Origin of the sequence: Streptomyces sp. CB02261, from assembly GCF_001905665.1 — a bacterium.
GTDB lineage: Bacteria > Actinomycetota > Actinomycetes > Streptomycetales > Streptomycetaceae > Streptomyces.
Map to the genome: position 1 here is coordinate 57,672 of NZ_LIVX01000010.1, position 113,033 is coordinate 170,704.

Consider the following 113,033-nt stretch of genomic DNA (forward strand, 5'->3'; position numbering starts at 1 on the left):
GGGGGAGCGCCACTGACGAGGAGATACGGCGCGATGCCGAAGAACAAGACGCACTCCGGTGCCAAGAAGCGCTTCAAGGTCACCGGCTCCGGCAAGATCCTGCGCGAGCGCGCCGGTAAGCGCCACCTGCTCGAGCACAAGTCGTCCAAGCTGACGCGACGCCTCACCGGCACCGCGGAGATGGCCCCGGGCGACGCGGCCAAGATCAAGAAGATGCTGGGCATCTGATCTGATCACCCGCCCCCGGCGACGGGGGCCACCGGCCAGGTCCGGGACCCATTCGTTTTTCGGGTCGTGTGAGTCCACCCACGACCCCGCTACAAGGAGTTAACAAGTGGCACGCGTCAAGCGGGCAGTCAACGCCCACAAGAAGCGCCGGGCGATCCTCGAGGCGGCCTCCGGCTACCGCGGTCAGCGTTCGCGCCTGTACCGCAAGGCCAAGGAGCAGGTCACCCACTCGCTGGTCTACAACTACAACGACCGCAAGAAGCGCAAGGGCGACTTCCGTCAGCTGTGGATCCAGCGCATCAACGCCGCTGCCCGCCTGAACGGCATGACGTACAACCGCCTCATCCAGGGTCTGAAGGCCGCCAACATCGAGGTGGACCGCAAGATCCTCGCCGAGCTGGCCGTCAACGACGCCAACGCGTTCGCCGCGCTGGTCGAGGTCGCGCAGAAGGCTCTGCCGGCCGACGTCAACGCCCCGAAGGCCGCCGCCTGATCTTCCAGGCCGCAGTACCTCTGCCCGGACCCGCAGGCGCACCCGCGCCTGCGGGTCCGGGTGCGTCGGCCCCCGAAGCACCCGGATCGCGCCGCACCCGCATCCCGTAGTCCCCGGCCCCGAAGAGAGAACCGCCGCACCTCATGGTCACCCCCGAGCTGATCTCCCCGCGTTCCCCGCGCGTCGTCGCCGCCCGGCGGCTCGCCAAGCGCAACTTCCGGGGCAAGGACCGCCTCTTCATCGCCGAGGGCCCGCAGGCCGTCCGCGAGGCCGTCGAGCACCGCGGCTCCACCGGCGAGCCGACGCTCGTCGAGCTCTTCACCACCGTCGAGGCCGCCGAGCGGTACGCGCCGATCATCGAGGCCGCCCTCGCCGCCGGCGCCCGCGTCCACCACGCCTCCGACGCCGTCCTCGCCGAGGTCTCCCAGACCGTGACCCCGCAGGGGATCGTCGGCGTCTGCCGGTTCCTCGACTCGCCGTTCGAGGAGATCGTCGCGGCCCGGCCCAAGCTCGTCGCCGTCCTCGCCCACGTGCGCGACCCCGGGAACGCCGGCACCGTGCTGCGCTGCGCCGACGCGGCCGGGGCCGACGCCGTCGTCCTCACCGACGCGTCCGTCGACCTCTACAACCCGAAGTCGGTACGCGCCTCCGTCGGGTCCCTCTTCCACCTCCCCGTAGCCGTCGGCGTGCCCGTCGAGCAGGCGGTCGCCGGACTGAAGGGCGCGGGCGTACGGATCCTCGCCGCCGACGGGGCGGGCCAGGACGACCTCGACGCCGAGCTCGACGCCGGCACCATGGGCGGGCCGACCGCCTGGATCTTCGGCAACGAGGCCTGGGGACTGCCCGAGGAGACCCGGGCCCTTGCCGACGCCGTCGTCCGCGTCCCCATCCACGGCAAGGCCGAGAGCCTCAACCTCGCCACGGCCGCCGCGGTCTGCCTGTACGCCTCCGCGCGCGCCCAGCGCCCCCGGACCTCCCCCTGAAGGGGCCATTCCGCCTTCCCCGCCCAGTAGAGTGACGCACTCGGGGGCCCACTGCGCTACACGAAGGGGTGGGGGACGGCGATGACGGTCGGTACGGACAGTCCCGCAGAGGCACGGAGCACCACACCGCGCGCCCCAAAACCGGCGGACGCCGCGACGACCACCGGTCCGGCGGCAGGCGCCGCCCCGGACGGGGCCGGCGGATTCGCCGGGATCCACCCCGACGACCTGCCCGACGGCCTCGTCGTCGCCGACGAGCAGGGCCGGATCATCTGCTTCAACGCCGCCGCCGCCCGTATCACCGCCGTCCCCGGCGACCGCGCCCTCGGCCTGCCCCTCGACCAGGCGCTGCCCCTCGAAGACCTCAAGGGCCGCCGCTGGTGGACCCTGACCGATCCGTACGGCGGTCTCGCCATCCGCCGCGGCCAGCCCGAGCGCAATCTGCTGCTGCCCGGCGGCCGCGAGGTCCTCGTCTCCGCCCGGTACGTCCGCGAGCGGCCCACGGGACCCGTCCGCCGGGTCGTGGTCTCCCTGCGCGGCACCGAGGCGCGCCGCCGCACCGAGCGCAGCCACGCCGAGCTCATCGCCACCGTCGCCCACGAACTGCGCTCCCCGCTCACCTCCGTCAAGGGGTTCACCGCGACCCTCCTGACCAAGTGGGAGCGGTTCAACGACGAGCAGAAGCGACTGATGCTGGAGACCGTCGACGCCGACGCCGGCCGTATCAAGCGGCTCATCGCCGAACTCCTCGACATCTCCCGGATCGACTCCGGCCGGCTCGAGGTGCGCCGCCAGCCCGTCGACATCGCCGCCGCCGTCGGCCGCCACGTCCAGGTCCACACCACCGCCGGCCAGTCCCCGGACCGCTTCTTCGTACGGATCAGGCCGGGGCTGCCCGCGCTCTGGGCCGACCCCGACAAGATCGACCAGATACTCGGGAACCTCCTCGAAAATGCGGTGCGCCACGGGGACGGAACCGTCACCATCGAGGTGGCACCCGCCAGGACCGGCGACGAGGGAGAAGAGGGGACGGAGGTCACCGTGAGCGACGAGGGCCCCGGCATCCCCGAGGAGTCGATGAGCCGCGTCTTCACCCGCTTCTGGCGGGGCAGCAAGCGCGGCGGCACCGGACTCGGCCTGTACATCGTCAAGGGCGTCGTCGAGGCCCACGGCGGCACCATCACCGTCGGAAGGGGCCCCCGGGGCGGGGCCGAGTTCCGATTTATCCTGCCCGTCGGCACCCCGGCCCATCTCACCTGACGAGACCAGACGAGATCAGGAGCCGCCCGGCCTGCCCACGGGCTCATTCGCGTCCCCCCACCCCGTTAGACTCGTCCTTTGGCACGTTTGCGCCCTTGACGTCGAGCGGGGCCGCCCAGCCAGCCAACGGAAGCACGGGAAGAGATGTCCGCACCCAATAAGTCGTACGACCCGGTTGAGGTCGAGGCACTGAAACCGGAAGAGATCGAGCGCATGCGGGACGAGGCGCTCGCCGCCTTCGCCGCCGCGGGCGACCTCGACGCGCTCGCGCATGCGAAGACCGCGCACACCGGTGGCACCTCGCCGCTGGCGCTCGCCAACCGGGAGATCGGTGCCCTGCCTCCGCAGGCCAAGGCCGCCGCCGGAAAGCTCGTGGGCCAGGCCCGCGGCGTCGTCTCCAAGGCGCTCGCCGCCCGCCAGACCGAGCTCGAGGCCGACCGTGACGCCCGCGTCCTCGTCGAGGAGGCCGTCGACGTCACCCTGCCGTACGACCGTGTCCCGGCCGGCGCCCGTCACCCGCTGACCACGCTCATGGAGCGCGTCTCCGACGTCTTCGTCTCCATGGGGTACGAGGTCGCCGAGGGCCCCGAGGTCGAGGCGGAGTGGTTCAACTTCGACGCCCTCAACTTCGTCCCGGACCACCCGGCCCGGCAGATGCAGGACACCTTCTTCGTCCAGGGAACCTCCGCCGAGGGAACCGCGACGACGGGCGACGAGTCCGGCGTCGTGCTCCGCACGCACACCTCGCCGGTCCAGGCCCGCACCCTCATCGACCGGGAGCCCCCGGTCTACGTGGTGTGCCCCGGCCGCGTCTACCGCACCGACGAGCTCGACGCCACGCACACCCCGGTCTTCCACCAGATCGAGCTGCTCGCCGTCGACGAGGGCCTGACCATGGCCGACCTCAAGGGCACCCTGGACCACATGGTCCAGGCGCTCTTCGGCCCGGACATGAAGACCCGGCTCCGCCCGAACTTCTTCCCGTTCACCGAGCCGTCCGCCGAGATGGACATGCTCTGCTACGTCTGCCGCGGCGAGTCCGTCGGCAACCCGGACCGCCCCTGCCGCACCTGCGGCAGCGAGGGCTGGATCGAGCTGGGCGGCTGCGGCATGGTCAACCCCAAGGTGCTCGTCGCCTGCGGTGTGGACCCCGAGAAGTACAGCGGATTCGCCTTCGGGTTCGGCATCGAGCGGATGCTGATGTTCCGCCACAACGTCGACGACATGCGAGACATGGTCGAGGGTGACGTCCGGTTCACCCGGCCGTTCGGGATGGAGATCTGATGCGGGTCCCGCTTTCTTGGCTGCGGGAGTACGTCGACCTGCCGGCGACGGAGACCGGCCGAGACGTCCAGGCCAAGCTCATCTCGGCAGGCCTCGAGGTCGAGACCGTCGAGCAGCTCGGCGCCGGCCTGACCGGCCCCCTGGTGGTCGGCAAGGTCCTCACCATCGAGGAGCTGACGGAGTTCAAGAAGCCCATCCGCTTCTGCACCGTCGACGTCGGCCAGGCCAACGGCACCGGCGAGCCCCAGGAGATCATCTGCGGCGCCCGGAACTTCGCCGAGGGCGACAAGGTCGTCGTGGCCCTGCCCGGCGCCGTGCTCCCCGGTGACTTCCGGATCGCCGAGCGCAAGACGTACGGCCGTGTCTCCCGGGGCATGATCTGCTCCGGCGACGAGCTCGGCATGGGCGACGACGGCACGCACGGCATCATCGTGCTGCCGCCGGAGCACGAGGTCGGCACCGACGCCACGGTCCTCCTGGAGCTGTTCGACGAGGTCCTCGACATCGCCGTCACCCCGGACCGCGGCTACTGCCTCTCGATGCGCGGCGTCGCCCGCGAGACGGCCACCGCCTACGGTCTGCCGCTGCGCGACCCGGCGCTGCTCGACGTGCCCGCGCCGAACTCGTACGGCTACCCGGTCCAGGTCACCGACCCCGTCGGCTGCGACCGCTTCACCGCGCGCACCGTCGTCGGCCTGGCTCCCGAGGCCCGCTCGCCGATCTGGCTCCGCCGCCGCCTGCAGAAGGCCGGCATGCGCCCGATCTCGCTGGCCGTCGACGTCACCAACTACGTGATGCTGGAGCTCGGCCAGCCGCTGCACGCCTACGACCGCAGCCGGCTCGACGGCCCCATCGGCGTCCGCCGCGCCGAGGCCGGCGAGAAGATCACCACCCTCGACGGCACCGTGCGCGTCCTGGACGCCGCGGACCTGGTCATCACCGACAACCGCGGCCCGATCGGCATCGCGGGCGTCATGGGCGGTGCCAACACGGAGATCGCCGACCCCGTGACCGACCCCGAGACCGGTCTCGTCACCGGCACCTCCGAGGTCGTCATCGAGGCCGCGCACTTCGACGCGATCTCGATCGCCCGCACGGCCCGCCGCCACAAGCTGTCCTCCGAGGCGTCCAAGCGCTTCGAGCGGGGCGTCGACCCGCAGGCCGCGGCCGCCGCCGCGCAGCGCACCGTCGACCTGCTCGTGCTGCTCGCGGGCGGCACGGCCGAGGCCGGCGTCACCGAGATCAGCGCCCCGTCCGCGCCGCGCACGATCACCCTGCCGGCGAACCACCCGGACAAGGTCGCGGGCGTCGACTACGGCCGTGAGACCGTCGTCCGCCGCCTCCAGGAGGTCGGCTGCGCCGTCTACGGCCAGGACGAGCTCGTCGTCACCGTGCCCTCGTGGCGCCCTGACCTCGCCGCGCCGAACGACCTGGCCGAAGAGGTCATCCGCCTGGAGGGCTACGAGAACCTGCCCTCCACGCTGCCGAGGCCCCCGGCCGGCCGCGGGCTCACCGAGCGCCAGCGCGTCCACCGCCGGGTGGGCCGCGCCCTGGCCGGCGCCGGCTACGTCGAGGCCCTGAGCTACCCGTTCATCGGCGAGCAGGCCCTCGACCACCTCGGCGTCGAGGCGGACGACGAGCGTCGCCACCTGGTGAAGCTCGTCAACCCGCTCTCGGACGAGGAGCCCGCGCTCCGCACGACGCTGCTCCCGGGCCTGCTGGGCGCGCTCCGTCGCAACGACAGCCGCGGCAGCCACGACCTCGCGCTCTTCGAGACCGGTCTGGTCTTCCGGCCCGAGGGCCGGACCGGCGTGGCCGTCCGGCTGCCCGTCGACCGCCGACCCACCGCCGAGGAGGTCGCCGAGGTCAACGCCGCGCTGCCCGCGCAGCCGCGCCGCGCCGCCGTCGTCCTCGCCGGTGCGCGCGAGCAGGCCGGCTGGTGGGGCAAGGGCCGTCCGTCCGACTGGGCGGACGCGGTCGAGGCCGGCCGGACCGTGGCCGCGGAGGCCGGGGTCGAGCTGATCATCAGCGCCGACCAGCACGCCCCCTGGCACCCGGGCCGCTGCGCCGCGTTCCACGTCGAGGTGGACGGCGAGAAGGTCCTCGTCGGCCACGCCGGCGAACTCCACCCGCGCGTGGTGAAGGCCTTCGGTCTCCCGGCCCGCAGCTGCGCCATGGAGATCGACCTGGACCTGCTGGAGAAGGCGAACGAGGGCCCGCTCAGGGCTCCCCGTATCTCCTCCTTCCCGGTCGCCACCCAGGACGTCGCCCTGGTCGTCGCCCAGGACGTCCCGGCCGCCGAGGTCCAGGCCGCCCTCACCGAGGGCGCGGGTGAACTCCTGGAGTCCGTCCGGCTGTTCGACGTCTACACCGGCGACCAGCTCGGCGAGGGCACCAAGTCCCTCGCGTACGCCCTGAGGTTCCGCGCCCCGGACCGCACCCTGACGGTCGACGAGGCCACCGCGGCCCGCGACGCGGCCGTGGCCCTGGCCTCCGAGCGCACGGGCGCCACCCTGCGCGGCGCCTGACGCACGGGCACGGCACGAGGAGGGCCGCCCCGGGGATTCCCCGGGGCGGCCCTCCGCCGTATCCGGACCGCGAACGGGCATGCGGGACACGGCCGTTCGTGCGCGTGGCGGACCCCTGGCGCGGGGCGGCGCGCCGAGGGTGCTCACTCCTTCGGGTGAGATCGTCGGGGGGTGTTCCCCGGGGGGTGGCGCGGTCGGCAGAATCGACGCGGCCGCAGGGGCGGACCTGTGTGCAGCAGGGCCTTCGGGCGCTGCCGGGGCTCGGGAAGGGCCGTGCATGATCCGTACGAGGTCGTTGGTCTCCGCCGGTTCCAGGCTCCGCCGGCTCGCCCCGCTCGCGCTTCCCACCGCGTGGGGTGGGGTGGCCGTGGCGTGGAAGTTCGGCTGTCCGCTGGCCCGGCAGCCGGGGCTGCCGATGAGGATCGCCACCAGTGTCGTGTTCCTCAGCGTCGGCCTCGGCCTGGTGCTCGGCCTCCGGCGCGGTCTCGTGCGCGAGCTGGCCCGGGTGCGGGCCGTCGCCGTCGCCGCCCAGCAGGTGCTGCTGCGCCCGCTGCCCGCCCGGCTCGACGGACTCGCCCTGGCGGCGGGGCAGTTGTCGGCCTCGCGGGGAGCGTCGGTGGGCGGGGACCTGTACGAGGCGGTGGCCACCCCCTACGGGGTGCGGATCGTCATCGGGGACGTCCGGGGTCACGGTCTCGCGGCGCTCGGCGCGGTGGTGGCCGTTCTCGGCAGCTTCCGTGAGGCCGCCCACGACGAGCCCGAACTCGGCGGCGTGCTGCGGCGCCTGGAGCGGACGCTGGAGCGTCATCTGCGGGAGCGGGCACGGGACGAGCACCCGGCGCGGGCGGTAACGGATCCCGTGCATCCGGCGGCGGAGGAGTTCGTGACCCTGCTGCTCCTGGAGGTGGCCTCCGACGGGCGGCTCGCGGTGTTCAACTGCGGTCACCCCGGCCCGTACCGCCTCGGTCCGGTCGTGGAGCGGCTCCCGGTCGGCGACCCGCTGCCCCCGCTGGGGGTGCTGCCCCTGCCCGTCGCGCTCGCGCCGTACACGGCGGCCCGGCTGCTGCCCGGCGAGACGCTGGTGCTGCACACGGACGGCGCCGAGGAGGCCCGGGACCGCCGGGGCCGGTTCTTCGCGCTCGACACCGCGCTCGCCGGGATGCCAGGTGAGGTGCCGTCCGCGCTCGTCCGCCGGGTCCACACGGCCCTGCTGCACCACACGGGCGGCCGGCTCGCCGACGACGTCGCGCTGCTCGTCGTACGCAACGACCGTGTCCGGGTTCCGGCGCAGCCCGCCGAACCCGGGCTGCGCCGCCCCCGGCCCGCCCCCTCCTCCCACTGCTGAGCGGAGAGGGCAGGAGCCGGCGTCGCCCGCCCCGCCACGGAGTGTCGGGCAGATCAGCGGGGCGGGCGACGCGGACCGGGCGGCCGCACTGTTGAGGGGGGAGCCGGCGGCCCGGCCGTCGCCTTGCGGCGAGAAACACAGTCAACCGGTACGGGGACGAGCGCGGCAGAGCACGCGGACCGGAAGAACGAGTACTTGATTCACACCCCGTGCGAAATCACCCCGCGCGGTGTCGTCCCGGCGGCGTCTTCCGGACTGGTCCGTCTCGTACGAATTCGGCCACCGCTACGCTGAGTTCACCGAGCGACCGGAGCGGCCATGCAGCCCAACACCTTGCTCGACGCCCTGCTCGACGAAGCGGGCGTCTCCAACGCCGGCCTCGCCGCCCATGTGAACCGGGCCGGCCGGGCCAGGGGCCTCGTCCTGCGCTACGAACACACGGCCGTGGCGCGCTGGTTGAAGGGCCAGCGGCCGCGCGGTCAGGTGCCGGACCTGATCTGCGAGGTGCTCGCCGCGCGACTGCACCGGCAGGTGACCCTGGACGACATCGGCTTCGGCGTGCCGGACGGGCCGCTGCCGGCGGCCGGTTCGCCGCTCTCCGGGTTCGTGGAGCGGGCGGCCGCCCTGTGGCGTTCCGACGAGCAGCAGCGGCCGCACATAGTGGCCGCGCCGGCCGTGACCGGTACCCCGGCGGTGATGCCGGTCTGGGAGTGGGAGAACCCACCGGAGGACATGGACGTCTCCCGTTCGGGCCGGACCACGGTGTCGGCCGCCGACATCGCCGTGCTGTGCTCCGCCCGGTCGCACTACGAGCAGATGTACCGCAAGGCCGGGGGCATCGCGACCCGGGCCCGGATCGTCGGTTTCCTCACCACCGAGACCGCGCCGCTGCTGCGGGGCTCGTACAGCGACGCCCTGGGACGGCGGCTGCACCGTGCCACCGGGGGGCTGGTGGCGGTGGCGGGCATCTGCGCGTACGACGCGGACGCGCACGGTCTCGCCCAGCGCTACTTCCACCAGGCGCTGCGGCTCGCGAAGGCGAGCGGGGACCGGGGGCTCGGCGCCTATGTGATCGCGCTCCTCGTCAACCAGTCGCTGTTCATGGGGGAGTACCGGCAGGCGGTGGCGTTCGCGGAGGCGGCGCTGCGGGCGGCGGGGCGGCAGATCACCCCGGCGCTGGCGGCCGATCTGACGGCGATGCAGGCGAAGGCGTACGCGCATCTGGGGGACGCGGCGGCCGCGTTGGCCTGTATCCGGCGGGCCGAGGCGGCGGCGGAGCGGATCAGCCCGGGGGACGAGCCGGCGGAGACGGGCTACGTCCAGCCGGGGTTCGTCAACGTGCAGGTCGCCGAGGCCCTGCTCAGTCTGGGTGATCTCGGCGCCGCGCACGAGCACGCGGCGATGGCGGTGGGGACGCCGTCGCACGACCGGGGCCGGGTGCACCGGCTCGCCATGCTGTGCCAGATCGAGCTGCGGCAGGGGGAGGCGGAGGGTGCGGCGCGCACGGCCGTGGAGATGACCGAGCGGGCGCGGGGGATGGAGTCGCGGCGGCTGCGGGACCGGCTGCGGCAGGTGCGGGAGCATCTTCTCGCGAGCGGCGGGAGCGATGCCCGGGAGGCGGCGGCGCTCATCGACGGAGCCCTACGCGTTCCGCTCTAGCCATCGAACTGCTGCGATATTGCCACCTATCAAGCACCGACCAGTCGGAAGGTGGCAAGAACGTGCAGTGGACGAAACTGAGCGAACGCTCTGTCTATGAGAATCGCTGGTTCCGGGTGAACCTCGCGGACGTCGAACTCCCGGACGGCCGCCACCTCGACCACTATCTGATCCGGCTCCGTCCGGTCGCCGTGGCGACCGCCGTCAACGAGGCCGACGAAGTACTGATGCTCTGGCGCCATCGCTTCATCACCGACAGCTGGGGCTGGGAGCTGGCCGCCGGCGTCGTCGAGGACGGCGAGGACATCGAGGCAGCCGCCGCCCGCGAGATGGAGGAGGAGACCGGCTGGCGGCCGGGGCCGCTGCGCCATCTCCTCACCGTCGAACCGTCCAACGGCCTGACCGACGCCCGGCACCACCTCTACTGGGCGGAGCGGGCCACGTACACGGGACCGCCCGAGGACGACTTCGAGTCCTCCCGGCGGGCCTGGGTCCCGCTGAAACAGATCCCCGACATGATCGCCCGGGGTGAGATCCCGGCCGCCAACATGGCCGCGGGGCTGCTGATGCTCCACCATCTGCGCCTCGGCTGAGGAGCGGGGGGACGCCGGACGGCCCGTACCTGTGCGGGGGTACGGGCCGTCCGGTGATCGAGGGGTGGCGCGGGGGGATCAGGCGTACGGGTAGAAGCCCGAGCCCGTCTTCCGGCCGAGCCGGCCCGCGTCCACCATGCGCTGGAGAAGCGGGGGAGCGGCGTACAGCGGCTCCTTGAACTCCGCGTACATCGAGTCGGCGATCGACGCGATCGTGTCCAGACCGATCAGGTCCGAGAGCTTGAGCGGGCCCATCGGGTGGGCGCAGCCGAACTCCATGCCGTTGTCGATGTCGTCGCGGCTCGCGATGCCCGACTCGAACATCCGGATCGCCGAGAGGAGGTACGGCACGAGCAGCGCGTTGACCACGAAACCGGAACGGTCCTGCGCGCGGATCGCGTGCTTGCCGAGCGTCTTCTCCGCGAAGGCCTGCGCCCGACTGATCGTGCCCTCGGAGGTGGTGAGGGCCGGGATCAGCTCGACGAGCTTCTGCACCGGGGCCGGGTTGAAGAAGTGGATGCCGATGACCTGGTCGGGGCGGGAGGTCGCCACGGCCAGCTTCACCAGCGGGATGGACGAGGTGTTCGAGGCGAGGATGGCGTCCGGCCGGGTCATCACCTGGTCGAGCACCTGGAAGATCTCGGTCTTGACCTGCTCGTTCTCCACGACCGCCTCGATGACGAGGTCGCGGTCGGCGAACTCGCCCAGGTCGGTGGTGAAGCTGAGGCGCGCGAGCGTCGCGTCCCGCTCCTCCTCGCTGATCTTGCCGCGTTCGGCGGCCTTGGCCAGCGAGTTGTAGAGCCGTGTGCGGCCGATCTCCAGCGCCTCGCCGGTGGTCTCGGCGACCTTCACGTCAAGGCCGCTCCGGGCACACACCTCTGCGATGCCCGCGCCCATCTGGCCGCAGCCCACCACTCCGACGCGCTCAATGTCGGCCATGGAGTCCGTCACCTCGTGCCTTTCGCTCTTCTCTGGCGGCGGGGCCCGTGTGATTCCGATGCGTCCGCCTCGACCCCACGACGTTACCGCTCATTAACCGATGATCGATCGTCCAGGGCGGGCATGCTGTCCGGGTGGGTGTGAGGTATCCGACAGAAGAGGGGTACAAGTGCGGCCTATCGGCAGAAGAGGGTTCGTGGCCCGCGCGGCCGCGGCGGTGCTCGCCGTGACGGGAACGACAGCGCCGGCGGCGGCCGGAGCCGAGTCGCCGGTACGGGGCAGACCGTCCCGCGCGCCCGCGTTCCGCGGCGTGTGGATCGCCACGGTCGGCAACCGCGACTGGCCCTCCCGCAGCGGCCTCGGTGCGGCGGAGCAGCGCGCCGAACTCCTCGCCCACCTGGACAAGGCGGTCCAGCGCCGGCTGAACGCGGTGGTCCTCCAGGTGCGGCCGACGGCCGACGCGCTGTGGCCCTCGCCGCACGAGCCGTGGGCGCAGTGCCTCACCGGGACGCAGGGCCGCGACCCCGGCTGGGACCCGTTGGGCACGGCCGTCGCGGAGGCCCACGCGCGGGACCTGGAACTGCACGCCTGGTTCAACCCGTACCGAGTGGCGAATCACACGGATCCGAGCCGGCTCGTCGCCGACCATCCGGCCCGGCTCCACCCGCAGTGGGTGCTGCCCTACGGCGGCAAGCTCTACTACGACCCCGGCCGGCCCGAGGTCCGCCGCTTCGTCCAGGACGCCATGCTGGACGCGGTGCGGCGCTACGACATCGACGCCGTGCACTGGGACGACTACTTCTACCCGTACCCGGTCGCCGGACAGGACTTCGGCGACGACGAGTCCTACGCGCGGTACGGCGGGGGCTTCTCCGACAAGGCGTCCTGGCGGCGGCACAACATCGACCTGCTGGTCTCCGAGATGTCCGCGCGGATCAAGGACGTGAAGCCGCACGTGGCCTTCGGCGTCAGCCCCTTCGGGGTCTGGCGGAACATCGCCACCGACCCCAAGGGCTCGGACACCAGCGGCGGCATCCAGACGTACGACGACCTGTACGCCGACACCCGGAAGTGGATCAAGGAGGGCTGGCTCGACCACGTCGTGCCGCAGCTGTACTGGCACATCGGCATGCCCTCGACGGACTACGCCAAGCTGCTGCCCTGGTGGGACGAGGTGGTCCGGGACACCGGCGTGGGCCTCTACATCGGTGAGGCGCTCTACAAGGTGGGCGACCCCGCGCAGCCCGCCGCCTGGCAGGACCGGAAGGAACTGTCACGCCATCTGAAGCTCGCCGCCACGTACCCGAGGGTCGGCGGCCACTGCTTCTTCGCGGCGAAGGAGGTCACGGAGGACCGGATCGGGGCGATGGCGGCCGTGGTGGCCGATCACTTCCCGACCAGGGTCCTCCCGCCGGGGGAACGGGGTCAGCGGGCCTCCGCCTCGGGGTGATGACGTACGACGGTGTCGGGGCCCGGCGACATCAGGGCCTCGTGGCCGTCGTCGTCGAACTTCACGCGGTACGGGGGAGTGCCGTTCTCCCCCAGCACCTGAAGGACCTCGGCCGTACGGTCGTGGTGACCGACGGTCCGGCCGTGCACCAGCAGTGTGTCGCCCACGCTCGCCTGCATCGGGGTGACCTCCTCGCGACCGGGCTTGTCCTGCTACGGAGCCTACGTCTGCCATTGTGACCCTGGTCACCCCGATCCGTCGCGTCAGCTCCTCGCCCGCTGCGTCACGGCGATGCAGACCAGGACGCCGACCGCCGCGAGCGGGGCGGCGAGCGGCAGGGTCTCGCCGAGCAGGAACACCGACCAGAACAGGGTCAGGAGCGGCTGGGCGAGCTGAAGCTGGCTCGCCTTGGGGATGCCGATCGACGCCATGCCCCGGTACCAGACGTACAGGCCGAAGAAGGTCGAACCGGCGGCGACCCAGAGCAGGCCGATCACACCGTGGGTGTTCAGGTGTACCGGCTCCAGGGACAGCGCCACGGCGGAGCCGGCCAGCATCAGCGGCAGGCACAGGACCAGGGCCCAGCCGATGACCTGCCAGCCCGGCATCTGCCGGGCCAGCCGTCCGCCCTCGGTGTAGCCGGCCGCGCACACGAGGAGAGCGCCGAAGAGGTACAGGTCGCCCCGCGACACCGCCCCGCCGCTCTGCTGGAGCGTGAACCCGAGGACCACGACCGCGCCCGCCACGGCGGCGGACCAGAAGGTACGGGAGGGCCGCCGTCCGGTCCGCAGCGCGGCGAAGGCCGCCGTGGTGAGCGGGAGGAGGCCCACCACGACGGCGGCGTGCGAGGTGGTGGAGGTCTGCAGGGCCAGCGTCGTCAGGAGCGGGAAGCCGATGACGACACCGCAGGCGACGACGGCGAGGCCCGCCCAGTGGCGCCGCTCGGGCAGCGGTACGCGGCCGACGAGGAGGAAGGCGGCGGCGATGAGACCGGCGAGCGCGGAGCGCACGGCCACCAGCGACCAGGGGCCGAAGCTCTCCAGGCCCCAGGCGGTGGACGGGAAGGTGAGCGAGAAGCACACGACGCCGAGGACGGCGAGCAGGGTGCCGCGACGCAGCGGGTCGGCGGCGCCGCGGGGGGCGTCTTCGGTGGAGGTGTTACCGCTTCCGGCGGAGGCGCTTCCGGAGTCGGCGCTCCCTGCGGAGGTCCCGGGGGTGCGGCTTCCGCCTGGCGTCCTGGTACCCGACGGCCTTCCGGTCGGCGTGCTCCCGGTCGGGGTGCTTTCGCCGGTGGCGGTGACCGCTATCGTCATCGAGGCAGTAGCGCTATTCTGTGCTGTCATGAACGAGCGTAGCAGTGTGGGGGAACTGGCGCATTCCCTTCGGTCCGAGTTGAACCGCTACTCACCTGGTGGAAAGCTGCCGTCCAGTCGCGCGCTCGTCGAGCGCTACCGGGTCTCCCCGGTGACCGTCACCCGCGCCCTCGCCCTGCTCGCCGCCGAAGGGCTCGTGGTCACGCGCCCCGGCGCCGGCGCCTACCGCGCGGAGGCCCGTACCGCCACCCCCGCGACCGGCGACACCTCCTGGCAGGAGGTCGCCCTCAGCGCCGACTCCGCCACCGAGCTCGTCCCCCGCTCAGTCGACGCCTCCGGTGTCCTCGTCACGCTGGCCGCCCCGCAGCCCGGGGTGATCGAGTTCAACGGCGGGTACCTCCACCCCTCGCTCCAGCCGCAGCGGGCCATGGCCGCCGCCCTCGCCCGCGCCGGGCGCCGCCCCGGCGCATGGGGAAGGCCGCCCACGGACGGCCTGCCCGAACTGCGCGAGTGGTTCGCCCGTGAGATCGGCGGCAGCGTCACCGCCGCCGATCTGCTCATCACCGCCGGCGGCCAGCCCGCCCTCACCACCGCCCTGCGCGCCCTCGCCCCGCCCGGCACCCCCGTCCTCGTCGAGTCGCCCACCTACCCGGGCATGCTCGCCGTCGCCCGCGCCGCGGGACTGCGCCCCGTCCCCGTACCCGCGGACGCCGACGGGGTCCGCCCCGAGCTCCTCGACGCCGCCTTCCGCGCCACCGGCGCCCGGGTCTTCGTCTGCCAGCCGCTCTTCCAGAACCCGACCGGCGCCGTGCTGGCACCGGAGCGGCGCCGTGAGGTCATCCGCATCGCCCGCGCCGCCGGAGCCTTCGTCGTCGAGGACGACTTCGCCCGCCGTCTCGTCCACGAGGGCGCGCCCCCGCTCCCCGCCCCGCTCGCCGCCGAGGACCCCGACGGGGTCGTCGTCCATGTCTGCTCGCTCACCAAGGCGACCTCGCCCAGTCTGCGGGTCGGCGCCCTCGCCGCCCGTGGCCCCGTCCTCGAACGCCTGCGGGCCATCCAGGTCGTCGACAGCTTCTTCGTCCCCCGGCCGCTCCAGGAGGCCGCGCTCGAACTCGTCGGATCGCCCGCGTGGCACCGGCATCTGCGGGCGGTCGCCCAGGAGCTCAAGAGCCGCCGGGACCTGCTGGCCGGGGCCGTCGCCCACCATCTGCCCGCCCTCGCCCTGCCCCACATCCCCTACGGCGGCTACCACCTCTGGCTGCGCCTCCCCGACGCCCTCCCCGAGGCCGCCCTCGTCGCCACCGCCCTGCGGAGCGGTGTCGCCGCCGCCCCGGGCCGCCCCTACTTCTGCGCCGAACCCCCCGCCGGGCACATCCGGCTGAGTTTCGCGGGTGTCGCGGGCCCCACCGAGATCGCGGAGGGCGTGCGCCGGCTGCGGACCGCCGTCGACGAGCTCACCGCCTGACCGCGAGGGAGGATCGGGCGGCCCTCGCCGCCCGGCCCGCCCCGGAGCGGGGGCCCGGCAAATTCACCTGACAAGCCCCGGCGTCACTGGAAGCCTGCGGGCATGAGCGACACCACGGCCACCGGCAGCCCCGTCATGCACGGGACGTACGAGATCTCAGCCGACCCCGAGCGGATCGACGCCGACCGCGTCCACCACTGGCTCTCCACGGACGCCTACTGGGCCCTCGGCCGACCTCGGGAGAAGCAGGACGCCGCCATCGCGGGCTCCCTCAACCTCGGCGCCTATCACCGCGAGACCGGCGAGATGGCCGCCTACGCGCGCGTCGTCACCGACTACGCCACCTTCGCCTGGCTCTGCGACGTCTACGTCGACCGCCCTGCCCGCGGCACCGGCCTCGGCACCGCGCTCGTGACCGCCGTCCGCGACCACCTCGCGCCGCACGGACTGCGCCGGATCATGCTCGCCACCGCCGACGCGCACGGTGTGTACGAGAAGGTCGGTTTCACGCCATTGCGGAATCCGGACAAGTGGATGGCTCTCGGGCAGGAGTGAGCCGCAGCCCCTCCCGCCTCCGTGAATGACCCCTTGACCTGCGGAGCCTTCGGCCTCACGATCGCGGCCATGAGTCTTCGGGTGACGCTCGTCACGGCGGCACGCAGCTCCTCCCTGCTCGCCGAACGCTTCGACGACGACCGGCCGCTCGACGAGGCCGGCTGGTACGAGGTGCAGCTCGCCGCGCCGGCGCTCATCCCGCTCGGCGCGGCCGAGCTGCGCTACTGCTCCCCCACCCCGCGCAGCCGCGCCACCGGCACCGCACTCGGCTACGCACCGCTCGCCCAGCCCGCGCTGCGCGACTGCGACATGGGCCGCTGGCGGGGCCTCACCCTCGCCGAGGTCGCCGCCCTCGAACCGGCCGCCGTCGACGCCTGGCTCACCGACGCCCGCACCGCCCCGCACGGCGGCGAACCGCTCCTCGCCTTCATCACCCGGGTGGGGAACTGGCTCGACACCCGCCCCGCCGAGGACGGCTCCATCGTCGCCGTCGTGGAACCCTCAGTCGCCCGGGCCGCCCTCGTCTACGCACTGAAGGCGCACCCCGCCACCTTCTGGAGCGTCGACGTCCGCCCCCTCTCCACCGTCACCCTCACCGGCCGTCCCGGACTCTGGCACCTCCAGCTCGACGCGGCCCTGCGCTGACCGGCCCCCTCCGCCCACGCCATTCCACCCCCTCCCGTCACGCGCCAGGGCGAGCCGACGGCCGCGACCGGCTAGCCTGAGAGCACGATGAACCGTTTGACCACGTCATGGGGCGCCTTCACGCTGACCCGCTTTCCCGAGGACCCGCGCGACCAGCTACGCGCCTGGGACGCGGCCGACGAGTACCTCCTGGGCCACCTGGCCGAGAGCGGTACCGACCTCTCCGGCACCGTCGCCGTGCTCGGCGACCGCTGGGGAGCCCTCGTCACCGCGCTACAGGCCGCCGGCACCGGCGAGCTCGTCCAGATCACCGACTCGTACCTCGGCGGACGGGCGACGCGGGCCAACCTCGCCCGCGCCGGGGCCGCCCCGGACGCCGTCCGGCTGCTCACCACCCAGGACCCGCCGCCCGAGCGGATCGACGTCCTCCTCGTCCGTGTCCCCAAGAGCCTCGCGCTCCTGGAGGACCAGCTGCACCGGCTCGCGCCCGCCGTGCACGAGGGCACCGTGATCATCGGCACCGGCATGGTCAAGGAGATCCACACCTCCACGCTCCGTCTCTTCGAGCGGATCCTCGGACCCACCCGCACCTCGCTCGCGGTGAAGAAGGCCCGGCTGATCCACACCACGGCCGACCCCGCGACCTCACCGCGGCCCAACCCCTGGCCGCACCGGTACGACCTCCCGGCCGACACCCCCGCGCCCGGCCTCCCCGGGCTGACCGTCACCAACCACGCCGGTGTCTTCTGCGCGGACCGCCTCGACGTCGGCACCCGCTTCTTCCTCGCGAACCTGCCCGGCGGCCTCGGCCGGGCCCGTGTCGCCGACCTCGGCTGCGGCAACGGTGTGGTCGGCCTCGCGATCGCCCTCTCCGAACCCGACGCGGAGCTGGTCTTCACCGACGAGTCGTACCAGGCGGTCGCCTCGGCCGAGGAGAACTTCCGCGCCCACGTGGGTGCGGGACGCAAGGCCGAGTTCCTCGTCGGCGACGGGCTCACCGACCTGCCCGCGGGCTCGGTGGACCTCGTCCTCAACAACCCGCCGTTCCACAGCCACCAGGCCACCACCGACCGCACGGCCCGCCGCATGTTCGCGGAGGCGCGGCGCGCGCTCCGGCCCGGCGGCGAACTGTGGGTCATCGGCAACCGGCACCTCGGCTACCACGTCACCCTCCGCCGGATCTTCGGGAACAGCGAACTCATCGCGAGCGACGCCAAGTTCGTGGTCCTGCGAGCGGTGCGGTCGGCCTGACCGGAGCACGGGACGCGGCCGTCAGCAGTCGGGAAAGGCCAGGTCGAGCGCCCGTACCCGGTCCTCCCCCGTCGTGACGGAGAGGGCGACGATCCGGTCCTGACGGAGGGTGAAGGCCAGCGCGGAGACCGGCCGGCCCGCGACGAAGGCGACCGCTCCGACGGCTCCGTCGACCAGAGCGGGCCGGGCGACGTCGGCGAAGCGCGCGAAGGCGGCCGCCCTTTCGGCCACGGCGGGGGCGCCGTGCACCGGGCCGTGCTCGGACCAGGCGATCACGTCCGGGTCGAGGACGGCGGCGAGCGTACGGGCGTCACGCGCGCGTGCGGCCGTCAGGAACCGGCCCACGACGACCCGCTGCCGCCTCTCGTCGCCGTCGCTACGGGCCGTCCCGCCGCCCCGGATCCGCTCCCGGGCCCGCCGGGCGAGCCGCGTCACCGTCTCGGGGGAGCCGCCGGTGATCCGCGCCGTCTCATGGGGCGGCAACCCGAACACGTCATGCAGGACGTACGCGTCCCGCTCGTCCGCGCCGAGTGCGTCCAGCGCGACGAAGAGCGCGAGCCACACGGAGCCGTTTCCGCTCCCGACCGCCCCGCCAGCCGTGTCCGTGACGACGCCCTCGCCCGCGCCCGCGGGCCTGCCCGCCCCGCCCACCCGTCGCTCCTGAAGTCCCCGCACGCACTCCCGTCCCACCAGCGCCGTCAGCCACGCCCGTACCGATGTCGACCCGTCCTTACGCCCCAGGTCCGCCCGGGCCGCCGCGAGCGCGGCCTCGGCCTCCGCACGCGAACCCGTCATCCGCAGGGCCACGCGCCGGAGCTGCTCCTCGTGGGCGTCGAAGCACCCGGTGAGGGCGGTCAGGAAGGTGTCGTCGGGCATGGCGCCTCACTCCTCGTCGGTCCGTCACCGCGTTGACGGGAGGGCCGACCGGGATGTGACAGCACGCCCGCCGCCCGCCGTTCCGAATAGCTCCGAATAGCTCCGAATAACTCGGAACGGAAAAGACCGGCCCGGCGCACGAGGCGCCGGGCCGGTCTTCGGGGTATCGAGCCTGCCGCTCGACGGGGTGCGTCAGTCCGTGCCGAACTCCATCGCGGCGCGGTCCAGCATCTCGTCGTCGTCGGCGACCTCGCCGCGGGAGGCGATGGCCTCGGCGCCGCCTTCCGGCATGGAGCCGATCAGCCCGGTCGCGGCGGCCTGGGCGGCGCCGATCGCGGGGTTGGACGTGCCGATCAGGCCGAGGCCCGCGTACTGCTCCAGCTTGGCGCGGGAGTCGGCGATGTCGAGGTTGCGCATGGTGAGCTGGCCGATCCGGTCCGCGGGACCGAACGCCGAGTCCTCGGTGCGCTCCATGGACAGCTTGTCCGGGTGGTAGCTGAACGCCGGGCCCGTGGTGTCGAGGATCGAGTAGTCCTCGCCGCGCCGCAGCCGCAGCGTCACCTCGCCGGTGACGGCCGCGCCCACCCAGCGCTGCAGGGACTCACGGACCATGAGGGCCTGCGGGTCCAGCCAGCGGCCCTCGTACATCAGCCGGCCGAGGCGCCGTCCCTCGTTGTGGTACTGGGCGAGGGTGTCCTCGTTGTGGATCGCGTTGACGAGGCGCTCGTACGCGGCGTGCAGCAGGGCCATGCCGGGTGCCTCGTAGATGCCGCGGCTCTTGGCCTCGATGATCCGGTTCTCGATCTGGTCCGACATGCCCATGCCGTGGCGGCCGCCGATGGCGTTGGCCTCCATGACGAGGTCGACGGGGGAGGAGAACTCCTTGCCGTTGATGGTCACCGGGCGGCCCTGGTCGAAGCCGATGGTGACGTCCTCGGCGGCGATCTCGACCGAGGGGTCCCAGAACCGGACGCCCATGATCGGCTCGACGGTCTCCACACCGGTGTCCAGGTGCTCCAGGGTCTTCGCCTCGTGGGTGGCGCCCCAGATGTTGGCGTCGGTGGAGTACGCCTTCTCCGTGCTGTCGCGGTAGGGCAGCTCGTGGGCGAGCAGCCACTCCGACATCTCCTTGCGGCCGCCGAGCTCGGTCACGAAGTCCGTGTCCAGCCAGGGCTTGTAGATGCGCAGGTGCGGGTTGGCGAGCAGGCCGTAGCGGTAGAACCGCTCGATGTCGTTGCCCTTGAAGGTCGAGCCGTCGCCCCAGATCTGGACGTCGTCCTCGAGCATGGCCCGGACGAGGAGGGTGCCGGTGACGGCACGGCCGAGCGGCGTGGTGTTGAAGTACGCGCGGCCGCCGGAGCGGATGTGGAACGCCCCGCAGGTGAGTGCGGCAAGACCCTCCTCGACCAGCGCCGCGCGGCAGTCGACCAGGCGCGCGATCTCGGCACCGTAGGTCTTGGCGCGGCCGGGCACCGAGGCGATGTCGGGCTCGTCGTACTGGCCGATGTCGGCGGTGTAGGTGCACGGGATGGCGCCCTTGTCGCGCATCCATGCGACCGCGACGGACGTGTCGAGGCCGCCGGAGAAGGCGATGCCGACGCGCTCGCCGGCGGGCAGGGAGGTGAGGACCTTGGACATAGGAAGAGTATGCATCATCGCGCATGGTCATGCAAAGGGGTGGTGCGTGGGAGCAGCGCGGGCGTCGCCAGGAGGAGTACGCCGGCCAGGCCGATGGCCGTACGTGGACCGAGCAGACCGCCCAGCACACCCCAGGCGGCCGTCAGGACCGCGGCCGACAGCTTGGTCGTCACCGTCCAGGCCGACAGCGTGCGGGCGACCCGTTCCGTCGCGGTGCGTTGCAGGCGGCAGGTGGCGTGGACGGGGTTGAAGACCCCGCAGCAGAAGATGAGCCCGAGCTCGACGCCCATCACGAGCAGCAGCCCTCCGGTGCCCGGCCCCGGAAAGGCCAGGCCGACGGGCCAGAGCGCGCGCAGCGTCCCGGCCACGACCAGGACCCGGTGCTGCCCGAAGCGGGTGACGAGCGGCCGGGCCAGCCGGGCACCGAGCAGCCCTCCGATCGAGGGCGCCGCGAAGGCGAGGCCGTACTGCCACGGTGCGAACCCGAGCCGGCCGAGCATCAGGACGGCCAGCAGCGGCTGGACGGCCAGCACCAGACCGTTGAACACGGCGGAGTTGAGGAACAGCGGGCGCAGCACCGCGTCGGCCAGGATGAACCGCCAGCCGTCGAGCAGGTCCCCGGGCCGCAGGCGCGTGGTCCCGCGGGGCTCGGGCCGTGGCTCGCGCCCGCCCGCCGCGCGGATGCCCAGGGCCGAGAGCAGGTGGCTCACCGCGTCGGCCAGCACCGTCGACACCGGGCCGAGGAGCCCGATCGCCGCGCCGCCCAGCGGCGGTCCGACGATCGTGGTGGTCCAGGCCGTGGACTCGAACCTGGCTTGGGCGGCGAGCAGGTCCTCGGCCGGCAGAAGTGCCTTCAGATACGCGCCGGAGGCCGCGCGGAACGTGATGTCGGACGCCGCGACGACGACCGACACCAGCAGGAGCTGGAGGAAGGTGAGGGCGCCGAGCGCGTACGCGGCGGGGATGGTCAGGAGCGTCGCGAACCGCGCCAGGTCCATCGTGATCAGCACCGGACGCTTGCGGCGGAACTCCACCCACGGGCCGAGCGGCACCGCCACGGCGGCCCCCACCGCGGCTCCGGCGGAGGCGAGCGCGGCGACCTCGGCCGGTCCGGCGTGCAGCACCTGGACGGCGATCAGCGGGAACGCCCCGAAGGCCAGCCAGGTGCCGAGCGCACTCGTTCCGTACGCCCCCCAGAGCCACCCGAACTCCGCTCCAAGCCGCCCGCCGAGCAACCGCCCGATCCGCACCCCGAGCCGGTGCCCGCCTCCCATGCCCGACACCCCTCGCTGTCACCTCCTCCCCGCCACCCGCACAACCGGCCCGCGACCAGGGGTGTCCCGCGGCAGCAGCGCACGACATCGGTCACGTCGCCCCGCACACTCCGAAGCCGCAGGTATCAAGCCCACACGCATCGAACCCGCACGCATCAAACCGGGCCCCCGGGCCCCGGATCAAACAACCCCCACGCCCCTCCGTCACAACCGACGGTTGTGCACCTAGGCTGGCCGCATGGACCTCGACGCCGTCCGTACCCTCGTCGTCGCCGCCGACGCGGGACGGTTCCACGAGGCCGCCGCCGAGCTCGGGGTGACCCAGCAGGCGGTGTCCAAGCGCATCGCCGCCCTGGAGCGCGACCTCGGGGTGCGGTTGTTCACCCGCACCCCGCGCGGCGCCGAGCTCACCATCGACGGGCAGGCCTTCCTGCCCCACGCGCGCGAGCTGCTCCGCGTCGCCGAGCGCGCGGCCGCCTCGGTGCGGCCCGGCCGCCGGCCGCTGCGCGTCGACGTGATCGCCTCGCGCGTCGCGCCGTCCGGTCTGATGCGCGGCTTCCATCGCGCCCACCCCGAGATCGCACTCGACGTGGTCATGCTGTTCGACATCGAGCGGGCCCTCGCCGCCCTCCGGTCCGGTGAGATCGACGCCTCCTTCCGGGCCGTCGCCCCGCCCGGCCGGCGCCTGCCCGACGACATCCGGTCCGTCCGGGTGCTCGACGAGCCGCTCCAGCTCCTCACCGGCCCCGCGCACGTGCTGGCGGGCGCCCGGTCGGTGCCCTCGCCCGGCTCGCCGGGCACCGGATCTGGATGCCCGGCATCGTCCCGGGCACCGAGTGGGCCGCCTACTACGACGACCTCGTCGCCGAGTTCGGCCTCACCATCGAGGCGACCGGCCCCAACTTCGGCTCCGACGCGCTCCTCGACACCGTCGCCGACACCCCGGCCCTGGCCACTTTCATCGGGGAGCGGACCCGCCTCGTCTGGCCCGCCGGTCACGGCCTGCGCCGTATCCCGGTGACCGACCCGACGCCCGTCTATCCGCACGCGCTCCTCTGGCACCGGGACAATCCCCACCCGGCCCTCGCCACCCTTCGCGCCCACCTCGCCGCCGCGACGCCCGCCCCGGTGGGCACCGCCGGGACCTGGACGCCGAGCTGGGTGATCCCGCGGTGACCGCCGCGGCGACGCCGCGACCCCGCGGAGACCTCGTTGCATAAAAGTGCGGAGCGACGTATAGTCATGCCATCCATGAGGAGGGTCTTCGATGACGGTACGAGTAGCAGTGGCGGGTGCGAGCGGATACGCGGGCGGAGAGCTCCTGCGTCTCCTCCTCGCCCACCCCCACGTGGAGATCGGCGCCCTGACCGGCCACTCCAACGCCGGCCAGCGGCTCGGGGCGCTCCAGCCCCACCTGCTGCCGCTCGCCGACCGCGTCCTCGTGCCGACCACCGCCGACGAGCTCGCCGGGCACGACGTCGTCTTCCTCGCCCTCCCGCACGGACAGTCCGCCGCCGTCGCCGAGCAGCTCGGGCCGGACGTCCTCGTCGTCGACATGGGCGCCGACTTCCGGCTCCGTGAAGCCGCCGACTGGGAGACGTACTACGGCTCCCCGCACGCCGGGACCTGGCCCTACGGGCTCCCCGAACTTCCGGGCGCCCGCGCCGCGTTGGAGGGGTCCAGGCGCGTCGCGGTGCCCGGTTGCTACCCCACCGCCGTCTCGCTCGCGCTCTTCCCCGCGTACGAGAACGGCCTCGCCGAGCCCGAGGCCGTGATCGTCGCCGCCTCCGGCACCTCCGGCGCCGGCAAGGCGGCCAAGCCGCACCTCCTCGGCAGCGAGGTCATGGGCAGCATGTCGCCGTACGGCGTCGGCGGCGGCCACCGGCACACCCCCGAGATGATCCAGAACCTCAGCGGACCGGCGGGGGAGCGGGTCACCGTCTCCTTCACGCCGACCCTGGCGCCGATGCCCCGCGGCATCCTCGCCACCTGCACGGCCGCCGCGAAGCCGGGCGTCACCGCCGAGACCGTACGGGCCGCCTACGAGAAGGCCTTCGCGGACGAGCCCTTCGTCCACCTGCTCCCCGAGGGCCAGTGGCCGGCGACGGCGTCCGTCTACGGTTCCAACGCCGTTCAGGTGCAGGTCGCGTACGACGCGGCGGCGAACCGGATCATCGCGATCAGCGCCATCGACAACCTCACCAAGGGCACCGCCGGCGGCGCGGTGCAGAGCATGAACATCGCCCTCGGGCTCCCCGAGGCCACGGGTCTTTCCACGATTGGAGTTGCGCCGTGAGCGTGACCGCAGCGAAGGGATTCACGGCGGCGGGCATCGCCGCCGGGATCAAGCAGAACGGCAACCCGGACCTGGCCCTCGTGGTCAACACCGGGCCCCGCCGCGCCGCCGCGGGAGTCTTCACCTCCAACCGCGTCAAGGCCGCGCCCGTCGTCTGGTCCCAGCAGGTCCTCGCCGACGGCGAGCTGACCGCCGTCGTCCTCAACTCCGGCGGCGCCAACGCCTGCACCGGACCGAAGGGCTTCCAGGACACCCACGCCACCGCCGAGAAGGTCGCCGAGGTCCTGAGCGCGAAGGGCACCGAGGTCGGCGCCGGCGAGGTCGCCGTCGCCTCCACCGGCCTCATCGGCATCCTGCTCCCCATGGACAGGCTGCTCCCCGGCGTCGAGAAGGCCGCGGCCGAACTCTCCGAGCACGGCGGCGAGAAGGCCGCCATCGCCATCAAGACCACCGACACCGTCCACAAGACCTCCGTGGTCACGAAGGACGGCTGGACGGTCGGCGGCATGGCGAAGGGCGCCGGCATGCTCGCCCCGGGCCTCGCCACCATGCTCGTCGTCCTCACCACCGACGCCGACGTCGACGCCAAGGGCCTCGACAGCGCCCTCCGGGGCGCCACCCGCGTCACCTTCGACCGGGTCGACTCCGACGGCTGCATGTCCACCAACGACACCGTCCTCCTCCTCGCCTCCGGCGCCTCCGGCGTCACCCCCGCGCAGGAGGCGTTCACCGAGGCCGTACGGGAAGTCTGCGACGACCTCGCCCGCCAGCTGATCGGCGACGCCGAGGGCGCCAGCAAGGACATCCGCATCGAGGTGGTCAACGCCGCGACCGAGGACGACGCCGTCGAGGTGGGCCGCTCCATCGCCCGCAACAACCTCCTCAAGTGCGCCATCCACGGCGAGGACCCCAACTGGGGCCGGGTGCTCTCCGCCATCGGCACCACGGCGGCCGCCTTCGAGCCCGACGAGCTCAACGTCGCCATCAACGGCGTCTGGGTCTGCCGGAACGGCTCCGTCGGCGAGGACCGCGACCTCGTCGACATGCGCTACCGCGAGGTCACCATCACCGCCGACCTGGCCGCCGGCACCGAATCCGCCGTCATCTGGGCGAACGACCTCACCGCCGACTACGTCCACGAGAACAGCGCGTACTCGTCATGAGCGACTCCCAGAACCCCACGCGGAGGCACAAGGCCCTCCCCAAGGCGGAGATCCTCATCGAGGCCCTGCCCTGGCTGACCCGCCACAACGGCAAGACCGTCGTCATCAAGTTCGGCGGCAACGCCATGATCGACGACGAGCTCAAGGCCGCCTTCGCCCAGGACGTCGTCTTCCTGCGCCAGGCCGGCCTCAAGCCGGTCGTCGTGCACGGCGGCGGCCCCCAGATCAGCGCCGCCCTCGACCGGCACGGCATCGTCAGCGAGTTCAAGGCGGGCCTGCGGGTCACCACCGAGGACGCCATGGACGTCGTACGGATGGTCCTCGCCGGCCAGGTCCAGCGCGAGCTCGTCGGGCTGCTCAACCAGCACGGCCCGCTCGCCGTCGGCCTCACCGGTGAGGACGCCCACACCATCACCGCGACCAAGCACCAGCCGGTCATCGCCGGCGAGCAGGTCGACATCGGCCGGGTCGGTGAGATCACCGCCATCGACACCGGCGCCATCCAGGCGCTCCTGGAGGACGGCCGGATCCCGGTCATCTCCTCTATCGCCCGCTCCCAGGACGACGGACATGTCTACAACGTCAATGCTGATACGGCGGCTGCGGCACTCGCTGCGGCGCTTGGCGCCGAGACGCTGATGGTTCTGACCGACGTCGAGGGCCTCTACGAGGACTGGCCGAACAGCGACGAGGTCATCAGCCGGCTCACCGCGAGCCAGCTGGAGAAGCTGCTGCCCGAGCTCTCCAGCGGCATGGTCCCCAAGATGGAGGGCTGCCTGCACGCCGTGCGGAACGGCGTCACCACGGCCCGTGTGATCGACGGCCGGGTCCAGCACTCCATCCTGCTGGAGATCTTCACCGACGAGGGCATCGGCACGATGGTCGTGCCGGACGGACAGGGGGACCGGTGAGCGGGAACACGGAGCTGACCCAGCGGTGGCAGGGCGCGCTCATGGACAACTACGGCACCCCGCGGCTGCCGCTCGTCCGCGGTGAGGGCGCCAAGGTCTGGGACGCCGACGGGAACGCGTACCTGGACTTCGTCGGCGGCATCGCCGTCAACGCCCTCGGCCACGCCCACCCGGCGGTCGTCGAGGCCGTCACCCGGCAGATCCAGAGCCTCGGCCACGTCTCCAACCTCTTCGTCGCCGAACCGCCCGTCGCCCTCGCCGAGAGGCTCCTCGCCCTCTTCGGCCGGCCCGGCAGGGTCTTCTTCTGCAACTCCGGCGCCGAGGCCAACGAGGCCGCGTTCAAGATCGGCCGGCTCACCGGCCGGTCCCACATGGTCGCCACCGAGGGCGGCTTCCACGGCCGCACCATGGGCTCCCTCGCGCTCACCGGCCAGCCCGGCAAGCAGACCCCGTTCCTGCCGCTTCCCGGCGACGTCACCCACGTCCCGTACGGGGACGCGGAGGCGTTGCGCGCCGCGGTCACCGAGGACACCGCCCTCGTGATCATCGAGCCGATCCAGGGAGAGAACGGCGTCGTCGTCCCGCCCCCCGGCTACCTCAAGGCCGCCCGGGAGATCACCCGCGCCACCGGCACCCTCCTCGTCCTCGACGAGGTGCAGACCGGTGTCGGCCGCTGCGGCCACTGGTTCGAGTACCAGGCCCACGAAGGCGTCGAGCCTGATCTCGTCACCCTCGCCAAGGGCCTCGGCGGCGGCCTGCCGCTCGGCGCGACCGTCGCCTTCGGCCCCGCCGCGGACCTCTTCACGCCCGGCCACCACGGCACCACCTTCGGCGGCAACCCCGTCGCCTGCGCCGCCGGCCTCGCCGTCCTCGACACCCTCGGCGCCGACGCCGCCCTCGACCACGTCAAGGCGGTCGGGGAGCGGCTGCGGCAGGGAATCGAGGGTCTGGGGCACCCGCTGGTCTCCCACGTCCGTGGTGCGGGCCTCCTGCTGGGTATCGTGCTCACGGAGTCCCTCGCACCCCAGGTGCAGCAGGCGGCTCAGGACGCCGGCCTCCTGGTGAACGCGCCCGCCCCCGATGTCGTACGGATCATGCCTCCGCTGGTCCTCACCGACGCCGAGGCGGACACCTTCCTCCAGGCCCTGCCCGGAGTCCTCGACGTGGCGAACGGGCAAGGACGAACCGGAGAATGAGACGACGATGACCGACGCGCAGGAAAATGAGCACGGCGGGCCGTCCGTTCCGCAGACCCGCACCGCACGCCACCGCAGGATCGTCGACATCCTCAACCGGCAGCCGGTGCGCTCGCAGAGCCAGCTCGCCAAGCTCCTCAGCGACGACGGGCTGAGCGTCACCCAGGCGACGCTCTCCCGCGACCTCGATGAGCTGGGCGCGGTGAAGATCCGCAACACCGGCGGCGAGCTGATCTACGCGGTGCCCAGCGAGGGCGGATTCCGCACCCCGCAGGCCCCGCTCGGCGAGTCCGCCAAGGAGGAGCGCATGCGGCGCCTCTCCGGTGAACTGCTGATCTCCGCCGAGGCGTCCGCGAACCTGGTGGTGCTTCGGACCCCGCCGGGCGCCGCCCAGTTCCTCGCGTCGGCCATCGACCAGGCCGAACTCCACGCCATCCTCGGCACGATCGCGGGTGACGACACGCTGCTGCTCATCAGCCGCGACCCGGTGGGCGGCCAGGCGCTCGCCGACCACCTGCTCAAGCTGGCGCAGAAGTAGGCCGCCTCAGTAGCGCGTGATCGCCGTCGGACCGCTCCGCGTCCCGACGGCGATGTGCGGTCGGCGCGCGGGATCCGCCCAGGCGAGCACCGCGCGCATCGCCTTCGCCGGCACGGACACACAACCGGCCGTCGCCCCGCGCCCGTCGACGTGCAGGAAGATGCCGGCCCCGCGCCCGCGTACGGGCCGGTCGTAGTTGAACCCGATGACGAGGCCGTACGCGTACTGCCGGGTGTACGAGACGAGATGCTCGGCCTCGGCGGCCCGGCAGTCCCGGGGCAGCCCCTCGACCCAGCGGTTGTACGCGCGCGAGTCGGCGTCCTGGCACCACCAGGAACGCCGGGTCACCCGCGCGTAGCGGTACGAGGTCCCCGCGGGCGCGGGCTCGATCCCGAAGGCGTACGGCAGCCGGTAGAGCCCGGTGGGCGTGGTCTTCGTCCCCTGCCGCCGCTTCCCGCCCTCGGCGAGCCCCTTGGCGCCGAACCGGGCGGGCGCCGAGCCCGCCTTCACCCACCGCCCGTCGCGCCGGTCCCACCACGTCAGGGTGCCGCTGGTGGAACCGGTCCCGGCGGCCTCGGCGGTGATCAGCTGGGACCCGCCGCCGGTGGACGCCATCCGCGCGGGCAGCGGTTCGGGGCCCGCCGCGGGGGCGGGCGCGGTGCCGAGGGTCAGCAGGGCGGCGCCGAGGAGGAGGAGGGTGCGCATGGGCGCGACGCTAGGGCCTCGGGGGAGGTTCCCGCACGCCGTGCGCGGCTATTCGGCGGGTACGGGCGCCGGCATGGGGGGCAGGGGCAGGGGCAGCGCGGACAGCCCGTCGAGGCTGGTCGCGATGTGCTCCTTGCGCATGCAGTAGGCGTTGAACTCCTCGTCGGTCTTCCGGTTGAAGTACTCGGCGTGCAGCGCCCGGTCGTCCTGGTACTCCATCAACGGCACGGCGAACCCACAGGAGTCGCTGACCCGCCGCGCGTGGACCAGGACGATCGCCCGCGCGCTGCCCTGCCCCTCGACGGCCTCCGCGGGGAACCGCGCGAACAACTCCCCCCACCGCGGGTCGTCCCGCAGCACGGCCTCCCCGTCCCCGTGCACCCGCACGACGGTCGGCGGCCCGGAGAACGCGGTCCACATGAGGGTGATCCGCCCGTTGCCCGGCTCCCGCAGATGCGCGATCGTCTCGGCGCTGCTCCCGCCGAAGTCGACGTAGGCGAGCGTCAGTTCGTCGATCACCACGAGCGTGCCACGCCGCCCCTTGGGCGAGAGGTTGACGTGCCCGTCACCGGAGAGGGGAGCGGTGGCGGTGAAGAACACGGGCTGGTCTTCGATGAAGGCACGGAGTCGTTCATCGATACGTTCGTATGTTTTTCCCATGGCACGCATTCTGTGCGCTTCGGCGCCGAGGGACGAAGCCCCCTCATGTCCCGCGCGTCCAGGGACGGATGTACCGCCTGACGAGGTCGAGCACGCGAACCGTCCAGGCACGATGAGGTGGCTTGGCCGGCTCGCCCTCGTGCCCGCCTCCGCCGGCCTCCGAGGCTGCTCCTGAGGGGTCCTGTGACGGATGGGTGGAAGGAGGCCGGGGGAGGGCCCCGGCCGGCACGTGGTCGGACCACGGGCGCAGCGCCTTCGCCGTCTCGCGTACGACCCGAGGCGAACGGTCGTCGAGCAGCGGTACGAGGCGTTCGGGGCGTACGGCGTCGAGGAGGCGCAGTCCCGCCACCGCGCCGGCCCGCACCTCGGGTCGCTCGTGCCCGATCAGTGCCCAGAGCGTGGGTCCGTCGGTGGTCCGGTCCCCGCACTCGGCCAGGCCTCGCGGAGCGTGAGGGGGCATCGCGGCCGCGCCCTCGATCCCCGAGGCGCAGGCCGCCCGGTAGAGCGGCAGCGGATCGGTCCCCGCCTGACGCAGGACGTAGCGGGCGCAGGCTCGTACCAGCGCGGAGCGGTCGTACAGGAACGGTGCGGCCTCCCCGGCCCGGCCCGCCCGGCGCAGTCCCGTGACCCCCGCCGCCCGCACCCGGCCCTGCCGGGCCGTCAGCAAGGGGGCGAGGACGTCCGGGTCGGGCGGATCCCCGGCGGCGGCGAGCGCCGCGTTCGCGCAGAGGCCCTGGACGATCACGTCGGGGTCACGTGCGGCGGTCTCCGCGAGCCGGACGGGGGAGAGGAGCCCGCGCTCGACGGCGATCCGGTGGACGAGCCGGCGCACGGCTCGGTCCTTGTGCGCCAGCTGCGCGCTCACCGCGGACCCGGGCCCTTCCCGCAGGGCCCCGGTCAGCATCGCGCGCGCGGTGTCCCCGCGCAGCCGCTCGCCCGCTCGGAGCGCGACCGCCAGGAGGTCGCCGAAATCCTCGGACGTGACCCGCGGCAGCTCCTCCCGCAGCACGGCGCGGGCCCGCTCCCGTACGGGCGCGGCCCAGTCGGAGCAGCGGATCACGACGAGGGGGAGGAGCCCGGGAGCGGCGGGGACGTGGCGGAGCGCGGCCTCCCTGACCCGCCCGTCGGGGCCGCACAGGGCGAGGGCCAGCTCGGCGGGCGCCGGAAGGTGCTCGGGGTCGTCGGAGAGCCACGCGCCGGCCGAGGGTATGCCCGCGCCCCGGCGGAGGAGGGCACGGATGTCCTCGTCGAGCGCGAGCCACGCGCCCGCGTCGCCGTCGTCGAGGACATGGGTGATGCGGTGGACGATTCCGTCGAAGGCGCTGCTCAGCATGGCCGGAGCCTAGGGCCGACAAGGGCCGGCCGCCGCCGAGTATCGACGCGCTCCGACCCGCGTTGACAAAACATACGGAGGATTGCATAGTTATGCTGTCATCGACATCTTCGCCCTCCCCCGCGAAGACGGCGGTATACCCACCCTCCTGAGGAGCAGCAGCTGTGAGCAGCAACAACGGTGACGTCCGGCTCTGGGGCGGACGGTTCGCCGACGGTCCCGCCGAGGCCCTGGCGAAGCTGTCCGCGTCGGTTCACTTCGACTGGCGTCTCGCGCCCTACGACATCGCCGGTTCCCGTGCCCACGCGCGCGTGCTGCACAAGGCCGGGCTGCTCACCGAGGACGAGCTGACCCGTATGCTCGCCGGCCTCGACCGGCTGGAGGCCGACGTCGCCGACGGCTCGTTCGTCGGCACCATCGCCGACGAGGACGTCCACACCGCCCTGGAGCGGGGCCTCCTGGAGCGCCTCGGCCCGGACCTCGGCGGCAAGCTGCGCGCCGGCCGGTCCCGTAACGACCAGGTCGCCACCCTCTTCCGGATGTACCTGCGCGACCACGCCCGGATCATCGGCGGTCTCGTCGCCGACCTCCAGGACGCCCTGGTCGGCCTCGCCGAGGCGCACCCCGACGTCGCCATGCCCGGCCGCACGCACCTCCAGCACGCCCAGCCGGTGCTCTTCGCCCACCACGTCCTGGCCCACGCCCAGTCCCTCTCCCGGGACGCCGAGCGGCTGCGCCAGTGGGACACCCGGACGGCGGTCTCCCCGTACGGCTCCGGCGCCCTCGCGGGCTCCTCGCTCGGCCTCGACCCGGAGGCGGTCGCCAAGGACCTGGGCTTCGAGCGCGGGTCGGTCGGCAACTCGATCGACGGCACGGCCTCCCGTGACTTCGTCGCCGAGTTCGCCTTCATCACCGCGATGATCGGGATCAACCTCTCCCGGATCGCGGAGGAGATCATCATCTGGAACACGAAGGAGTTCTCCTTCGTGACCCTCCACGACGCCTTCTCCACCGGCTCGTCGATCATGCCGCAGAAGAAGAACCCGGACATCGCCGAGCTGGCCCGGGGCAAGTCCGGCCGCCTCATCGGCAACCTCTCCGGCCTCCTGGCCACCCTGAAGGCGCTCCCCCTCGCCTACAACCGGGACCTCCAGGAGGACAAGGAGCCGGTCTTCGACTCCTGCGACCAGCTGGAGGTCCTGCTGCCGGCCTTCACCGGCATGATGGCCACGCTCACCGTCAACCGGGAGCGCATGGAGGAGCTGGCCCCGGCCGGCTTCTCGCTCGCGACGGACATCGCGGAGTGGCTGGTCAAGCAGGGCGTGCCGTTCCGGGTGGCGCACGAGGTGGCCGGCGAGTGCGTGAAGGTCGCCGAGGCGGAGGACAAGGAGCTGGACGAGCTCACGGACGAGCAGTTCGCCAAGATCTCCGAACACCTCACCCCGGAGGTCCGCACGGTCCTCAACGTCCCGGGCGCCCTCGCCTCCCGCGACGGCCGTGGCGGCACCGCCCCCTCGGCGGTCGCCACCCAGCTCGTCGAGGTCAAGGCGGACCTGGTCATCCAGCACGCCTGGGCCGAGGCCAAGAACTGACCCGTAGTCCTCCAGCGCCGCCGCCCGGTCCGCGAGCGCGTCGAAGTCCGGCCGGATCGGCCCGATCCGCGGGTCGACGTGCGGCGACGGGGCGGCGGCGGGGTGGTTCGTCTCCACGTCTTCCAGAAGGTCCCGCGAGGGGCCTTCTGGTGCGTCCGGGGCCGGCTCGGCCCACGACAGCTCGGGCGTACGAGGTGGCACCGCGCGGCGGCACGGCGTTCCGCCCCCGCCCCCGGTGAGGCGTCGAATGACCGGATGAGACATTCATGTCTCATCCGGTGTATGGTCGTCTCATGTCAGTCGATCGTACCCAGGTGCTCCGCGCCGCCGCCGCCCTGCTCACCCGTAAGGCGACCGCCACCATGGACGAGGTCGCACGGGCCGCCGGCATCGGGCGGGCCACCCTGCACCGGCAGTTCGCCGGACGGGACGCGCTGGTGCGGGCGCTCGAGGAGCTCGGGCTGCAGGAGCTGGAGGCCGCGCTCGACCGCGCCGGGCTCGACGAGGGGCCCGAGGACGAGGCCGTACGCCGGCTCGTCGCCGAGGTGGAGCCCGTCGGCCCCCTGCTGTCGTTCCTCGTCACCGAGAACCAGCTCTTCGAGGGCGACCAGGTCAACGAGGGCTGGGCCCGCCTCGACGCCCGGGTCTCCGCGCTCTTCCGGCGCGGGCAGGAGAACGGCGTCTTCCGGATCGATCTGACCCCCGCCTGGCTCACCGAGGCCTTCTACGGGCTCATCGGTTCCGGCGCCTGGGCCGTGCAGGACGGCCGGGTCGCCGCCAAGGACTTCCAGTACATGATCGTCGAGCTGTTGCTCGGCGGAGCGCGCAGGAGCGTGGAGAAGTGACCACCAGCACCCTCAGCACCACGGACCATACAGAGGGCGTGCGCCGCCCCGGCCGGTGGCTCGCCCTCTCCGTGCTCGTCCTGGCCGTCCTCCTCGTGGCGGTCGACGCCACGGTGCTCGGACTCGCCACCCCCTTCCTCTCCGAGGACCTGGAGCCCTCCGGCACCCAGCTCCTCTGGATCGGTGACGTCTACTCGTTCGTCATCGCCGGTCTCCTGGTCTCCATGGGCAGCCTCGGCGACCGCATCGGCCGCAAGAAGCTGCTCCTGATCGGCGCCACCGCCTTCGGCGCCGTCTCGGTGCTGAACGCCTACGCCACCAGCCCCGAGATGATGATCGTGGCCCGCGCCCTGCTGGGCGTCGCCGGCGCGACCCTGATGCCGTCGACCCTGGCGCTCATCCGGAACCTGTTCCACGACCGGCGCGAGCGCAGCCTCGCCATCGGCATCTGGGGTGCCATGGCCTCGGCCGGCGCCGCCGTCGGCCCGGTCGTCGGCGGCTTCCTCCTGGAGCACTTCTGGTGGGGCTCGGTCTTCCTCATCAACCTGCCCGTCATGGCCGTCCTCGTCCTCGTCGGGATCAAGCTGATCCCCGAGTCGAAGAACCCGAACCCCGGCCCCTGGGACCTGCCCAGCGTCCTGCTCTCCCTCGTCGGCATGATCGGCGTCGTCTACGCGGTCAAGGAACTGGCCTCCCACGGCCTCTCCCTCGACGCGGGCCTCGCCGCCCTCGCCGGCGCCGCCGCCCTGACCGCGTTCGTCCGCCGGCAGCTGACCCTGCCCACGCCGCTCCTGGACATGCGCCTCTTCCGCCACCGCGGCTTCTCGGGCGCCGTCCTCGCCGACCTGCTGACCATCCTCGGCCTCTCCGGCCTGGTGTTCTTCCTGTCCCAGTTCTTCCAGCTGGTCCAGGGCCGGCAGCCGCTGGAGGCCGGACTCGCCGAGCTGCCCGCCGCCGTCGGCGCGGTCACGGCCGGTCTGATCGCCGGCATCGTGGCCCGCCGCTTCTCCGTACGGTCCGTGGTGGCCGGAGGTCTCGCGGCGGTCGGCCTCTCCCTCGCCGTCCTGACGACGCTCGACCAGCACACCGGCTACCCGCTGCTCGGTGCCGCGCTGCTCGTCGTCGGCGTGGGAGCCGGCTTCTCCTTCACCGTCACCGCCGACGTGATCCTCTCCAGCGTCCCGAAGGAGCAGGCCGGTTCCGCCTCCGCCGTCTCCGAGACCGCCTACGAACTGGGCGCCGCGCTCGGCATCGCCGTGCTCGGCTCGATCGTGACCGGTGTGTACCGGGGCTTCGCCACCCCGGCCGGCGTCCCGTCGGGCGTCGCGTCCGCCGCCCACGAGTCGCTCGGCGGCGCGGTCGAGGCCTCCGGCGGTCTCGCGCCGGACACGGCGACGGCCCTGGTGTCGGCCGCGCAGGAGGCGTTCACGGACGGGCTGCGGATCGCCGCGGGCGTCGGCGCGGTCGTCCTCCTCGCGACGGCCGTCGCGGCCTGGTTCCTGCTCAGGGGTCAGAAGCTGGAGGACGGCGCCGTCGAGCACTGACCTCCCGCGTACACGACCGGGCCCCGTACAGCACGGCTGTACGGGGCCCGGTCACGATCGAGGGGGACTACGCCGCCTTCGCCTTCGTGGCGTACATGTCCACGTACTCCTGCCCCGAGAGCCGCATCACCTCGGCCATCACCGAGTCCGTCACCGCCCGCAGCACATAGCGGTCGCGGTCCATCCCCTCGTACCGGGAGAACTCCATCGCCTCACCGAAGCGGACCGTCACCCGGCCCGGACGCGGGAAGCCCGCCCCACCCGGCTGGATCTTGTCGGTGCCGATCATCGCGAACGGCACCACCGGCGCCCCGGTCATCAGGGTGAGCCGCGCGATGCCCGTACGGCCGCGGTAGAGCCGGCCGTCGGGGGAGCGGGTGCCCTCCGGGTAGATCGAGAAGACGTTGCCCTGTTCGAGGACCCGGCGGCCGGTCATCAGCGCCGCCACGCCGCCGCGGCCGCCGTCCCGGTCCACCGGGATCATGCCGACGCTGGTGAAGAACCAGGCCATCGCCCGGCCCTTGACGCCCTTGCCCGTCACGTACTCGTCCTTGCCGATGAAGTAGACCGGACGGTCCAGGCAGATCGGCATGATCATCGAGTCGATGAAGGTCAGGTGGTTGCCCGCGAGGATGACGGGTCCGGTCCCCGGGATGTTCTCGGCGCCCTCCACGCGGGGGCGGAACATCAGGCGCATGACCGGCCCGAGCACTGCCTTGATGATCGCGAGACGGGACAACGGTTCCTCCGGTGGGGCGCGGGTCAGTCGACCTGACGGCGGTGCAGCTGGCGACGATACTCGCGGGTCACGTCCGCGCGCACATCGGGTTCACCGAGTGGATACGCAGTGTTGACGTGAGTTTCCGCCGTGTTCGGCCGAGGTCTGCCGGGTGGAGGGGGTTGATGCCTAGCGTCGGGGGCACCCGTCGACACGTGCGGGACATGACACAGGAGGACACCTCATGACCCAGGGCGAACGCCGGATCCCGGCCCGGCGCACGGTACTCGGAGCGGCGGGCGCCACCGTCCTCGGCGCCTCCGCGGCCCTCGCGGCCGGCACGGGCGCGGCGCAGGCAGCCGACGCGCGGGCCGCAGCGACGGGCCGCGCCCACGGCCACGGACGCGGCTACCGCTCCCTCCCCGTCCCCACCGTCATCGCCCACCGCGGCGCCAGCGGCTACCGCCCCGAGCACACCCTCGGCTCCTACCGGCTGGCTCTCGACCTCGGCGCCCACGTCATCGAGCAGGACCTCGTCCCCACCAAGGACGGCCACCTCGTCTGCCGCCACGAGAACGACATCACCGGCACCACCGACGTCGCCGACCACCCGGAGTTCGCCTCCCGGAAGACCACCAAGACCGTCGACGGCACCTCCTTCACCGGCTGGTTCACCGAGGACTTCACACTCGCCGAGCTCAAGACGCTGCGGGCGAAGGAGCGCATCCCCGGCACCCGCCAGGAGAACACCCTCTACGACGGCCGCTGGACGATCCCCACCTTCGAGGAGGTCCTCCGCTGGGCCGAGGACGAGGGCCGCCGTCGGGGCCGCGAGATCTGGCTCCACGTCGAGACCAAGCACCCCACCTACTTCCGGTCCCTCGGCCTCGGCCTCGAGGAGCGGCTCGCCAAGCTCCTGCGCCGGTACGGACGCCACCGCGCGAACTCCCCGGTCTTCCTCCAGTCCTTCGAGCCCAGCAGCATCCAGCGGCTCGCCCGGCTCGTGGACTCGCCCGGGGTGGTCCTGCTCTCCGGCGCGACGAGCCGCCCCTGGGACTTCGTGCAGGCCGGGGACCCGCGCACGGTCGCCGATCTGGTCACCCCCGAGGGCCTGCGGTGGATCGCCTCGTACGCGAAGGGCATCGGCCCCACGCTCGACCTGGTGATCCCCAAGGACGCGAGCGGCCGCCTCGGCGACCCGACCACCCTGGTCCGCGACGCGCACGCCGAGGGCCTGATCCTCCACCCGTACACCCACCGCAACGAGAACGCCTTCCTGCCCGTGGACTTCCGCCGCGGTACGGACCCGGCGGCGTACGGCGACTCGTTCGGCGCCCTCAAGCGGTACCTGGACACGGGGATCGACGGGATCTTCTCCGACAACCCGGACACCGCGCTGCTCGGCGCCGCGGACCTCACCGGCCGCGACTGACCGAGGAGTCGGCGTGCGGGTCCGGCGACCGGGCCCGCACGACCTCCTCCCGGGTGGTTTACGACCCGTACCGCAACCACGCCCGCGTGCCCCGGCATCGTGCCGGACATGACCACCCCGGAAACCCGCCCCGCCCCCGAGCTCCTCGCCGCCCTCGCCCCGTTGCTCGCCGCCGAGTCGGACGCCGAGGCGCCGGCCGCCGGCGTCGAGCCGAGCGACCTCGAACAGGCCGTCTGGCTCCGTCTCCTGGAGCAGCTCCAGCAGACCGGGACCGCCCCCGAGCGTCCCGCCGAGTGGCTGCGCCGCGCCGTCCGCGCCGAGGCCCGCCGAGCCCGCAGGACCAGCGACCGCGAACGCCCCTACCGCGACGAGCCCGCCCACGATCCCGAGAGCTCGGGACACGACGGATCCCCCGAACGCTCCCTGCTGGACGCCGAGGGCCGCCGCACGCTGCGCGCCGCCGTCACCCGGACGCCCGGCCGCTGCCCCCGGGTGCTGACCGCGATGCTCGCCCCCGAGGACCTCACCTACCGGGAAATCGCAGGAGAGTTGGGTATCTCACAGGGCAGTCTGGGGCCGATGCGTTCCCGTTGCCTGGGATGCCTGCGCAGAATGCTGGCTGCGGAGGTTCCCGCGCCCGACCGAAGGGGAAGGGTGCGGTAAACCGATGATCGACCAGATGAGCGGGAGGCGTGCACACATGGGCCTGAGCGTGACCATCTCAGCAGCGGACGCGCGGGACGCGGAGCACATCCTTAAGCTGCAGTACCTCTGCTACCAGAGCGAGGCGGAGCTGTACGGCGACTGGTCCATCGAACCGCTCACGCAGTCGCTCGACAACCTGCGCGCCGAACTGGACGAGGGGTACGGCCTGGTGGCCCGGCTCGGTGACGAGGTCGTCGCCTCCGTGCGGGCCCGCATCGACGAGGACGGCACGGTGCGGATCGCCAAGCTGATCGTCCACCCGCGCATGCGCCGTCACGGCCTCGGCGGACGGCTCCTCGACGGCATCGAGCGCCGCTTCGCCGCCGGTACGGACGCCACCGCGCCGGCGGCACCCCCCGCCAAGCGCTTCCAGCTCTTCACCGGCCACCGCAGCGAGGGCAACCTGCGCCTGTACCGCCGCAAGGGGTACGCCCAGGTCGCCACCCGCGAGCTCGGCCCCAGGCTCACCCTGGTGACCCTGGAGAAGGCCGCCTGACTCAGGCGGCCGTCAGCGCGCGCGACCGGCGCAGCCACCAGATGCCGGTCAGCGGGAGCAGCACCGGAATGAAGAGGTAGCCGTAGCCGTAGTCCGACCAGACCGTCGCGTCCGGGAAGGCGGACGGCTCGACCAGCGTCCAGGTACCGACGATCAGCACGCCCGCGAGCTCGGCGGCGCAGCACACCAGCGCCGCCCTGCGGGCCGTCTCCCCGCCGCGGACCAGCGTGTAGGTGATGAAGGCGTAGACGACTGCCGCCACCGCCGACAGGGCGTACGCGAGCGGCGCCCGGTCGAACTCCGTGGCGATCTGGTAGATCGAGCGGGAGACCGCACCCACCGACATCACGCCGTACAGCCAGACCAGCAGGATGCCGGGCCCCGTGACGAGACGGGTCCGCGCGCCCTGTGCCGCCTTCTCCTGAGTCGCGGTCATGGTCAGCCCACCGTCCGGATGTCGTGGAGACGCACTTCGAGCACGGCCAGGACGACCGCGCCCGCGGCCACCGTGGCCGAACCCCACCGGCTGCGCTCCGCGAGCGACATGAACCCGGCGATGGGGACCGCGCACAGCGCCCCGATCAGATAGGCGACGAAGATCGTCGCGCCCTCTTCCGCCTTCTCGCCCCGCACCAGCTGCACGATCCCGACGATCAGCTGGACCAGGACGAGGAAGGTCACCACGGCCATGCCGATGAAGTGCCAGTCCTTGGTCGGCTGGTCGCGGAAGGCGGCGAAGCCGCACCAGGCGGCGAGGGCGAGCGCGGCCACGGAGACCGCGACCGTCAGGACGTCAAGCATGCGCCCGAGGGTATTACGGTCGATAAGGCCCGATGCGCTCGGCCCCCCCGCCGACGCCTGGCGCGCGGACCGTGGCCTTGGCCACAGCCCTCGCCCGCACCGGCCGTCCGTGACCGTCTCGGGGGGCGGTCCGCCGGGCCCTTCCGCGCAGGCCACATACGGGAACGGGGTGGAACGGGAGCCCCCGGAGTGTCCGCATGATGTCTCACTGACGTCCGCTATTCGGACAGCCCCCTTTCGTTCGCGAGTGCGCATGCTTTACTTGCAGACATGACCACGACGAGCAGCCGCATCCTTGCGACCGAGGCGATCACGACGCCCGGTGCTCGTTGTATGTGTCGAATGTGCGCCTTCTGAGGGCCCCCGCCTGAGTTTCGCGCCCCGAAGCGAGACCCGACGGCCGTGCCGTTCCTCCCGCCGCGAGGCGATGGACCGCGCCCGCCCCGCGCACCGCCGACGCCCGGCCACCCGCCGGACCGGCCCCCTGCGCCTGACTGTCCGAAGACGAATGCCCCGTGCGTGACGGACCCCGCGTCGCGCACTCGACAGTGACGGAAACCCCTGTGATCACCACTTCGGGCCTGACCAAGGTCTATGAGTCGCGCGGCCGCCAGGTCACCGCTCTGGACGGCGTCGACCTCCACGTCCGCGAGGGCGAGGTGTTCGGCGTGATCGGCCAGAGCGGCGCCGGCAAGTCCTCGCTCATCCGCTGCGTCAACCTCCTGGAGCGCCCCACCTCCGGCACCGTGACCGTCGACGGCGTCGACCTCACCGCCCTCGCCGGGAAGAGCCGTCGCGCGGGCAAGGACCTGCGCCGGGCGCGCAGCAGCATCGGCATGGTCTTCCAGCACTTCAACCTGCTGTCCTCCCGCACGGTGAAGGACAACATCGAACTCCCCCTGGAGATCCTCGGCATATCCGGCGCCGAGCGCTCCCGCCGCGCCCTCGAACTCCTCGACCTGGTCGGCCTCGCCGACAAGGCCAAGGCCTACCCCGGTCAGCTCTCCGGCGGCCAGAAGCAGCGCGTCGGCATCGCCCGCGCCCTCGCCGGCAAGCCCAAGGTCCTCCTCTCCGACGAGGCCACCAGCGCCCTCGACCCGGAGACCACCCGCTCCATCCTCCAGCTGCTGCGCGACCTCAACCAGCAGCTCGGCCTGACCGTGCTGCTCATCACGCACGAGATGGACGTCGTGAAGACGATCTGCGACTCCGCCGCCCTGATGCAGCACGGCCGCGTCGTCGAGTCCGGCACCGTCGCCGAACTGCTCGCCACCCCCGGCTCCCAGCTGGCGGCCGAGCTCTTCCCGGTCAGCGGCGCCGCCACCGGCCCCGACCGCACGGTCGTCGACGTCACCTTCCACGGCGAGTCCGCGACCCAGCCGGTCATCTCGCAGCTCTCCCGCACGTACAACATCGACATCTCGATCCTCGGCGCCGCCATGGACACCGTCGGCGGCCGGCAGATCGGCCGGATGCGGATCGAGCTGCCCGGACGGTACGAGGACAACGTCGTCCCGGTCGGCTTCCTGCGCGAGCAGGGTCTCCAGGTCGAGGTCGTCGAAGAGGACGCGGCGGCCCCGGCCGCGACCGCGCCCGCACTGGTCAAGGAAGGTGCCAAGTGACCTGGTCCGAGATGCAGCCGCTGCTGGAGCAGGGCACCGTCGACACGCTCTACATGGTCCTGTGGGCCACCGTCGTCACCGTGCTCGGCGGCCTGCCGCTCGGCATCCTCCTCGTCCTCACGGACAAGGGCGGACTGCTGCAGAACCGGCCGGTGAACAAGATCGTCGGTGCGATCGTGAACGTGGGGCGTTCGCTGCCCTTCATCATCCTGCTGATCGCCCTGATCCCGTTCACCACCTTCGTCGTCGGCACCTTCATCGGCCCGACCGCGATGATCGTGCCGCTCGCCATCGGCGCCATCCCCTTCTTCGCCCGGCTCGTCGAGACGTCGATCCGCGAGGTCGACCACGGCCTCGTCGAAGCCGTCCAGGCCATGGGCGGCGGCATTCCCACCATCGTCCGCAAGGTGCTGCTGCCCCAGGCCCTGCCCTCGCTGGTCTCGGGCGTCACCACCACGGTCATCGTCCTCATCGGATACTCCGCGATGGCCGGCGCGGTCGGCGGCGAAGGCCTCGGCTCCAAGGCCGTCACCTACGGATACCAGCGCTTCGACACCACCTTCATGCTGGTCACCGTCGTCGTCCTGGTCCTGATCGTGACCGTCGTCCAGCTCATCGGCGACGGAGTCGTACGACTCCTCGCCCGCCGGGGCCGCACCGCGTAACAGCTCCCCGGCCACCCAGACTTCGTCCTTCGAAGAAACAGCCCGGACTTGTTGTCCAGGCGTCCACCGCACCACCTGAAAGAGGCACTCTTCGTGCGTAAGAACATCAAGCTCACCGCCGGTATCGCCGCCACCGCCGCCCTCGCCCTCGGGCTCAGCGCCTGCGGCACCTCCTCGGACCCGGCCTCCTCCAAGGGCGCGGCCGGCTCCGCCGACAAGCCCCTCGTCGTCGCCGCGTCCCCGACGCCGCACGCCGACATCCTCAACTACGTCAAGGACAACCTGGCCGAGAAGGCCGGCCTGAAGCTGGAGGTGAAGGAGTTCACGGACTACGTCCTGCCGAACACCGCCACCCAGTCCGGCCAGGTCGACGCCAACTTCTTCCAGCACAAGCCGTACCTCGACGACTTCAACCAGAAGAACAAGACCACCATCGTCCCCGTGGTCAACGTCCACCTGGAGCCCCTCGGCCTCTACTCCAAGAGCCTGAAGTCGGCGAAGGACATCAAGCCCGGCCAGACCATCGCCGTCCCCAACGACACCACCAACGGCGGCCGCGCCCTCCAGCTGCTCGCCGAGAACGGCCTCATCACCCTCAAGCCGGGCGTCGGCACCAACGCCAAGCTCTCCGACATCACCGACAAGAAGGGCCTGGAGTTCAAGGAGCTGGAGGCCGCCACCGTGCCCCGCGCCCTGAACGACGTGGACGCCGCCGTCATCAACGGCAACTACGCCATCGAGGCCAAGCTGGAGCCGGCGAAGGACGCCCTCGTCCTGGAGAAGGCGGAGGGCAACCCGTACGCCAACTTCCTCGCCGTCAGGAAGGGCAACGAGCAGGACGCCCGCGTGCAGAAGCTCGCCGAGCTCCTCAACTCGCCCGAGGTGAAGAAGTACATCGAGGACACCTACAAGGGCTCGGTCATCCCGGCCTTCGGCGCCGTCAAGTAGGAAGACGCGTCGGAGGGGCCGTCAGACGGCGTCCCCCGTACAGTTCTTGAGCGGAAGGCCCCGCGCACCCCGTCCGGTGCGCGGGGCCTTCGCCACACCCCCACCGACCACCCACCCGGCCATGCGCACCGGCGGCCGCATGCTGCATGCTGTGCGTTCACGGTCGATTCGGACGGTCCTCGGCATGGAGCTGCGCATGACTACCACCTTTCCGGACATCTCCATCAACACGGACCGGTTGGTGCTGCGCGCGCTCGAAGAGGCAGACGCCCCCGCCCTCGCGGAGATGATGAACGACGAACTCGTCGCCGCCTGGACCGGTGTGCCCCAGCCCTACACCGAGGCCGCCGCCCGCCACTGGATCACCGAGTACGCCCCCACCGAACGCGCCGAGGGCAGAGGCATCGACCTCGCCGTCACCGAGTTCCTCACCCAGCGCCTGGTCGGCATCATCCAACTGGGCAACACCGACTGGCGCATCCGCTCCACCGAGATCTCCTACATCATCGCCCCCTGGGCCCGCGGCGAGGGCTACGCCTCCGAAGCCGCGCTCGCCACCGCCCAGTGGCTCTTCGGCGACCAGAAGTTCGAGCGCCTGGAGCTGCGCACCGCCGCCGGCAACACCGCCTCCCAGCAGGTCGCCCAGAAGATCGGCTGCATCAGCGAAGGCGTCCTGCGCAACGCCTGCATAGCCCGCACCCGCACCGAGGACGGCAGCTGGACCGATCTGCGCACCGACTTCATCGTCTGGGGCCTCCTCCCCGAGGACCTCGACGGCGTCGCCGACCAGATGGCCGAGGCCGGGTACTCCTCGTACACCGACTGGAGCTGACCCCCACCAGCCGACCCGGGGTACGCTCACCACGCCCCCGACCTGCGACGACACCAGGAGACAGACGACGATGGCCGACCGCGTCACGGTGATCGGATGGGACGGCTCACCTCTCACCGCGGCGGCCAGGTCCGCCCTCTCCGCCGCCACCCTGGTGGCCGGGGCCGCCCACCACCTGGCCCTGCCCGAAGTGCCGCCGGGCGCCGAACGCATCCGCCTGGGCAGCGTCGACCTCGCCGCCCGCCGGATCGCCGGCCACCGCGGCACCGCAGTCGTCCTCGCCGACGGCGACCCCGGCTTCTTCGGCGTCGTCCGCACCCTGCGCGCACCCGAGCACGGCCTGGAGGTCGAGGTCGTCCCCGCCGTCTCCTCCGTCGCCGCCGCCTTCGCCCGCGCCGGAATGCCCTGGGAGGACGCCCGGATCGTCGTCGCCCACCAGCGCACCCTGCGCCGCGCCGTCAACGTCTGCCGCGCCCACACCAAGGTCGCCGTCCTCACCTCACCCGGCGCCGGACCCGCCGAGCTCGCCCTGCTCCTCGACGGCGTCCACCGCACCTTCGTGATCTGCGAGGAACTCGGCACCGCCCGCGAACAGGTCTCCGTCCTCACCTCCGACAAGGCCGCCGACCACACCTGGCGCGACCCGAACGTCGTCCTCGTCATCGGCGGCACCACGGGCGGCCCTCCCGCCGCCCCCTGGCTGATGGGCCAGGACCCGACCGCGCGTCCCGTACGCGGCTGGGGCCTGCCCACCGAGGAGTACGACCCCCAGGGGTACGCCCCCGGAACCGCCGCGCGCGACGGGTCATGGACCGGCGCGGGCGAGGACCCGTCCCTGCGGGCCGCCCAGCTCGCCCGCCTCGGCCCCCGCACCGGCGACCTCGTCTGGGACATCGGCTGCGCGAGCGGCGCCTTCTCCGTCGAGGCCGCCCGCTTCGGCGCCGCCGTCATCGCCGTGGACATCGACCCGGCGGCCTGCGCCCGCACCGAGCAGAGCGCCCGCCGCCACGGCGTACTCCTCCAGGCCGTCCCGGGACGCGCCCCGCACGTCCTGGAGAGCCTGCCCGAACCCGATGTCGTACGGATCGCGGCCGGCGGCGTCCCCGTCGTCACCGCCTGCACCGACCGGCGCCCGGAACGGATCGTCGCCCACGCCTCCACCCGCGACGAGGCCGAGGCCATCGGGGCCGCCCTCGCCGACGGCGGCTACACCGTGGAGAGCCTCCTCCTCCAGACCGTCGGACTCGACCCGCACGACTGGTCGGAACGCGAGCGCTCGGTCGTGTTCCTGCTGGCCGGGCGCAGGGCCGACGTCCCCCACCCGTGACGGTGCCGCCCCCACGGCCAGGTAGGCTGGCCGATTGTTGTACCGCATCCGGACGTTCGGCGATTCGTTCGCCAATGTCCTGAACAAGTGGTCGCTTTGCGCCGCTGACGTGGTACGCGACAAGGGGGGACCGCGCGACGTGGCGCAGTCCACAGCGCACCGTGGCGAATCTCCCTGCCACGACGGCCGGGGGCGGCGACAATGTGTGAGCGTCCGCGTGTCCTTCGTGCCGCGCGGCGCGCGCGCTCGTTCTTGTCGACGGGCGCAGGTCTGAAGGAAGCACAAGCGATGGGCGAGGGGTACGCATGACGGACACCGGCCAGGTCCCGGGCGAGGGGCTGCCGGAGAACGCAGGCATGGTCGAGCAGCCGGGCATCCCCGCACCGGGCGCGTACACCTTCCTGGACCCCTCCGAGCACACCACCGAGGACGACGACCTGCTGCTCATGCCGGGTGCCCAGGGCGCATGGAGCGAGCACCCGCCGGGCGTCGCGCCGGCGCCGCCGGTCGCCGTGCCGCCCCCGCCGGCAGCACCGCTCGTGCCGAACCATTCGGTGCCCCAGCAGGGCGCGCCGCACCCCGCGGCCGCCGACGCGCAGACGCCGATGGGTGACCCCTTGACCGACCCCCTGCCGGACCCGCTCACGGCCCCGCTGGACGCCGTCGCCCTCGGTGACGTGCTCACGGCCCCGCAGAACCAGACCCCGCCGCAGGGCGTCCCGCTCGCCCAGCCCTTCGGCACTCCGGCGCACGGCGTCCCGCTCGCCGGTACGCCCGCCCACGGTGTCCCGCTCGACGGGACGACGGGTACTCCGGCGCACGGCGTCCCGGTCGGCCACGCGGCGGGCACCCCCGCGCACGGCGTGCCCGCCCCGCAGCAGGAGCCCGTCGCCACCGACCACGGCTACGAGCCCGGGATCCTCGACACCGGCGCCCACGAGGCCGCCGGCCGTGACTCCGGCTCCGTGGACCTCGGCGGCGTCCGCGTGCCGCCGCCCGCCGCGGCCCCGGCCCCGCAGCCCTCGCGTCGCCCCTTGCACATGGGCCCGCCCGTGCCCGAGACCGGCGGCGTCGTGCGCTCGCTGGCCGATCGTGGCCCCGCCGCGCCCGCCCCCGCCCCGCAGCCCGCGCCGCCGGCCCCCGCTCCCGAGACCCTCGTGGCGACCGGCCCCGCGCCGATGCCCGCACGGAACCCGGGCCCGCCGACCACCGGCCCCGAGTACTTCGACATCGCGCAGGACCAGCAGCTCGCGCCGCAGGGCGCCGAGCCGTGGGCCGCGCAGCCGCAGGAGCCCGCGGCCGAGGCCCTCGCAGAAACGGTCGTCCCGGCGACCGGCCAGTTCGTCCCGGTCGAGGGCAACGTCCCGACCACCCCGCACCTGGCCCCGATCCCCGTGGCCGAGCAGGTCCCGGCGACCGAGCAGGCCGAGCCGGCTCCGGCGACCGACGCGTTCCCCGTGACCGAGTCGGGCGAGCAGTCCGAGCCGGCCGCCGAGGCCGAGGTCCCCGTGGCGGACGTCGCCCCCGAGGCCCCGGTCGCGCCGACCGACCTCCAGGTGACGGTCCCCGCCCCCCGTGAGGCCGAGCCCGCCACGGCGGTCGTCGTGGAGCCCGCCGCCCCGGCGGCGGAGGAGCCCGAGGCCGAGCAGGCCCCGGAGGCCGAGGCACGGCCCGCCGAGGCCCCGGCCGAGGAGCAGACTCCCGAGGAAGCCGCCGTGGAGCCGGTCGCCGAGGAGATCCCGTTCGTTCCGGAGGCGACCCCGGAGGCCTCTGAGGCCCCCGAGACCCCGGAAGCCCTGGAGACCTCGGAGTCTCCGCAGGCCCCGGAGGCTATCGAGGCCCCGGAAGCCCCGGTCCTGCCCGAGCCGGTCCCGGCGCCCGAAGCCGTGGTCGCCGACCAGCCGGCCTCCGACGAGGCCCCCCTGCCCGAGCCGGTGCACCCGACCGCCGAGGCACCGGAGGCCACCGCGCCCACGGACGCCCCCGAGGCGCTCCCGCTGGAGCCCGAGGCGCCCCTCGCCGACGCGGCCCCCGAGGCGCTCCCGCAGGAGACCGCCGCCCACGAGGCCGCCCACGCGGACGCCGAGCTGCCCGCCGACGCCCCCGAGCCGCTCCCGCAGGAGGCCGACGCAGCCGAAGCCGTTCCGGCCGAGGAGACGGACGCCCCCGCGTACGACCCGGAGGCCGCCCAGCCTCTCGTGGAGTCCGCCCCCGCGCCCGGCTACGACGACGCCGAGCGCGAGGCCGTCCTCCGCGTGATGCGCGAGCGCCGCGACATCCGCAACGGCTTCCGCTCCGATCCGATCCCGCACGAGGTGCTGCTCCGCGTCCTGGAGGCCGCCCACACGGCCCCCAGCGTCGGCCACTCCCAGCCCTGGGACTTCGTCGTCATCCGCTCCGCCGAGACCCGGCAGACGATGCACGAGCTGGCCCAGCGGCAGCGCGAGGCGTACGCCAGGTCGCTTCCCAAGGCGCGGGCCAAGCAGTTCAAGGAACTGAAGATCGAGGCCATCCTCGACACCCCGGTCAACATCGTGGTGACCGCCGACCCCACCCGGGGCGGCCGCCACACCCTGGGCCGCTACACGCAGCCGCAGATGGCCCCGTACTCCTCGGCGCTCGCCGTCGAGAACCTCTGGCTCGCCGCCCGTGCCGAGGGCCTCGGCGTCGGCTGGGTCAGCTTCTTCGACGAGCGCGAGATGGTCCGTACCCTCGGCCTGCCCGAGCACCTCGAAGTCGTCGCGTACCTCTGCGTGGGATACGTCGACGAGTTCCCCGAGGAGCCCGAGCTGATGCAGGCGGGCTGGTCCAAGCGCCGCCCGCTGGCCTGGGTCGTCCACGAGGAGACGTACGGCCGCCGTGCCCTGCCCGGCGAGGAGCCCCACGACCTGCTCCAGGAGACCGTGGCCAACATCCGCCCGCTCGACGCCAAGGCGCTCGGCGAGGCGTGGGAGCGGCAGAAGCGCATGACCAAGCCCGCCGGGGCCCTGGGCATGCTGGAGATCATCTCCGCGCAGCTCTCCGGTCTCTCCCGGATGTGCCCGCCGCCGATCCCGGAGCCCGCGGCCGTCGCGATCTTCGCGGGCGACCACGGGGTGCACGCCCAGGGCGTCACCCCCTGGCCGCAGGAGGTCACCGGGCAGATGGTGGCCAACTTCCTCGGCGGGGGAGCGGTCTGCAACGCCTTCGCGAACCAGGTCGGCGCCGAGGTCTGCGTCATCGACGTCGGCGTCGCCTCCGAGCTCCCGGCCACCCCGGGCCTCCTGCCGCGCAAGGTCCGCCCCGGTACCGGCGACTTCACCACGGGACCGGCGATGACCCGCGACGAGGTCCTGGCCGCCATCGAGGTCGGCATCGAGACGGCCAGGGACCTGGTCGCCGCCGGCAACAAGGCCCTCCTCACCGGCGAGATGGGCATCGCGAACACCACCGCGTCCGCCGCCCTGATCTCCGTCTACACCGGCGTGGACCCGACCGAGGTCACGGGCCGCGGCACGGGCATCAACGACGAGACGCACGCCCGCAAGGTGGACGTGGTCCGCCGCGCCCTCGACCTCCACCAGCCGGACCCGGCCGACCCGATCGGCGTCCTCTCGGCGGTCGGCGGCCTGGAGCACGCGGCCCTCGTCGGCCTGATCCTGGGCGCGGCCTCCCTGCGCACCCCGGTCATCCTCGACGGCGTGTCGACCGGTGCTGCGGCGCTCGTGGCCCGCGCCATCGCGCCCGAGTCGCTGGCGGCCTGCATCGCGGGCCACCGCAGCGCCGAGCCGGGTCACGTGGCGGCGCTCAACAAGCTGGGACTGCGCCCCCTGGTCGACCTGGACCTCCGCCTCGGCGAGGGCACGGGCGCGCTGCTCGCCCTCCCGCTGGTGCAGAGCGCCGCCCGCGCGATGCACGAGGTGGCCACGTTCGACTCGGCGGGCGTCACCGAGAAGTAGCACCGCGCACGCGTCCCCCACCCCGCAGGGGAGTGGGGGACGCGCGGGGGCCGTACGGTCCCGGGGCACCCGCCGGGAGTCGACCGGCGGGACATCCGTCACACCTTGCCCACCCCAGGTCACGGATATCGTGACTCTGTACGAGCCGCTCCACAGCCGCAGCGGCCTTCTCGTTCGCACCGCCACGCTCTCCGAGGAGCCGCTCACCCATGGCCGACAACGCCGACCACCCCGCCTACCCCGTCGGTCTCCGCCTGGCAGGCCGCCGCGTCGTCGTCCTCGGCGGCGGCCAGGTCGCCCAGCGCCGGCTGCCCGCCCTGATCGCCGCGGGCGCCGACATCACGCTGATCTCCCCGTCCGCCACGCCCTCCGTCGAGGCCATGGCCGAGGCCGGCGAGATCACCTGGGCCAGGCGGCGGTACGAGGACGGCGACCTCGCCGACGCCTGGTACGCCCTGGTCGCCACCACCGACCCGGCCGCCAACGCCGCCGCCTCCGCCGAGGCCGAGCGCTCCCGGACCTGGTGCGTGCGCGCCGACGACGCCGAGGCGGCCACCGCGTGGACCCCGGCGACCGGCCGCGACGCCGGCGTCACCGTGGCCGTGCTCACCGGTCACGACCCCCGCCGCTCCGCCGCCGTGCGCGACGCGATCGTCGAGGGGCTCCGCGACGGTTCGATCGCCGCTCCCGCGCACCGCTCCCGTACCCCCTTCGTCGCCCTGGTGGGCGGCGGCCCCGGCGACCCGGACCTGATCACGGTGCGCGGCCGTCGGCTGCTCGCCGAGGCGGACGTGGTCATCGCGGACCGGCTCGGCCCCCGCGACCTCCTGGACGAGCTGCCCCCGCACGTCGAGGTGATCGACGCGGCGAAGATCCCGTACGGCCGGTTCATGGCCCAGGAGGCCATCAACAACGCGCTGATCGAGCACGCGAAGGCGGGCAGGTCCGTCGTGCGGCTGAAGGGCGGCGACCCGTTCGTCTTCGGCCGCGGCATGGAGGAGGCGCAGGCGCTCGCCGCCGAGGGGATCTCCTGCACGGTGGTCCCGGGCATCTCCAGCTCGATCTCGGTCCCCGGCGCCGCCGGCATCCCGGTCACGCACCGCGGGGTCGCCCACGAGTTCACGGTGGTCAGCGGTCACGTCGCCCCCGACGACCCGCGCTCCCTCGTCGACTGGGCGTCGCTCGCGAAGCTCACCGGCACCCTCGTCATCCTCATGGGCGTCGACAAGATCGGGAAGATCGCCGAGGCGCTCGTCGCGCACGGCAAGAACCCCGAGACGCCGCTGGCCCTGATCCAGGAGGGCACCACGGCGTCCCAGCGCCGGGTCGACGCCACCCTCGCGACGGTCGCGGAGACCGTCAGGGCGCAGGACGTCCGCCCGCCCGCCGTCATCGTCGTCGGCGACGTCGTCGCCGAGGGCCCCGACCGCCTGGTGAAGTGACCGGGCGCAGCAACGGACCGGGCCCTCGGGCCCGGTGACCAGGGGTGACCGAACCCCGTCGCACACATTGGCACCACACCCCGGACAAGGCAGTATCACCTCGTGGCCGAACTCATCACGATCGACGACCCCGACGACCCGCGTCTGCGCGACTACACCGGCCTGACCGACGTCGAGCTGCGGCGCAGACGGGAGCCGGCCGAGGGCCTGTTCATCGCGGAGGGTGAGAAGGTCATCCGCCGGGCCAGGCAGGCCGGGTACGAGATGCGGTCGATGCTGCTCTCCGCCAAGTGGGTCGACGTCATGCGGGACGTCATCGACGAGGTCCCGGCGCCGGTGTACGCGATCCAGCCGGACCTCGCGGAGCGCGTCACCGGCTACCACGTGCACCGGGGCGCGCTCGCGTCCATGCAGCGCAAGCCGCTCCCGGACGCGGCCGAACTGCTCGTGGACGCCCGCCGGGTGGTCGTCATGGAGTCGGTCAACGACCACACCAACATCGGTGCGATCTTCCGCAGCGCCGCGGCCCTCGGCATGGACGCGGTGCTCCTCTCGCCGGACTGCGCGGACCCGCTCTACCGGCGTTCGGTGAAGGTGTCCATGGGCGCGGTGTTCTCCGTCCCGTACGCCCGCCTCGACACCTGGCCGCGCGGCCTGGAGGCCGTACGCGAGGCGGGCTTCAAGCTCCTGGCGCTCACCCCGGCCGAGAAGGCGACCTCGATCGACGAGGCGGCGCCGCACCGGCTGGAGCGGGTCGCCCTGATGCTGGGGGCGGAGGGCGACGGCCTGTCGACGCAGGCCCTGCGCGCCGCCGACGAATGGGTGCGCATCCCGATGGCCCACGGCGTGGACTCGCTGAACGTGGGCGCCGCCGCGGCGGTCGCGTTCTACGCGGTGGCGACGGGCCGCCCGGAAGCCTGACCGGCCTCAGCCCTGGAGGGCCTGGGCGGCGGCGATGCCCAGGGCCACCACCAGGGTCACGACCACGAAGACGAAGAGCCGCTGCCGCAGCAGCCGGGGGTTGGCGGGGCGGCGCCCCGTCGACGTCGTCCGGGCACCCGGCCGCGTCGCGGGACGGCCCCCGGTCCGCGGCCCGGCGGACGGCCGGGACGACGGTCCGGGCCCACGCCCCTGGCCGCGGTCCGCACCGCGCTCCGCACCGCGCTCCGCGCCCCGCTCCGGTCCACGACCGGGCACGTCCCGATCGGTGTACCGCTCGGTCGGCCGTACGGCGTTCCGCTCCTCGGTCCGGTCCCGCTGGACCGGCGGACGGGAGACCGGCAGCCCCTGCGCCTCGCGCGCCGCGATCTCCTTGAGCCGCATCGACAGCTGGAGGGTGCTGGGACGGTCCTCGGGATCCTTCGCGAGACAGGCCCGGATCAGCGGCGCGAGGGCGTCCGGCACCCCGTGCAGCTGCGGCTCCTCGTGCACCACCCGGTAGAGCATGACCTCGGAACTGCCGTGCCCGAAGGGGGAGTCGGCCATCGCGGCGTACGCCAGGGTCGCACCGAGCGAGAACACGTCGGTGGCGGGGGTGACGGCCGCTCCGCGCACCTGCTCGGGCGCCAGGAAGCCGGGCGATCCGACGGCCGTGCCGACGTGGGTCAGCGTGCTGGCACCGGTGGCCCAGGCGATGCCGAAGTCGATGATGCGGGGGCCCTTGGGGGAGAGCAGGATGTTCGAGGGCTTGAGGTCCCGGTGCACGACCCCCGCCTCGTGGACGGCGACGAGGCCCTCCGAGAGGGCCGCCCCGATGGTGGCGACGTCCGCGGCGCGCAGCGCGCCCTCCTCGGCGACCCGGTCGTGCAGCGAGGGACCGGGCACGTACTGGGTGGCGAACCAGGGGCGCTCGGCCTCCAGATCGGCGGCGACGAGCCGGGCCGTACAGCCACCGCGGATCCGCCGGGCCGCCGACACCTCGCGGGCGAACCGTGACCGGAACTCCTGGTCCTCGGCGAGGTCCGGCCGGATCACCTTCAGGGCCACCCGCTGACCGCGCCGGTCGGACCCCAGGTACACGACGCCCATCCCGCCGGCCCCCAGCCTGCGGTGGAGCCGGAACGACCCGACGATCCGCGGATCCTCGCGCCGGAGCCGCATCATCGCCATGTCCGTCCCCTCGTCCGTTCGACGTGGCACAGCTTACGTAGTGGCGCCCGCGCGTGCTCATAGGCCGCGCCCTCCCACCGGGATCGATTGTCAGTGCTGAGGGGGAGGGGCGCCGGAGGTGAGCGTCCGCTCCCCGCCCCAACGCCCTTGCCCCGGAGATCACTTGACGCGGGGTCGGGGATCGTGGCGAGGGCCCCTGAGACGCCGACGGAGGGCCTCGGACCAGGGCGTTCGCGGGACGCCCCGCGAAGTGAGCCATGTCACGCTCCCGGACACCCTCCCGAGGCCCTTCCGGAACCCCTCCGGGAAGACCCGGGGATCCGCGCCCCCGTCTCCACCCAGGGGAGTACGCCGCGCGGGCGGCCGTCATCCTCCGGGAGGCCCGCAAGTCGGTACGAGGGCATGACGTCCCGGCGCTCCCCGCTCCCTAGTGTTGAGGTCAAGCGGCGGGTGCGACTCTCGTCCCCCGAGGTAACGCACCCGCCGCGCCCACACGTCAGGAGAGGAACCATGGCCTACACGGCACCGCGGACGACCACCCGGCCCTCGAGCCGTCGCCACCCGCTGGTGGCCACCGCCATGGTCCTCCCTCTCGCGGCCCTGCTCGTCGTCGTCTTCGGCGGCTGGGAGGCAGTGGCCACACATGCGTCGTCCGTGGGCGTGATGCTGGGGCGCTGAACGGCGCCCCGGGACCCGGGAGAGCGGCCCGGGTCGGGACATCCGGCCATCAACCCCGTGGGGACGGGGGTACGGCGGACGACTGCGTCGGGCCGGTCAGCTGGGGAGCTGACCGGCCCTCGCGCGTTCCCACCGGGCGACCGCGGTGCGGCGGAGGGGCCGGCCCCGGGCGCGGGACCGAGGCGCACGCCGAGGCGACCGCCCCCGGTCCCGTCCGTCCGCCCCTCCCCGTACGCTCCCCCCGTGGACTCCACCGACCGGCCCCCGCTCGACCTCCCCCCGCTCGACCGGCTCGCCGCCCTCGCCCGCGCCGCCGCGCACCGCCCCGGCGCGCCCTGCCGGTGCGCGAGCGGACTCGTCGGGGTGCTCGCCGACCGGGACGACGGGACCGTCGTACGCCACGGGAAGCTCGTCGCCAAGGCGCACGCCCCCGGCACGGACCACGAGGAGCACCGCGCACGGCTCGCGCTGGCCGCCCACCCGGATGTCGCCGGTGTCTTCCTCCCGCCCCTCCCGATGCCCGCGCCCGCGCCGGACGTACTCGACGGCCGGCCCGTCACGGTCTGGCCGTACGGCCCGCCCGTCGACCCGGCGGACCCCGACGCCGCACCCTGGGAGGAGGCGGCGCGGCTGCTCGCCCTGCTGCACCGCACGCCGCCCCCGCCGGGGCAGGCGGTCCGGCTGCCGGCGATGCGGGCCCCCGCCAAAGCGGCCCTCGCCGTGGACCGGATGCGCCGGACGGCACCGGATCACCCGGCCGCCGCGACCGTCCTCGCCGCCTGGAGCTCGGTCCTCGACCGTCCGGCGCCGGGCCCCCGGCTCCTCTGCCACGGCGACTTCCACCTCGGCCAGCTGGTCCGCGACACCGGCTCGGAGCCGGCGGGGCCCTGGCGGCTCATCGACATCGACGACCTCGGCCTCGGCGACCCGGCCTGGGATCTGGCCCGTCCCGCCGCCTGGTTCGCCGCCGGCATCCTGCCCCCGGAGATCTGGTCCCGCTTCCTCGGCGCCTACCAGGAGGCGGGCGGCCCCGCCGTGGGCGCCGACCCGTGGGACCGACTCGACCTGCCCGCCCGCGCCTTGACGGTCCAGACCGCCGCCCTGGCCCTGGCCAAGTCGACGGCCGAGCGCAGACCGCTCGACGAGGTGGAGGACGTGATGATCGACACCTGCGCCCGCATCGCAGGTCAGCGAACCGACTCGGGCCCTTCGGCGTCCACGTAAGGTGAAGCCACCATTCGAACGGCGACGTCAGGGAGTTGAGCCGACCATGCAGTGCCCCAAGTGTCACGCGGCCATGCACACGTACAACCGCAACGGTGTCCAGATCGAGCAGTGCAGCGGCTGCCGGGGGATATTCCTGGACTACGGCGAGCTGGAGGCCCTGACCCGACTGGAGTCCCAGTGGGTCCAGCAGGCCCCGCCCGCCCCTCCGGCCCCGCAGGCGTACCCGGCGCAGCACGCCCCCGCCGCCCCGGCCTGGGGTGCCCCGCACCACGGTGGCCACGGCGGCGGCCACTACCGTCAGGGCGGTTTCGGCCGGATGCTCTTCTCCTCCTGACCGGGGTACGAGGAAGCCCCCGGCCGCGAGATGCGGCCGGGGGCTTCTTGGTGGTGCGCGATACTGGGATTGAACCAGTGACCTCTTCCGTGTCAGGGAAGCGCTCTCCCGCTGAGCTAATCGCGCGGGCTGTGCACACGTCGTACCCGAAGGAACTGCGTACTGCGTGCGCGATACTGGGATTGAACCAGTGACCTCTTCCGTGTCAGGGAAGCGCTCTCCCGCTGAGCTAATCGCGCGGGGGATCCGAAGATCCAGGACCCGAAGGTCCAGTGGACGATACTGGGATTGAACCAGTGACCTCTTCCGTGTCAGGGAAGCGCTCTCCCGCTGAGCTAATCGTCCTTGGAGGTGGAGACGGGATTTGAACCCGTGTAGACGGCTTTGCAGGCCGTTGCCTCGCCTCTCGGCCACTCCACCAGGAGTGAATACAGGGGTTCGGGAAGATCCCCCACATCGAGCGGACGACGAGATTCGAACTCGCGACCCTCACCTTGGCAAGGTGATGCTCTACCAACTGAGCCACGTCCGCTTGTCGTTTCCGTTTCGCTTGCGCGTCCCGGCGACGTGTTGAACTCTAGCGGATTCCTGGGCCAGCACAAAAACGCGTTTCCGCAGCGTGCTGACCTGCGGGCCGATCCGGGCGGCGGGCAGGGCGCCCCGGAGGATTCGCGCCGCGTTCACTCGCCGTGTCCCCCGGGTGGCGGGGAGCCGCCACCGCACGCGGTCCGGTGCCCCTCCCGTCGCCGACCTAGACTCGATGCGTGCACGACCTTGCTCCTCTGGCCCGCTTCGGCGGCCTCGTCGCGACGGACCTCCGAGACGTCACCCACGACCCCGAAGCCCTCGACTCCACCGGCTTCTGGGCCGTCTGCGCGGACTTCGAAGGGCGTCTGACCTGCGCCCGCTTCGGGGACGTGCGGCCCGACCGCGTTCCCACGCCCGTCCCGGGCGCCTGGCGCGGCCCCGCCGCCGGTGACTGGACGTCGTCCCTCGACCGCGCCGCGTACATCGCGGGCGTCCGGCGGGTGCGCGAGCACATCGCGCGCGGTGAGGTCTACCAGGCGAACCTCTGCCGGGTGCTGACCGCGCCGCTGCCGGACCCGGCCGCCGCCGACGTCGACGCCCTCACCGCACTGCTCGCCAGGGGGAACCCCGCGCCCTACGCGGGAACGATCCGGCTGCCCGCCCACGGCGTGGAGGTCGCCACCGCCTCCCCCGAGCTCTACCTCCGCAGGGAGGGGGCCCTGATCACGTCGGGTCCCATCAAGGGGACCGGCCGCACGGCCGCCGACCTCCTGCCCAAGGACCACGCGGAGAACGTGATGATCGTCGACCTGGTCCGCAACGACCTCGGTCGCGTCAGCGAGACCGGCTCCGTCGCCGTCCCGGCCCTCTGCGCGACCGAGGAGCACCCCGGCCTCGTCCACCTCGTCTCCACCGTCACCGGACGGCTGCGCCAGGACGCCGGCTGGCCCGAGCTGCTCGCCGCCACCTTCCCGCCCGGCTCCGTCACCGGCGCCCCCAAGTCCAGCGCCCTGCGGATCATCGAGGCCCTGGAGACCGCTCCGCGCGGGCCGTACTGCGGGGGCGTGGGCTGGGTCGACGCCGACGCGGGAACCGCCGAGCTGGCCGTCGGGATACGCACCTTCTGGATCGACCGCCCCGAGGGCGTGCTCCGCTTCGGCACCGGCGCCGGGATCACCTGGGGCTCCGACCCGGAGCGCGAGTGGGACGAGACCGAGCTCAAGGCGGCCCGGCTCGTCGCGATAGCGTCGGGCGCCTACGAGTCAGGCGCCCTTGAGGCGAGCGGAAAGGCCATCTCTCGATGAAACTCTGGGTCAACGGCGGGCTGCACGACGCGGAGACCGCCCTGGTCTCCGTACTGGACCATGGACTGACCGTCGGCGACGGCATCTTCGAGACGGTGAAGGCCGAGCGAGGAGAAACGTTTGCTCTGACGCTCCACCTGGAGCGGCTCACCCGCTCCGCCCGCGGTCTCGGCCTGCCCGACCCCGACCTCGACGAGGTCCGCCGCGCCTGCGCCGCGGTCCTTGAGGCGAACCCGATGGAAATCGGCCGACTCCGCATCACGTACACCGGCGGGCTCTCCCCGCTCGGCTCCGAGCGCGGCGACGCCGGGGCCAGCCTCGTGGTCGCCCTCGGCGAGACCGGCCGCCGCGCCGACTCCACCGCGGTGATCACCGTGCCCTGGACGCGTAACGAACGCGGCGCCCTCACCGGCCTCAAGACCACGTCGTACGCCGAGAACGTGGTGGCCCTCGCCAGGGCGCGCGAGCAGGGGGCGACCGAGGCGCTCTTCGCCAACACCGTGGGGCGGCTCTGCGAGGGCACCGGCTCCAACGTCTTCGTCGTGGTCGACGGCCAGATCCTCACCCCGCCCGTCTCCTCCGGCTGCCTCGCGGGCATCACCCGCGCCCTGGCGGTCGAGTGGACCGGGGCGCGGGAGGCCGACCTGCCCCTGGACGTCCTGGAGAGCGCCGACGAGATCTTCCTGACCTCGACCCTGCGCGACGTGCAGGCCGTGCACCGGGTCGACGGCCGTGAACTGTCGCCGGCGCCCGGCCCCGTCACCGCGAAGGCGATGCGGACCTTCGACGAGCAGGCCGCCCGGGACCGGGACCCGCGCCTCGGCTAAAACCTGATGACGGATGGCCCCGGGGTGGGTAGAACACCACTGATGACCACCACCCTGCGGCCGGCCGAGCCGCTTCAGCAGACGCCCGACGGCGGCCGTTCCCGTACCTACGACGTGTGTGTGAACAGCCGCCGTGTCGGTTCCGTGCACCTCTCCACCGCCCCCGGCTTCGGAGCCGGCGCCGGAGTGATCAGCCGCCTCGGGATCGACGAGCCCGACCGCGGCCGGGGCCGGGCCACGGTCGCCGCGCTCGCCTCCGAGGAGGTGCTGCGGGGCTGGGGCTGCGTCCAGGTGCAGATATCGGTCCCCGCCGACGCCGCGCCCGCGCTGCGGATGGCCCGCTCCCTCGGCTACACCGAGCGCAGCCGGAACATGCTCAAGGAGGTGCCCGCCGAGCCGCCGCCGCTGCCGGAGGGAGTCGAGGTCCGGCCGATGACCGAGGCCGAGTTCGCCGCGTGGCAGACGCGGGCCCAGGACGCCTACGCGCAGAGCTGGATCGACCGGGGCGTCCCCGAGGACCAGGCCCGCGCCAAGGCCGAGAGCAGCCACCGGACGCTGCTCCCGGAGGGCCTGGCCACGCCCGGCGCCGCGATCCATCTGATCCTGCGGGACGGCCGCCCCGTCGGTCGACTCTGGACCGGCCGGACCGAGCTGGAACCGGGACGGTGGGCCGCCTACGTGTACGACATCGAGGTCGACGAGGGGCAGCGCGGCCACGGCTACGGGCGGGCGCTCATGCTGCTCGCCGAGCGGGTCGCCCGGGAGGCGGGGGAGACCCTGCTCGGACTGCACGTCTTCGCCGGCAACACACCGGCGATCCGGCTCTACGAGTCGCTGGGCTACCGGGCCACCAACGTCAACAGCGCGAAGGACCTGCGCTAGCGGCCCTGCGCTCAGGCGGTCAGGAGACGGTCGGCGATCCCCTCGATGCGCTCGCGCAGGCCGTCCTGGCTCTGGCCGCCGTCCAGGCGCTCGCCGCCGATCACATAGGTCGGTGTCCCGGTGACCTTGATGGCCTTGCCCTCGGCCTCGTCCGCGTCGACGGTCAGCAGATGCCGGCCGTCGATCAGGGCGGTGTCGAACTCCTCGGCGTCCAGGCCCAGTTCCGTCGCGACCTCCATGAGCACCGGCTCGCCCCGCTCGCCGAGCTCGGCCGTCCTGGCGAGGAGCGCCTCCGCGTACGGCCAGCCCTTGCCCTGGTCGACGGCCTCCTCGGCGGCCTGCGCCGCGGCGTACGCGTGTTTGTGCTTCGCCAGCGGGAAGTGGCGCAGCTGTACGTCGAGCCGGTCGCCGTACTTCTCGCGGAGCGCGCGGACGTCGTCGAGGGCCTGGAAGCAGTCGGGGCACTGGAGGTCGAACCACGCCTCCAGGACGACGGGGGAGGCGGGCGCGGTGGTGGAGTCACTCATGACAGCAGTCTCCCTCACCGGGACCTGGGGAGGAGATCCGGCGGGGGTGACCCGGAGATCTCCCTGAGACCGGCCGTCGGGCATGGCCCCGGGCGGTCCGGCCGGTGCAGGATGGAAGGGACGTATCACCCGGCATCTGGAGGACCGCATGCTCGCCGAGACCATCTGCTCCGCGGTGTCCGCGGCGGGCCTGGGCATCGCCGCGATCACGGCGTACCGGAAGCGCTTCCTGACCGCCGTCCGGATCGCGGCCTACGCCCTCGTGCCGCTCGGCCTGGTGATGACGGGCGCCGTCGAGTGGATCGCGGGCACGGCCTTCAGTCCGGTCGCCTGGGCCGGATTCGGCGTGCTCGGGGTCGCGTGGCTGCTCTTCCTGTCCACCCGGGCCGTCGAGCGGCGCAGGGGCGGCCGCAAGGGGACCACCGGTGGCGCCGAGACCAGAGCGGTGGCCCCGGGGGCGTCGGCGCCCTCGCGCGCCGTGGCCGCGAAGCCGCAGGCCGGCCAGTCCGCCGGGGACGACTTCAGCGACATCGAGGCGATTCTGAAGAAGCACGGAATCTGACCGCTTCTGACGATTCCCGTTCCCCGTGATCCACGGGAAGGGGTGAACGGCCCCTGCGGTGGGGCGTGTTGCGGGATTTACCCGGCCCGCGGTACGCGATCATCCCCCCGAGATGCCGGATACCTCGCGGGAGACCCTCCCCGCCGCCCCCGCCCCTGCCCCCGCCACCGCCGACGAGCCGCGCGGCTGTCTGTTCGCGCTCTCCCAGCCCCCGCTGATGATCTTCCTCGGGGTGATCGGCTGTCTGCTGCTGATGGCCGCCGTGCACGATCTCTTCGTACTGTGACGGCGCCGCCTCAGCCCGCCGCCTCCTTGCGGCGCGCGCGGTACGCGGCCACGTGGAGGCGATTGCCGCAGGTACGGCTGTCGCAATAGCGGCGCGAGCGGTTGCGGGACAGGTCGACGAAGGCGCGGCCGCAGTCCGGCGCCTCGCAGCGCCGCAGCCGCTCCTGCTCGCCCGCCACCACGATGAACGCGAGGGCCATGCCGCAGTCGGCCGCGAGATGGTCCGCCACGGAGGCGCCCGGCGCGAAGTAGTGCACGTGCCAGTCGTAGCCGTCGTGGTCGGTGAGCTGGGGCGTGGTGCCCGCGCCCGCCACCAGCTGGTTGATCAGGGGGGCCGCGATCCGCGCCTCGGGCGCGGAGAAGACCGCGGCGAACTTCTCGCGGACCTCGCGGACGGCCCGCAGGTCGTCGGCGCCGAGATCACCCACACCGCTGATCTTGTGCGCGCGCACGAAGGACCGCAGTCCGTCGATGTCCGCGAGCTCGTCGGCCCGCTCGCCCTGGGGCGCGGTGTTCATCAGATCGACGACGGTGTCGAGGGCGATCCGGGTGTCGTGGGGAATCAGCACGATCCGCTCCCTGGCCGGCCGCGGGCGGGCGCCCGCGGAATGGCGCTGACTTTAGCGTGACCCGGAAAAGGACACCGGCGCCCACCACCGCGTTGGCTGCGCGGTGGCGGGCGCCGGATGACGTGCCTAGGTGACTCCCGCGCGGCGCCGTCGCCCCGAGTCGGACGGCGCCGTGCGGCTCTCGGCCTGGCTCAGCTGTCGGCCAGGATGTGGGAGAGCTCCGTGTCGAGGTCGAAGTGCCGATGCTCGGTGCCCGGTGGCACGGCGGCGTCGGTCCTCTTCAGGAACGACTCCAGGGCCCTCGCCGGGGCCTCGAGCAGGGCTTCTCCCTCGGGGGAGCTCAACGCGATGCAGACGACTCCCTGACCGTGACTACGAGATGGCCAGACGCGGACGTCGCCCGTGCCGGTGGGCCGGTGCAGCCCCTCGGCGAGAAGGTCGCGGGCGAAGACCCACTCGACCGTCTCCTCGGCTCCGGTGTGGAAGGTGGCGTGCACGGCATAGGGATCGGCCGTGTCATACCGCAGGCCCGCGGGTACAGGCAGTGAGGACTCGCTCGACACAACGAGGCGCAGGTGCAGCTCGCAGCTGACCGTGGTGTTCATAAGCGCCAGGGCCTTTCGCTCAGTGTGCGCTCGGGGATTCGCACGTCGGCGAAATCGACATGCCACCTCCGGTGCCGTTGTAAACCCCTCTGTCGGTTTTGTGAGTGTTCAGGTAGCTCGTTCGGACGCCTGTGACCTGCGGTAATACCGCCATTCCGGCGACGGCTCACCGTCCGGTAAGTTGGGGACCATGAATGCGGAGAGTGACGAGCGCGCCGGGGAGTCCGCAGACGGCCAGGAAGCCGAACTGGGATCCCGCGCACCGGAGTTCATCAAGTCCCGCCGAGGCCTGCATCTGAGCTGGCAGGTCGGCGTCTTCATCGTGGGACTCGCCGTGGTCGGGGCCGGAGTGGTGATGCTGCCGCTCCCCGGACCCGGCTGGCTCGTCATCTTCGGCGGCATGGCGATCTGGGCGACCGAGTTCGTCTGGGCGCAGCTCGTGCTCCGCTGGACCAAGCGCAAGGTCACCGAGGCCGCCCAGCGCGCCCTCGACCCCAAGGTCCGCCGCAGGAACATCATCCTCACCACCGTCGGCCTGGTGATCATCGCCGTCCTGCTCGGCGTCTACCTCTGGAAGTTCGGCTTCGTCATGCCGTGGAAGATCGACCAGTGACCCTCGGATGGTTCGGGAGCCCCGCTGACATGCGGTAATGTTTGCGGTGCACCGGGGCGATTAGCTCAGTGGGAGAGCACTTCGTTCACACCGAAGGGGTCACTGGTTCGAACCCAGTATCGCCCACCACCCGGTCCGAAGGCCCGGAGACGGAACACCGTCTCCGGGCCTTCGGCGTTCACCGCATCCGCGCGACCCGGTCCCGGAGCCTCCTCGCGTCCCGCAGCCGCTGCTCGTACGTGGCGCCCAGCGCGAGCAGCAGCAGCCCGGCCAGGGCCGGCGGCAGCCAGCGCGGCAGGGCGCCCACCACCTGCACCACGTACGGCGCCAGCTCGTGCAGCCCGTCCAGGGCCAGCACCACGCCACCGAGGACCAGCAGGGCCTGCAGCCGGAACCGCGCGCCGATCAGCGTCACCGCGAGGGCCGCGACCCCCAGGGCCAGCGGACGGAGCCACTCCGGGTCCGTCCAGGCCGCGAGGAGGCTCGGCAGCAGCGTCGCCGCGAGCCCGGGGCCGTACGCCGTCCAGGACGAGGCCTCGGTGTCCCGGCGCCGCCGCAGGAAGCCGAGGACGAGCGCGGGCACGGTCACCGGGAGCGTGTACGCCTCCGGGGTCGTCACCTCCCAGTCCGCCAGCCGCACCCAGGTGGCCAGCAGGAACAGCGCCGCCGCCGTCCAGGACGCGAACCGCCGCCGCTCCGGCCGTACCGCCGTCGCCGCCGCGATCACGCCCCCGAGCGCCAGGACCAGCGCCAGGAAGGCCGGCCGGGAGACGGCGAGCCCGAACGCGGGCAGGGCCACGGCCGCGCCGGTGATCTCCACCGCCAGGGCCACCGCACGCGGGCGCGTCCGGGCGCCCACGGCGGCGGTGACCGCCGGCACCAGGAGCAGCGCGAGGGCCGTCCAGTGGTCCGCGAACCCGCCGGCCGCCGCCACCGCGCACACCAGGCCGGTCCCGGTGAGGACCGCGCCGACGGCCGCGACCACGCGGCGCGCGTCCGTACCGAGCGCCGCCACGCCCGTGAGGAGCACCAGCACCACCCCGAGGACGGTGAACGTGGCCCCCCGTACGTCCAGGGCCAGGGCGACGGCGCTCACGGCGGAGGCGAGACCGCCGGCGTACGCGCACCACCCGAGGACGGTCGCCGGCTCCACGGCGGGCGTCCCCGCGCCGGTCCGCCGGGGCGCCCACGAGGTCCACGGCGTCGCCGGTCCCGCCCCCGTCTCCGGCTCCGCCCCCTGACGGACGGGCGCGCGCAGGCCGGGGGTCAGCGGTCCCGGGCGGACGGCGATCCACAGGGCGGCCGCGGACGTCACGAGCTGGAGGGCGAGCGTCGCCGCGTACGGCAGGCCGAGGGAGACCGGCAGGGCGGTGAGCAGCGCCCAGGCCAGGGCGAGGGCCCCGCACCGGCCCCAGAGCCGGGGGACGGCCGCGAGGGCGGCGACGGCCACCGCCAGGACCAGGGCCGCCGTCGCCGGGTACGACGTCAGGACGCGCCCCGTGTGCTCGCCCGACCACACGGCCGTCGTCCGGGCCATCGGCCCGAGGAGACCGGCCACCACCGGCGGCAGCGCCCACACGACCCCGAGCGTCGCCACCCCGGCCCCCGCCCCGGCCAGCCCGAGCCGCACGCCCCGCGGCAGCCGGAAGCCACCGCCCGCCGACGAGGCGCCCCTGCCGCCCCTGCCGCCCCTGCCGCCCCCGCCGCGCCCGGCGCCGCCGACCGCGCCGCCGCCGACCGCGCCGACACCGGCCGGACCCGCGCCGGGCACTCCGGTGCCTGCCGAACCCGTTCCCGCCGCGCCGGCTTCCGCCGCACCCGTACCGGACGCCCCGGCACCGGCCGGAGCCGCTCCCGTCGGGCCCGTGCCCGCCTCGGCGCCCCCCGCCCCGGCTCCGGCAGCACCGGTGCCCGCCGCGCCGGCGTCGGCCGGACCCGCGCCACCCGTGCCGGCTTCGGTCACCCCGGCGTCCGCCGGACCCGTTCCCGCCGCACCGGTGCCCGTGGCCGGCACCGTGCCCATACGCCACAGCGACGCCAGGGCCAGGGCGCACAGGACGTACCCCGGTACCGCCCAGTCCGCCGGGACCGCGGTGCGGACCAGGCCGCCCGCCGCCGTCAGAGCCGCCAGGCCCGCGACCGCCGCGGCCCCCACCGCCAGGGCGGGCGCGCGCCACGACACGTACAGCGTCACCGCCGCACCCGCCAGGAGCAGCGCCGCGCCGCTCCACGGGGAGGTGAGGGAGAGCCAGCCGCCCGTCAGGAGCGCCCAGCCGCCCAAGGCCACCGCACCGGTGACCGCCGTGATCCTGACCGACCGCGGCCGGGCCCACAGGACCACGGCCCCGTCCGCCGCGGCCGTCACCAGGGCCGCCCACGCGAAGGCCGTCGGGCCGCCGCCGGCCGCGAGCGCGCCCAGCGGCAGCGGCAGCTGTCCGGCGACCACGGCCACCGGCAGCGGGACCCGCAGCCGGGGCAGCGCCGAACCGTACGCCGTCCACGCGCCCGCGAGGACCGCGGCGGCCACCGCCGAGTACCCCAGGCCGTCCGTCTCCGGCAGCGCCACCCGGTGCAGCGCGTACGCGTCGAGGACCATCAGGACCAGACCGAGCGCCGCCACCGACTCGGCCGTCGACACCAGGCTCCTGCGCAGCAGCGCCACCGGCGCCGCCAGAGCCGCCGAGGTCACCACGGACAGGACCGCGGCGCGCCCGCCGATGCCCATCGAGCCCCAGCTCACCAGGGTAAAGGCGACCGCCGCGATCGTCAGCAGGGTGCCGCCCAGCGTCAGCAGGACGTTCTGGGCGCTCCGCGGCGTCGCGTCCGCCACCGGCGGCCGCGGTCGCGGCGCCGCCGACGCGGCGGGCGCGTACAGCACCTGGAGCAGCCAGGCCCGGCGGGCCAGCAACTGGGACCGGCGTGCGTCGAGTTGCGCCAGCTCGCGGTCGACGAGCACCAGCTCGTCGGCGGGCGGCAGTGAGTTGTCCATAGGCGGAGTGTGGCCCCGGCCACACCCGGCGGGAATGCGTCCTGGTACTCATCTTCCGGCGCCCGCCGACTGAGTACCCCCACACTGGGGGCATGGACTGGTGCCGGTACCGCTTCCGCAGCGTCTGGCGGCTCGCCGCCCCGCCCGACGCGGTGTACGCCGTCCTCGAACGCCCCGAGGAATACCCCCGCTGGTGGCCCCAGGTCCGCGAGGTCGCCCGCGTCGACGACACCACCGGCACCGCCCGCTTCCGCTCCCTCCTCCCGTACGACATCGTCGTCACCGTCCGGGCCCTGCGCCGCGACCCGGCCGCCCGGGTCCTGGAGGTCGGGCTCGACGGTGACCTGGAGGGCTGGGTCCGCTGGACCGTCACCCCGGAGGGGACCGGTACCCGCGCCGTATACGAGCAGGAGGTCGAGGTCCGGGCCCGCCTGCTGCGGGCCCTCGCCGTCCCCGGGCGCCCCGTCTTCCGCGCCAACCACGCCCTGATGATGCGCGGGGGACGGCGGGGGCTCGCCGCCCACCTCCGGCCGGTTTGAACGAAGGGCGCGGAGGCCTGTATGGTTCAACCCGTTCCCGGGCGATTAGCTCAGCGGGAGAGCACTTCGTTCACACCGAAGGGGTCACTGGTTCGATCCCAGTATCGCCCACCGGGTAGAGGCCGGTCCGTCGAAAGACGGACCGGCCTCTGTCATGTGTCAGGCCGCCGTGCGCAGTTCCGGCCGCAGCGGCCACGCCGGGTCCACCGTCTCCGGCGTGCCCTGCCGGGTGAACCAGGCCTGGAGGCCCCGGGCCTGCGCCGCGTGCCACACCGCCTGCAGCGTGTGCAGCTCCGCCGGGGTCAGCCGCTCCAGCCGGGACGAGAAGCGCCGCGCCACCGCCCGTACGACGTCGAGCGCGGCCGTCGCGTCCGCCGCCGCGTCGTGCGCCCCCGTCAGCTCCACCTCGTAGTGCGCGCAGAGGTCCGTGAGCGTCCGGCGGCCCTTGCGGTAGCGGTCCAGGTGCTTGTCCAGGACCCGCGGGTCGAGCACGCACAGAGGGGAGCCCGGCAGGTAGTCGCCGAGCGAGGACGCCCGGTGCCTGCGCAGCTCGCGGTCGAGGATCGTCAGATCGAACGGCGCGTTCATCACCACCAGCGGACGCCCCGCCGCGACCTGCTCGGCCAGCGCCCGCGCCAGCTCCTCCATCACCGGGGACGGCCAGCGGCCGTACCGCTGGAGGTGATCGTCCGTCAGTCCGTGGACGGCGGTGGCCCCTTCGGGCACCGGTATGCCCGGATTGACCAGCCAGCGCGTCACCCGCGGCCGCGCTCCCGCCATGTCCTGCACGACGAGAGCGGCGGACACGATCCGGTCGCCCTCGACGTCGACTCCCGTGGTCTCCGTGTCGAAAGCGGCCAGGGGCCCTTCGTACCAGTGCATCGTCATCCCTGAACTCCCTGCACACGTGCGGCAGATGGCCAACCCCCTGCCCCGAAACGGTGATACCCGGACTGTTTGCGTCGTACGCGGACCGGTCACAACAGAAGGGACGGGGAAGGAAACAGACATGGCGCTCGCCCAGCCCGAGTCGGGAGGGCTGCCGCCCCAGGGGCTGGCACCGACGCGCGGCTCACTCGCCACCACCGCCTGCATGGAGACCCTTCAGGTGGGATACCTGCACGCCGTCGCCGCCGCGGCCGGCTGCTCGCTGTCCCAGCCCTTTCCGGACAACGGCATCGACTGGCACGTGAGCCACGGTTCGCCGGGCCACACCGTCGACGACGAAGTGACCATCAAGGTGCAGCTCAAGTGCACCTACCAGATACCGCCGAGCCCACCCGGGAGCACGTTCTCCTTCACCCTCGACAACGACCATCTGGTGAAGCTCGCCAGGACTCCGGTGTCCGTGCACAAGATCCTCGTCGTGATGCTCGTCCCGAGGTCACAGGAGGACTGGCTGAGAGCGGGTCACGACCGGCTCGACCTGCGGCACTGCTGCTACTGGATCAACCTGGCCGGACACCCGGTCACGGGACGGCGCAGGACCACCGTGCGCATCCCGACGGCGCGGATCTTCGACGACCGGGCGCTCTGCGAGATCATGACCCGGGTCGGCGTGGGAGGGAGACCTTGATGCACCGACCGATCGACGAACCGAGGTTCGGGGACGAGGGGACCGGGGGCTCCGCCGCCGTTCCCCCGCCGTACCGGCCCCACCCGGCGCCCGGCGACACCCCCGGGCCCTGGACCGGGGTCCCGGCCCCGCCCACCGGGCCCTGGGCCGACGGCCACGGCGCACCCGACCCGGGCAGGGTCGACCCGCGCGTCCTCGGCGCGCTCCTCGCCCGGCACGGATGGCGGCGGCGCGGCGGGGCGGCGGGCCGCTACAGCCGCTGGACCCCGCCCGGCAACGGCACCGGGACCAGCCTCCTCGTCCCCGAGAGCCGCGCCTTCCCGGACTGCGAGGACCTGCTCGGCGAGGCGCTCACCGCCCTCGCCCGCAGCGCCACGCCCTCCGCCCGCGAGGTCCTCACCGGCCTCGCCGTGCCCAGCGACGAGATCCGCTGGTGGCGCGACGTGCCCCCGGGCCCCGCCGGCACCGTCCCCTGGACCGTGCAGGAGCAGCTCAGGTCCGCCGCCCGCCAGATGCTCCTCGCCGGCGCCCTCGCCGTGCGCGGCCGGGCCGGCTACTACGGGGCCCGGCACCGGCGCCCCGCCCAGGCCTCCCTGGAGACCGTCGTCGTCGGCGCCGCCCCCGGCGGGCGCGGCCTCACCGCCTTCCTCCCGGTCGAACCGGGCCGCGCCGTCGCGGTCCGGCTCTACCACGCGCTCCACGCGGCCCGCGAGGCCACCGACTACCAGCGGGCCACCGGCGGCATGGAGGCCTTCGACGCCGCCGTCGGGGCGGGCGTCAGCCGCGAACTCACCGAAGCCCTCGTCGCCCTCGTCCGCGGCACCGAGGGCGCCCGCGTCGCCCTGGAGTGGGCCCCGTCCGCGGGCGCGCCGGAGGGCTGCGCCCCCCGGCCCGAACCGGTCGAGTTCTCCCCGGGCGACCTGCCCGCCCTGCGGGAGGCGAGCGCCCGCTACCTCACCGACGAGCCCTCGGTGCCGGTCCGGCTCACCGGCGCCGTCGTCCGCATGCGCCGCTCCGGGCCGCGCGGCGAGGGAACCGTACGGCTCCGGGTGCTGGGCGGGGCGGAGGTCCCGCACGTCCGTGTCACCCTCGACGAGGAGGCGTACCGCACGGCGGGCCACGCCCATCTCGTCGGGCTCCCGATCCGGGTGGTGGGGCGCCTGGAGAGCCGGGGCGGCTTCCGCCGCCTCACCGACGCGTCCGGGGTCGTCCCGGTGCAGGTCGACGAGACGGAACGGGACCGGCTGATGAAGGCCCTCCAGGAGAACCTCGACTTCTTCGAGGAGGCGTGCGGCCCGGACGAGGGGTGAGCCGGGCCCGGGGAAACCGTTTCGCGGAGGGCGCGGACGGCTCGGTAACATCGGCAGTGCGCGGCACCTCGTCTCTGTTGCGCACCGCCGGCGCCGGCACCTCGTGTCTGCCTGCGCCCCAAAGGAAGAAGAACACCCGTGTCTGATGTCCGTGTGACCGTCCAGTCCGCCTCGGAAGCAGAGGAGAGGGCGGTGAGCGCGGGCACCACCGCCGGCGCCCTGTTCGCCGACGACCGCACCGTCATCGCCGCCCGTGTGGGCGGCGAGCTGAAGGACCTGTCGTACGAGCTCTCCGACGGCGACGTCGTCGAGGGCGTCGAGATCTCCTCCCCGGACGGTCTCGACATCCTGCGCCACTCGACCGCGCACGTCATGGCGCAGGCCGTGCAGGAGCTCTTCCCCGAGGCGAAGCTGGGCATCGGCCCGCCGGTCCGGGACGGCTTCTACTACGACTTCGACGTCGAGAAGCCCTTCACCCCCGAGGACCTCAAGGTCATCGAGAAGAAGATGCAGGAGATCCAGAAGCGCGGTCAGCGTTTCGCCCGCCGTGTGGTGACCGACGAGGACGCCCGCGCCGAGCTGGCGGACGAGCCGTACAAGCTGGAGCTCATCGGCATCAAGGGCTCCGCGTCGACCGACGACGGTGCGAACGTCGAGGTGGGCGGCGGCGAGCTGACCATCTACGACAACCTCGACGCCAAGACCGGCGACCTGTGCTGGAAGGACCTCTGCCGTGGTCCGCACCTGCCGACCACCCGGAACATCCCGGCGTTCAAGCTGATGCGCAACGCCGCCGCCTACTGGCGCGGCAGCGAGAAGAACCCGATGCTGCAGCGCATCTACGGCACCGCGTGGCCGTCGAAGGAGGAGCTGAAGGCCCACCTCGACTTCCTCGCCGAGGCCGAGAAGCGCGACCACCGCAAGCTGGGCAACGAGCTGGACCTCTTCTCCGTCCCGGACGAGATCGGCTCCGGCCTCGCGGTCTTCCACCCCAAGGGCGGCATCATCCGCCGGGTCATGGAGGACTACTCGCGCAAGCGGCACGAGGAGGAGGGCTACGAGTTCGTCTACTCGCCGCACGCCACCAAGGGCAAGCTGTTCGAGAAGTCGGGCCACCTCGACTGGTACGCCGAGGGCATGTACCCCCCCATGCAGCTCGACGAGGGCGTGGACTACTACCTCAAGCCCATGAACTGCCCGATGCACAACCTGATCTTCGACGCGCGCGGGCGTTCGTACCGTGAACTGCCGCTTCGCCTCTTCGAGTTCGGCACCGTGTACCGGTACGAGAAGTCCGGTGTCGTGCACGGTCTGACCCGGGCCCGCGGCTTCACCCAGGACGACGCGCACATCTACTGCACCAAGGAGCAGATGGCGGAGGAGCTCGACAAGACCCTCACCTTCGTCCTCAACCTGCTCCGCGACTACGGTCTGACCGACTTCTACCTGGAGCTGTCCACCAAGGACCCGGAGAAGTTCGTCGGCTCCGACGAGGTGTGGGAGGAGGCCACCGCGGTCCTCCAGCAGGTCGCCGAGAAGCAGGGCCTCCCGCTGACCCCCGACCCGGGCGGCGCCGCGTTCTACGGCCCGAAGATCTCCGTGCAGGCGCGGGACGCCATCGGCCGTACCTGGCAGATGTCCACCGTGCAGCTCGACTTCAACCTGCCGGAGCGCTTCGACCTGGAGTACACCGCCCCGGACGGCACCAAGCAGCGCCCGGTCATGATCCACCGCGCGCTGTTCGGTTCGATCGAGCGCTTCTTCGCCGTGCTCCTGGAGCACTACGCGGGCGCGATGCCGCCGTGGCTGGCGCCCGTCCAGGCGACCGGCATCCCGATCGGTGACGCGCACGTCGACTACCTGCACGACTTCGCCGCCCGGGCGAAGAAGCAGGGCCTGCGGGTGGAGGTCGACTCCTCCTCGGACCGGATGCAGAAGAAGATCCGGAACGCGCAGAAGCAGAAGGTCCCGTTCATGATCATCGCGGGTGACGAGGACATGGCCGCCGGCGCCGTCTCCTTCCGCTACCGCGACGGTTCGCAGGAGAACGGCATCCCCGTCGACGAGGCCATCGCCAAGCTCGCCAAGATCGTCGAGGACCGCGTCCAGGTGTGACGCCCTGAGCACGCGGGAGGCCCCCGGGGGAATTCCCCCGGGGGCCTTTCGCGCGCCCGTGGCAGCCTGGCCACCCCGTGGATCTTCCGCCCCGGCGGCACGTTCCGAACGGGCGACGCAATATGCTGCACAGCATGACGACTGAGCCGGAGCAGCAGATCGGAGTCGGGACGCGGGACGCGTTCCAGCGCCTGTGGACGCCTCACCGGATGGCGTACATCCAGGGCGAGAACAAGCCGACCGGGCCCGGGGCCGAGGACGGCTGTCCGTTCTGCTCGATCCCGTCGAAGTCGGACGAGGACGGCCTGGTGATCGCGCGCGGCGCGAGCGTGTACGCGGTCCTCAACCTGTATCCGTACAACGGCGGGCACCTCATGGTCGTCCCCTACCGGCACGTCGCCGACTACACGGATCTCGACGTCGAGGAGACGGCGGAGCTCGCCGACTTCACCAAGCGCGCGATGGTCGCGCTGCGGGCGGCGTCCGGTGCGCACGGCTTCAACATCGGCATGAACCAGGGTGCCGTCGCGGGCGCGGGCATCGCCGCCCATCTGCACCAGCACGTGGTGCCCCGCTGGGGCGGGGACACCAACTTCATGCCGGTCGTCGGTCACACCAAGGTGCTGCCGCAGCTGCTCGCCGACACCCGGAAGATGCTGGCCGACGCGTGGCCGGCCACCATCTGATCCGTACGGCCGTCCCTCACGCGTCGTAGACGTCGGCCTTCTTCGGGGCGGGTTCCTGGACGCCGCCGCCCAGGACGAGCGAGCGGTTGGTGAAGCGCTCCGTGTCCACGTTGTGTTCGTCGAGCATCGCGATGGTCGCGGCGTGGACCGCCCGCAGCACCGGCGTCGCCATGCGGATGGCGTCGTCGGCCATGAAGCGGTTCTTCCAGGGCGGCCCGGCCCAGATGTGCCGCAGTCCGAACGGCTCCGGCAGCACGAGCTTGCCGCCGAGGAAGTCCAGGACCGGCGGGTACCAGGTGAGCGGGGCGCGGACCGCGAGGCGGACGACCTCGTCGGTCGTCATCAGCGGCTGGGTGATCTCCTTGGTCTCCCAGAAGCGGACCGTCTTGGAGACCTCCTTGGTCTTCGCCTTCGGCTTCGTCGTGAACAGGCCGTGGACGGGACCGAGGGCGTGCCCGGTGACCTCGATCCGGAGGGTGTGCAGCAGGGAGGTCACCGTGACCATCATGGTGAGCACCAGGTTCCCGTCCCAGAGCGTGAACTGCACACCGAGGTAGTGGCGGTTGCCCGCGCCGAACTGCTGGTCGTTGCAGATGCGCTGTATCTCGTGCGGCTTGACCTGGTAGTGGACGATGCTGTCGCCCTCGGGGCGGGTGACCTCGTCGGCGCCCTCACCGACGGGCGAGACGATCCAGTGCTTGACGGTCGGCTTGGGGAAGCCGGTCTTGAGGGAGCCGCGCTCCAGCAGGGTGAGCTGGTCGTGGATCTTGCGCACCACGTCCCAGGCGCGGAAGTCGTGGATCTCGCGGCCCGCCTTGGGAATGAGCTCCTCGGCGAGCGTCCAGCTGCCCCAGCGCGTGCCCAGACCGAGGACGCCCTTGGCGCCCGCGTAGAACACGATGTTCGACTGCTGCTCCGCGGAGAGCTTCTCCAGGTTCTGCCGGAGCTCCTCGGCGGCCTTCTCGCCCGGGTCCCGGGGAGCGGCCTCGGGGATCTTGGCGCCGATGCCGCCGCCGCTGAGCAGCGCGGTCCAGCGCTCGCGGAGGTCCACGGCGGTGCGCTCGCAGATCCGGCGGGCGAGGAACCAGCCCACCACCGGGGCGACGAGCATGGCGCGCAGGTAGTTCGGCAGGATCCCGCCGAAGGGCAGCTTCAGGAGGACGAGCAGGGCGAGGAACCCGGCGGCGACGAGCATGGCGGTGCCGATGGCGCTGGTGCGCTTCTTGTCCGACCCCGCCGCCATCCGGCGGAGCTGGATCACGCCGAGCCAGAGCAGCAGGCCGGGCAGGAAGAGCAACCCGCAGAGGACGGTGACCATGGTCAGCTTGATGTCGCGCTGCCTGCGGAGGCGGGAGGCGGCGAGGCAGTGCTCGACGACCGGCTGCGGTTCCGCGCCGAACGACTGGATGAGGGCCTTGCGGGCGCCGCCGAGCATGCGGACCTGGACCGCCCGGCAGAAGGCCTCGCCGAGGTCGGGGCGGAAGAGCTTGTGCCACGACCCTTCCTTGACCGTCGACGTGTAGAGCTCGTTGTCGGCTTCCTTGATCGTCTCCAGCGGGCTGTCCCGGTACGCGGCGGACGCCAGGGCGTTCGTCGCCCCCGTACCGCCGCCGGAGCCCTGGAGGGGGATCTGTGCCCCGGGTCCGAAACCGTCCATCGCCACTGCCGCCCCCATCGTGCGCGAGTCCCTGTGCGGGCTGTTCCCAACTGCCGTGCCCCGCACACCTTCTGAGCTGGGCACCACAGCGTAACCGGGTACCGCCTGACGCGTCACCGGAGTGCGACGGCTCGGCCGAATGCCGCCCACCCTCCGCCGGCGTGGCGGGCGGCCCCGGCTGTCACCCCGTCAGTCAGGCGGCCTTTCCGGCCTGTTCGCGCATCTTCTCGGCGAGCTGCGGCGGCATCGGCTCGTGCCGGACGTACGCGCGGTCGAACCGGCCGGTGCCGTGCGACACGGACCGCAGGTCGATCGCGTACCGTCCGATCTCGATCTCCGGCACCTCGGCCCGGACCACGGTCCGCCCGGGGCCGGCCTGGTCGGTGCCGACGACCCGGCCGCGCCGCCCCGACAGGTCGCTCATCACCGGGCCGACGTACTCGTCCGGCACGAGGACCTGGACCTCGGCGACCGGCTCCAGGAGCCGCACGGCGACCTCGGCGGCCGCCTCGCGCAGCGCGAGCGCCCCGGCGGTCTGGAAGGCGGCGTCCGAGGAGTCCACCGAGTGGGCCTTGCCGTCCTTGAGGGTGACCCGGATGTCGACCAGCGGAAAGCCCGCGGCGACACCTCGGGCGGCCTGGGCCCGTACGCCCTTCTCCACGGAGGAGATGAACTGGCGCGGGACCGCCCCGCCGACCACCTTGTCGACGAACTCGACGCCGCTGCCCGCCGGGAGCGGCTCCACCTCGATCTCGCAGATCGCGTACTGGCCGTGGCCGCCGGACTGCTTGACGTGCCGGCCCCGGCCGGCCGCGGCGCCGCCGAAGGTCTCGCGCAGCGGCACCTTGTACGGCACGGCGTCGACCCGCACCCCGTACCGGCCCCTCAGACGTTCGAGGGCGACGTCCTGGTGCGCCTCGCCCAGGCACCACAGCACCACCTGCCGGGTGTCCTGGTTCTGTTCCAGGCGCAGGGTCGGGTCCTCGGCGACCAGCCGGGCGAGGCCCTGCGACAGCCGGTCCTCGTCGGCCTTGCTGTGGGCCTCGACGGCGAGCGGGAGCAGCGGCTCCGGCATGTTCCAGGGCTCCATCAGGAGCGGATCGTCCTTGGCGGAGATCGTGTCGCCGGTCTCCGCGTGGCCGAGCCGGGCCACACAGGCGAGGTCCCCGGCGATGCACTCCGCCAGGGGCCGCTGCTGCCTGCCGAACGGCGAGGTGAGTCCGCCGATCCGCTCGTCCGCCTCGTGCGGCTCCCGCTCCTCGTGGCCCCGGCCGGCCAGGCCGTGGCCGGAGACGTGGACGGTCTCGTCGGGGCGCAGGGTGCCGGAGAAGACCCGGACCAGGGACACCCGGCCGACGTAGGGGTCGGCGGCGGTCTTGACGACCTCGGCGACCAGGGGACCCTCGGGGTCGCAGGCGATCGGGGGCCGGGGGCGGCCGTCGGGGGTGGTGACGGCGGGCGGCTCGTGCTCCAGCGGGGAGGGGAAGCCGCCGGTGATCAGTTCCAGGAGTTCGACGGTGCCGAGGCCCTGCGTGCCGCCGTCGGCGGCGGGGGCGGCCGCGAGCACCGGGTGGAAGGCGCCCCGGGCGACGGCCTTCTCCAGGTCGGCGACGAGGGTTTTCACGTCGAGCTGTTCACCGCTGAGGTAGCGGTCCATGAGGGTCTCGTCCTCGCTCTCGGCGATGATCCCCTCGATCAGCCGGGCCCGGGCCTCCGCGACGAGCTCCCGTCGGCTCTCGTCGGGCGGGCTCTCCCGCCGTACGCCCGTGGAGTAGTCGTGGACCCGCTCCGAGAGCAGGCCGACCAGGCCGGTCGCGGGGGCGTGCCCGTCGGGTCCCTCCTCGCCGCGCACCGGGAGGTAGAGGGGGAGCACGGCGTCCGGATCGTCGCGTCCGAAGAGCGAGGCGCAGACGGAGGTCAGCTCGTCGAAGTCGGTGCGGGCCGTGTCGAGGTGGGTGACGACGATGGCCCGGGGCATGCCCACGGCGGCGCACTCCTCCCAGATCATCCGGGTCGAGGCGGCGACGGCGTCGGCCTCCTGGGCGGCCGAGACGACGAAGAGGGCCGCGTCCGCGGCGCGCAGACCGGCCCGCAGCTCCCCGACGAAGTCGGCGTACCCGGGGGTGTCGAGGAGGTTGATCTTGTACCCGTCCCAGCCGACGGGGACGAGGGACAGCTGTACGGAGCGGTGCTGGCGGTGCTCGATCTCGTCGTAGTCGGAGACGGTGGCGCCGTCCTCGACCCGGCCGGCCCGGTTGAGCGCCCCGGCGGTCTGCGCGAGCGCCTCCACCAGGGTCGTCTTGCCGGATCCGCTGTGGCCGACCAGCACCACGTTCCGCACGGCCGCGGGCCGGTCGGCCGTCAGAGCCCTGCCGGCGGCCCCGGCGGCGGTGTTCGCCTTGTCACCCATGATGTGTTCCTCCCGACTGCTCGCACGGTGCGGCGGGACGCGGGCGCGGGGGAGTGGTGTGTCGCGGTACGGCTCCTGCGGTGCCCGCGGTGGTCCTTCGAGCTTTGCACCGACGCCATGGCCCGTCCATACGTCACGGCGGCGGCGCCTGCCCCGCCCGGCTCCGCCCGCACTCGTCCGTCCGTCGTACTCGGCAGCGCCCCCGGAGGGACGCCGACGCGACGGGGACGGGTGCCGCCCGTACGCCGGGGCGCGCGTGGCTACGATGGGTGAGCCGGTGGTCGTAGGGGCCGCGCGGCCCACCGAACCTCGGGAAGGCCATGCTGAACAAGTACGCGCGTGCATTTTTTACGCGTGTCCTCACACCGTTCGCCGCGTTTCTGCTCCGGCGGGGCGTCAGCCCCGACGCGGTCACGCTCATCGGCACGGCGGGAGTGATGGCCGGTGCGCTGGTCTTCTTCCCCCGCGGAGAGTTCTTCTGGGGCACCATCGTCATCACCCTCTTCGTCTTCTCCGACCTCGTCGACGGCAACATGGCCCGGCAGGCCGGGATCTCCAGCCGCTGGGGCGCCTTCCTCGACTCGACGCTCGACCGGGTCGCCGACGGTGCGATCTTCGGCGGCTTCGCGCTCTGGTACGCGGGCCAGGGCGACGACAACGTGCTCTGCGCCGTGGCGATCTTCTGCCTGGCGAGCGGACAGGTCGTCTCGTACACCAAGGCGCGTGGAGAGTCGATCGGCCTGCCCGTCGCCGTGAACGGCCTGGTCGAGCGCGCCGAACGCCTGGTGATCTCCCTGGTCGCCGCGGGCCTCGCCGGACTGAGCACCTTCGGCGTGCCCGGGGTCGAGGTGCTGCTGCCGATCGCCCTGTGGATCGTGGCCGTCGGCAGCGCCGTCACCCTGGGCCAGCGGGTCGTGACCGTACGACGGGAATCGGCCGAGGCGGACGCCGCCGCGGCCGGGGGGAGCGGGGCGGCGACGTGAGCACACTGAAGGACCGACTGAGCGACGGCCTGTACGGGGCCGGCTGGGCGACCGTCAAGAAGCTGCCCGAGCCGGTGGCCACGGCCCTCGGCCGGCGGATCGCCGACATCGCGTGGAAGCGGCGCGGCACGAGCGTCCTGCGTCTCGAGGCCAACCTCGCGCGCGTGGTGCCCGACGCCACGCCCGAGCGCCTCGCCGAGCTGTCGCGGGCCGGCATGCGCTCGTACATGCGCTACTGGATGGAGTCCTTCCGGCTGCCGACCTGGAGCAAGGAGCGGGTCGAGCGCGGGGTGGAGATCAAGGACGTCCATCACCTGAAGGAGGGCCTCGCCGCCGGTCGAGGGGTCGTCGTCGCCCTGCCGCACCTGGCCAACTGGGACCTGGCCGGAGTGTGGGTGACCCGCACCCTCGGCGTGCCGTTCACCACGGTCGCGGAGCGGCTCAAGCCGGAGACGCTCTACGACCGCTTCGTCGCCTACCGCGAGTCCCTCGGCATGGAGGTCGTCCCGCACACCGGCGGCTCCGCCTTCGGCACCCTGGCGCGCCGGCTGCGGGCGGGCGGCCTGGTCTGCCTGGTCGCGGACCGCGACCTGTCGTCCTCCGGCACCGAGGTCACCTTCTTCGGGGAGAAGACGCGAATGCCCGGGGGCCCGGCGATGCTCGCCCTGCAGACGGGCGCGCTGCTGATGCCGGCGACGCTCTGGTACGACGAGACGCCGGTCATGAAGGGGCGGATCCATCCGCCCGTCGACGTACCCCCGTCGGGTACGCGGGCCGAGAAGACGTCTGCGATGACCCAGGCGCTGGCCGACGCCTTCGCCGGCGGCATCGCGGAACACCCGGAGGACTGGCACATGCTGCAACGGCTCTGGCTCGCGGACCTGGAAGCGCGTCCGGAGCGGGAGGGCGGGACGGCGTGAGGATCGGCATCGTCTGCCCGTACTCCTGGGACGTGCCGGGTGGCGTCCAGTTCCACATCCGAGACCTCGCCGAGCATCTGATCCGGCTCGGCCACGAGGTCTCCGTCCTCGCCCCCGCCGACGACGAGACCCCGCTGCCGCCGTACGTGGTCTCCGCCGGCCGGGCCGTCCCCGTGCCGTACAACGGCTCGGTGGCGCGGCTCAACTTCGGCTTCCTCTCCGCGGCCCGGGTCCGTCGCTGGCTCCACGACGGGACCTTCGACGTCGTCCACATCCACGAGCCGACCTCGCCCTCCCTGGGGCTGCTGACCTGCTGGGCCGCGCAGGGGCCGATCGTGGCCACCTTCCACACGTCGAACCCGCGCTCGCGGGCGATGATCGCGGCGTACCCGATCCTCCAGCCGGCCCTGGAGAAGATCAGCGCCCGGATCGCCGTGAGCGAGTACGCGCGGCGCACGCTCGTGGAGCACCTCGGCGGCGACGCCGTCGTCATCCCCAACGGTGTCGACGTGGACTTCTTCGCCCGCGCCGAACCCAAGAAGGAGTGGCAGGGCGAGACCCTCGGCTTCATCGGGCGCATCGACGAGCCGAGGAAGGGGCTGCCGGTCCTCATGCGGGCCCTGCCCAGGATCCTCACCGAGCGGCCCGGCGCGCGGCTCCTCGTCGCCGGGCGCGGGGACGAGGAGGAGGCCGTGGCCTCGCTGCCGCGCGAGCTGCGGTCCCGGGTGGAGTTCCTCGGCATGGTCAGCGACGAGGACAAGGCGCGGCTGCTGCGCAGTGTCGACGTGTACGTGGCGCCCAACACCGGCGGGGAGAGCTTCGGCATCATCCTCGTCGAGGCGCTGTCGGCCGGAGCGCCGGTCCTCGCCTCCGACCTCGACGCCTTCGCCCAGGTCCTCGACCAGGGCGCGGCGGGCGACCTCTTCGCCAACGAGGACGCGGACGCGCTGGCGGACGCGGCGATCCGGCTGCTGGGCGACGAGGAGCGACGGGCCGGGCTGAGCGCCCGGGGCTCGGCGCATGTGCGGCGCTTCGACTGGTCGACGGTCGGGGCGGATGTCCTGTCGGTGTACGAGACGGTGACGGACGGCGCGGCGGCGGTGGACACGGACGAACGAGTAGGCCTCCGAGCCCGCCTGGGCCTGTAGCCCCGGGTGGGTCCCCGGGCTCGGCCCCTCTCCCGCATGGGCCTGTAGCCCCGGGTCCCCGGGCCCGGCCCTGGCCCGCGTGGGCCTGTGGCCCCGGCTGCGCCCGGGCCCGCGCCCGCCGAGCCCGCCCGACCGGTGCGGGCGCCTTGCCCCCGCCCGTGTGGGCAATCGTCCCGCTGGGGCGGGACGGGTGGGCACGCGGGACGACGCGGCGATCGCATCACCGTCCTCGCCGGCCAGGCCTACGAGTTCGGCACGCCGTACCGCCCCTGGCCGGACCGGCTCGCCGAGCTCGCCGCCGGCCGCCCCGCCCGCGTCCTGTCCGCCCATGACCGCGACGTCCGGGAAGAGGTCCTGCCCCCGCCCCGGTAGCCTGTGCGCCCGTGACCGAAACCCTCATCTGGACCGTCGTCGCGCTGATCCTCGTCGGCGTCTATCTCAGCTGGACCGCCGGACGGCTCGACCGGCTGCACTCCCGTATCGACGCCGCCCGCGCGGCCCTGGACGCGCAGCTGCTGCGCCGGGCCTCGGTCACCCAGGAGCTGGCCACCTCCGGCATTCTCGATCCGGCCGCCTCGATCGTGCTCTACGAGGCCGCGCACGCCGCCCGGCAGGCCGAGGAGGACCACCGCGAGGTCGCCGAGAGCGAGCTGAGCCAGGCCCTGCGGGCCGTGTTCGGCGAGCCCGAGCAGGTCGAGGTCGTCCAGGCGGCCCCGGGGGGCGAGGAGGCGGCGGGCGAGCTCGCCCAGGCCGTCCGCCGGGTGCCGATGGCCCGCCGTTTCCACAACGACGCCGTGCGGGCCGCCCGCGCGCTGCGCCGCCACCGCACGGTCCGCTGGTTCCGGCTCGCGGGCCACGCCCCCTTCCCGCTGGCCTTCGAAATGGACGACGAGCCGCCGGTGGCCCTTGCCGATCGCCCGACTTGACACCCGTAACCTGCGAAAACGATCCACCGGGTCCACATTGGCCCTTGCAGTGGACCGCAGGTGGACTGTTTCCTCGACCTAGTCGTCAACCCCCGTTGTCACGAGTGAGGTACCCCGTGTCCACCACGCCTTCCGTTTCCCCCCAGTCTCCCGAGACCGGCACCGCCCGCGTGAAGCGCGGCATGGCCGAGCAGCTCAAGGGCGGCGTGATCATGGACGTGGTCAACGCCGAGCAGGCGAAGATCGCCGAGGACGCCGGCGCCGTCGCCGTCATGGCCCTGGAGCGGGTCCCCGCGGACATCCGCAAGGACGGCGGCGTGGCGCGCATGTCCGACCCGAACATGATCGAGGAGATCATCGGCGCGGTCTCCATCCCGGTGATGGCCAAGTCCCGCATCGGCCACTTCGTCGAGGCCCAGGTCCTGCAGTCCCTCGGCGTCGACTACATCGACGAGTCCGAGGTCCTCACCCCGGCCGACGAGGTCAACCACTCCGACAAGTGGGCCTTCACGACCCCCTTCGTCTGTGGCGCCACCAACCTGGGCGAGGCCCTGCGCCGCATCGCCGAGGGCGCGGCCATGATCCGCTCCAAGGGCGAGGCCGGCACCGGCAACGTCGTCGAGGCCGTCCGCCACCTGCGCCAGATCAAGAACGAGATCGCCCGCCTGCGCGGCTTCGACAACAACGAGCTGTTCGCCGCCGCCAAGGACCTGCGCGCGCCGTACGAGCTCGTCAAGGAGGTCGCCGAGCTCGGCAAGCTGCCGGTCGTGCTGTTCTCCGCCGGTGGCGTCGCCACCCCCGCCGACGCCGCGCTCATGCGTCAGCTCGGCGCCGAGGGCGTCTTCGTCGGCTCCGGCATCTTCAAGTCGGGCGACCCGGCCAAGCGCGCCGCCGCCATCGTGAAGGCCACCACCTTCTACGACGACCCGAAGATCATCGCGGACGCCTCCCGCAACCTGGGCGAGGCCATGGTCGGCATCAACTGCGACACCCTCCCCGAGTCCGAGCGCTACGCCAACCGGGGCTGGTAAGCACCCATGAGCAGCACTCCCGTGATTGGTGTCCTGGCCCTCCAGGGCGACGTACGGGAGCACCTGATCGCCCTGGCCGCGGCGGACGCCGTGGCCAGGCCGGTCCGGCGCCCCGAAGAGCTGGCCGAGATCGACGGTCTGGTCATCCCCGGCGGGGAGTCCACCACCATCTCCAAGCTGGCCGAGCTGTTCGGCATGGCGGAGCCGCTGCGCGAGCGCATCGCCGTCGGCCTGCCGGTCTACGGCACCTGCGCCGGTCTGATCATGCTCGCCGAGAAGATCCTCGACCCGCGCTCGGGCCAGGAGACCTTCGGCGGCATCGACATGATCGTCCGCCGCAACGCCTTCGGACGGCAGAACGAGTCCTTCGAGGCCGGCGTCACCGTCGCGGGCATCGAGGACGGCCCCGTCGAGGGCGTCTTCATCCGGGCCCCCTGGGTGGAGTCCGTCGGCGCCCAGGTCGAGATCCTCGCCGAGCACGAGGGTCACATCGTCGCCGTACGGCAGGGCCGCGCGCTGGCGACCTCGTTCCACCCGGAACTCACCGGGGATCACCGCATTCACGCCCTGTTCGTCGACATGGTGCGCGCGGCACGCTGATCCGATCCCGGTAGGATCTCTGGGGTTCGTTCAGAAATGGGTTACGCGAAGGAGACAGGCAGATGTCCGGCCACTCTAAATGGGCTACGACGAAGCACAAGAAGGCCGTGATCGATGCCAAGCGCGGCAAGCTCTTCGCGAAGCTGATCAAGAACATCGAGGTCGCGGCCCGCACGGGCGGCGCCGACCTGGACGGTAACCCGACGCTGTTCGACGCCGTCCAGAAGGCCAAGAAGCAGTCGGTCCCGAACAAGAACATCGACTCCGCGCTCAAGCGCGGAGCGGGTCTCGAGGCCGGTGGCGCCGACTACGCCACGATCATGTACGAGGGCTACGGCCCGAACGGTGTCGCGGTGCTCATCGAGTGCCTCACCGACAACCGCAACCGCGCCGCCTCCGACGTGCGCGTGGCCATGACCCGCAACGGCGGCTCCATGGCCGACCCGGGCTCGGTCTCGTACCTGTTCAACCGCAAGGGCGTCGTCGTGCTCCCCAAGGGCGAGCTGTCCGAGGACGACGTCCTGGAGACGGTGCTCGAAGCGGGTGCCGAAGAGGTCAACGACCTCGGTGAGTCGTTCGAGATCATCAGTGAGGCCACCGACCTGGTCGCGGTCCGCACCGCCCTCCAGGAGGCCGGTATCGACTACGACTCGGCCGAGTCCAGCTTCGTCCCGACCATGCAGGTCGAGCTCGACGAGGAGGGCGCGCGCAAGATGTTCAAGCTGATCGACGCGCTCGAGGACAGCGACGACGTGCAGAACGTCTTCGCCAACTTCGACGTCAGCGACGAGGTCATGGAGAAGGTCGACGCCTGATCCGGACCGTCGAATCGACGCGGTTCCGCAGCGGGCCGACGGGGACACACCCCCGTCGGCCCGCTGTCGTTCGTACGGCGTTGTCGGTGGCAGCGGATAGCCTGCACAAACAGTTGAGCGACAGTGGTCCAGGGAGGGGCACAGTGCGCGTTCTCGGGGTGGACCCCGGCCTCACCCGGTGCGGTGTCGGCGTCGTCGAGGGGGTCGCCGGACGGCCCCTCACCATGCTCGGCGTCGGCGTGGTGCGGACCGCGGCGGACGACGACATCGGCGTGCGGCTGGTCGGCATCGAGCGAGGCATCGAGGAGTGGCTCGACCGCTTCTCACCCGAACTCGTCGCCGTGGAGCGGGTGTTCAGCCAGCACAACGTACGTACGGTGATGGGCACCGCCCAGGCGAGCGCCGTCGCCATGCTGTGCGCCTCACGCCGTGGCATCCCCGTCGCCCTGCACACCCCCAGCGAGGTCAAGGCCGCCGTCACCGGCAGCGGACGCGCCGACAAGGCCCAGGTCGGCGCCATGGTGACCCGGTTGCTCCGGCTCTCCGCCCCGCCCAAGCCGGCCGACGCCGCCGACGCCCTCGCCCTGGCCATCTGTCACATCTGGCGGGCCCCCGCCCAGAACCGTCTCCAGCAGGCCGTCGCCCAGAACCGTCTCCAGCAGGCGGTCGCCCGGCAGGCGACCGCAGTGAAAGGCCGAACCCGATGATCGCCTTCGTCAGCGGCCCGGTCGCCGCCCTCGCCCCCACCACGGCCGTCATCGAGGTCGGCGGTGTCGGCATGGCCGTCCAGTGCACGCCGGGAACCCTCGCGGCCCTGCGGATCGGACAGGACGCCCGGCTCGCCACCTCCCTCGTCGTCCGCGAGGACTCCCTCACCCTGTACGGCTTCGCCGACGACGACGAGCGGCAGGTCTTCGAACTCCTCCAGACCGCCAGCGGCGTCGGCCCCCGCCTCGCCCAGGCCATGCTCGGGGTGCACAGCCCCGACGCGCTGCGCCTCGCCGTGTCCACCGGAGACGAGAAGGCCCTCATGGCCGTCCCCGGCATCGGCAAGAAGGGGGCGCAGAAACTCCTCCTCGAACTGAAGGACAAGCTCGGTGCCCCCCTCGGCAGCAGCGGCCTTGTCGGCGCCCAGCGCGCCGCGGCCTCGGGACCCGCGCCGTGGACCGAGCAGCTCACCGCCGCCCTGATCGGCCTGGGCTACGCGAGCCGGGAGGCGGAGGAGGCCGTCGGCGCGGTCGCCCCGCAGGCCGAGGCCGCCATCGCCGAGACCGGCACCGCCCCCGTACCGCAGCTGCTCCGCGCCGCCCTGCAGACCCTCAACCGGGCCCGCTGACCCGCCCGTTGACCCACCGACCGGCCCGACCCGGCCGTACGAACGAGAAGGCATCCACGTGAACTGGGACGACGACACCGCCGCCGAGGCCCCCGACGCCGAGGCGCGCATCGTCGGCGCCTCCGCCGAGGGCGACGACCAGGCCGTCGAAGCGGCCCTGCGCCCCAAGGACCTCAACGAGTTCGTCGGCCAGGAGAAGGTCCGCCAGCAGCTCGACCTGGTCCTCAAGGCAGCCCGCCAGCGCGGCGCCACCGCCGACCACGTCCTGCTCTCCGGCGCGCCCGGCCTCGGCAAGACCACCCTGTCGATGATCATCGCGGCCGAGATGAACGCGCCGATCCGCATCACCTCCGGCCCCGCCATCCAGCACGCCGGAGACCTCGCCGCGATCCTCTCCTCCCTCCAGGAGGGCGAGATCCTGTTCCTCGACGAGATCCACCGCATGTCCCGGCCCGCCGAGGAGATGCTCTACATGGCGATGGAGGACTTCCGCGTCGACGTCATCGTCGGCAAGGGCCCCGGCGCCACCGCCATCCCGCTCGAACTCCCGCCCTTCACCCTGGTCGGCGCCACCACCAGGGCCGGGCTCCTGCCGCCCCCGCTGCGCGACCGCTTCGGCTTCACCGGCCACATGGAGTTCTACGACCCGGCCGAGCTCCAGCGGGTGATCCACCGCTCCGCCGGACTCCTCGACGTCGAGATCGACCCGGCCGGCGCCGCCGAGATCGCCGGCCGCTCCCGCGGCACCCCCCGCATCGCCAACCGTCTGCTGCGCCGCGTCCGGGACTACGCGCAGGTCAGGGCCGACGGCGTGATCACCCGGGAGATCTCCGAGGCGGCCCTCAGCGTGTACGAGGTCGACGGCCGCGGCCTCGACCGGCTCGACCGCGCCGTCCTCGAAGCGCTGCTGAAGCTCTTCGGCGGCGGACCGGTCGGGCTCTCCACCCTCGCGGTCGCGGTGGGGGAGGAGCGCGAGACCGTCGAGGAGGTCGCCGAGCCCTTCCTCGTACGCGAAGGCCTGCTGGCCCGCACCCCCCGTGGCCGGGTCGCCACTCCGGCGGCCTGGGCACACCTCGGACTCGTTCCGCCGCAGGCAGCGGGCCCGGCGGCGCCAGGAAGCGGACAACAGGGGCTCTTCGGGGCGTGACGGGGCTGACACTCGCCCGGACAGGAACCGGGGTGCGATGCTGGACGTTGTTCCATCGATGCGGACTCGCCTAGACTCCGCCGATGCCGCCCTTTCTGGTCGGCGCGCCCACCCCCGAAGATCAGGCCGCGGGTTCTCCGCGACCGTGCGAAGGAAACCCGTCCCGTGAGCATCGTGACCCTCCTCCCCTTCATCGTCCTCATCGGGGCCATGTTCCTGATGACCCGCTCTGCCAAGAAGAAGCAGCAGGCGGCGGCGCAGATGCGTGACGAGATGCAGCCCGGTACCGGCGTACGCACGATCGGGGGGATGTACGCCACCGTCAAGGAGATCGGCGACGAGACCGTTCTCCTCGAGGTCGCGCCCGGCGTGCACGCCGTCTACGCGAAGAACGCCATCGGCGCCGTCCTCCAGGACTCCGAGTACAACCGCATCGTCCACGGCGACGACGAGGAGTCGGACTCCGACACCGTCGTCCCGGACGACGCCTCGTCGCTGACCGGGGCCACCGACGGCACGGAGACCGCCGAGGACGCGGAGCCCAAGGCCGATCTGACGAAGAAGTCGGACCCGGCCGAGGCCGCCGCCGAAGGCCAGAAGGACGGCAAGACCGACGGCGAGACCGACGCGAAGTAGTCGCGGCCGGGGACTCCGCGCACGCCCACCGGCGCGCGCGGTCCCCGGAACGGTTCCACGTCTGCGGGGGAAGGTCCCCACACACACTTCGTGGCCGTCTCACGCATACCCGGCGGAAGACGGTTGGACAGGGAGATACGACAGGTGGCAGCACCGAAGAAGGGCCGAAGGCCGGCGGGGGGACAGAGCCGGCCGGGCCGCGCCCTGGCACTCATCCTGATCGCCATGGTCGCGCTCACCGGCGGCATGTTCTGGTCGGGGCACACCACCCCGCGTCTGGGCATCGACCTCGCCGGCGGTACGTCGATCACGCTCAAGGCCAAGGCTGAGCCGGGCCAGGAGTCGGCGGTCAACGAGACCAACATGAACACCGCCGTCGGCATCATCGAGCGCCGTGTCAACGGTCTCGGCGTCTCCGAGGCCGAGGTCCAGACGCAGGGCCGCGAGAACATCATCGTCAACATCCCTCGCGGGACGAACGAGAAGCAGGCCCGGGAGCAGGTCGGTACCACCGCCCAGCTCTACTTCCGGCCCGTTCTCGCGGTGACGAACGGCGGAGCCGCTCCGGCGCCGAGCGCCAGCTCCTCCGGCTCCCCCTCGGCCACGCCGAAGCCGTCCGCCTCCACCTCCGGCTCGTCCGTCGGTGAGAAGCCGGCCAGCCCGACGGCCACCGCCTCCACCCAGGGCCGTGCGCTCACCGACGCCCTCAAGGCCCCGAGCCCCACGCCCACCGGCAGCGCCTCGGCCTCGTCCTCCGCGACGCCGAAGGCCACCGGCACCCCCTCGGCGACCCCGAAGCCCGACGCCGCCACCGCCGCGCTCGAGCAGAAGTTCTCCGCTCTGAACTGCCTCGACCCCAAGCAGCGCTCCGCCGCCGGCCAGGGAGTCAAGCCGACCGAGCCCACCGTCGCCTGTGGCGAGGACGCCCCCGGCGTGTGGTCGAAGTACCTCCTCGGCCCGGCCGAGGTCGAGGGCCGTGACGTCGACGACGCCAAGGGCGCGCTCGACCAGCAGCGCGGCATGTGGATCGTGACCATGGACTTCACGGACGCGGGTTCGAAGAAGTTCCAGGCGATCACCAGCAAGCTGTCGGCGCAGGCCGACCCGCAGAACCGCTTCGCGATCGTCCTGGACGGCGAGGTCGTCTCGGCTCCCTCGGTGCGCCAGACGCTCAGCGCCAGCGCCGAGATCTCCGGCAACTTCAACCAGCAGTCGGCCCAGGACCTCGGCAACATCCTGTCCTACGGTGCCCTGCCCCTCACCTTCGAGACGCAGAGCGTCGACACCGTCACCGCCGCCCTCGGCGGTGACCAGCTGGAGGCCGGCCTGATCGCCGGCGCCATCGGTCTCGGACTGGTCATCATCTACCTGGTCGCGTACTACCGCGGCCTGTCGCTGATCGCCATCCTCAGCCTCGGCGTCTCCGCGCTCCTCACCTACGTGATCATGGCCCTGCTCGGCCCGGCCATCGGCTTCGCGCTGAACCTGCCGGCCGTCTGCGGAGCCATCGTCGCCATCGGTATCACCGCGGACTCGTTCATCGTCTACTTCGAGCGCATCCGCGACGAGCTCCGTGAGGGCCGCTCGCTCCGCCCGGCCGTCGAGCGCGCCTGGCCGCGTGCCCGCCGCACCATCATGGTCTCCGACTTCGTGTCGTTCCTGGCCGCGGCCGTGCTCTTCATCGTCACCGTCGGCAAGGTCCAGGGCTTCGCCTTCACGCTCGGCCTGACCACCCTGCTCGACGTCGTCGTGGTGTTCCTCTTCACCAAGCCGGTCATGACGCTCCTCGCGCGGACCAAGTTCTTCGGCGAGGGCCACGCCTGGTCGGGCCTCGACCCGAAGCGTCTCGGCGCCAAGCCGCCGCTGCGCCGCACCCGCCGTGCCTCCGCTTCCGCCGCTGGCCCCGTCGACCCGAAGGAGGCGTGAGATGTCGAAGCTCGGCGATCTCGGCGCCCGGCTCCACCGCGGTGAGGTCGGCTACGACTTCATCGGCAACCGCAAGATCTGGTATGGCCTGTCCATCCTGATCACGATCACCGCCATTGTCGCCCTGGCCGTCCGCGGCCTCAACATGGGCATCGAGTTCCAGGGCGGCGCCGTCTTCACCACCCCGAAGTCGGAGGTCTCCGTCAGCCAGGCGCAGGAGTTCGCGGAAGAGGCCTCCGGCCACGACGCGATCGTCCAGCAGCTCGGCAACGGCTCCCTGCGCATCCAGGTCGGCGGCCTCGACACCGCGCAGTCCGACCAGGTCCGCTCGGAGCTCGCCAAGGACATGAACGTCCCCGAGGACAAGATCGCGGCGGAGCTCGTCGGTCCCAGCTGGGGTGAGCAGATCGCCAACAAGGCCTGGACCGGCCTGGGGGTCTTCATGATCCTCGTGGTGATCTATCTGGCCATCGCCTTCGAGTGGAGAATGGCGGTCGCGGCGCTCATCGCCCTCATCCACGACCTCACGATCACCGTGGGCATCTACTCGCTGGTGGGCTTCGAGGTCACGGTCGGCACGGTGATCGGTCTGCTGACCATTCTCGGATATTCGCTGTACGACACGGTCGTCGTCTTCGACTCCCTGAAGGAACAGACCAAGGACATCACCAAGCAGACCCGCTTCACGTACAGCGAGCTGGCCAACCGCTCGATCAACGGCACTCTGGTCCGTTCGATCAACACCACCGTCGTCGCGCTGCTGCCGGTCGCCGGCCTGCTCTTCATCGGTGGCGGCGTCCTCGGCGCCGGCATGCTCAACGACATCTCGCTGTCGCTGTTCGTCGGTCTCGCCGCCGGTGCGTACTCCTCGATCTTCATCGCCACCCCGCTCGTCGCCGACCTCAAGGAGCGCGAGCCGGCGATCAGGGCCCTCAGGAAGCGCATCCTCGCCAAGCGGGCCGCCGCCAGGGACGAGCAGGCGGACGGGCCGTACACGGACGGGGCGGAGGCCGCCGTCGTGGGTCCCCGCGCCGGCCGCCGCGGCCGCGCGCAGGAGCACCGAGGATGACCGACGAGGCCCAGGGCGTCACCGCACTCCTGCTCAGCCGCATCCGCGACGTCCCCGACTATCCGAAGCCGGGCGTGCTGTTCAAGGACATCACGCCACTGCTCGCGGACCCCGAGGCGTTCACCGCGCTCACCGACGCCCTCGCCGCGCTGTGCTCCGCGCACGGCGCGACGAAGATCGTCGGACTCGAGGCGCGCGGCTTCATCCTGGCCGCCCCGGTGGCCGTCCGCGCGGGCCTGGGCTTCGTCCCGGTCCGCAAGGCCGGCAAGCTCCCCGGGGCCACGCTCCGCCAGGCGTACGAGCTGGAGTACGGCACCGCCGAGATCGAGGTGCACGCCGAGGACCTGGCCGCGGGCGACCGCGTCATGGTCATCGACGACGTCCTCGCCACCGGTGGTACGGCCGAGGCCTCGATCGAGCTCATCCGCCGCGCGGGCGCCGAGGTGGCGGGCGTCGCGGTCCTGATGGAGCTCGGCTTCCTCCCGGGCCGCGCCCGGCTGGAGCCCGCCCTGGACGGGGCGCCGCTCACGGCGCTCATCCGAGTCTGACCGTCCACGACCGACGCTCCCCGGCCCCCCTGAGGGCCGGGGATACGACGACGGGCGCCCGGGACCTCCCGAGGCGCCCGTCGCCGTTTCCCGAGGTCGGAGCCCCTTCCGCCGGAGCCCCCCGCAGGTGAGGGCCACCGCGTGCGCATCGGCACTCCCGGCTCGATACCATGGGCATTCCGGGCCTGTCCGGGGGACCCGGTACCTCCCTCAGACTCCGTCCGGGGGGACCCCAGAGGAGCGCTCTTGCCAGACGAGGCCCAGCCACTCTCCGCCGCGCAGCCCGACCCGAAGGCCGACCAGGCCGCGCCGGGGACCGGCACGCCCCAGAACAAGCCCGCGGAGACGGGGCCCACGCCTGCCGCGCCCGCACCGCCCGCCGCCGAGGCCCCGGCCCCCGCCCGGCCCGCCCCGGCCCCGCCCGCCCGCTCGGGCGGTTCGTCCAACCGCGTCCGCGCCCGCCTCGCCCGGCTCGGCGTCCAGCGCTCCTCCCCGTACAACCCGGTCCTCGAACCGCTGCTGCGGATCGTCCGCTCCAACGACCCGAAGATCGAGACGGCCACGCTCCGCCAGGTCGAGCGGGCCTACCAGGTCGCGGAGCGCTGGCACCGGGGACAGAAGCGCAAGAGCGGCGACCCGTACATCACGCACCCGCTCGCCGTCACCACCATCCTCGCCGAGCTCGGCATGGACCCGGCGACGCTGATGGCCGGCCTGCTGCACGACACCGTCGAGGACACCGAGTACGGGCTCGACACCCTCCGCCGGGACTTCGGCGACCAGGTCGCCCTCCTCGTCGACGGCGTCACGAAGCTCGACAAGGTCAAGTTCGGCGAGGCCGCCCAGGCCGAGACCGTCCGCAAGATGGTCGTCGCCATGGCCAAGGACCCGCGCGTCCTGGTCATCAAGCTCGCGGACCGCCTGCACAACATGCGCACCATGCGCTATCTCAAGCGGGAGAAGCAGGAGAAGAAGGCCCGCGAGACCCTCGAGATCTACGCGCCCCTGGCCCACCGGCTGGGCATGAACACCATCAAGTGGGAGCTGGAGGACCTCGCCTTCGCGATCCTCTACCCCAAGATGTACGACGAGATCGTCCGGCTGGTCGCCGAGCGCGCCCCCAAGCGGGACGAGTACCTCGCCATAGTGACCGACGAGGTCCAGACCGACCTCCGTGCCGCCCGCATCAAGGCCACCGTCACCGGCCGCCCCAAGCACTACTACAGCGTCTACCAGAAGATGATCGTCCGCGGCCGTGACTTCGCGGAGATCTACGACCTGGTCGGCATCCGTGTCCTCGTCGACACCGTCCGCGACTGCTACGCCGCTCTCGGCACCGTCCACGCGCGATGGAACCCGGTCCCCGGCCGGTTCAAGGACTACATCGCGATGCCGAAGTTCAACATGTACCAGTCGCTGCACACGACGGTCATCGGACCCAACGGCAAGCCCGTCGAGCTCCAGATCCGCACCTTCGACATGCACCGGCGCGCCGAGTACGGCATCGCCGCGCACTGGAAGTACAAGCAGGAAGCCGTCGCCGGCGCCTCCAAGGTGCGCGCCGACGTGCCGAAGAAGGCCGGCAAGGACGACCACCTCAACGACATGGCGTGGCTGCGCCAGCTCCTCGACTGGCAGAAGGAGACCGAGGACCCCAGCGAGTTCCTGGAGTCCCTGCGCTTCGACCTCTCCCGCAACGAGGTCTTCGTCTTCACGCCCAAGGGCGACGTCATCGCCCTGCCCGCCGGCGCCACGCCCGTCGACTTCTCCTACGCCGTCCACACCGAGGTCGGCCACCGCACCATAGGCGCGCGCGTCAACGGGCGGCTCGTGCCGCTCGAATCCACCCTCGACAACGGCGACCTGGTCGAGGTCTTCACCTCCAAGGCCGCCGGCGCGGGGCCCTCCCGCGACTGGCTGGGCTTCGTCAAGTCCCCCCGCGCCCGCAACAAGATCCGCGCCTGGTTCTCCAAGGAGCGCCGGGACGAGGCCATCGAGCAGGGCAAGGACGCCATCGCGCGGGCCATGCGCAAGCAGAACCTGCCGATCCAGCGGATCCTCACCGGCGACTCCCTCGTCACCCTCGCCCACGAGCTGCGCTACAGCGACATCTCCTCGCTGTACGCGGCGATCGGCGAGGGCCATGTCACCGCCCAGTCCATCGTGCAGAAGCTGGTCCAGGCGCTCGGCGGCGAGGAGGCGGCCACCGAGGACATCGACGAGGCCACGATGCCGACGCGGGGCCGGTCCAAGCGCCGCTCCAGCGCCGACCCGGGTGTCGTCGTCAAGGGCGTCGAGGACGTCTGGGTGAAGCTGGCCCGCTGCTGCACCCCCGTGCCCGGCGACCCGATCATCGGCTTCGTCACCCGGGGCAGCGGCGTATCGGTCCACCGCAGCGACTGCGTCAACGTGGAGTCGCTCTCCCGCGAGCCCGAGCGGATCCTCGAGGTCGAGTGGGCCCCCACGCAGTCCTCGGTCTTCCTCGTCGCCATCCAGGTCGAGGCGCTCGACCGGTCCCGGCTGCTCTCGGACGTGACCCGGGTCCTCTCCGACCAGCACGTCAACATCCTGTCGGCGGCCGTCCAGACCTCCCGCGACCGGGTGGCCACCTCCCGCTTCACCTTCGAGATGGGCGACCCGAAGCACCTCGGCCACGTCCTGAAGGCCGTGCGGGGCGTGGAGGGCGTCTACGACGTCTACCGCGTCACCTCGGCCCGCAGGCCCTGAGGCAGGCACCACGAGGAAGGCCCCCCGGCAGCGAGCCGGGGGGCCTTCCTCGTACGGTCACGGCGTCAGCCGCCGAACTCCTCCAGGCCCTTCAGAGCCTGGTCGAGCAGGGCCTGGCGGCCCTCCAGCTCGCGCGAGAGCTTGTCGGCCTTGGCGTCGTTGCCTGCGGCACGGGCCGCGTCGATCTGCTTGCGCAGCTTCTCGACCGCGTCCTGGAGCTGACCGGTGAGACCCGCGGCACGCGCGCGTGCCTCCGGGTTCGTCCGGCGCCACTCGGCCTCCTCGGCCTCCTGGATCGCCCGCTCCACCGTGTGCATCCGGCCCTCGACCTTGGGACGGGCGTCCCGCGGCACGTGGCCGACGGCCTCCCACCGCTCGTTGAGGGAACGGAAGGCCGCGCGCGCCGCCTTCAGATCCGTCACCGGCAGCAGCTTCTCGGCCTCGGTCGCGAGCTCCTCCTTCAGCTTGAGGTTCTCGGTCTGCTCCGCGTCCCGCTCGGCGAAGACCTCACCCCGCGCCGCGAAGAACACGTCCTGGGCGCCGCGGAAGCGGTTCCAGAGGTCGTCCTCGTGCTCGCGCTGGGCGCGGCCGGCCGCCTTCCACTCCGTCATCAGCTCGCGGTAGCGGGCCGCCGTGGTGCCCCAGTCGGTGGAGTTCGACAGGGACTCCGCCTCGGCGACCAGACGCTCCTTCGCCTTGCGGGCGTCCTCGCGCTGGGCGTCCAGCGAGGCGAAGTGGGCCTTGCGGCGCTTCGAGAACGCCGAGCGGGCGTGCGAGAAGCGGTGCCACAGCTCGTCGTCGGACTTGCGGTCGAGCCGGGGGAGGCCCTTCCACGTGTCCACGAGGGCCCGCAGCCGCTCGCCCGCGGAGCGCCACTGCTCGCTCTGGGCCAGCTCCTCGGCCTCCGCGACGAGCTTCTCCTTGGCGGCGCGCGCCTCGTCGGTCTGCTTGGCCTTCTGGGCCTTCCGCTCCTCGCGGCGCGAGTCGACCGTCTCGACCAGCTTGTCGAGGCGGGTCGCGAGCGCCGCGAGGTCACCGACGGCGTGGTGCTCGTCGACCTGCTGCCGGATGTGCTCGATCGCCGCGGTGGCGTCCTTCGCCGAGAGGTCGGTGGTCCTCACCCGCTTCTCGAGGAGGCCGATCTCGACAACCAAGCCCTCGTACTTGCGCTCGAAGTAGGCCAGGGCCTCCTCAGGGGTGCCGGCCTGCCACGATCCGACGACCTTCTCACCCTCGGCCGTCCGCACGTACACGGTGCCCGTCTCGTCGACGCGGCCCCACGGGTCGCTGCTCACAGCGCCTCCTCACCATGATGCCGTCGCGGGGTCGTACCCCCCGGGCATCGTCCACAGTTTCCCGGCGGGCCTCGCCCGCCTTCCGCAGCGCGGCCGACGGCCCAACGCTGCACAACGCCAATCTAGGCGAACCGCGGCCCGGCTGTCCGCACTCAGCGCGACCGAGATTCGACGGTCACGCGCGGGTGCGGACGCCCGGCTCACTTCTTCGCGACGGTCGCCTTCTCGATGGTGACGGCCTTCTTCGGAGCACCGTCCGTGCCACCGTCCGCGACACCCGCGGCGGCGACGTCCTGGACCGCCTTCAGGCCGGCCGCGTCGATCTTCCCGAACGGGGTGTAGCTCGGCGGCAGCTGGGTGTCCTTGTACACGAGGAAGAACTGCGAGCCGCCGGTGTTCGGCTGCGAGGTGTTCGCCATCGCCACGGTGCCGGCCGGGAAGGTCACCGTGCCGCCCGCTCCCGCCTTGCCCAGGGCGTCCAGGTTCTCGTCCGGGATGGTGTACCCCGGGCCGCCGGTGCCGTCGCCCTTGGGGTCACCGCACTGGAGCACGAAGATGCCCCCGGTGGTGAGGCGGTGGCACTTGGTCCCGTCGAAGTACTTCTTGTCGGCGAGGCTCTTGAAGGAGTTCACCGTGCGCGGGGTCTTCGCCGCGTCCATGGTGATCGTGATGTCACCCTCGTTGGTCTTCAGGGCCATGGTGTACGTGCCCTTGGGGTCCACGGACATCTTCGGCTCCGCGCTCGCCGACTCGCTGCCCGTGGGCGCCGGAGTGGTGGGCGCGTCGCTCGCCACGTCGTCCGAGCCCTTCGGGGAGTTGTCGTCCGTCAGCGCCACGGACGCGTACACGGCGCCGCCCGCAGCGAGGACCACCGCGAGGGCGGCAGCGACGACGGTGTTGCGGCGCTTCGCCTTGCGCCGGTTCTCCTCCCGCCGCTGCTGCTGCCGCGCGTACTTCTCCCTGGCAAGCTGCCGCCGCCGCTGATCGCTGGTGACCACCGGTTCCGCTCCTGTCGCTCGTCTGTTCCTGTCCTGGCCGGATGTGCCCGTACCGTATACGGGTTGGCTGTGGAAGCGGCACCGCCGGTAGGCTCTGATCTGCTGAATCCCGTCATTCCCGTGATTTACGCGCCCGCCGCCGGACGACGACCAAGGACGAGACGTGCTGATTGCAGGCTTCCCCGCAGGGGCCTGGGGGACCAACTGCTACCTGGTCGCCCCCGCCGCAGGCGAGGAGTGCGTGATCATCGACCCGGGCCACCAGGCCGCCCAGGGAGTCGAGGAGACGCTGAGGAAGCACCGGCTCAAGCCCGTCGCCGTCGTCCTCACGCACGGACACATCGACCACGTCGCCTCCGTCGTCCCGGTGTGCGGTGCCCATGACGTCCCCGCGTGGATCCACCCGTCCGACCGCTTCATGATGAGCGACCCGGAGAAGGCCCTCGGCCGCTCCATCGGGATGCCGCTCATGGGCGAGCTGACCGTGGGAGAGCCCGACGACGTGCGGGAACTCGCCGACGGCGCCGAGCTGAAGCTCGCCGGTATGGAGTTCTCCGTCGCCCACGCGCCCGGTCATACCAAGGGGTCGGTGACCTTCAGGATGCCGGAGACCACGGAGATCCCCTCCGTGTTCTTCTCCGGGGACCTGCTGTTCGCCGGCTCCATCGGACGCACCGACCTTCCCGGCGGTGACATGGACGAGATGCTCGCTTCGCTGGCGCGTGTGTGCCTGCCGCTCGACAACTCGACCGTGGTGCTGTCGGGACACGGTCCCCAGACGACCATCGGCCAGGAGCGCGCCACGAACCCCTATCTGCGGGACGTGGCCGCCGGCCTCGGGAGCACGGACGCTCCCCGACGAGGAATGTGACGAGACTTTCGTGAGCACCTTCAAGGCCCCCAAGGGCACCTACGACCTGCTGCCTCCCCGCTCCGCGACGTTCCTCGCGGTGCGCGAGGCGATCGCCGCGCCGCTGCGGAACTCCGGCTACGGCTACGTCGAGACCCCCGGCTTCGAGGACGTGAAGCTGTTCTCCCGCGGCGTCGGCGAGTCCACCGACATCGTGTCCAAGGAGATGTACACCCTCACGACCAAGGGCGGTGACGAGCTGGCCCTGCGACCGGAGGGCACCGCGTCCGTCCTGCGCGCCGCGCTCCAGGGCAACCTGCACAAGCAGGGGAACCTGCCGGTGAAGCTCTGGTACTCCGGCTCGTACTACCGCTACGAGCGGGCCCAGGCGGGCCGCTACCGCCACTTCTCGCAGGTCGGCGCCGAGGCGATCGGCGCCGAGGACCCGGCGCTCGACGCCGAGCTGATCATCCTGGCCGACCAGGCGTACCGCTCCCTCGGCCTGCGGAACTTCCGCATCCTGCTGAACTCGCTCGGCGACAAGGAGTGCCGTCCCGTCTACCGGGAGGCCCTCCAGTCCTTCCTGCGCGGGCTCGACCTCGACGAGGACACCCTCCGCCGCGCCGAGATCAACCCGCTGCGCGTCCTCGACGACAAGCGCGAGTCCGTGCAGAAGCAGCTCGTCGGCGCCCCGCTCCTCGGCGACTACCTGTGCGACGCGTGCAAGGCGTACCACGAGGAGGTGCGCGCCCTGATCACCGCGGCCGGCGTCGCCTTCGAGGACGACGGCCGGCTGGTGCGCGGCCTCGACTACTACACCCGCACGACCTTCGAGTTCGTCCACGGCGGTCTCGGCTCGCAGTCTGCGGTCGGCGGCGGCGGTCGCTACGACGGCCTCTCCGAGATGATCGGCGGCCCCGCGCTGCCCTCCGTGGGCTGGGCACTCGGTGTGGACCGCACGGTCCTCGCCCTGGAGGCGGAGGGCATCGAGCTCGACCTCCCCGCCGCCACCAGCGTCTTCGCCGTGGCCATCGGCGAGGAGGCGCGCCGCCTGCTCTTCGGCAAGGTCACCGAGCTGCGCCGGGAAGGCATCGCCGCGGACTTCTCCTTCGGCGGCAAGGGGCTCAAGGGCGCCATGAAGGACGCCAACCGCTCCGGTGCCCGCTTCGCCGTCGTCGCCGGCGAGCGCGACCTGGCCGAGGGCGTCGTGCAGCTCAAGGACATGGAGTCCGGCGAGCAGCAGGCGGTCCCCGTGGACGGCCTCCTGGACGCGGTGCGGGCCAAGCTGGCCTGACGGACGGGAGGGCCGAGCCGGCCCGGCGGACCGTACGGACGGGAGGGGCCCGGACCCACGCACGCGCGTGGGTCCGGGCCCCTCCGTCGTCTCCTTATCCCCGGCGAACGGCGGACGCGGGGCGCGGTGCGGCAGAATGACCGTGGCCGACAGGCGGACGATCGAGGGACAAGGCGACATGACGAAGGCAGCGGTGGATCAGGCCGCGTCCGACCGGGACGGTGACGGCACGATCGGGGCGAGCCGGGCCCTCGCCTGGCTCCTCGTGATCACCGGAGCGGCCGGGGTGCTCGCCGCGTGGGTCATCACGATCGACAAGTTCAAGCTCCTCGAGGACCCCAACTTCACCCCGGGGTGCAGCCTCAACCCGATCGTCTCCTGCGGCAACATCATGAAGAGCGAGCAGGCCTCCGTCTTCGGCTTCCCGAACCCGATGCTCGGCCTCGTCACGTACGCCATGGTCGTCGCGATCGGTCTGGGCCTGCTCGCCGGGGCCCGCCACCGCCGCTGGTACTGGCTCGGCCTCAACGCAGGCACGCTCTTCGGGGTCGGCTTCTGCACCTGGCTCATGTACCAGTCGCTCTACGAGATCAACTCGCTCTGCCTGTGGTGCTGCCTGGCCTGGGTCGCCACCATCGTCATGTTCTGGTACGTGACCTCGCACAACGTCCGCCGCGGTGTCATCCCGGCCCCCCGCGGCCTCAGGACCTTCTTCGACGAGTTCACCTGGATCCTGCCCGTCCTGCACATCGGGATCATCGGCATGCTGATCCTGACCCGCTGGTGGGACTTCTGGACCGGCTGACGCCGGACCGCGCTGTCGGTGCCGTGACCTAGGCTTCATGACTGTGGAGCCCGACCTCTTTACCGCAGCAGCCGAAGACCGCCAGGAGAAGGACCCGTCCAGCAGCCCGTTGGCCGTCCGGATGCGCCCGCGCACCCTCGACGAGGTGGTGGGCCAGCGGCACCTGCTCAAGCCCGGCTCGCCCTTGCGCCGACTGGTGGGCGAGGGGGACGGCGGCCCCGCCGGCGCCTCCTCGGTGATCCTCTGGGGCCCGCCCGGCATCGGGAAGACCACCCTCGCCTACGTCGTCTCGAAGGCGACGAACAAGCGGTTCGTGGAGCTCTCGGCGATCACCGCGGGCGTCAAGGAGGTCCGTGCCGTCATCGACGGCGCCCGGCGCGCGGTCGGCGGCTACGGCAAGGAGACCGTCCTCTTCCTCGACGAGATCCACCGCTTCTCCAAGGCCCAGCAGGACTCGCTCCTGCCCGCCGTCGAGAACCGCTGGGTGACGCTGATCGCGGCCACCACCGAGAACCCGTATTTCTCGATCATCTCCCCGCTCCTCTCCCGCTCGCTGCTCCTCACCCTGGAGCCGCTGACCGACGACGACCTGCGCGGCCTGATGGCCCGGGCCCTCACCGGCGAGCGCGGGCTCGGCGGCGCCGTGACCCTGCCGGAGGATGCCGAGGCCCACCTCCTGCGCGTCGCCGGCGGCGACGCCCGGCGCGCCCTGACCGCCCTGGAGGCGGCGGCGGGAGCCGCCCTCGCCAAGGGCGAGCCGGAGATCACCCTGCAGACGGTCGAGGAGACCGTCGACCGCGCGGCCGTGAAGTACGACCGGGACGGCGACCAGCACTACGACGTGGCCAGCGCGCTCATCAAGTCGATCCGCGGCTCCGACGTGGACGCGGCCCTGCACTACCTGGCGCGCATGATCGAGGCGGGGGAGGACCCGCGGTTCATCGCCCGCCGACTGATGATCTCCGCGAGCGAGGACATCGGGCTCGCCGACCCGAACGCGCTGCCGATCGCCGTCGCCGCCGCGCAGGCCGTCGCCATGATCGGCTTCCCCGAGGCGGCGCTGACCCTGAGCCACGCCACCATCGCCCTGGCCCTGGCCCCGAAGTCGAACGCCGCGACGACCGCGATCGGCGCCGCCCTCGCGGACGTGCGGAACGGCCTCGCGGGATCGGTCCCGCCGCACCTGCGCGACGGCCACTACAAGGGCGCGGCCAAGCTCGGCCACGCCCAGGGCTATGTGTACCCGCACGACGTCCCGGGCGGCATCGCGGCCCAGCAGTACGCCCCGGACGCGCTCCACGGCAAGCACTACTACGAACCGACGCGCTACGGCGCGGAGGCGAGATACGCGGACGTGGTGGAACGGGTGAGGGCCCGCCTCAAGGGCGACGAGTAGGAGCGGCGGCCCGGGACTCCTGCCGCCCAGCCCGTCGGCCGGCCCCGTGCGAGGGCGCCCCGCGGACCCGGTACACTGGTCCGGATTGCTGCGTCCCGTGTCCGGCTCCGGTCGGCACCACCAGAACGGGACAGTCAGCCGGAGACCCGGCCCTCGGGCGGGGTTTCCAGGAGCGTCGCGCACCTTCGAAGGTGTCGCGTGCCACCCACCACCCCCCGTGTCCGCGGGAACGGCGGTGGGTCGTTCGCGTGCTGCACGTATGTGCCCAGACCTGGGAGCGGCTGCCCGGCAGGTCCGTCCCGTACGGACCCGGCGGGTTTCCCGGCTGCGGATGCGACCTCCCCTAACCCTGGTGAAGCCGTTTCACGAAGAGAGAGGTTGGTTCATGCCGAACCAGTCCCGTCCCAAGGTCAAGAAGTCGCGTGCCCTCGGCATCGCGCTGACCCCGAAGGCTGTCAAGTACTTCGAGGCCCGCCCCTACCCGCCGGGCGAGCACGGCCGTGGCCGCAAGCAGAACTCGGACTACAAGGTCCGTCTGCTCGAGAAGCAGCGTCTGCGCGCCCAGTACGACATCAGCGAGCGCCAGATGGCCCGCGCCTACGACCGCGCCAAGAAGGCCGAGGGCAAGACGGGCGAGGCGCTGGTCGTCGAGCTCGAGCGTCGCCTCGACGCCCTGGTCCTGCGTTCGGGCATCGCCCGCACCATCTACCAGGCCCGTCAGATGGTCGTCCACGGCCACATCCAGGTCAACGGTGGCAAGGTCGACAAGCCGTCGTTCCGTGTCCGTCCCGACGACGTCGTGATGGTCCGCGAGCGCAGCCGCACCAAGCCGCTGTTCGAGATGGCCCGCGAGGGTGGCTTCGCCGCCGACGGTGAGACCCCGCGCTACCTGCAGGTCAACCTGAAGGCCCTGGCCTTCCGTCTCGACCGCGACCCGAACCGCAAGGAAATCCCGGTCATCTGCGACGAGCAGCTGGTCGTCGAGTACTACGCCCGCTGACCCAGGCGTACTACCGCGGTTCCCGGCCCGCCGCTTCCCCGCCCTTTCCGGTGGGGGAGCCGGCGGGCTTCCGCGTTCCCGGGACCGCCGACGACCCCGCCGTACGGAAGGGGCGCGGGGCAGACGGCTCCGCCGCGCCGCACACGGCCGCCTTCCGGCCCACCGCGAGCGCGCGCTCCACCGCCTCCGCCGCCGAGAGCGCCTGGCCCGCACGGAACGCGGCGCCGTACGCCTCCGCCCCCAGCGCCTCCCGCGCCCGCTCCGCGCACAGCGACCTCGGCCCGTCGAAGGCCTCCGAGCCGAAGAGCCGGACACCCACCGTGTCCCACACCGGCACCGCCGCCCCCTGGAGGACCGCCGCCTCCACCGGGTCGCCCTCGCTCACCGCCACCAGCGCCAGCACCTCGATCGCGAGCACGAGCCCGACCAGGTCACGGAAGGAGTGGTTGATCGAGACGCACTCGGTCAGCAGCTCCCGCGCCTCCCCGTACGCGCCCCGCGTCCACGCCGAGTACCCCAGGACGTACAGGGCGTACGCCCGGGTCCAGAGCTCGCCCCGCTCCTCACAGATCTCCCGGACCTCCCGGCAGAGGACGACCGCCCCCTCCAGGTCGCCCCGGAAGGCCCGCGCCATCGCCACCTCGACCTGGCCCATCAGCACGTTGCTGTTCAGCTCGCCGAGCTCCCGGTAGGCGGCCAGCGCCCGGCCGATCAGCTCCTCCGCCCGCGCCATGTCGTCCGTCAGCAGGGCGAGACAGCCCATCCGGTGCGTCGCGTACGCCTCCGCCAGCGGGTTCCGCGAGGACCGGGCCCGCTCCCCGCACTCGTGGAGCGCCGCCACCGCCGCCGTACCGTCGCCCTGCAGCACCGCCACGTACCCGAGCACCCAGAGCGCCTTCAGCCGCGCCTCCTCGTGCCCGGACTCCAGCGCCAGCGCCCGCTCCAGCCAGTGCCGCCCCTCCGAGAGACGCCCGCAGCCCACCCACACGAACCAGAGCGTGCCCGCCAGGTGCTGGGCGAGATGCGCGTCCTCGGGGAGTTCGAGACACAGCTCCAGGGCAGCCCGCAGATGCGGCAGCGCCGACTCCGTGAGGGCCGCCACCTCCGTCTGGCGCGGACTGAACCACTCCAGCTCGCACCAGGTGGCCAGGCCCATGTACCAGTCGCGGTGCCGCCGCCGCATCCGCTCCGTGTCGCCGAGCGCCGCCAGCCACTCCGCCCCGTACGCGGCGACCGTGTCGAGCATCCGGTAGGCGGGACCGAGAGGCGTGTCCTCCCGGGTGAGCAGCGACTGCGCGAGCAGCCCGCCGAGCAGATCCAGGACCTGTTCGGCCGGCAGCTCCCGGCCCCCGCACACGTACTCGGCCGCCTCCAGGTCGAAGGGGCCGGGGAACACCGAGAGCCGCGCCCAGAGGAGCCGCTCCCGCGGGGTGCACAGCTCGTGGCTCCAGCCGATGGCCGTGCGCAGCGTCTGGTGGCGGGGGAGCGCCCCGCGCGCCCCCTGCGTGAGCAGCCGGAAGCGGTCGTCGAGCCGGAGGAGCATCTGCTCGACGGAGAGGAGCGGCAGCCGCCCGGCCGCCAGTTCGAGGGCGAGCGGGATCCCGTCGAGCCGCCGGCACAGCTCCTGCGCGGCGTCCTCGTCGGCCGGCGGGCCGGGCGCGCCCGCCTCCACCGCACGTTCCGCGAGCAGGGTCGTCGCGTCCGCCTCGCCCAGCGGCGCCAGCCGGAACACCGTCTCGCCCGCCACCCGCAGGGGCCGGCGTCCGACCGTCAGGACGGAGAGCCCGGGAGCGTGCGCGAGGAGCTCCCGTACGAGCGGGGCGCAGTGCTCGACGAGGTGCTCGAATCCGTCCACGACCAGGAGCAGCCGCCGCTCCGCGAGGTGGTCGAGGAGCACCTCGCGCGGGGGCCTCGGAGTGTGGTCCGTCAGGCCGAGCGCCTCGGCCAGGGCGTACTCGATCAGCTCGGGGTCCCGGAGCGGTGCCAGCTCGGCGAGCCGCACCCCGTCGCCGTAGCGTTTCTGCACTTCCGTGGCCGCCCGCAACGCGAGCCGGGTCTTGCCGACCCCGCCCACGCCCACGACCGTGACCAGGCGGGACCGTTCGAGGAGCGCCGTCAGGGCGGCCTGCTCTGCGGACCGGCCGACGAACCGGTTCAGCTCCGCCGGGAGATTGCTGCGTCGCATGGGACACGGAGCGTACTCACCGTGGCGCTCTCCGTACAATCGGTTCCCGTAACTCCCGTCGCACGGGCGGTAATGCGGTACGGCGGGACAGCGCGGGCGCGATAGGGTCTAGGAACGACTTTTCGCAAGGGCCCGACGACAGCAGAGAGCGGTGCAGAGTGACCGGTGGAGAGGTTGCCGGGATCCTGGTGGCCGTCTTCTGGGCGATCCTGGTCTCCTTCCTCGCCGTGGTGCTGGTGAGGCTGGCGCAGACGCTCAGGGCGACCACCAAAATGGTGGCGGACGTGACCGAGCAGGCCGTTCCCCTGCTGGCGGACGCCTCCGCGACCGTCCGCTCGGCCCGGACCCAGCTCGACCGGGTCGACGCCATCGCCTCGGACGTCCAGGAGGTCACCTCCAACGCCTCCGCGCTCTCCTCCACCGTCGCCACCGCCTTCGGCGGCCCGCTCGTCAAGGTCGCCGCCTTCGGGTACGGCGTGCGCAAGGCGCTCGGCCGGGGCGGGGAGAACGAGGACGCGCCGCGTACCTCCTCGCGACGTACTGTGATCGTCGGTCGTACCGTGCCGTCCTCGCGACGCCGGAAGCAGAAGGGCTGAGCCGCGATGTTCCGCCGCACGTTCTGGTTCACGGCCGGCGCAGCCGCCGGCGTGTGGGCCACCACCAAGGTCAACCGGAAGCTGAAGCAGCTGACCCCCGAGAGCCTCGCGGCCCAGGCGGCGAACAAGGCGATCGAGACCGGCCACCGCCTCAAGGACTTCGCCCTCGACGTGAGGGCGGGCATGGTCCAGCGAGAGGCCGAACTGGGTGAGGCACTCGGCCTCGACGCACCCGTCGCAGAGGACCGTGAACTCCCGGCGCCCCGCCGCAGGGCCGCGCTCGATCCCACCGCGCGCCCCACCACGACGCATTCAATCCCCACGATCACGTACAACCGGAATGAGGACCACTGATGGAGTCGGCTGAAATCCGCCGCCGCTGGCTGAGCTTCTTCGAGGAGCGCGGGCACACCGTCGTCCCTTCGGCGTCGCTCATCGCGGACGACCCGACTCTGCTCCTCGTCCCCGCCGGCATGGTGCCCTTCAAGCCCTACTTCCTGGGCGAGGTCAAGCCGCCCTTCTCGCGCGCCTCCAGCGTGCAGAAGTGCGTGCGTACGCCGGACATCGAAGAGGTCGGCAAGACCACCCGCCACGGCACGTTCTTCCAGATGTGCGGCAACTTCTCCTTCGGCGACTACTTCAAGGAAGGCGCCATCAAGCTCGCCTGGGAGCTGCTGACCACCTCGGTGGAGCACGGCGGCTACGGGCTGGAGCCGGAGAAGCTCTGGATCACCGTCTACCAGGAGGACGACGAGGCCGAGCAGATCTGGCGCGACGTCGTCGGCGTCCCCGCCGAGCGCATCCAGCGCCTCGGCAAGAAGGACAACTACTGGTCGATGGGCGTCCCCGGACCCTGCGGCCCGTGCTCCGAGATCAACTACGACCGCGGCCCCGACTTCGGCGTCGAGGGCGGCCCGGCCGTCAACGACGAGCGGTACGTGGAGATCTGGAACCTGGTCTTCATGCAGTACGAGCGCGGTGAGGGCTCCGGCAAGGACGACTTCCCGATCCTCGGCGAGCTGCCGTCGAAGAACATCGACACGGGCCTCGGCCTCGAGCGCCTGGCGATGATCCTCCAGGGCGTCCAGAACATGTACGAGACGGACACCCTCAAGGTCGTCATCGACAAGGCCACCGAGCTCACCGGCGTCGACTACGGCACGTCCCACGAGAGCGACGTCTCGCTCCGCGTGGTCGCCGACCACATGCGCACCTCCGTGATGCTCGTCGGTGACGGCGTCACCCCGGGCAACGAGGGCCGCGGCTACGTGCTGCGCCGCATCATGCGCCGCGCCGTCCGCAACATGCGCCTGCTCGGCGCCACCGGTCCGGTCGTCCAGGAGCTCGTGGACACCGTGATCAACACGATGGGCGAGCAGTACCCGGAGCTCGTCACCGACCGCAAGCGCATCGAGACCGTCGCCCTCGCCGAGGAAGGGGCCTTCCTCAAGGCCCTCAAGGGCGGCACCAACATCCTCGACACCGCCGTCACCGAGACCAAGGCCGCCGGTGGCACGGTCCTCTCCGGCGACAAGGCGTTCCTGCTCCACGACACCTGGGGCTTCCCGATCGACCTCACCCTGGAGATGGCCTCCGAGCAGGGCCTCTCCGTGGACGAGGACGGCTTCCGCCGCCTGATGAAGGAGCAGCGGGAGCGCGCCAAGGCCGACGCCAAGGCCAAGAAGACCGGCCACGCCGACATGACCGCGTACCGGGAGATCGCCGACGGCAACGGCGCCACCGAGTTCACCGGCTACACCAACACCGAGGGCGAGACCACCGTCGTCGGTCTCCTCGTCAACGGCGTCCCCTCGCCGGCCGCCTCCGAGGGCGACGAGGTCGAGGTCGTCCTCGACCGCACCCCCTTCTACGCCGAGGGCGGCGGCCAGATCGCCGACCAGGGCCGGATCCGGCTGCACAGCGGCGCGGTCATCGACATCCGTGACGTCCAGCAGCCCGTCCCGGGCGTCTCCGTGCACAAGGGATCCGTGCAGGTCGGCGAGGTCACCGTGGGCGCCACCGCCTACGCGAGCATCGACGTGCGCCGCCGCCTGGCCATCGCCCGCGCCCACTCGGCCACCCACCTCACCCACCAGGCGCTGCGCGACGCCCTCGGCCCGACGGCCGCCCAGGCCGGTTCAGAGAACCAGCCCGGCCGCTTCCGCTTCGACTTCGGCTCGCCGAACGCCGTCCCCGGCACGGTCCTCACCGACGTCGAGCAGAAGATCAACGAGGTCCTCTCGCGCGAGCTGGACGTCCACGCCGAGGTCATGCCGATCGACGAGGCCAAGCGCCAGGGTGCCATCGCCGAGTTCGGCGAGAAGTACGGCGAGAAGGTCCGGGTCGTCACCATCGGCGACTTCTCCAAGGAGCTGTGCGGTGGCACGCACGTCCACAACACCGCCCAGCTCGGCCTGGTGAAGCTGCTCGGCGAGTCCTCCATCGGCTCCGGCGTCCGCCGGATCGAGGCCCTCGTCGGCGTCGACGCGTACAACTTCCTCGCCAAGGAGCACACGGTCGTCGCCCAGCTCCAGGAGCTGGTCAAGGGCCGTCCGGAGGAGCTGCCGGAGAAGATCTCCGCCATGCTCGGCAAGCTTAAGGACGCCGAGAAGGAGATCGAGAAGTTCCGCGCGGAGAAGGTCCTCCAGGCCGCCGCCGGTCTCGTCGACTCCGCCCAGGACATCCGCGGCGTCGCCGTGGTCACCGGCCAGGTGCCGGACGGCACCGGGGCCGACGACCTGCGCAGGCTGGTCCTCGACGTCCGTGGCCGCATCCCGGGCGACCGCCCGGCCGTCGTCGCCCTGTTCACCACGGCCAACGGCAAGCCGCTCACGGTCATCGCCACCAACGAGGCCGCCCGCGAGCGCGGACTCAAGGCCGGTGAGCTGGTCCGCACCGCCGCCAAGACCCTCGGCGGCGGTGGCGGCGGCAAGCCGGACGTCGCCCAGGGCGGTGGCCAGAACCCCGCGGCCGTCGGTGAGGCCATCGCCGCCGTCGAGCGCCTCGTGGGGGAGACGGCGTGACGATGCGCCGCGGCCGCCGTATCGCGGTGGATGTCGGGGACGCCCGGATCGGGGTCGCCTCGTGCGACCCCGACGGGGTCCTCGCCACGCCGGTGGAGACCGTGCCGGGACGTGACGTCCCGGCCGCCCACCGGCGGCTCCGCCAGATCGTCGAGGAGTACGAGCCGATCGAGGTCGTCGTGGGTCTGCCCCGCTCGCTCAGCGGGCGGGAGGGCCCGGCCGCGACCAAGGTCCGTGCCTTCGCGGGGGAGATGGCACGCGGGATCGCCCCCGTGCCCGTCCGCCTCGTCGACGAGCGCATGACGACCGTGACGGCCACACAGGGCCTGCGGGCCTCGGGGGTGAAGGCGAAGAAGGGGCGGTCCGTCATCGACCAGGCCGCCGCTGTGATCATCCTGCAGAACGCTCTTGAGTCCGAACGGGTATCAGGTAATCCGCCCGGTGAGGGCGTCGAAGTGGTCATCTGATCGCGATACGGTAACGTTCCGCGCGATGCGGCGGTGTTCGAACAGCTGCCGCACTACGTAGAGGCGGATCGTCCGGAAGCCTCGCGGCTGTTTGGGGATCGATGACTGAGTATGGCCGGAGCCCCGGCTCCGAACCGTGGCACCCCGGGGACCCGCTCTACGGGGACCAGGGGTGGGAAGGCCAGCAGCAGCAGTACCCGCATCCGCAGCAGCCGAGCCAGTACGGGCACGGCGGCCAGGGCTACGAGGACCCGTACGGCCAGGCCGGTCACGGTACCCAGGGCGGCCAGGGGTACGAGGGCGACCCGTACCAGCAGCAGCATGCGCAGCAGTACGAGCAGCAGCCGCAGGGGTACGTGGACCACCAGTACCAGCAGCAGGCGCAGGCACACCAGTACCAGCAGTCGTACGAGCAGCAGCAGTACGGGACGGGGTACCAGGGTGGTTACGACACGCCCGGGCACCTCGGACAGCAGTACGACGGCAACTGGGAGACGAGCCAGGCGGCGATGGCCTACGGCACGCCCCCGGCCGATCCGTACGGCGGCCAGAACCCCGACCTCTACGGCACGCCCGAGGCGTACCCGCCGCCCCAGCCTCCCGGCCACCGGCAGAACCCGCCGGAGCCGGTGATCGACTGGGCGCCGGAGGAGGAGAGACACCCGGAGCCAGAACAGGAGCAGGAGGAGGAGAAACACCCCTTCTTCACCGGCGAGGACGACCCGGACGACGACTACGACGACCCGGCCCCCGGCCGTGGCTCGCGCGGCGGCGACCGCGAGCGCCGCAACAAGGCGAAGAAACGCAACGGCAAGAACGGCGTGGCCTGCCTGGTCGTCGCCCTCGTCCTGGCCGGCGGCGTGGGCGGCGTCGGCTACTTCGGCTACCAGTTCTGGCAGGGTCAGTTCGGCGAGGCGCCGGACTACGCGGGGAGTGGCAGCGGCGAGATCCAGGTGGAGATCCCGAAGGGAGCCCTCGGGACCGAGATCGGCAACATCCTCAAGAAGGCCGGCGTGGTGAAGAGCGTCGACGCCTTCGTCTCGGCGCAGCAGAAGAACCCCAAGGGCAACTCCATCCAGGACGGCGTCTTCACGCTCAGGAAGGAGATGTCGGCCGAGAGCGCGGTCGCGATGATGCTCAACCCCGCGAGCCAGACCAACTTCGTCATCCCCGAGGGCAAGCGGAACACCTGGGTGTACGACACCCTCGACAAGCGCCTCGACCTCAAGCCGGGCACCACGAAGGAGATCGCCCGCGCGAAGGCGGACTCGCTCGGCCTGCCCGACTGGGCCAAGAACCACGCGGACGTCAAGGACCCGCTGGAAGGGTTCCTCTTCCCGGCGAGTTACCCCGTCGCCAAGAACAGCAAGCCCGAGGACGCCCTCCGCAAGATGGTGTCCCGGGCGAACCAGGAGTACGCGAAGCTCGACCTGGACGCGAAGGCGCAGGCGCTCGGCCTCGAAGGTCCCTGGCAGCTGCTGACGGTCGCGAGCCTGGTGCAGGTCGAGGGCAAGTACAAGCACGACTTCGACAAGGTCGCGCGGGTCGTCTACAACCGGCTCAAGCCGAACAACGTGGAGACCGTGGGTCGCCTGGAGTTCGACTCGACGGTGAACTACCTCAGGGGCACGACCACCCTCGACGTCGGCACGGTCGAGGAGATGCGCAAGATCAAGGACCCGTACAACACGTACGCGTACGACGTGAAGGGACTCATCCCCGGGCCCATCAGCAACCCGGGCATCGAGGCGCTGAACTCGGCGATGAGCCCGGCCGACGGCCCGTGGTACTACTTCGTGTCGATCAACGAGAACAAGACCGTCTTCTCCGTGACGCTCAAGGAGCACAACCGGAACGTGGCGGAGTACCAGAAGGAACGGGAGCAGGGCCAGTGAGCAAGCAGCACCGCGCGGCCGTCCTCGGTTCGCCGATCGCGCACTCGCTCTCCCCGGTCCTGCACCGGGCCGCGTACGCCGAGCTCGGCCTCGACGACTGGTCGTACGACCGGTTCGAGGTCGACGAGGCCGGGCTGCCCGGTTTCGTGGGCGAGCTGGACGACAGCTGGGCCGGGCTCTCGCTGACCATGCCGCTCAAGCGGGCGATCATCCCGCTGCTCGACGAGATCAGCGACACGGCCGCGTCCGTCGAGGCCGTCAACACCGTCGTCTTCCGCGAGGACGGCCGGCGGGTCGGCGACAACACCGACATCCCGGGCATGATCGCCGCCCTGCGTGAGCGGAACGTCGAGAAGGTGGAGTCGGCGGCGATCCTCGGCGCCGGCGCCACCGCCTCCTCCGCGCTCGCCGCCCTCGCCCGGATCTGCGCGGGGCCCGTGACCGCGTACGTACGGAGCGAGGCGCGCGCCGAGGAGATGCGCGGCTGGGGCGAGCGGCTCGGCGTGGACGTCCGTACCGCCGCCTGGGACGACGCGGCGGAGGCGTTCACCGCGCCGCTGGTCGTCGCGACGACCCCCGCCGGGACGACGAACGCGCTGGCGACCGCCGTTCCGGACACCGTCGGCACCCTCTTCGACGTCCTCTACGACCCGTGGCCGACGGCGCTCGCCGCCGCCTGGTCCGACCGTGGCGGCAAGGTGGTCGGCGGCCTCGACCTCCTCGTCCACCAGGCCGTCCTCCAGGTCGAGCAGATGACGGGCGTGCCGCGGGCGCCGCTCGCGGCCATGCGGGCGGCGGGGGAGCGGGCGCTGGCCGCCCGGTAGGCTCGGACCGGCGCCGGGGGACCGCCGGCGCCGTACGGCCGAAGTACGGGGAAGTACGGGGGACATGGGCGGGGAACTGGTGCTGGCGTCCAAGTGGGACGCCGCTTTCGACGTGATGCGCTTTCTGTACGTGGGGTTCTTCAGCGACCTGCCGGCATGGGTGCGGTACACCGTTCTCGCGCTCTTCGGGTCGACCGTGGTCTACGGCGTCGTCTCCTGGCTGCGGAACCGTTCCGCCCCCGCCGCGGAGGACGAGTCGACCGTCCAGGAGGACGAGACCCGCGTCCGATAGCTGGACCGGCGACCAGGTGGTCGCCCCGGACGTGGGAGGATCGGGGGTGGCGGGCCAGGGCCGCGCACCCGGCCGCGTCGTCGCAGTGCCCAGGCGCGAGCATGAGGAGCATCGTTGAGCAGGTTGCGTTGGCTGACCGCTGGGGAATCCCACGGACCCGCGCTGGTCGCGACGCTGGAGGGTCTTCCCGCCGGTGTCCCGGTCACCACTGAGCTGGTGGCGGACCACCTCGCGCGGCGGCGTCTCGGCTATGGGCGCGGCGCCCGGATGAAGTTCGAGCAGGACGAGATCACCTTCCTCGGCGGCGTCCGGCACGGACTCTCCCTCGGCTCCCCGATCGCCGTCATGGTCGGCAACACCGAGTGGCCCAAGTGGGAGAAGGTGATGTCGGCCGACCCGGTCGACCCCTCCGAGCTCAAGGAGACGGGCCGCAACGCCCCCCTGACCCGCCCCCGGCCCGGTCACGCCGACCTCGCGGGCATGCAGAAGTACGGCTTCGACGAGGCCCGGCCGATCCTGGAGCGCGCCAGCGCCCGGGAGACCGCCGCCCGGGTCGCCCTCGGCGCCGTCGCCCGCTCCTTCCTCAAGGAGGCCGCGGGCATCGAGATCGTCTCCCACGTCGTCGAGCTGGCCGCCGCCAAGGCGCCCTACGGCGTCTACCCGACCCCCGCCGACGTCGAGAAGCTCGACGCCGACCCGGTCCGCTGCCTCGACGCCGACGCGTCGAAGGCGATGGTCGCCGAGATCGACCAGGCCCACAAGGACGGCGACACCCTCGGCGGGGTCGTCGAGGTCCTCGCCTACGGCGTGCCCGTCGGCCTCGGCTCGCACGTCCACTGGGACCGGCGTCTCGACGCCCGGCTCGCCGCCGCCCTCATGGGCATCCAGGCCATCAAGGGCGTCGAGGTCGGCGACGGCTTCGACCTCGCCCGCGTGCCCGGCTCCCAGGCCCACGACGAGATCGTGAAGACCGAGGACGGCCTCCGGCGCACCTCCGGCCGCTCCGGCGGCACCGAGGGCGGTCTGACCACCGGCGAGCTGCTGCGCGTCCGCGCCGCGATGAAGCCCATCGCGACCGTCCCGCGCGCCCTCGCCACCGTCGACGTCGCCACCGGCGAGGCCACCCAGGCCCACCACCAGCGCTCCGACGTGTGCGCCGTCCCCGCCGCCGGCATCGTCGCCGAGGCCATGGTCGCGCTCGTCCTCGCGGACGCCGTCGTCGAGAAGTTCGGCGGCGACAGCGTCCCTGAGACCCGCCGGAACGTGCGGTCGTACCTCGAGAACCTGCGCATCCGGTGACCGCCGGCCCCCTGGTCGTCCTCGTCGGGCCCATGGGCTCCGGCAAGTCCACGGTGGGCGCGCTCCTGGCCGAACGGCTGGGCGCGCCCTACCGGGACACCGACGCCGACATCGTCGCCGCCGAGGGACGCGAGATCTCCGACATCTTCGTCGAGGACGGCGAGGACCACTTCCGCGCCCTGGAACGGGACGCGGTCGCCGCCGCGCTCACCGAGCACGAGGGCGTCCTCGCCCTCGGCGGCGGCGCGGTCCTGGACGCCGGGACCCGCGCCCTGCTCGCCGGGCTCCCCGTCGCGTACCTCTCGATGGACGTCGACGAGGCGGTCCGGCGCGTCGGTCTCAACACCGCCCGGCCGCTGCTCGCCGTCAACCCGCGCCGTCAGTGGCGCGAGCTGATGGAGGCACGCCGCCATCTGTACACCGAAGTCGCGCGGGCCGTCGTCACCACCGACGACCGCACCCCCGAAGAGGTCGCGGACGCGGTCCTCGCGGCACTGGATCTGAAGAAGGACGCATGACGACGGACCAGGCAGTGACCCGTATCCAGGTAGCGGGCAGCGCGGGCACGGATCCGTACGAGGTGCTGGTCGGCCGGCAGCTGCTCGGTGAGCTCCCGGGGCTGATCGGCACCCAGGCCAAGCGGGTCGCCGTGATCCACCCGGAGGCGCTCGCCGACACGGGTGAGGCGCTCCGCGCCGACCTCGCCGACCAGGGCTACGAGGCGGTCGCCATCCAGGTGCCGAACGCCGAGGAGGCGAAGACCGCCGAGGTCGCCGCCTACTGCTGGAAGGCGCTCGGCCAGACCGGCTTCACCCGCAGTGACATCGTCGTGGGCGTCGGCGGCGGCGCCACCACCGACCTGGCCGGCTTCGTCGCCGCGACCTGGCTGCGGGGCGTGCGCTGGATCGCCGTACCCACCACCGTCCTGGCCATGGTCGACGCCGCGGTCGGCGGCAAGACGGGCATCAACACCGCCGAGGGCAAGAACCTCGTCGGCGCCTTCCACCCGCCCGCCGGCGTCCTCTGCGACCTGGCGGCCCTCGACTCGTTGCCGGTGCACGACTACGTCAGCGGGCTCGCGGAGATCATCAAGGCCGGCTTCATCGTCGACCCGGTCATCCTCGACCTCATCGAGGAGGACCCGCAGGCCGCCCGCACCCCGGCCGGGCCGCACACCGCCGAGCTGCTCGTCCGCTCGATCAAGGTGAAGGCGGAGGTCGTCTCCGGCGACCTCAAGGAGTCCGGCCGTCGCGAGATCCTCAACTACGGCCACACCCTCGCCCACGCCATCGAGAAGAACGAGCGGTACAAGTGGCGCCACGGTGCCGCCGTCTCCGTCGGCATGGTCTTCGCCGCCGAGCTCGGCCGGCTCGCCGGGCGGCTCGACGACGCCACCGCCGACCGCCACCGCGCGATCCTGGAGTCCGTCGGCCTGCCGCTCACCTACCGCGGTGACCAGTGGCCCAAGCTCCTGGAGACCATGCGCGTGGACAAGAAGTCCCGTGGCGACCTGCTGCGCTTCATCGTCCTCGACGGGATCGGCAAGCCCACCGTCCTGGAGGGTCCCGACCCGGCGGTCCTGATCGCGGCGTACGGAGAGGTGTCCGCGTGAGCGAGCCCCGTCCGGTCCTGGTGCTGAACGGCCCGAACCTGGGCCGGCTCGGCTCGCGCGAGCCCGACATCTACGGCGCCACGTCGTACAAGGGGCTCGTGGAGTCCTGCCGCTCCCTCGGCGCGGAACTGGGTTTCGACGTCGAGGTGCGGGAGACGAACGACGAGGGCGAGATGATCCGCTGGCTGCACGAGGCCGCGGACGCCTCGACCCCGGTGGTCATCAACCCCGGGGCGTTCACGCACTACTCGTACGGGATGAGGGACGCCGCCGCCCAGCGGACCGCCCCGCTGATCGAGGTCCACATCTCGAACCCGTACGCCCGGGAGGAATTCCGGCACACCTCGGTCGTCGCGGCCGTGGCGACCGGTACGGTCGCCGGGTTCGGGATCGGTTCCTACCGGCTGGCCCTGCGGGCGCTCGCCGAGGAACTGGCCGACTGACAGGGCACCAGGGGGCGTCCCCGGCCGTTCCCCTCGTGGGGGCCGGGGGCGGTAACGTTCCGGCGCACCGGATACATCAGGCGTACGAGACGGAGTGGCACCGGATGCAGCACGCAGTGGGGGGTCCGCTGCCACCGCCCGAGCGATCGGGCCAGGCACCGGGCCGTGGCCCGGGTCCCGAACTCGGCCGGGGGCCGGCCCAGGGCGCCGGCCACGGCCCCGCCGGGCAGGGCCCTGGGTTCGGCCAGGGGCTTCGTCAGGGCTCCGGTACCGGCCAGGGCCCCGGCCCCGGGCTCGGCCAGGGACTTGGTCAGGGCTCCGGGACCGGCCAGGGCGTCGGCTCCGGGCCCGGTCATGGCCCCGGTCCCGGCCTCGGTCTCGTACATGGGCACGGCCCCGGCCAGGGCGTCGGCCCCGGGTCCGGCCAGAGTCCGGGTCAAGGTCCCAACCCCGGTCAGGGCCTCGGCTCCGGCTCCGTCCATGACCTCGGCTCCGGAACCAGTCAGGGGCACGGCCATGGCCCCGGCTCCAGCCATGGCCCCGGCCAAGGGCACGGCCCCGGCCAAGGGCACGGCCCCGGCCGAGGTCCCGCCTCCGGATCAGGTGGTGGGTCCGTCGGCGCGCCGTCGGCTGCCGTGCCGCCGCCTCCGCCCGGCGTCCCGCCGGCTCCGCACGCGGGCGCCCGGCTCGGTGTGCATCCGGCCGCCCAGAGCGGCGGGCCCAGGCCCCCGCACCCGGCGCAGTCGCCCCACGCCGGGCCCCCGCCGCACCCGACGGCTCCCGCCGGGCCCGGCTGGAGCGCCCCCGGGGCTGTCCCCGCGCCCACCGACGGGTCGCGGTACCCGGGCGGCTCGCCGCACCCCGGCGGTGGCCCGCACCGCGCGGACCCCACCGGCCATGTGCCCCTGCCGCCCGTGAGCGCGCCGCTCGCGTCCCCCGGGGAGCACGGCGCCGGTACGGGCGCGGCCACCCTCGCCGTCCTGCTCATCGGGCCCGCCGGCGCCGGCAAGACGACCGTCGCCCGGCACTGGGCCCAACGGCGCCGCGTACCCACCGCGCACATCAGCCTCGACGACGTGCGCGAGTGGGTCTGCTCCGGCTTCGCCGACCCGCAGTCCGGCTGGAACGAGCACTCCGAGGCGCAGTACCGGCTCGCCCGCCGCACCTGCGGCTTCGCCGCGCGCAACTTCCTCGCCAACGGCATCTCCTGCATCGTCGACGACGCCGTCTTCCCCGACCGGCCCGTGGTCGGCCTCGGCGGCTGGAAGCGGCACGTCGGCCCCGGCCTGCTCCCCGTCGTGCTCCTGCCCGGCCTGGAGGTCGTCCTGGAGCGCAACGCCGAGCGCAGCGGCAACCGGCGCCTCTCGGACGAGGAGGTCGCCGCCATCCACGGCCGGATGGCCGGCTGGTACGGCTCGGGCCTGCCGATCATCGACAACTCCACGTACGACGTCGAGACCACCGCCCGCGTCCTCGACGACGTCCTGGCCCGCGCGATCGCCAGCCCGCCCACCTGGTGAGGCCCGGCCCCGGGCAGGCGTCCTGCCCGGTCGGCCGTGCTGAACAGGCCGCCTCGGCCCGCTCCTCGTACGCTCGGAGCATGTCAGAGGTGTATGCGGACCGCCGTGTACGGCTGCGCGATCGGTGCGCGGCCGCGGGCAGCCCGGCGGCCCTGGTCTCCCGCCCCGCCAACGTCCGCTACCTGGCGGGCGGTTCGCCCGCCGGCGCCGTCCTCCTCGTCGGACCGGAGCCCGAAGCGGACGTCCTGCTCTGCCCCGTCGCCCCCGGCAACGAGCCGGCCGACGGACGCCTCGACGAGGCGCTCCGCCGGCAGGTCCTGCCCACCGGCGGCGGCGATCCGGCCGTCGCCGCCGTCGACCACGCCCGCCGGGCCGGCGCCGACGCGCTCGCGGTCGAGGAACACGACCTGACCATGGCCCGCTACCGCGCCATGGACTCCGTCACGCCCGGACTGCGCCTCGCCGACCTCTCCTGCGCCGTCGAGCAGCTGAGGATCGTCAAGGACGAGGACGAGATCGCCTGCCTCCGGATCGCCGCCGAGATCGCCGACCAGGCGCTCGGAGAGCTTCTGGAGTCGATCCTGGTCGGCCGGACCGAACGCCATCTCGCCCTGGAGCTGGAGCGGCGGCTCGTCGACCACGGAGCGGACGGCGCCGCCTTCCCCACCTCGGTGGCGACCGGCCCGCACTCGGGACGGCGGGGGCACCGGCCCACCGACCGCCGGGTCGAGGAGGGGGATTTCCTCTCCGTCTGCCTCGGCGCGGACTATCGCGGCTATCGGTGCGAGATCGGCCGCACCTTCGTCATCGGCACGACGCCGGCCGACTGGCAGATCGAGCTGTACGAGCTCGTCTTCGCCGCTCAGCGGGCCGGACGGGAATCGCTCGTGCCGGGCGCCGGATACCGGGACGTGGACCGGGCGGCCCGTCAGATCCTGGACGCGGCGGGGCACGCGGAGGCCGCCGTGCCCCTCATCGGGCACGGGGTGGGGCTCGAAATCGACGAGGACCCGCAGCTCTCACCCTCGGCCATGGGTAAACTGGACGCTTGTGTGCCGGTCACCGTCGAACCGGGGGTCCACCTCCCGGGCCGGGGCGGGGTCCGGATCGATGACACGCTCGTCGTACGCCAGGAGGCGGACGGCGGACCCGAGCTACTCACCATCACGACCAAGGAGCTGCTCGCGCTGTAAGGCGCGTACGCCTCCACGGTCCCACGTCAGTCCAGGAGATTCCGCAACCGTGGCTTCCACGAACGACCTCAAGAACGGCATGGTGCTCAAGCTCGAAGGCGGCCAGCTCTGGTCCGTCGTCGAGTTCCAGCACGTCAAGCCCGGCAAGGGCCCGGCCTTCGTGCGCACCAAGCTCAAGAACGTGCTGTCCGGCAAGGTCGTCGACAAGACCTTCAACGCCGGCGTGAAGGTCGAGACGGCCACCATCGACCGCCGCGACATGCAGTTCTCCTACATGGACGGCGACTACTTCGTCTTCATGGACATGGAGACCTACGACCAGCTGATGGTCGAGCGCAAGGCCGTCGGCGACGCCGCCAACTTCCTGATCGAGGGCTTCACCGCCTCCGTCGCCCAGCACGAGGGCTCGGTGCT

General features: G+C 72.6%; 104 protein-coding genes, 7 tRNA genes and 1 pseudogene (1 of these 112 only partly in view). 84 read left to right on the top strand and 28 right to left on the bottom strand.

The window, feature by feature from the left end; all coding sequences use genetic code 11:
- Positions 1-33 precede the first annotated feature (33 nt).
- From rpmI to AMK29_RS28730, 9 genes are all read left to right on the top strand, one after another.
- On the top strand, positions 34-228 hold the full coding sequence (rpmI, locus tag AMK29_RS28690; RefSeq protein ID WP_073818494.1) for a 50S ribosomal protein L35: 195 nt from the start codon (positions 34-36) through the stop codon (positions 226-228).
- A gap of 106 nt (positions 229-334) precedes the next feature.
- Complete coding sequence (gene rplT, locus AMK29_RS28695; RefSeq protein WP_015032398.1) at positions 335-721, top strand: 50S ribosomal protein L20; 387 nt, start codon at positions 335-337, stop codon at positions 719-721.
- A 143-nt stretch (positions 722-864) separates the two neighbouring features.
- Entirely contained in the window at positions 865-1,704 is an 840-nt protein-coding gene (locus AMK29_RS28700; RefSeq protein WP_073818495.1) for a TrmH family RNA methyltransferase, read from the top strand.
- A gap of 81 nt (positions 1,705-1,785) precedes the next feature.
- On the top strand, positions 1,786-2,964 hold the full coding sequence (locus AMK29_RS28705; RefSeq protein WP_073818497.1) for a sensor histidine kinase: 1,179 nt from the start codon (positions 1,786-1,788) through the stop codon (positions 2,962-2,964).
- A gap of 144 nt (positions 2,965-3,108) precedes the next feature.
- Positions 3,109-4,248, top strand: coding sequence for a phenylalanine--tRNA ligase subunit alpha (pheS, locus tag AMK29_RS28710; RefSeq protein WP_073818499.1), 1,140 nt, complete (start codon positions 3,109-3,111; stop codon positions 4,246-4,248).
- Positions 4,248-6,776 carry a phenylalanine--tRNA ligase subunit beta gene (gene pheT / locus AMK29_RS28715; RefSeq protein WP_073818500.1) on the top strand — a complete coding sequence of 843 codons (2,529 nt, stop codon included), beginning with the start codon at positions 4,248-4,250 and terminating at the stop codon, positions 6,774-6,776. The genes pheS and pheT overlap by 1 nt, the downstream gene beginning before the upstream one ends.
- Positions 6,777-7,053: 277 nt before the next feature.
- A complete protein-coding gene (locus AMK29_RS28720; RefSeq protein ID WP_073818502.1) occupies positions 7,054-8,121 on the top strand; it encodes a PP2C family protein-serine/threonine phosphatase in 1,068 nt (355 codons plus the stop codon).
- A 318-nt stretch (positions 8,122-8,439) separates the two neighbouring features.
- Positions 8,440-9,780 (top strand): transcriptional regulator, encoded by a 1,341-nt coding sequence (locus AMK29_RS28725; RefSeq protein ID WP_073818504.1) that lies wholly within the window; start codon positions 8,440-8,442, stop codon positions 9,778-9,780.
- Between the two features lie 62 nt (positions 9,781-9,842).
- Positions 9,843-10,373: an NUDIX hydrolase gene (locus tag AMK29_RS28730; protein WP_073818505.1), complete on the top strand. Its 531-nt coding sequence runs from the start codon at positions 9,843-9,845 to the stop codon at positions 10,371-10,373.
- 78 nt (positions 10,374-10,451) lie between these two features.
- Here AMK29_RS28730 and AMK29_RS28735 read toward each other — a convergent pair whose 3' ends face one another.
- A complete protein-coding gene (locus AMK29_RS28735; RefSeq protein ID WP_073818507.1) occupies positions 10,452-11,312 on the bottom strand; it encodes a 3-hydroxybutyryl-CoA dehydrogenase in 861 nt (286 codons plus the stop codon).
- A 196-nt stretch (positions 11,313-11,508) separates the two neighbouring features.
- On the opposite strand from AMK29_RS28735, the gene AMK29_RS28740 reads away from it, so the two are divergent.
- Positions 11,509-12,762, top strand: coding sequence for a glycoside hydrolase family 10 protein (locus AMK29_RS28740; protein WP_241845750.1), 1,254 nt, complete (start codon positions 11,509-11,511; stop codon positions 12,760-12,762).
- Here the strand turns inward: AMK29_RS28740 and AMK29_RS28745 are convergent.
- Both AMK29_RS28745 and AMK29_RS28750 read right to left on the bottom strand, forming a co-directional pair.
- A complete protein-coding gene (locus AMK29_RS28745) occupies positions 12,738-12,941 on the bottom strand; it encodes a DUF1918 domain-containing protein (protein WP_073818510.1) in 204 nt (67 codons plus the stop codon). The genes AMK29_RS28740 and AMK29_RS28745 overlap by 25 nt on opposite strands.
- An 84-nt stretch (positions 12,942-13,025) precedes the next feature.
- On the bottom strand, positions 13,026-14,105 hold the full coding sequence (locus tag AMK29_RS28750) for a DMT family transporter (RefSeq protein ID WP_241845751.1): 1,080 nt from the start codon (positions 14,103-14,105) through the stop codon (positions 13,026-13,028).
- On the opposite strand from AMK29_RS28750, the gene AMK29_RS28755 reads away from it, so the two are divergent.
- The 4 genes from AMK29_RS28755 (at position 14,104) to AMK29_RS28770 (ending at position 17,991) form a co-directional block, all read left to right on the top strand.
- On the top strand, positions 14,104-15,540 hold the full coding sequence (locus AMK29_RS28755) for an aminotransferase-like domain-containing protein (RefSeq protein ID WP_073818511.1): 1,437 nt from the start codon (positions 14,104-14,106) through the stop codon (positions 15,538-15,540). The two genes, AMK29_RS28750 and AMK29_RS28755, sit on opposite strands and share 2 nt — an antisense overlap.
- 102 nt (positions 15,541-15,642) lie before the next feature.
- Positions 15,643-16,095: a GNAT family N-acetyltransferase gene (locus AMK29_RS28760; RefSeq protein WP_073818513.1), complete on the top strand. Its 453-nt coding sequence runs from the start codon at positions 15,643-15,645 to the stop codon at positions 16,093-16,095.
- Between the two features lie 69 nt (positions 16,096-16,164).
- Positions 16,165-16,740 (top strand): histidine phosphatase family protein, encoded by a 576-nt coding sequence (locus AMK29_RS28765; protein WP_073818826.1) that lies wholly within the window; start codon positions 16,165-16,167, stop codon positions 16,738-16,740.
- An 87-nt stretch (positions 16,741-16,827) separates the two neighbouring features.
- Positions 16,828-17,991, top strand: a complete 1,164-nt coding sequence (locus AMK29_RS28770; RefSeq protein ID WP_073818514.1) for a methyltransferase — start codon at positions 16,828-16,830, stop codon at positions 17,989-17,991.
- 21 nt (positions 17,992-18,012) lie between these two features.
- Here the strand turns inward: AMK29_RS28770 and AMK29_RS28775 are convergent, their stop codons facing one another.
- The 3 genes from AMK29_RS28775 to AMK29_RS28785 form a co-directional block, all read right to left on the bottom strand.
- Complete coding sequence (locus tag AMK29_RS28775) at positions 18,013-18,867, bottom strand: sigma factor-like helix-turn-helix DNA-binding protein (RefSeq protein ID WP_073818516.1); 855 nt, start codon at positions 18,865-18,867, stop codon at positions 18,013-18,015.
- 192 nt (positions 18,868-19,059) lie between these two features.
- Complete coding sequence (gene argG / locus AMK29_RS28780; RefSeq protein WP_073818518.1) at positions 19,060-20,505, bottom strand: argininosuccinate synthase; 1,446 nt, start codon at positions 20,503-20,505, stop codon at positions 19,060-19,062.
- A gap of 14 nt (positions 20,506-20,519) precedes the next feature.
- Positions 20,520-21,779 carry an MFS transporter gene (locus AMK29_RS28785; RefSeq protein WP_073818519.1) on the bottom strand — a complete coding sequence of 420 codons (1,260 nt, stop codon included), beginning with the start codon at positions 21,777-21,779 and terminating at the stop codon, positions 20,520-20,522.
- Between the two features lie 238 nt (positions 21,780-22,017).
- Here AMK29_RS28785 and AMK29_RS28790 point away from each other — a divergent pair.
- The 6 genes and pseudogenes from AMK29_RS28790 to AMK29_RS28815 all read left to right on the top strand — a co-directional run bounded on the left by AMK29_RS28790 (position 22,018) and on the right by AMK29_RS28815 (position 27,883).
- Positions 22,018-22,955, top strand: a pseudogene (locus AMK29_RS28790) (LysR family transcriptional regulator).
- A gap of 91 nt (positions 22,956-23,046) precedes the next feature.
- Positions 23,047-24,075: an N-acetyl-gamma-glutamyl-phosphate reductase gene (argC, locus tag AMK29_RS28795; RefSeq protein ID WP_073818521.1), complete on the top strand. Its 1,029-nt coding sequence runs from the start codon at positions 23,047-23,049 to the stop codon at positions 24,073-24,075.
- On the top strand, positions 24,072-25,238 hold the full coding sequence (gene argJ / locus AMK29_RS28800) for a bifunctional glutamate N-acetyltransferase/amino-acid acetyltransferase ArgJ (RefSeq protein WP_073818522.1): 1,167 nt from the start codon (positions 24,072-24,074) through the stop codon (positions 25,236-25,238). Before argC ends, argJ begins: the two co-directional genes overlap by 4 nt.
- Positions 25,235-26,149 carry an acetylglutamate kinase gene (argB, locus tag AMK29_RS28805; RefSeq protein WP_073818524.1) on the top strand — a complete coding sequence of 305 codons (915 nt, stop codon included), beginning with the start codon at positions 25,235-25,237 and terminating at the stop codon, positions 26,147-26,149. Before argJ ends, argB begins: the two co-directional genes overlap by 4 nt.
- Before the next feature lie 41 nt (positions 26,150-26,190).
- The gene (locus AMK29_RS28810; protein WP_241845756.1) at positions 26,191-27,345 is read left to right on the top strand and encodes an acetylornithine transaminase; all 1,155 of its coding nucleotides are present in this window, start codon (positions 26,191-26,193) and stop codon (positions 27,343-27,345) included.
- 7 nt (positions 27,346-27,352) lie between these two features.
- Positions 27,353-27,883: an arginine repressor gene (locus tag AMK29_RS28815; RefSeq protein ID WP_073818527.1), complete on the top strand. Its 531-nt coding sequence runs from the start codon at positions 27,353-27,355 to the stop codon at positions 27,881-27,883.
- Positions 27,884-27,889: 6 nt separating this feature from the next.
- On the opposite strand, the gene AMK29_RS28820 is transcribed toward AMK29_RS28815, so the two are convergent.
- The 3 genes from AMK29_RS28820 to AMK29_RS28830 are packed head-to-tail and all read right to left on the bottom strand — an operon-like array spanning position 27,890 to position 30,581.
- A complete protein-coding gene (locus tag AMK29_RS28820) occupies positions 27,890-28,588 on the bottom strand; it encodes a L,D-transpeptidase family protein (RefSeq protein ID WP_073818528.1) in 699 nt (232 codons plus the stop codon).
- A gap of 48 nt (positions 28,589-28,636) precedes the next feature.
- Positions 28,637-29,248, bottom strand: coding sequence for a pyridoxamine 5'-phosphate oxidase family protein (locus AMK29_RS28825; RefSeq protein ID WP_073818828.1), 612 nt, complete (start codon positions 29,246-29,248; stop codon positions 28,637-28,639).
- Between the two features lie 43 nt (positions 29,249-29,291).
- Positions 29,292-30,581: a hypothetical protein gene (locus AMK29_RS28830; protein ID WP_073818530.1), complete on the bottom strand. Its 1,290-nt coding sequence runs from the start codon at positions 30,579-30,581 to the stop codon at positions 29,292-29,294.
- 164 nt (positions 30,582-30,745) lie between these two features.
- On the opposite strand from AMK29_RS28830, the gene argH reads away from it, so the two are divergent.
- From argH to AMK29_RS28845, 3 genes are all read left to right on the top strand, one after another.
- Entirely contained in the window at positions 30,746-32,173 is a 1,428-nt protein-coding gene (argH, locus tag AMK29_RS28835) for an argininosuccinate lyase (protein WP_073818531.1), read from the top strand.
- A gap of 293 nt (positions 32,174-32,466) precedes the next feature.
- On the top strand, positions 32,467-33,018 hold the full coding sequence (locus AMK29_RS28840; protein WP_073818533.1) for a TetR/AcrR family transcriptional regulator: 552 nt from the start codon (positions 32,467-32,469) through the stop codon (positions 33,016-33,018).
- Positions 33,015-34,562 carry an MFS transporter gene (locus AMK29_RS28845; RefSeq protein ID WP_073818535.1) on the top strand — a complete coding sequence of 516 codons (1,548 nt, stop codon included), beginning with the start codon at positions 33,015-33,017 and terminating at the stop codon, positions 34,560-34,562. The genes AMK29_RS28840 and AMK29_RS28845 overlap by 4 nt, the downstream gene beginning before the upstream one ends.
- 67 nt (positions 34,563-34,629) lie before the next feature.
- Here the strand turns inward: AMK29_RS28845 and AMK29_RS28850 are convergent, their stop codons facing one another.
- Positions 34,630-35,301 carry a lysophospholipid acyltransferase family protein gene (locus tag AMK29_RS28850; protein WP_073818536.1) on the bottom strand — a complete coding sequence of 224 codons (672 nt, stop codon included), beginning with the start codon at positions 35,299-35,301 and terminating at the stop codon, positions 34,630-34,632.
- A gap of 223 nt (positions 35,302-35,524) precedes the next feature.
- Here AMK29_RS28850 and AMK29_RS28855 point away from each other — a divergent pair, with 223 nt between their 5' ends.
- The 3 genes from AMK29_RS28855 to AMK29_RS28865 all read left to right on the top strand — a co-directional run bounded on the left by AMK29_RS28855 (position 35,525) and on the right by AMK29_RS28865 (position 37,913).
- Positions 35,525-36,712, top strand: coding sequence for a glycerophosphodiester phosphodiesterase (locus AMK29_RS28855; protein WP_073818538.1), 1,188 nt, complete (start codon positions 35,525-35,527; stop codon positions 36,710-36,712).
- 108 nt (positions 36,713-36,820) lie between these two features.
- On the top strand, positions 36,821-37,375 hold the full coding sequence (locus AMK29_RS28860) for a sigma-70 family RNA polymerase sigma factor (protein ID WP_073818539.1): 555 nt from the start codon (positions 36,821-36,823) through the stop codon (positions 37,373-37,375).
- Positions 37,376-37,412: 37 nt separating this feature from the next.
- Positions 37,413-37,913, top strand: coding sequence for a GNAT family N-acetyltransferase (locus AMK29_RS28865; RefSeq protein ID WP_073818541.1), 501 nt, complete (start codon positions 37,413-37,415; stop codon positions 37,911-37,913).
- Position 37,914: 1 nt separating this feature from the next.
- On the opposite strand, the gene AMK29_RS28870 is transcribed toward AMK29_RS28865, so the two are convergent.
- Positions 37,915-38,349 (bottom strand): hypothetical protein, encoded by a 435-nt coding sequence (locus tag AMK29_RS28870; protein ID WP_073818542.1) that lies wholly within the window; start codon positions 38,347-38,349, stop codon positions 37,915-37,917.
- Positions 38,350-38,351: 2 nt separating this feature from the next.
- Positions 38,352-38,714: a hypothetical protein gene (locus AMK29_RS28875; RefSeq protein WP_073818544.1), complete on the bottom strand. Its 363-nt coding sequence runs from the start codon at positions 38,712-38,714 to the stop codon at positions 38,352-38,354.
- Between the two features lie 563 nt (positions 38,715-39,277).
- Here AMK29_RS28875 and AMK29_RS28880 point away from each other — a divergent pair.
- From AMK29_RS28880 to AMK29_RS28915, 8 genes are all read left to right on the top strand, one after another.
- Complete coding sequence (locus AMK29_RS28880) at positions 39,278-40,336, top strand: methionine ABC transporter ATP-binding protein (protein ID WP_073818545.1); 1,059 nt, start codon at positions 39,278-39,280, stop codon at positions 40,334-40,336.
- Positions 40,333-41,001: a methionine ABC transporter permease gene (locus AMK29_RS28885; protein ID WP_030204624.1), complete on the top strand. Its 669-nt coding sequence runs from the start codon at positions 40,333-40,335 to the stop codon at positions 40,999-41,001. Before AMK29_RS28880 ends, AMK29_RS28885 begins: the two co-directional genes overlap by 4 nt.
- Positions 41,002-41,094: 93 nt before the next feature.
- Positions 41,095-41,949 (top strand): MetQ/NlpA family ABC transporter substrate-binding protein, encoded by an 855-nt coding sequence (locus AMK29_RS28890; RefSeq protein WP_073818547.1) that lies wholly within the window; start codon positions 41,095-41,097, stop codon positions 41,947-41,949.
- Positions 41,950-42,145: 196 nt separating this feature from the next.
- Positions 42,146-42,781: a GNAT family N-acetyltransferase gene (locus AMK29_RS28895; protein ID WP_073818548.1), complete on the top strand. Its 636-nt coding sequence runs from the start codon at positions 42,146-42,148 to the stop codon at positions 42,779-42,781.
- 70 nt (positions 42,782-42,851) lie between these two features.
- Positions 42,852-44,108, top strand: a complete 1,257-nt coding sequence (gene cbiE, locus AMK29_RS28900) for a precorrin-6y C5,15-methyltransferase (decarboxylating) subunit CbiE (protein ID WP_073818550.1) — start codon at positions 42,852-42,854, stop codon at positions 44,106-44,108.
- Between the two features lie 305 nt (positions 44,109-44,413).
- On the top strand, positions 44,414-48,046 hold the full coding sequence (gene cobT, locus AMK29_RS28905; protein ID WP_073818551.1) for a nicotinate-nucleotide--dimethylbenzimidazole phosphoribosyltransferase: 3,633 nt from the start codon (positions 44,414-44,416) through the stop codon (positions 48,044-48,046).
- 209 nt (positions 48,047-48,255) lie between these two features.
- Complete coding sequence (gene cobA / locus AMK29_RS28910) at positions 48,256-49,488, top strand: uroporphyrinogen-III C-methyltransferase (protein WP_073818553.1); 1,233 nt, start codon at positions 48,256-48,258, stop codon at positions 49,486-49,488.
- Positions 49,489-49,590: 102 nt separating this feature from the next.
- Positions 49,591-50,409 (top strand): TrmH family RNA methyltransferase, encoded by an 819-nt coding sequence (locus AMK29_RS28915; RefSeq protein WP_073818555.1) that lies wholly within the window; start codon positions 49,591-49,593, stop codon positions 50,407-50,409.
- 6 nt (positions 50,410-50,415) lie between these two features.
- Here AMK29_RS28915 and AMK29_RS28920 read toward each other — a convergent pair whose 3' ends face one another.
- Positions 50,416-51,597, bottom strand: coding sequence for a serine/threonine-protein kinase (locus AMK29_RS28920; RefSeq protein ID WP_073818557.1), 1,182 nt, complete (start codon positions 51,595-51,597; stop codon positions 50,416-50,418).
- A gap of 510 nt (positions 51,598-52,107) precedes the next feature.
- Here AMK29_RS28920 and AMK29_RS36840 point away from each other — a divergent pair.
- From AMK29_RS36840 to AMK29_RS28930, 3 genes are all read left to right on the top strand, one after another.
- The gene (locus AMK29_RS36840; protein WP_198942353.1) at positions 52,108-52,275 is read left to right on the top strand and encodes a hypothetical protein; all 168 of its coding nucleotides are present in this window, start codon (positions 52,108-52,110) and stop codon (positions 52,273-52,275) included.
- Between the two features lie 243 nt (positions 52,276-52,518).
- Positions 52,519-53,499 (top strand): aminoglycoside phosphotransferase family protein, encoded by a 981-nt coding sequence (locus AMK29_RS28925; protein WP_073818559.1) that lies wholly within the window; start codon positions 52,519-52,521, stop codon positions 53,497-53,499.
- Positions 53,500-53,545: 46 nt separating this feature from the next.
- Complete coding sequence (locus AMK29_RS28930) at positions 53,546-53,836, top strand: TFIIB-type zinc ribbon-containing protein (RefSeq protein WP_073818560.1); 291 nt, start codon at positions 53,546-53,548, stop codon at positions 53,834-53,836.
- Positions 53,837-53,887: 51 nt separating this feature from the next.
- Here AMK29_RS28930 and AMK29_RS28935 read toward each other — a convergent pair.
- The 5 genes from AMK29_RS28935 to AMK29_RS28955 all read right to left on the bottom strand — a co-directional run bounded on the left by AMK29_RS28935 (position 53,888) and on the right by AMK29_RS28955 (position 54,368).
- Positions 53,888-53,962, bottom strand: a tRNA-Val gene (locus tag AMK29_RS28935).
- A 41-nt stretch (positions 53,963-54,003) separates the two neighbouring features.
- Positions 54,004-54,075, bottom strand: a tRNA-Val gene (locus AMK29_RS28940).
- Positions 54,076-54,109: 34 nt separating this feature from the next.
- Positions 54,110-54,181 (bottom strand) — tRNA-Val (locus AMK29_RS28945).
- Between the two features lies 1 nt (position 54,182).
- Positions 54,183-54,256 (bottom strand) — tRNA-Cys (locus tag AMK29_RS28950).
- Between the two features lie 39 nt (positions 54,257-54,295).
- Positions 54,296-54,368: transfer RNA gene (locus AMK29_RS28955), tRNA-Gly, on the bottom strand.
- Positions 54,369-54,600: 232 nt separating this feature from the next.
- Here AMK29_RS28955 and AMK29_RS28960 point away from each other — a divergent pair.
- The 3 genes from AMK29_RS28960 to AMK29_RS28970 are packed head-to-tail and all read left to right on the top strand — an operon-like array spanning position 54,601 to position 57,377.
- On the top strand, positions 54,601-55,668 hold the full coding sequence (locus tag AMK29_RS28960; protein ID WP_073818562.1) for a chorismate-binding protein: 1,068 nt from the start codon (positions 54,601-54,603) through the stop codon (positions 55,666-55,668).
- Positions 55,665-56,495 carry an aminotransferase class IV gene (locus AMK29_RS28965; RefSeq protein ID WP_073818564.1) on the top strand — a complete coding sequence of 277 codons (831 nt, stop codon included), beginning with the start codon at positions 55,665-55,667 and terminating at the stop codon, positions 56,493-56,495. The genes AMK29_RS28960 and AMK29_RS28965 overlap by 4 nt, the downstream gene beginning before the upstream one ends.
- 42 nt (positions 56,496-56,537) lie before the next feature.
- The gene (locus AMK29_RS28970; RefSeq protein ID WP_073818565.1) at positions 56,538-57,377 is read left to right on the top strand and encodes a GNAT family N-acetyltransferase; all 840 of its coding nucleotides are present in this window, start codon (positions 56,538-56,540) and stop codon (positions 57,375-57,377) included.
- Between the two features lie 11 nt (positions 57,378-57,388).
- Here AMK29_RS28970 and AMK29_RS28975 read toward each other — a convergent pair whose 3' ends face one another.
- Positions 57,389-57,904, bottom strand: coding sequence for a DsbA family protein (locus tag AMK29_RS28975; protein WP_073818567.1), 516 nt, complete (start codon positions 57,902-57,904; stop codon positions 57,389-57,391).
- A 148-nt stretch (positions 57,905-58,052) separates the two neighbouring features.
- On the opposite strand from AMK29_RS28975, the gene AMK29_RS28980 reads away from it, so the two are divergent.
- Together AMK29_RS28980 and AMK29_RS36845 are read left to right on the top strand one after the other, a co-directional pair.
- Positions 58,053-58,466, top strand: coding sequence for a hypothetical protein (locus AMK29_RS28980; protein WP_073818568.1), 414 nt, complete (start codon positions 58,053-58,055; stop codon positions 58,464-58,466).
- Positions 58,467-58,578: 112 nt separating this feature from the next.
- Positions 58,579-58,752, top strand: coding sequence for a hypothetical protein (locus tag AMK29_RS36845; protein ID WP_198942354.1), 174 nt, complete (start codon positions 58,579-58,581; stop codon positions 58,750-58,752).
- Between the two features lie 10 nt (positions 58,753-58,762).
- On the opposite strand, the gene AMK29_RS28985 is transcribed toward AMK29_RS36845, so the two are convergent.
- Both AMK29_RS28985 and AMK29_RS28990 read right to left on the bottom strand, forming a co-directional pair.
- Positions 58,763-59,320 carry a CGNR zinc finger domain-containing protein gene (locus AMK29_RS28985; RefSeq protein WP_073818570.1) on the bottom strand — a complete coding sequence of 186 codons (558 nt, stop codon included), beginning with the start codon at positions 59,318-59,320 and terminating at the stop codon, positions 58,763-58,765.
- A gap of 191 nt (positions 59,321-59,511) precedes the next feature.
- A complete protein-coding gene (locus AMK29_RS28990; RefSeq protein ID WP_015032345.1) occupies positions 59,512-59,925 on the bottom strand; it encodes an SsgA family sporulation/cell division regulator in 414 nt (137 codons plus the stop codon).
- 190 nt (positions 59,926-60,115) lie between these two features.
- Here AMK29_RS28990 and AMK29_RS28995 point away from each other — a divergent pair, with 190 nt between their 5' ends.
- Positions 60,116-60,538 carry a TIGR02611 family protein gene (locus AMK29_RS28995; RefSeq protein ID WP_073818572.1) on the top strand — a complete coding sequence of 141 codons (423 nt, stop codon included), beginning with the start codon at positions 60,116-60,118 and terminating at the stop codon, positions 60,536-60,538.
- Between the two features lie 54 nt (positions 60,539-60,592).
- Positions 60,593-60,667: transfer RNA gene (locus tag AMK29_RS29000), tRNA-Val, on the top strand.
- Between the two features lie 49 nt (positions 60,668-60,716).
- Here AMK29_RS29000 and AMK29_RS29005 read toward each other — a convergent pair.
- Positions 60,717-63,527: an SCO7613 C-terminal domain-containing membrane protein gene (locus AMK29_RS29005; RefSeq protein ID WP_073818574.1), complete on the bottom strand. Its 2,811-nt coding sequence runs from the start codon at positions 63,525-63,527 to the stop codon at positions 60,717-60,719.
- 92 nt (positions 63,528-63,619) lie between these two features.
- On the opposite strand from AMK29_RS29005, the gene AMK29_RS29010 reads away from it, so the two are divergent.
- Complete coding sequence (locus AMK29_RS29010; RefSeq protein WP_073818576.1) at positions 63,620-64,066, top strand: SRPBCC family protein; 447 nt, start codon at positions 63,620-63,622, stop codon at positions 64,064-64,066.
- A 39-nt stretch (positions 64,067-64,105) separates the two neighbouring features.
- Positions 64,106-64,177: transfer RNA gene (locus AMK29_RS29015), tRNA-Val, on the top strand.
- Positions 64,178-64,225: 48 nt separating this feature from the next.
- On the opposite strand, the gene AMK29_RS29020 is transcribed toward AMK29_RS29015, so the two are convergent.
- Entirely contained in the window at positions 64,226-64,954 is a 729-nt protein-coding gene (locus tag AMK29_RS29020) for a 3'-5' exonuclease (RefSeq protein ID WP_073818577.1), read from the bottom strand.
- A gap of 121 nt (positions 64,955-65,075) precedes the next feature.
- Between AMK29_RS29020 and AMK29_RS29025 the strand changes: the two genes are divergently transcribed.
- The 4 genes from AMK29_RS29025 (at position 65,076) to AMK29_RS29040 (ending at position 69,753) form a co-directional block, all read left to right on the top strand.
- Positions 65,076-65,642, top strand: coding sequence for a DUF4365 domain-containing protein (locus tag AMK29_RS29025; RefSeq protein ID WP_073818579.1), 567 nt, complete (start codon positions 65,076-65,078; stop codon positions 65,640-65,642).
- Positions 65,642-66,952: a hypothetical protein gene (locus AMK29_RS29030; protein WP_073818580.1), complete on the top strand. Its 1,311-nt coding sequence runs from the start codon at positions 65,642-65,644 to the stop codon at positions 66,950-66,952. The genes AMK29_RS29025 and AMK29_RS29030 overlap by 1 nt, the downstream gene beginning before the upstream one ends.
- Before the next feature lie 138 nt (positions 66,953-67,090).
- Positions 67,091-69,067 (top strand): threonine--tRNA ligase, encoded by a 1,977-nt coding sequence (gene thrS / locus AMK29_RS29035; protein ID WP_073818582.1) that lies wholly within the window; start codon positions 67,091-67,093, stop codon positions 69,065-69,067.
- Positions 69,068-69,189: 122 nt separating this feature from the next.
- Positions 69,190-69,753, top strand: a complete 564-nt coding sequence (locus AMK29_RS29040) for an HIT family protein (RefSeq protein ID WP_073818584.1) — start codon at positions 69,190-69,192, stop codon at positions 69,751-69,753.
- Between the two features lie 16 nt (positions 69,754-69,769).
- Here the strand turns inward: AMK29_RS29040 and AMK29_RS29045 are convergent, their stop codons facing one another.
- Positions 69,770-71,428 (bottom strand): hypothetical protein, encoded by a 1,659-nt coding sequence (locus tag AMK29_RS29045; protein ID WP_198942355.1) that lies wholly within the window; start codon positions 71,426-71,428, stop codon positions 69,770-69,772.
- A 175-nt stretch (positions 71,429-71,603) separates the two neighbouring features.
- The gene (locus AMK29_RS29050; RefSeq protein WP_073818587.1) at positions 71,604-73,820 is read right to left on the bottom strand and encodes an elongation factor G-like protein EF-G2; all 2,217 of its coding nucleotides are present in this window, start codon (positions 73,818-73,820) and stop codon (positions 71,604-71,606) included.
- A 320-nt stretch (positions 73,821-74,140) separates the two neighbouring features.
- Here AMK29_RS29050 and pgsA point away from each other — a divergent pair, with 320 nt between their 5' ends.
- The 15 genes from pgsA (at position 74,141) to AMK29_RS29130 (ending at position 89,632) form a co-directional block, all read left to right on the top strand.
- Positions 74,141-74,803, top strand: coding sequence for a phosphatidylinositol phosphate synthase (gene pgsA, locus AMK29_RS29055; RefSeq protein WP_073818588.1), 663 nt, complete (start codon positions 74,141-74,143; stop codon positions 74,801-74,803).
- A gap of 5 nt (positions 74,804-74,808) precedes the next feature.
- Positions 74,809-75,723 carry a phosphatidylinositol mannoside acyltransferase gene (locus AMK29_RS29060; protein ID WP_443334082.1) on the top strand — a complete coding sequence of 305 codons (915 nt, stop codon included), beginning with the start codon at positions 74,809-74,811 and terminating at the stop codon, positions 75,721-75,723.
- On the top strand, positions 75,720-76,871 hold the full coding sequence (locus AMK29_RS29065) for a glycosyltransferase family 4 protein (RefSeq protein ID WP_073818592.1): 1,152 nt from the start codon (positions 75,720-75,722) through the stop codon (positions 76,869-76,871). Before AMK29_RS29060 ends, AMK29_RS29065 begins: the two co-directional genes overlap by 4 nt.
- Positions 76,872-77,254: 383 nt before the next feature.
- Complete coding sequence (locus AMK29_RS29075; RefSeq protein ID WP_073818593.1) at positions 77,255-77,797, top strand: hypothetical protein; 543 nt, start codon at positions 77,255-77,257, stop codon at positions 77,795-77,797.
- 116 nt (positions 77,798-77,913) lie between these two features.
- A complete protein-coding gene (pdxS, locus tag AMK29_RS29080) occupies positions 77,914-78,828 on the top strand; it encodes a pyridoxal 5'-phosphate synthase lyase subunit PdxS (RefSeq protein WP_030204560.1) in 915 nt (304 codons plus the stop codon).
- A gap of 6 nt (positions 78,829-78,834) precedes the next feature.
- The gene (pdxT, locus tag AMK29_RS29085; protein WP_073818595.1) at positions 78,835-79,428 is read left to right on the top strand and encodes a pyridoxal 5'-phosphate synthase glutaminase subunit PdxT; all 594 of its coding nucleotides are present in this window, start codon (positions 78,835-78,837) and stop codon (positions 79,426-79,428) included.
- A gap of 62 nt (positions 79,429-79,490) precedes the next feature.
- A complete protein-coding gene (locus AMK29_RS29090) occupies positions 79,491-80,243 on the top strand; it encodes a YebC/PmpR family DNA-binding transcriptional regulator (protein ID WP_030204558.1) in 753 nt (250 codons plus the stop codon).
- A gap of 143 nt (positions 80,244-80,386) precedes the next feature.
- Positions 80,387-80,950, top strand: a complete 564-nt coding sequence (gene ruvC, locus AMK29_RS29095; protein ID WP_073818597.1) for a crossover junction endodeoxyribonuclease RuvC — start codon at positions 80,387-80,389, stop codon at positions 80,948-80,950.
- Positions 80,947-81,579 carry a Holliday junction branch migration protein RuvA gene (gene ruvA / locus AMK29_RS29100; protein ID WP_073818598.1) on the top strand — a complete coding sequence of 211 codons (633 nt, stop codon included), beginning with the start codon at positions 80,947-80,949 and terminating at the stop codon, positions 81,577-81,579. The genes ruvC and ruvA overlap by 4 nt, the downstream gene beginning before the upstream one ends.
- A 58-nt stretch (positions 81,580-81,637) precedes the next feature.
- Positions 81,638-82,726: a Holliday junction branch migration DNA helicase RuvB gene (gene ruvB, locus AMK29_RS29105; protein WP_073818599.1), complete on the top strand. Its 1,089-nt coding sequence runs from the start codon at positions 81,638-81,640 to the stop codon at positions 82,724-82,726.
- Between the two features lie 165 nt (positions 82,727-82,891).
- A complete protein-coding gene (gene yajC / locus AMK29_RS29110) occupies positions 82,892-83,362 on the top strand; it encodes a preprotein translocase subunit YajC (RefSeq protein ID WP_073818601.1) in 471 nt (156 codons plus the stop codon).
- A 144-nt stretch (positions 83,363-83,506) separates the two neighbouring features.
- A complete protein-coding gene (gene secD / locus AMK29_RS29115) occupies positions 83,507-85,288 on the top strand; it encodes a protein translocase subunit SecD (protein ID WP_073818603.1) in 1,782 nt (593 codons plus the stop codon).
- A 1-nt stretch (position 85,289) separates the two neighbouring features.
- Positions 85,290-86,357: a protein translocase subunit SecF gene (gene secF, locus AMK29_RS29120; RefSeq protein ID WP_073818609.1), complete on the top strand. Its 1,068-nt coding sequence runs from the start codon at positions 85,290-85,292 to the stop codon at positions 86,355-86,357.
- Entirely contained in the window at positions 86,354-86,905 is a 552-nt protein-coding gene (locus AMK29_RS29125; protein WP_073818610.1) for an adenine phosphoribosyltransferase, read from the top strand. Before secF ends, AMK29_RS29125 begins: the two co-directional genes overlap by 4 nt.
- 246 nt (positions 86,906-87,151) lie before the next feature.
- Positions 87,152-89,632 carry a RelA/SpoT family protein gene (locus AMK29_RS29130; protein WP_073818611.1) on the top strand — a complete coding sequence of 827 codons (2,481 nt, stop codon included), beginning with the start codon at positions 87,152-87,154 and terminating at the stop codon, positions 89,630-89,632.
- Between the two features lie 65 nt (positions 89,633-89,697).
- On the opposite strand, the gene AMK29_RS29135 is transcribed toward AMK29_RS29130, so the two are convergent.
- Together AMK29_RS29135 and AMK29_RS29140 are read right to left on the bottom strand one after the other, a co-directional pair.
- Positions 89,698-90,927, bottom strand: coding sequence for a DUF349 domain-containing protein (locus tag AMK29_RS29135; protein ID WP_073818613.1), 1,230 nt, complete (start codon positions 90,925-90,927; stop codon positions 89,698-89,700).
- A gap of 200 nt (positions 90,928-91,127) precedes the next feature.
- On the bottom strand, positions 91,128-91,925 hold the full coding sequence (locus AMK29_RS29140; protein ID WP_073818615.1) for a peptidylprolyl isomerase: 798 nt from the start codon (positions 91,923-91,925) through the stop codon (positions 91,128-91,130).
- Positions 91,926-92,088: 163 nt separating this feature from the next.
- Here AMK29_RS29140 and AMK29_RS29145 point away from each other — a divergent pair, with 163 nt between their 5' ends.
- From AMK29_RS29145 to rpsD, 5 genes are all read left to right on the top strand, one after another.
- The gene (locus tag AMK29_RS29145) at positions 92,089-92,796 is read left to right on the top strand and encodes an MBL fold metallo-hydrolase (protein WP_073818616.1); all 708 of its coding nucleotides are present in this window, start codon (positions 92,089-92,091) and stop codon (positions 92,794-92,796) included.
- Positions 92,797-92,806: 10 nt separating this feature from the next.
- The gene (gene hisS, locus AMK29_RS29150) at positions 92,807-94,069 is read left to right on the top strand and encodes a histidine--tRNA ligase (RefSeq protein WP_073818618.1); all 1,263 of its coding nucleotides are present in this window, start codon (positions 92,807-92,809) and stop codon (positions 94,067-94,069) included.
- 178 nt (positions 94,070-94,247) lie between these two features.
- Complete coding sequence (locus AMK29_RS29155; protein WP_073818830.1) at positions 94,248-94,874, top strand: vitamin K epoxide reductase family protein; 627 nt, start codon at positions 94,248-94,250, stop codon at positions 94,872-94,874.
- Positions 94,875-94,917: 43 nt separating this feature from the next.
- Positions 94,918-96,270: a replication-associated recombination protein A gene (locus tag AMK29_RS29160; RefSeq protein ID WP_073818621.1), complete on the top strand. Its 1,353-nt coding sequence runs from the start codon at positions 94,918-94,920 to the stop codon at positions 96,268-96,270.
- Between the two features lie 385 nt (positions 96,271-96,655).
- Positions 96,656-97,270: a 30S ribosomal protein S4 gene (gene rpsD / locus AMK29_RS29165; RefSeq protein ID WP_015032311.1), complete on the top strand. Its 615-nt coding sequence runs from the start codon at positions 96,656-96,658 to the stop codon at positions 97,268-97,270.
- Between the two features lie 10 nt (positions 97,271-97,280).
- Here the strand turns inward: rpsD and AMK29_RS29170 are convergent, their stop codons facing one another.
- Positions 97,281-99,455, bottom strand: a complete 2,175-nt coding sequence (locus tag AMK29_RS29170; RefSeq protein WP_073818622.1) for an ATP-binding protein — start codon at positions 99,453-99,455, stop codon at positions 97,281-97,283.
- Positions 99,456-99,613: 158 nt separating this feature from the next.
- Between AMK29_RS29170 and AMK29_RS29175 the strand changes: the two genes are divergently transcribed.
- The 14 genes from AMK29_RS29175 to efp all read left to right on the top strand — a co-directional run.
- Positions 99,614-100,051, top strand: coding sequence for a DUF948 domain-containing protein (locus AMK29_RS29175; RefSeq protein WP_073818624.1), 438 nt, complete (start codon positions 99,614-99,616; stop codon positions 100,049-100,051).
- A 6-nt stretch (positions 100,052-100,057) separates the two neighbouring features.
- Positions 100,058-100,405 (top strand): DUF6167 family protein, encoded by a 348-nt coding sequence (locus tag AMK29_RS29180; protein ID WP_073818625.1) that lies wholly within the window; start codon positions 100,058-100,060, stop codon positions 100,403-100,405.
- Entirely contained in the window at positions 100,405-103,074 is a 2,670-nt protein-coding gene (alaS, locus tag AMK29_RS29185) for an alanine--tRNA ligase (protein WP_073818626.1), read from the top strand. The genes AMK29_RS29180 and alaS overlap by 1 nt, the downstream gene beginning before the upstream one ends.
- A 2-nt stretch (positions 103,075-103,076) precedes the next feature.
- Positions 103,077-103,541, top strand: a complete 465-nt coding sequence (ruvX, locus tag AMK29_RS29190) for a Holliday junction resolvase RuvX (RefSeq protein ID WP_056566744.1) — start codon at positions 103,077-103,079, stop codon at positions 103,539-103,541.
- Between the two features lie 101 nt (positions 103,542-103,642).
- Entirely contained in the window at positions 103,643-105,436 is a 1,794-nt protein-coding gene (gene mltG / locus AMK29_RS29195; protein WP_073818627.1) for an endolytic transglycosylase MltG, read from the top strand.
- Positions 105,433-106,260, top strand: a complete 828-nt coding sequence (locus tag AMK29_RS29200) for a shikimate dehydrogenase (RefSeq protein WP_073818629.1) — start codon at positions 105,433-105,435, stop codon at positions 106,258-106,260. The genes mltG and AMK29_RS29200 overlap by 4 nt, the downstream gene beginning before the upstream one ends.
- A gap of 64 nt (positions 106,261-106,324) precedes the next feature.
- Complete coding sequence (locus AMK29_RS29205) at positions 106,325-106,552, top strand: hypothetical protein (protein ID WP_073818631.1); 228 nt, start codon at positions 106,325-106,327, stop codon at positions 106,550-106,552.
- Between the two features lie 114 nt (positions 106,553-106,666).
- Entirely contained in the window at positions 106,667-107,851 is a 1,185-nt protein-coding gene (gene aroC, locus AMK29_RS29210) for a chorismate synthase (protein WP_073818636.1), read from the top strand.
- The gene (locus AMK29_RS29215; RefSeq protein ID WP_073818642.1) at positions 107,848-108,369 is read left to right on the top strand and encodes a shikimate kinase; all 522 of its coding nucleotides are present in this window, start codon (positions 107,848-107,850) and stop codon (positions 108,367-108,369) included. Before aroC ends, AMK29_RS29215 begins: the two co-directional genes overlap by 4 nt.
- Positions 108,366-109,463: a 3-dehydroquinate synthase gene (aroB, locus tag AMK29_RS29220; protein WP_073818644.1), complete on the top strand. Its 1,098-nt coding sequence runs from the start codon at positions 108,366-108,368 to the stop codon at positions 109,461-109,463. Before AMK29_RS29215 ends, aroB begins: the two co-directional genes overlap by 4 nt.
- Positions 109,460-109,906 (top strand): type II 3-dehydroquinate dehydratase, encoded by a 447-nt coding sequence (gene aroQ, locus AMK29_RS29225; protein WP_073818646.1) that lies wholly within the window; start codon positions 109,460-109,462, stop codon positions 109,904-109,906. Before aroB ends, aroQ begins: the two co-directional genes overlap by 4 nt.
- Before the next feature lie 635 nt (positions 109,907-110,541).
- Positions 110,542-111,426 carry an AAA family ATPase gene (locus tag AMK29_RS29235; RefSeq protein WP_073818650.1) on the top strand — a complete coding sequence of 295 codons (885 nt, stop codon included), beginning with the start codon at positions 110,542-110,544 and terminating at the stop codon, positions 111,424-111,426.
- Positions 111,427-111,506: 80 nt separating this feature from the next.
- Positions 111,507-112,619 carry an aminopeptidase P family protein gene (locus tag AMK29_RS29240; protein WP_073818652.1) on the top strand — a complete coding sequence of 371 codons (1,113 nt, stop codon included), beginning with the start codon at positions 111,507-111,509 and terminating at the stop codon, positions 112,617-112,619.
- 49 nt (positions 112,620-112,668) lie between these two features.
- A protein-coding gene (efp, locus tag AMK29_RS29245) for an elongation factor P (protein ID WP_073818654.1) crosses the window boundary here: on the top strand, positions 112,669-113,033 show its 5' portion. The gene runs 202 nt beyond the window's last position; only the first 365 of its 567 coding nucleotides appear in the window; the start codon lies at positions 112,669-112,671; its stop codon lies off the right edge, out of view.

Excerpts from the sequence above, each read along its gene's own strand:
- rpmI (WP_073818494.1), top strand. The coding sequence starts at position 34 with ATGCCGAAGAACAAGACGCACTCCGGTGCCAAGAAGCGCTTCAAGGTC.
- AMK29_RS28700 (WP_073818495.1), top strand. The coding sequence starts at position 865 with ATGGTCACCCCCGAGCTGATCTCCCCGCGTTCCCCGCGCGTCGTCGCC.
- AMK29_RS28705 (WP_073818497.1), top strand. The coding sequence starts at position 1,786 with ATGACGGTCGGTACGGACAGTCCCGCAGAGGCACGGAGCACCACACCG.
- pheS (WP_073818499.1), top strand. The coding sequence starts at position 3,109 with ATGTCCGCACCCAATAAGTCGTACGACCCGGTTGAGGTCGAGGCACTG.
- pheT (WP_073818500.1), top strand. The coding sequence starts at position 4,248 with ATGCGGGTCCCGCTTTCTTGGCTGCGGGAGTACGTCGACCTGCCGGCG.
- AMK29_RS28720 (WP_073818502.1), top strand. The coding sequence starts at position 7,054 with ATGATCCGTACGAGGTCGTTGGTCTCCGCCGGTTCCAGGCTCCGCCGG.
- AMK29_RS28725 (WP_073818504.1), top strand. The coding sequence starts at position 8,440 with ATGCAGCCCAACACCTTGCTCGACGCCCTGCTCGACGAAGCGGGCGTC.
- AMK29_RS28735 (WP_073818507.1), bottom strand. The coding sequence starts at position 11,312 with ATGGCCGACATTGAGCGCGTCGGAGTGGTGGGCTGCGGCCAGATGGGC.
- AMK29_RS28745 (WP_073818510.1), bottom strand. The coding sequence starts at position 12,941 with ATGCAGGCGAGCGTGGGCGACACACTGCTGGTGCACGGCCGGACCGTC.
- AMK29_RS28755 (WP_073818511.1), top strand. The coding sequence starts at position 14,104 with ATGAACGAGCGTAGCAGTGTGGGGGAACTGGCGCATTCCCTTCGGTCC.
- AMK29_RS28750 (WP_241845751.1), bottom strand. The coding sequence starts at position 14,105 with ATGACAGCACAGAATAGCGCTACTGCCTCGATGACGATAGCGGTCACC.
- AMK29_RS28760 (WP_073818513.1), top strand. The coding sequence starts at position 15,643 with ATGAGCGACACCACGGCCACCGGCAGCCCCGTCATGCACGGGACGTAC.
- AMK29_RS28765 (WP_073818826.1), top strand. The coding sequence starts at position 16,165 with ATGAGTCTTCGGGTGACGCTCGTCACGGCGGCACGCAGCTCCTCCCTG.
- AMK29_RS28770 (WP_073818514.1), top strand. The coding sequence starts at position 16,828 with ATGAACCGTTTGACCACGTCATGGGGCGCCTTCACGCTGACCCGCTTT.
- AMK29_RS28775 (WP_073818516.1), bottom strand. The coding sequence starts at position 18,867 with ATGCCCGACGACACCTTCCTGACCGCCCTCACCGGGTGCTTCGACGCC.
- argG (WP_073818518.1), bottom strand. The coding sequence starts at position 20,505 with ATGTCCAAGGTCCTCACCTCCCTGCCCGCCGGCGAGCGCGTCGGCATC.
- AMK29_RS28785 (WP_073818519.1), bottom strand. The coding sequence starts at position 21,779 with ATGGGAGGCGGGCACCGGCTCGGGGTGCGGATCGGGCGGTTGCTCGGC.
- argC (WP_073818521.1), top strand. The coding sequence starts at position 23,047 with ATGACGGTACGAGTAGCAGTGGCGGGTGCGAGCGGATACGCGGGCGGA.
- argB (WP_073818524.1), top strand. The coding sequence starts at position 25,235 with ATGAGCGACTCCCAGAACCCCACGCGGAGGCACAAGGCCCTCCCCAAG.
- AMK29_RS28810 (WP_241845756.1), top strand. The coding sequence starts at position 26,191 with ATGGACAACTACGGCACCCCGCGGCTGCCGCTCGTCCGCGGTGAGGGC.
- AMK29_RS28815 (WP_073818527.1), top strand. The coding sequence starts at position 27,353 with ATGACCGACGCGCAGGAAAATGAGCACGGCGGGCCGTCCGTTCCGCAG.
- AMK29_RS28820 (WP_073818528.1), bottom strand. The coding sequence starts at position 28,588 with ATGCGCACCCTCCTCCTCCTCGGCGCCGCCCTGCTGACCCTCGGCACC.
- AMK29_RS28825 (WP_073818828.1), bottom strand. The coding sequence starts at position 29,248 with ATGGGAAAAACATACGAACGTATCGATGAACGACTCCGTGCCTTCATC.
- AMK29_RS28830 (WP_073818530.1), bottom strand. The coding sequence starts at position 30,581 with ATGCTGAGCAGCGCCTTCGACGGAATCGTCCACCGCATCACCCATGTC.
- AMK29_RS28840 (WP_073818533.1), top strand. The coding sequence starts at position 32,467 with ATGTCAGTCGATCGTACCCAGGTGCTCCGCGCCGCCGCCGCCCTGCTC.
- AMK29_RS28855 (WP_073818538.1), top strand. The coding sequence starts at position 35,525 with ATGACCCAGGGCGAACGCCGGATCCCGGCCCGGCGCACGGTACTCGGA.
- AMK29_RS28860 (WP_073818539.1), top strand. The coding sequence starts at position 36,821 with ATGACCACCCCGGAAACCCGCCCCGCCCCCGAGCTCCTCGCCGCCCTC.
- AMK29_RS28865 (WP_073818541.1), top strand. The coding sequence starts at position 37,413 with ATGGGCCTGAGCGTGACCATCTCAGCAGCGGACGCGCGGGACGCGGAG.
- AMK29_RS28870 (WP_073818542.1), bottom strand. The coding sequence starts at position 38,349 with ATGACCGCGACTCAGGAGAAGGCGGCACAGGGCGCGCGGACCCGTCTC.
- AMK29_RS28875 (WP_073818544.1), bottom strand. The coding sequence starts at position 38,714 with ATGCTTGACGTCCTGACGGTCGCGGTCTCCGTGGCCGCGCTCGCCCTC.
- AMK29_RS28895 (WP_073818548.1), top strand. The coding sequence starts at position 42,146 with ATGACTACCACCTTTCCGGACATCTCCATCAACACGGACCGGTTGGTG.
- cbiE (WP_073818550.1), top strand. The coding sequence starts at position 42,852 with ATGGCCGACCGCGTCACGGTGATCGGATGGGACGGCTCACCTCTCACC.
- cobT (WP_073818551.1), top strand. The coding sequence starts at position 44,414 with ATGACGGACACCGGCCAGGTCCCGGGCGAGGGGCTGCCGGAGAACGCA.
- cobA (WP_073818553.1), top strand. The coding sequence starts at position 48,256 with ATGGCCGACAACGCCGACCACCCCGCCTACCCCGTCGGTCTCCGCCTG.
- AMK29_RS28920 (WP_073818557.1), bottom strand. The coding sequence starts at position 51,597 with ATGGCGATGATGCGGCTCCGGCGCGAGGATCCGCGGATCGTCGGGTCG.
- AMK29_RS36840 (WP_198942353.1), top strand. The coding sequence starts at position 52,108 with ATGGCCTACACGGCACCGCGGACGACCACCCGGCCCTCGAGCCGTCGC.
- AMK29_RS28930 (WP_073818560.1), top strand. The coding sequence starts at position 53,546 with ATGCAGTGCCCCAAGTGTCACGCGGCCATGCACACGTACAACCGCAAC.
- AMK29_RS28965 (WP_073818564.1), top strand. The coding sequence starts at position 55,665 with ATGAAACTCTGGGTCAACGGCGGGCTGCACGACGCGGAGACCGCCCTG.
- AMK29_RS28970 (WP_073818565.1), top strand. The coding sequence starts at position 56,538 with ATGACCACCACCCTGCGGCCGGCCGAGCCGCTTCAGCAGACGCCCGAC.
- AMK29_RS28975 (WP_073818567.1), bottom strand. The coding sequence starts at position 57,904 with ATGAGTGACTCCACCACCGCGCCCGCCTCCCCCGTCGTCCTGGAGGCG.
- AMK29_RS28980 (WP_073818568.1), top strand. The coding sequence starts at position 58,053 with ATGCTCGCCGAGACCATCTGCTCCGCGGTGTCCGCGGCGGGCCTGGGC.
- AMK29_RS36845 (WP_198942354.1), top strand. The coding sequence starts at position 58,579 with ATGCCGGATACCTCGCGGGAGACCCTCCCCGCCGCCCCCGCCCCTGCC.
- AMK29_RS28990 (WP_015032345.1), bottom strand. The coding sequence starts at position 59,925 with ATGAACACCACGGTCAGCTGCGAGCTGCACCTGCGCCTCGTTGTGTCG.
- AMK29_RS28995 (WP_073818572.1), top strand. The coding sequence starts at position 60,116 with ATGAATGCGGAGAGTGACGAGCGCGCCGGGGAGTCCGCAGACGGCCAG.
- AMK29_RS29005 (WP_073818574.1), bottom strand. The coding sequence starts at position 63,527 with ATGGACAACTCACTGCCGCCCGCCGACGAGCTGGTGCTCGTCGACCGC.
- AMK29_RS29010 (WP_073818576.1), top strand. The coding sequence starts at position 63,620 with ATGGACTGGTGCCGGTACCGCTTCCGCAGCGTCTGGCGGCTCGCCGCC.
- AMK29_RS29020 (WP_073818577.1), bottom strand. The coding sequence starts at position 64,954 with ATGACGATGCACTGGTACGAAGGGCCCCTGGCCGCTTTCGACACGGAG.
- AMK29_RS29025 (WP_073818579.1), top strand. The coding sequence starts at position 65,076 with ATGGCGCTCGCCCAGCCCGAGTCGGGAGGGCTGCCGCCCCAGGGGCTG.
- AMK29_RS29030 (WP_073818580.1), top strand. The coding sequence starts at position 65,642 with ATGCACCGACCGATCGACGAACCGAGGTTCGGGGACGAGGGGACCGGG.
- AMK29_RS29040 (WP_073818584.1), top strand. The coding sequence starts at position 69,190 with ATGCTGCACAGCATGACGACTGAGCCGGAGCAGCAGATCGGAGTCGGG.
- AMK29_RS29045 (WP_198942355.1), bottom strand. The coding sequence starts at position 71,428 with ATGGGGGCGGCAGTGGCGATGGACGGTTTCGGACCCGGGGCACAGATC.
- AMK29_RS29050 (WP_073818587.1), bottom strand. The coding sequence starts at position 73,820 with ATGGGTGACAAGGCGAACACCGCCGCCGGGGCCGCCGGCAGGGCTCTG.
- pgsA (WP_073818588.1), top strand. The coding sequence starts at position 74,141 with ATGCTGAACAAGTACGCGCGTGCATTTTTTACGCGTGTCCTCACACCG.
- pdxT (WP_073818595.1), top strand. The coding sequence starts at position 78,835 with ATGAGCAGCACTCCCGTGATTGGTGTCCTGGCCCTCCAGGGCGACGTA.
- AMK29_RS29090 (WP_030204558.1), top strand. The coding sequence starts at position 79,491 with ATGTCCGGCCACTCTAAATGGGCTACGACGAAGCACAAGAAGGCCGTG.
- ruvA (WP_073818598.1), top strand. The coding sequence starts at position 80,947 with ATGATCGCCTTCGTCAGCGGCCCGGTCGCCGCCCTCGCCCCCACCACG.
- secF (WP_073818609.1), top strand. The coding sequence starts at position 85,290 with ATGTCGAAGCTCGGCGATCTCGGCGCCCGGCTCCACCGCGGTGAGGTC.
- AMK29_RS29125 (WP_073818610.1), top strand. The coding sequence starts at position 86,354 with ATGACCGACGAGGCCCAGGGCGTCACCGCACTCCTGCTCAGCCGCATC.
- AMK29_RS29155 (WP_073818830.1), top strand. The coding sequence starts at position 94,248 with ATGACGAAGGCAGCGGTGGATCAGGCCGCGTCCGACCGGGACGGTGAC.
- rpsD (WP_015032311.1), top strand. The coding sequence starts at position 96,656 with ATGCCGAACCAGTCCCGTCCCAAGGTCAAGAAGTCGCGTGCCCTCGGC.
- AMK29_RS29170 (WP_073818622.1), bottom strand. The coding sequence starts at position 99,455 with ATGCGACGCAGCAATCTCCCGGCGGAGCTGAACCGGTTCGTCGGCCGG.
- AMK29_RS29180 (WP_073818625.1), top strand. The coding sequence starts at position 100,058 with ATGTTCCGCCGCACGTTCTGGTTCACGGCCGGCGCAGCCGCCGGCGTG.
- alaS (WP_073818626.1), top strand. The coding sequence starts at position 100,405 with ATGGAGTCGGCTGAAATCCGCCGCCGCTGGCTGAGCTTCTTCGAGGAG.
- ruvX (WP_056566744.1), top strand. The coding sequence starts at position 103,077 with ATGCGCCGCGGCCGCCGTATCGCGGTGGATGTCGGGGACGCCCGGATC.
- mltG (WP_073818627.1), top strand. The coding sequence starts at position 103,643 with ATGACTGAGTATGGCCGGAGCCCCGGCTCCGAACCGTGGCACCCCGGG.
- AMK29_RS29205 (WP_073818631.1), top strand. The coding sequence starts at position 106,325 with ATGGGCGGGGAACTGGTGCTGGCGTCCAAGTGGGACGCCGCTTTCGAC.
- aroB (WP_073818644.1), top strand. The coding sequence starts at position 108,366 with ATGACGACGGACCAGGCAGTGACCCGTATCCAGGTAGCGGGCAGCGCG.
- AMK29_RS29240 (WP_073818652.1), top strand. The coding sequence starts at position 111,507 with ATGTCAGAGGTGTATGCGGACCGCCGTGTACGGCTGCGCGATCGGTGC.